This window comes from Geomonas diazotrophica (genome assembly GCF_018919385.1).
Lineage (GTDB): Bacteria > Desulfobacterota > Desulfuromonadia > Geobacterales > Geobacteraceae > Geomonas > Geomonas diazotrophica.
Window position 1 is genome coordinate 1 of record NZ_JAHLMF010000013.1, and the last position, 115,068, is coordinate 115,068.

Sequence of the window (115,068 nt, forward strand, 5' to 3'; positions counted from 1 at the left end):
AACGGCTACTTTGGCTTTGAATTCTGCGCTGTGACGGGTGCGATGTTGTGGCATTGAACCTCTCCTCTGGAAATAGGTCGGTCCATTGCTTATCACCCTGTCTCAAAAACCGCAACCACTTCAGATTGAGGTTTAGTGGAGGGTGAAATCGCGAATTTACTTGTCACGGCGCAATTTGCTTACACTACTGTCTAAACTCGATCGCCGAGCTGCTGGCCAGCAGGCTGAGTGCACCCTAGTCAAAAACGATAATGCCAATCGAATGTTCCGTCAGACAATGAAATCCGTCGAGGTTATTGCCGTCGAGGATGATGAATTCTACGCAGAGCGGGATCCGGGACCGGTCCACGTCGATGACACTCCCGGCCGCGAGCTCGCATTGGCTGTCCTGAAACTACATGGGCACGAATATCTCAATGACCAGGAGTACGCGGTTGTTGAGGAATTTCTTTCGAGGTATGGGCTGAAGGCTGGCCGTTAATTATGTTAAATCTGGTTATGCACTTGGCTCAAGCGCCCGTGGACCTTGCCACGGAGGCGTGGCAACACACTGACCGATGCGCCTGAAGCGTTTGCCAACAGTTTTTGTTTGGATTTGAACGAAAATATGATAACATCTAGCTAGACCGGCTAGATCGAGGAGAACCCTATGAAAAATTATGAAAAACATTCCCCACACGTCGGATCCTGGCAACTCCAGGATGCAAAGAACCGTCTGAGCCAGGTGGTGAACTCGGCCCGATCCGTAGGCCCTCAGACCATCACTCTTCGCGGTGAGCCAGCAGCGGTGGTCATCTCCATCGAGGAGTACCGGAAGATGGTTGGGAAGCCTAAAACATCTCTATCCGCCTTTTTTGCTCAGTCACCCCTTCACAATGTCGAACTCGATCTCACGCGCAGCACTGATCTGCCTCGGGAGGTGGATCTGTGAATGTTAAGTATCTGCTGGATACCTGCCTGGTTTCAGAATTGGTCAAAAAAGAGCCAGACCCAAAGGTAGTGGTTTGGCTGGATGGCTGTAACGAAGAGAACCTGTTTTTAAGCGTGTTGACCATAGGAGAAATCCAAAAGGGTATCAGTAAACTACCGGATGATGAGCGCAAGGAAACACTTCAGAGGTGGCTCGAAGACGACCTGACAGAGCGGTTTAAGGGAAGGATCTTGGATGTGGATAGGGATGCAGCCATGGCGTGGGGTAGACTTCTGGGATCTTCAGCGAGCAGAGGCGAAACGCTTCCGGTAATGGACTCCTTAATTGCCGCTACGGCTATCAATTGGGGGCTGGTTGTTGTGACGCGGAACGTCAAAGACATGGGACGATGCACGGAGAGTTTATTTAATCCGTGGGAGTGAAGTCCCGAACCAACACATCAACTTATGCACTTGGCTCGAGAGCCCGCGGCGGTCGAACTCCAAGACTATGTCGTCAGGGCTTGAGCCAAATGCATAACCAGAATGTTAAATATGGCATAAATGCAAAATATGTCTTTTATGCCATATCGGATAAAAACATGATTACTGATAATAATGGGTCTCCAAATTTGAGTGTGGATTAGGTGTGGGTGCCTTTGGTGTAAAGCAGTTTAAACCTAAGCACTTCGAAGGACAGACCGTTGCCGGCGTCATAGACCTTGCGGATTCCGTTGTTTAGCCACTCGGTGAAGGCATTGGTGAACCTGTAGTCCCACCAGTTGAAGATCTCATGGTGCCAGTTGCCAACGGCGGTGAAAATATCGGTGAAATATGAACGAGCTTCCTCGGGAATCCAAGGGTTAACCCGAGAGTGACGACGATACCAATCATTCCCAAGATAAGAGTAGCCCCTACCCTTTTGGCTTCGAGCTTGGAGATGGTTGCCCCTCCGAAAATCACCTTGTAGTCGTCGTTATCTTTATTCATGTTTTGGTACTCGTCCAGCGGTTCCTGCCTTGACCTGCCTGGTTTTGGGGGCAGGTCCAAGAACGTGGTTGGAACGTCACTCATTCCAGCGCAAGGAACAGTTGAAGTACCAACTTGTTCTCTATCTTGTCAGCTCCAGATGGCGACCAGCTCGGCAATCTTGGTTGCGATCACCGTCATTGTGTCCTCCGATGTGTCCAGGCCGCTTCGCGAAGCGAGCATGGGGCTGATATCGCGCAGCGCTGTGTACGTTGTACCATGCACGATAGGCACCAGCCGGTTACCCTGCAGGAGCGTCGAAAGCTCTTTATCTGCAATGCCCTCTTTCGGGAGGCGTGCGAGCAATGCAGGGGTCACTAGGACGAGCCCGATTTTCGAGGCGGCCAAGCCCTTGTCGATCGCGCGCATCATTGGAACGCCAAGGCCAAGGTCTTTCTCGCTGAACCAAACCTTGACACCAGCCGCCTCGAGCAAATCGTGCAGTTCCTTGGCGGCGCCTTGCCGGTCGTCCCAGGCATGGCAGAGGAAGCAATCTCGAAGATCTGGCTTAGCCGCCGTTTGTATCTCAACAGCCTCACGAACCGGCGTGAGCGACGCAACCTGAGCTGGCGTGTACGAGACGGACGAACTGGCGCGCGACCAGCGCGGCCTTGAACTACCACTCCCGATTGATCTTCCACCGCCGCTGTAGCTGCTGCTTCCCGATGGGTAAGGCGAACTGTAGCCCCCACTGTAGCTGCTGCGGTAGCCGCCATAGCGGAAGCTGCATGCAGGACAGTTCGCTGCGGCGGCTGCGGATTTGTGACCTCGAATTGGTGCTGTGAATCGTGCCATTGCTTCCTCCTTTATTTGATGACGGCGTTGATGGTATGCACATCAACCGCCATGCGACGACTCAATCGCGACCGTGGGGAGATGCGTTTTAACTGCGGGTTGGATTATGCCTTCTTGCGCCACAAAACTTGCAAGATGTCATATCGTTGTCCGCTCAGCTCGTTGAGACTAACCCTTCGCTCCATGGCGGAAATTCCATCTTGAGGTAATCGAGATCGTGGAGGATGATGCCGTTGGCGACAAGGTGGTTGAGAGAGGACGAAGGGTCCGATGTCAGTGATCGCATGGACTTCCCAAAAAATCCACACTATATTTTTGTTGGGATGGTTTTGTCACCTTTGAGTTTCCACACCGAAATTCGAAGAGCCATAATAATTACATCAGGTGCACCATCGCCGTTTGTTCAAGTTGGGCCACTACGCACGGGTACGAGAACGAGGCGGTGGAGTACGCGGACGGCACTGAGGTTTTGATGTCCACTCCCTATGTTATTTACGCCGGCAACGCAAAAGTCACCGTAGAGTTGCCGACTACCGTCATCATCGAAAGGGATCAGCACTCAGTGGTAACGGAGATCGATTTGCCACGAATTGAAGATGTGGAAAAAATAGATACACTACAGACAGCCTTGGCCGAGCGGGTCAACGAGCTCGAGGCGATTTGCCAAGGAAGCAGGATGAGCGTTCCCATGGATAACCAGGGAGTGTTGTGGCTAAGGTGCGAGCATCGGCTGCCGGTGAGAGTCGACGAAATTGCTTCTACCCTTGAAGAACATATTGGTCACAGCAGGCAGCTTTTCTCCACTATCATCGCCGAGTTCCTAGTGCCGCCGGAGAAAGCAAGCCACCTGCACCTGGTGAAGTGATCAGTTGTTCTTCTGGGGGAGGTAATGCTGTATTTAGTTGTTTCTTGTTGACCTGACACGATTAATCATTTATAAAACTCGCTAACAACACCCGTCACCTCCGTCTGGACGTCGGCGGGTTTTTTCATTTAGCTGGTGTTAAAACTGTAACAACGGACCTTGCCAAATTTAACACAAGCCAAAATTGAGGTTGAAATGGAGTTTGTAGCTTATCTTCGGGTTTCCACCACAAAGCAGGGCATCGATGGTTTAGGCATCGAAGCACAACGAGCCGCTATCGAAAAACACCTTCGCCCAGGCGACATAATCCTCCACGAGTTCGTTGAAGTCGAGTCAGGCAAAATAACGAACCGACCTGAGCTCGGGAAGGCCCTTGAGGAGTGCCGACTTCGCCGGGCGACGCTTCTAGTCGCCAAACTGGACCGCCTGGCTCGCAACGTCGCTTTCATCTCCGCGCTGATGGAGTCGGGGGTGGAGTTCGTTGCCTGCGATTTCCCCCAAGCCAACCGACTTACTCTACACATTCTTGCCGCGGTAGCCGAGCACGAGCGAGAGATGATCTCGAACAGGACAAAAGCAGCCCTGGCGGTTGCCAAAGCGAGAGGGGTGAAATTGGGGCACAACAATTTAAAGCCGGAGATCTCAGCTAAAGGCCGAGAGGCTTCGATCGAGGTGAGGCGTCAGGCTGCAGACGAGTTTGCTTTGAGAGTTTACCCGATCATTGCTGCCTTTCGCCAAAATGGACGCTCTCTGCGCGGGATCGCCGCGGATCTGAATGTGGCGAGGTATGCTACTCCTCGCCAGCGCCAGTGGTCAGCGGTAACAGTAAGGAATGTGATTTCAAGGGTGGCTACGGCGGAGCCGTAAAAAAAACGGCTTCCTGATTTCCGTTTTTAAAGAAGTTTTTGACCAAAGCCTTACCAGGGGCATGCCATTACAAATGGGATCAGCTCAACAAGCTAATCCTATCAAGCCTCTGTAATTTCACGTTTTTCGCGAACAAATGAAATTTTCAGATTGAATGGCCTGGCGACTTTCTCGAGCGTCTCAAGCGTCGGATTGCCCCGGTCATTTTCTATGTCCATCAGTACGCGCGGAAAGATTTTCAGAATTTTGGTGGCATATTCCGCCTGTGTCAGACCGATCATCTTGCGCATTCGCCTGGTTGCCTGGCCCAATGTTAGTGCACCGCGTTCTAGTTCAGCGTACAAAACCTCTCTTTCCGCCTGAATATCTTTGTTATTTCGCCTAACTTTTCGCATATCTACCTCCTGGCTGCCTTGGCCAGATCCTCAGCGATCTCTTCACAGCGACGGGCCACCCCTTCGATGACCTCCCCTTCCACTCCGCAGCCCTCCATGAGTTCAGGTAGACGCCGTACAGTTTCAGCATCCTGAGCAAAGGCCTCGCGAAGAGCAAAGGTGTCGCACATATCTGAGAGAGCTTCCTCGATCGCAGCCCAATCCGGTCGTCCGATGGCCGGTTCCAGTTCCACAGGCCACCTACTCGCGCGCGGTATTCCTTCAGGATCCAGGAACATGGGGGCGAAGTCATATACTGGGGAGAGGGATGCCGTACCGCGGCGTTTCAGGATAGCCGTGTTCCTTCCATGGTTGTCTGTATTACGCAAAGCACAATTCAGGATGTCCCTACGCACGTATTCCAAGACGTCGTCTTTGTAGTCGGTACACGAATCCGCAATGGCTTCGCAAAAGACCAGGTGATTACCCTGTTTGCCAAATTCGGCCACCTCGGCCGCCGAGCAGACCGTTTCCAAACCGTGGCGCTCCAGGATGCCGGAATGTGCTTCTCGGTCGAAGCGCGGTATAAAGAGGCTGTCATCGCAAAATTCAAGCGATCTGCCAACCTTTAACCCGAACATTCTGGCAACCTCGAGGTATGGTGCTTCGTTCCTCAAAACAGTCCTATCTTTCTCCTTTTTCCCTCGTGGGAACTTAACGAGCCAGCAATCTGCGACCTCGGCGTCCGGAAGAGACCCCGAAGGGTGCCAACGCCCGCGGTGATCGCGCTCCAGTAAATATTTTGGTGCGTCTCCCTGGACGTCGGTAGCTCCGGCCATAACCGCACCGCGCTCTTCGGCGTATTCAATGAAATCCGCGTTCTTATCGATTATTTCTTCCCGGGTGAACCCGTCGTGAGGTGGCGCCGGTGCCATGGCGGCTTCCGCTATTCTCAGGTTTCCTGGAGGGTTCCCAGCGCCCTGCAGTAAAAGTGACCAATCGGCCTCAGGCCCATCGCCGCGACGCCCCATTCGCTTGAGCCAGACCCTGCGACCGGCCCCAGTAGGAATAATATCGAGCAAAAAAGCTGGCCACCGAGGCGTATCAAAGCCGCCAAAAGTGACAGGGTAGTTAAAGGCGATATTGGGGAGCAGCTCATTTTCGCTTAGTGCGCTAAAAGCGTATTCGAACTCATACTCGAGGATACCGCCCCCTTGATACCCAAGGCCGAGGGACTTTGCGTAAGGTTCGAACTCGGCCGCCAGTCTCCAGCGGCCATTGATGAATATTTCGATTGTGGCTTTCCGTTTAGCACTCATGCTACCTTAATAGCATATTTTCGAAGCCAATGCAATTTTTACCGCTATTGGAATAGCACATATAGCCGGCCCGAGGTCTTTGGGGTGCTGTTCTTAGATGGGTGGGCACGTAGACGCAAAAAAAGCCCGGTGAGCCCCACGGGCTTTTCGCTACTGGCTTGCTTCGCGCCGTCTCGTATGTGCTTACCAGGTTATTGCAGTGCTCCAGCTGCTGCCTGTTGGTTTGCTTGCTGCCAACTTGCAAAAACCGTTGAAGCCATCACCACCATTACTGCTACTACGATTACCTTTACCTTGATTTTGCCCATCATCCCTCCTGGCTGTGCCGCATTACAGCAATATTAGCCTCATTGAGGCGTTGAGTCCTTTTAGGCTTTACTCCGAAAACGTTAAGTAGTGACAGGTAGTTAGCGCGCCGGCTCGTCGCTCAGCTTGTAATCGCGGTTGTCGTAACGGGTATGCAGGTTGATTTGCCGCCACTCGCTGCCGGCACGGTAGTACAAGTCGACGTCGAAGAGCTTGTACTGTCCACCGGTGCCGCCGCACACCGGATAAGCCGGATCTGTATCGAAATCGAGATGGATAGGGAATGGTGTCGGCCTCCCCTGGTCGTCGTGTGGCTGCTGGTTGGCATATTGCGGGTTGTTTTCAGTGTTGATAACTGCGTACAGCTGCATAACCTTACCTCCTTTATCCTTCAAGCACTTTTTTCACGTATGAGTCGAACTCAAAATTTAACGCCGCCTGTGCTTCCGGCTTTGCCTTCCAGGTTTTTGTTCCTGAAAAATGCTGACCTTGTCGCAAACACAATAATTTTCGAAGAAACCTGCTCTTGATCGTCCCCCACAGCCCGCAAGCTTGCCAGTTCGTTGTCAATTTCCGCCAGCCGACCCTGAAGGACATCGACTGCAAGGCTTACGGAGTTAATCGTTTCTGCCAACTCGCCAGCTGCTTCTTTCTCGATCATCTCGCAGATGAGGTCCGATGTTGTCACTCTCCTGGAGGAAATGAGCTGTTTTAACAACTGCTCCGTTTCAGCATCGCGCCTTACGCTCAGGGTTCCCATTACGCAACCTCCTTAACAGCTTCCGACTCGCCCTTGAGGTCTTCCTGAGCACCACCATCCTGGACCCGCCCCGGCACCACCTCGCCGAGTTTGAACTGCTCCTCCACGAATTCCGGCTCACCTTCAATACCCGCCAGCACCTCTACCTTCATGCGCAGGTCCGTCGGCAGCATGTCGAGGTTGTCCATTACCACTTCGCCGGCTTTCTTGTTAACCCCGGCGGCCAGACTCGCCCTTTTCTTGCTGAGCTTGGCGATTTTGATGTCGAGAGTGACGATCTGGTCAGCCACATCGACGAAGGCGACTTGTTTACTGAGAGGTTGTCCATGTTCGCCCTGACGAGTTCGCCGACCGTTACCGTTGCCGCCTCCTGTTCCGCACGGAGTTGCGCCCTGAGTTCCGCCTCCTGCGCCCTTAATCTTTTGAGCTGCTCTTCCAGCCTGCTTACACCCTTATTTGTTGTCTGTACGATTGCCATTGTCGCTTCCTCCGTTTATCCCCTAGACGGGTGATTTCTGCCTCTATATATAAGAGCCTGATATTTCACAAAAAATGACGACATAAATGCATTTTTTATTTTTTTCCTTGCCTCTATTGTGCGGGACAGCAATAATTAAATATGTTTTTAAATGTATAAAAATACCAAAACTGGTATTTTATCCACGTAACTAACTACAATACTGAGGTTTTTAAAAGCGAGGGCGGCATGAGCAAAAAAAACAAAGAGGTGGGTTTGCTGGCAATGTCAGGGGGAGTCTGGGCGGTTCCTGGTGTAAACGAGCAGCCACGAATCCGGTTGGCAAGATGGAGTGTGAGGGAAACTACAAAGGGACGAGTTTTTGTTGGCTACAACATCGACGACCAAGAAGGGCGAGTGAGTACCATCATCGAGGGTTTTGACCGTGATACGTGCTGCGGAACTACAAGATCAGGGAGGCTTTATCAGCTCGTAGGGCCGCCGGGAAGTCACCCCGACGCAGATTTTGTCTGGAGCAGGGTTACGAAACTTGATTGGCGGGATGTCTCCATCGAGTATTGCGGGTTAGCCAAATAAAAAGAAGCCCTGGTGATCGTCTACCAGAGCTTCTTTAATCTATCCGACAATGTACCGAGTCGGGCCTGATAGGTGACGCCCTATGGCTGAATGGTTCGTGAGACGGTAGGTTTGCCCCCCCTTCGGGAGGGTATTCGCGCATGAGTTTGTGTAGCCGCCTGTCTCGCCAGTGCATTCGCCACAATCTTCAAAATCTTCTGCGTTTTTAGCTTTTCGATTTCCGGCTCTAGCTTGACGAAGATGACTTCACACGTGTATGTTTTCGTACCCAAACCCCACCTTTTCAAAATAATGAGAAGCTGAAGGTATTGGGCAGGCCAGCAACACCAGGACTGAGGTGACAGATGAACGATCTAGATTTTGGAATATGGCTGCGGGTTTCAACGGATGAGCAGGCCCAAGGCGAAAGTCCCAAAACGCACCTAGAGCGAGCGACTTATTACTGCAAAGCTAAGGGGTGGAACATTGCTGAAACCTACGATTTGTCAGGAGTTTCGGGTAAATCCGTGCTAGAGCATCCCGAAGCTCAACGAATGCTTGCGGATATCAAAGCCGGGAGAATAAAAGGCCTGGTCTTCAGCAAATTGGCCAGACTTGCCCGGAACACAAAAGATCTCCTCGAAATTTCGGATATTTTCCAGAAATACGACGCATCGTTGGTGTCGATTGAGGAAAGCATTGATACGTCTACCCCCGCCGGCCGTCTTCTTTACACCGTCATCGGCGCATTGGCGCAGTGGGAGCGCGAGGAGATTTCAGCTCGAGTAGCAGCATCCGTCCCGATCCGTGCTCAACGCGGATTGCCTACTGGTGGTATCGGCCCGTTCGGCTATCACTGGCTAGATAAAAGTCTGGTCCCGAATCCTGCTGAGGCGCCGACAGTACGACGAGCATTTCAACTTTTTCTTGAAACCAAGAAAGTCCTGACGACTGCAAACATGCTTAACAATGAGGGGCTTAGAGCCCGGAAGAGCGCCTGGGGAACGACCACTCTCAAACGCTTGCTTGTGGATCCGGTTTACAGAGGCGAGCGCCGCGCGAACTACACCAAAAGCAAGGGTGGCGGCCGGTCGTGGGTAATCAAAGATGAAAAGGACTGGGTATTTACGGAAGTTGAGCCACTCGTGACACCTGAAGTATGGGGTGCCGCACAGGCTGTCTTTAGAGAAAGAGCAGGCAAGGTATCGAAAGGCATCCCGAAGGAGACCTCGTATATGTTCGGGGGGCTTCTGCGGTGCCACTGCGGTACTAAAATGTACGTCCTTCCTTATAAGGGCATGAAAACACCGCGGTATATTTGCCGCACTTGCCGCAATAAAATAAACGAGGACGCGATCTTAGCCCAACTTCTCGAAGCTATCAAAACGATAGTCGTCAGCCCCGAACAGGTTCTTTTCAGTAAAGCCGCCGACGAAGAAAAGATATCCCAAAGGAAGGATCTCTTGCAAAGCCACAAGCGTGACCTGCTCTCGATCCGCCGCAAAATCGACCTAACTTTCGACCTACTCCACGACGGGACTCTCAGCAAGGGGGTGTTTACAGAACGGTATCAGCAGTTAAACGACAGGAAAGAGCAAATTGAAGCGGACATATCCCGGATTGAGGTGGAAAACGCGATTGCGCAGGAAACTATAAACAACCGCGGCTTTATACTCCAGCAAGCTGAAAACCTCATGAAAATGTGGGATATCTTCACAACTGAGGAAAAAGCCGAAATTGTGAGAGAAATTGTAGAAACTGTGGTGGTTGGCCCTGAAACACTTACCTTTTCGATAAATTACCTGTCTAACATCACACCACTATGTAAAGATGACCACACGAGCAGGGATTCATGGCGGCGACCAGCATGATGCGGGAGGGGTAGGTGACCGAGGAGAGCGCCCGGGAGATGGTGACCCGCCCGTCCTCCATGGGCTGTCGCAGCACCTCCAGAACGTGCTGCTTGAACTCGGGGAGCTCGTCCAGGAACAGGACGCCGTTGTGGGACAGGGAAACCTCGCCCGGCTTGGGCGTGTTGCTGCCGCCGATGAGCCCGACGTCGGAGATGGTGTGGTGCGGGGAACGGAAGGGGCGGGAGGAGATGAGCGCATGGTCCCGCTCCAAAAGCCCCATGACGCTGTAGACCTTGGTGGTTTCGATCGCCTCCTCGAAGAGCATCGGGGGGAGGATCGAAGGGATGCGCCGGGCCAGCATGGTCTTGCCCGACCCCGGCGGGCCGATCATCAGGAGGTTGTGCGAGCCGGCGGCGGCGACCTCCAAGGCGCGTTTCGCATGCTCCTGCCCCTTAACCTCGGAGAAGTCGTCGCCCGCCTCGCATCCCTGGCTGAAGAGCGCCTCGACGTCGGCACGGAACGGGGCGATCGCGAGGTTGCCGTTCAGGAAATCCACGACCTGGGAGAGCTCGGTCACGCCGATCACCTCGACCCCCTCGACGACACCCCCTTCGCAGACGTTCTCCGCCGGGATGATGATGCCGGCCAGCCCCGCCTCGCGCGCGGCGACCGCCACCGAGAGGCAGCCGCGCACGGGCTTGACGCCACCGTCCAGCGACAGCTCCCCCAGGAGGATGTAGCGCCGGAGCTGATCTTCCTTGACGGCGCCGGTGGCGGCGAGGATGCCTATGGAGATGGGAAGGTCGAAGGAGGCCCCCTCCTTCTTGACGTCGGCGGGGGCTAGGTTGACGGTGATCTTGCGGTTGGGGAAATCGTAGCCGGAGTTCTTGAGCGCGGCCTTGACCCGGTCCTTGCTTTCCTTGACCGCCCCGTCGGGGAGGCCGACGGTGGCTAGCTGGGGGAGGCCCTGGGCGATGTCGACTTCAACGTCGACCAGGATGGCATCTATACCTAAAAGCGCGCTGGCGAGAACCTTGGCAAGCATCCGAACCCCCAACTAACGGTGAAATTACTCGGGTAAGTTCCTGCGGGTAGTCTGCGCTGCCGTGCGTGTCGCGAGGTGCACCTTGCCCCCCCTCCCCCGCTGTGCGAGGGGGGGGGCGGAGGAGCAGGGTCAGGCTTTCAGCATTTCCAGGTAACGGTCGGCGTCGAGGGCGGCCATGCAGCCGGTGCCGGCGGAGGTGATCGCCTGTTTGTAGTTCCTGTCCTGCACGTCGCCCGCGGCGAAGACCCCGGGGGTGCTGGTTGCAGTCGAGTTCCCTTCGTAGCCGCAGTTGGTGCGGATGTATCCCTCGTCCATCTCGAGCTGCCCTTCGAAGATGTGGGTGTTGGGCTGGTGCCCGATGGCGATGAAGCAGCCGTGCACGTCGATCACCTTGTCGGAGCCGCTTTTGTGGCGCAGCCTGATGCCGGTGACGCCGGACTCGTCCCCGAGCACCTCTTCCAGTTGGTGGTTCCATTCAATGGTTACGTTGCCGTTCTTGGTCTTCTCGATCAGCCTGTCGGCAAGGATCTTCTCGGCGCGGAACTTGTCCCTTCTGTGCACGACGGTCACGTGGCTGGCGATGTTGGAGAGGTAGAGCGCCTCCTCCACCGCCGTGCTGCCGCCGCCGACGACGGCAACCGGCTTGCCGCGGTAGAAGAATCCGTCACAGGTCGCGCAGGCCGAAACCCCCTTCCCCTTGAAGGCGTGCTCGGAGGGGAGCCCCAGGTACTTCGCCGAGGCGCCGGTGGCGATGATGAGCGCGTCGCAGCTGTAGCTGCCGCTGTCCCCTTCCAAAACGAACGGGGGCTTCATCACCTGGGCCTTGTTGATGTTGTCGAAAATGAACTGGGTGCCGAAGCGCTCGGCGTGCTGGCGCATCCGCTCCATCAGCTCCGGCCCCATCACCCCTTCCGGGTCGCCGGGCCAATTATCCACCTCGGTCGTCGTCATCAACTGCCCCCCCTGCTGCAGCCCGGTGATGAGGACAGGGTTCAGGTTCGCCCGCGCCGCGTAGATCGCGGCAGTGAAACCCGCAGGACCTGAGCCTAAGATGATGAGACGATGGTGAATCGGTTCCATTTGTACAGACCTCCGACAGAATTTTGCCGGAAAGATAACAGTATATAGTTCAAATTGCAAGGCGCCAGGCGGCTAAGCGATTGACCCCGGTAGGGAGCTCTGCTAAGATTCAAACCGTTGCTCACTATAATGAAAACGAGGGGAACATGAAAAAACTCGCCGTATTACTCGCCCTGTTGGTCACCCTTTTCGGCGCCGCACAGGCCATGGCCAGAGACATAAGCTTCAACTCTCCGCTGACCCAGAAGGAGTTCCGGGAGCTGACCAGGGAGGCGGGCGCCGCCATCTCTTACAAGAACGTGGCACCCGCTGAACCGCTCGGGATCACCGGGTTCGACATCGGCGTTGAGCTCTCGGCGATCGACATCAGCAACAGCAGCTACTGGAACGCCGCCTACCGAAACGACGCCCCTTCCTTCCTGGCGATCCCGAAGCTGCGCGCCCGTAAAGGTCTTCCCATGGGGATCGACGTCGGCGCCATGTACTCGTATGTTCCTGATTCCAACATCAAGCTCTGGGGCATCGAGGTGAGCAAGGCAATCCTCGAAGGGACCGCGGCGACGCCCGCTCTCGGCGTGCGCGCCACCTACAGCAGGCTTTCCGGCGTCAACGATCTCGACTTGCAGACCGCCGGCATCGATGCCTCCATCAGCAAAGGATTCCTGATCCTGACCCCCTACGCCGGGGCGGGCGGGGTCTGGGTCAACAGCGAGGCGAAAGGGCATCTGAAGGCACTGGCCCCGACCCTCAAGTCCGAGGACGTCTTCCAGCCGCGCGTCTTCGGCGGCGTGAAGTTCTCGCCGCTGCCCCTGGTCGGCATCACCGCCGAGGTTGAATACCAGCAGCGCCCGATCTATTCCCTCAAAGCCGGGTTGAGCTTCTAACCGGGAGGGGAGGGGCTTCGCCCCTCCCCACCCCATCGAGATACGCTATGCACGCCCATGCCGAAACCCACCTGGACCAGAGCATAACCGGACGCTTCAAGTACGCCATCCTGCTCACCTCGCTGACCCTGGTGGCTGAACTGGCGGGGGGCATCTGGACCAACTCGCTGGCCCTTTTGTCCGACGCGGCGCACGTGTTCCTCGACCTCTTCGCCCTGCTCCTCTCCCTGGGTGCCATCAAGCTCGCCTCGTATCCTGTCAGCGACACCCGAACCTTCGGCTGGCACAGAACCGAGGTGTTCGCCTCGTTCATCAACGGCAGCACCGTCTTTCTCATCGCCGGTATCATCTGCTACGAGGCGGTGGAGCGCATGATGCAGCCGCAGGCCGTGAAGAGCCTCGAGATGCTGATCATCGCCGCCGTCGGCCTCGCCATGAACCTGCTCTCCGCCGGCGCGCTCCACTCGCACTCGCACGACGACCTCAACGTCCACAGCGCCTTTTTGCACGTCATCGGCGACGCTGCCGCCTCAGTCGGCGTCATCGTGGGCGGCATCATCATGTACTTCACCAACTGGTACCTTCTCGACGCCATCATATCGGTCGGCATCGGCTTCATCATCTTCTGGGGATCGTGGCGGGTGATACGCGAGTCGGTGCACATCCTTCTGGAAGGTGTCCCGCGCGGCATCGACATAAAACAGGTCGCCTTCGCCATGCAGGAGGTGAAGGGGGTGGCAGAGGTGCACCACCTGAACGTCTGGACCATCTGCTCCCACATCATCGCCCTCTCCGCGCATGTCGTGGTGCCGGATTGCTCCAACTCGGAACAGGATGAGATCCTGCGCAAGATCGAGGAGAAGCTGTTCCAGCATTTCCACATCAGCCACACCACGCTGCAGGTAGAGAGCGCGCGCTGCACCGAGGCGCAGGGCGCCAAGCAATTCCGACATCGCCCCAGAGCCGCCTCGCTGGCGCATGCCCACGCGCACCCGCATCAACACCCGCACGGCGCTTGCCAGGGACACCATCACGGCCACGACCACGATCACGCACACTAACTGAAACGGAAAAGATAGATGCTCGATTACAACCTGATCCTCGACGCGGCCCAGCGGCTGAAAAAAAGGGTGCGTCGCACGGAGCTGATCCAGGCCCACCACTTCAGCGAACGACTCGGCATTCCCCTTTACTTCAAGTGCGAGAACCTGCAGCGCACCGGCGCATTCAAGATCCGCGGCGCGCTCAACTTCATGACGGCGCAGTCGCGTGACGCCCTCGCCGGCGGCGTGATCACCGCCTCGGCAGGTAACCATGCCCAGGGGGTCGCCTTCTCCGCGGACCTCCTCGGCGTGAAGGCGGTGGTCTACATGCCCGAAAGCACCCCGCCGCAGAAGGTCTTCGCCACCCGCGACTACGGCGCGGAGGTGGTCCTGGAAGGAAAGAATTTCGACGAAGCCTGCGCCGCCGCCCTGAGGCAGGCCGAGCAAACCGGCGCCCTCTTCGTGCACCCCTTCAACGATCCGCTGGTGATGGCAGGCCAGGGGACCATCGGCCTCGAGTTGTTGGAGGATATTCCCGACCTCGCCAACGTGCTGGTACCGATCGGAGGCGGGGGGCTGATCGCCGGGATCGCCCGGGCCATAAAAGAGACCCATCCGCACGTGCGTGTCATCGGCGTCGAGTCGGCAGCGGCCCCCTCCATGCGTCAGGCTGTGAAGGCGGGAGAGGTGATCACCGTGCCGATCCGGGCGAGCCTTGCCGACGGCATCGCGGTCAAGACTGCGGGGAGCAACACCTTTCCGATAGTCCGGGACTACGTCGACGAGATCGTGTTGGTGGACGAGGAAGAGATCGCGCTCGCCATCGTGTCGCTTATGGAGCGCAACAAGCTGATGGTTGAAGGTGCCGGCGCGGTCGGCCTTGCGGCGTTACTGAACGGGAAGGTGAAGAAGGTTACCGGCAAGACCGTCGCGCTTTTATCGGGCGGGAACATCGACGTGAAGACCATCGCTGTGGTCGTGGAGCGAGGCCTGCTGGCGGCGGGGCGCTACCTGAAGCTGAAGGTGGAGCTGGACGACGTGCCGGGAGCGCTGGCGAGGCTCGCCGCGGAAATCGCAGAGGCGCGCGCCAACATCTCCATCATCACCCATGACCGGCGTTCCGAGTCGCTCCCCATCGGGAAGACCGAGGTGCTGGTGGAGTTGGAGACCCGCGGCGCCGAGCACATCCACGAAGTGACCCGGCACCTCACCAAGTGCGGGTACCAGATCGAGGTCATCAAGTAGACTGGTGCCCCTTTATCACGCGCAGGAACGCATCGCCATAGCGCGCCATCTTGTGCTGCCCCACGCCGGTAATCTTTAGGAGCTCCCACTTGTCCTTGGGCATCTGCGCCGCCATCTCGGCCAGCGTCGCGTCGGGGAACACCACGTACGGCGGCACCTGCTGCTCGTCCGCGATCTGCTTGCGCAGCTCCCGCAGCTCCCCGAAGAGCTCGCCGTCATAGGAGGGCTTCCTGGCCGCGCTCTTCTTCTCGACCACCCGGGTATCCCTCGGCTTCGCCAACTCCAGCTTCGTCTCCCCCCTCAACAGCGGGCGCGCCTTTTCCGTCAGCTTCAATACCGAAAAACCGGCCACATCCTGTTCCAGGTACCCAAGGTGTATCAACTGGCGCAAGAGGTTGCCCCAGACATCCTGGGAGTGGTGCTTCCCGATGCCGAAGGTGGAAAGCTGGTCGTGCTTCAGCTCGTGGACTCGCTGGTTCTGCGATCCGCGCAGCACGTCGATGACGTGCCCCATGCCGAAGCGCTGCCCGACCCGGTAGACGCAGGAGAGCGCCTTCCTGGCATCCTCGGTGGCGTCGAACCGCTCCGGCGGGCTCTCGCAGATGTCGCAGTTGCCGCACCCCGCCGCCAGGCTGTCCCCGAAGTAGCCCAAAAGCACCTGCCGGCGGCAGGTCTGCGCCTCGGCAAAGCCCACCATGCAGTTTAGCTTGTGCAGCTCGATCCGGTTCTGCTCCTCGTTGCCGCCGTTGCCGATCAGCCCACGGGCCACCGCTATGTCGCCGTAACCGAAGAGGAGCAGCGCATCGGCTGGGAGCCCGTCGCGGCCGGCGCGCCCGGTTTCCTGGTAGTAGCTCTCGATGCTCTTGGGCATGTCGTAGTGCACCACGAAGCGGACGTTGGACTTGTCGATCCCCATCCCGAAGGCGACCGTCGCAACGACGATCTTCACGTCGTCCCGCAGGAAGGCTTCCTGGGCCTCGTGGCGCTCCCGGTCGGGCAGCCCCGCGTGATAGGCGGCGGCCTTGATCCCGCTCTCGCAGAGCTTCCTGGCCACTTCCTCCACCCGCTTGCGCGACAGGGCATAGACGATGCCGGCCTCGTCCTTCCTGGTGGACAGGAAGGCGGTCAGCTGGCTGAAGGGCTTGCTCTTCTCCATTACGCTGTAACGGATGTTGGGGCGGTCGAAACCGGTGCAGAAGCAGGTGGCATCCTGGAGCCCAAGCCTGGAGAGGATGTCTCCGCGCGTCTGGGCATCGGCGGTCGCGGTAAGGGCGATCATCGGGATCTGCGGGAATATCTCGCGCAGCATGCCGAGCTGCGCGTACTCGGGGCGGAAGTCGTGCCCCCACTGGGAGACGCAGTGGGCCTCGTCCACGGCAAAGAGGGAGATGGGGAGGGTCCTGATGCGGTCGATGAAGCCGTCGGAGAGCAGCCGCTCCGGCGCGACGTAGAGAAGCTTCAGCTCCCCCGCGTGCAGTTCCGCCAGCACCCGGCGCGCCTCGGCCTCGCCCAGGGCCGAGTTGTAGCAGGCCGCGGCGACCCCGTTCTCGCGCAGGGCGTCGACCTGGTCCTTCATCAACGAGATCAGAGGCGAGACGATGAGGGCGGTGCCCGGAAGGCAAAGGGCGGGGACCTGATAGCACAGGGATTTGCCGCCGCCTGTCGGCATCAGGACGAAGGCGTCCTTCCCGGAGAGCACCGTCTCCACGATCTCCTGCTGGCGCGGCCGAAAAGACTTGAAGCCGAACACCTCGTTCAGGATCTGGATATGGGAAAGCGGCATGTAAACCCCTCTAAAGCAGGTGCTGATGATAAACGAAAGGCGCGGTCTGCGCCACGCCATAGATCAAAGCAGGTATGGGAATCTTGTCAACCGTGTGCGGTCAGACCGCGTTCGCGGCAAGCGGGGCGGCAAGGCCCAGCTCCGCGATGAAGGCGCGGGTGCGTGGCGCGCCGCTGGACGTCTCCAGCAGGTTCGGGCGAAGGAGATCCTCATAACTGTCCACGTCGTGCCATGAGGGGAGCAGCGCTGCGGCGAGCCCCGAAGCCGCCGCCTGCCTGAGGCTCGCCTCCAGCACCTTCTCGCTGGACCAGGGGATGTCGCGAAAGAGGGTACCGTAGCCTCCGCTCACCCCGACCAGGTAGTAACCGCCATCCTCTGCCGGACCGAAAACCGCCTCGCTCCCCTGCTCGAGTCTCCGGAACCCCTCTTCGATGAAAGCCAGGGGCAGATCAGGGGAATCGGTCCCTATCACCACGCGCGGGCCATAGCCGCGCGAGGAGAGCTCCTGGAACGCGTGTTCCAGGCGCACTCCCAGCCCGCCCGTGCACTGGCGCACCAGCACCGCGCCCGGCGCCGCCTTCTCGAAGAACTCCGCGCTCCCCTCGTGGAAGATCACGATATCGGTTGGAAGTGCCGCCGCCCGCTCGACGATGTCGAGTAGCATGCAGCGGTAGAGTTCGGCGGCCTGACGCGGCGAGAGGGGGGGCGAAAGACGGGTCTTCACCCGTCCCGGCAGAGGCGTCTTGGCGAAGATGGCGAGTACACGCTTCATTAGAGAGGAGAACCTTAAGAGAGTTAAATGAAGGATTAAAAGCTAGAGTTGTCCACAATTTTGCCGCTTTTCAACAGAGTTATCCACAAACCGAGACAGTCAAGCCGTTGACTTCGCCGGCCCCATTATCCCTTTTTTCGCTCGATCGCCGCGTACGCGGAATGCTTGTGGATCGACTCGAAGTTTTCCGCCTCGACGGAAAACCACGTGACATTCTCCATAGATAGCAGCCGCACCGTGGCTTCGCGCACCATGTCCTCGACAAAGCGCGGGTTCTCGTAGGCACGCTCGGTGACGAACTTCTCGTCCTCGCGCTTCAGCAGTGAATATACAGGCGAGGAACCGCACTCCTCGATGAGGTCGATGAGATCCTCGATCCAGATGAATTCGCTGTAGCGGACCTGTACGGTCATGATGGAGCGCTGGTTATGGGCGCCGTAGCTGGAGAGTTCCTTGCTGCAGGGGCAAAGCGAGGTGACCGGCACTTTGATCCCCAGTACGAAGTCGAATTGGTCGGAAAGCGACGCGCTGAAGGTACAGGTGTACTCCATGAGGCTCTTGGCCTTCGACACCGGCGCCTTCTTCTCCACGAAGTAGGGGAATTCCATCTCCAGGTGCGCGTTGGACGCGCCGAGCTTCTCCTTCATAGTGGCGAGGATCACCTCGAGCTTGTCGAGGGCGATGTCCTGCCGGTACTTGTTCAGGATCTCCACGAATCGGCTCATGTGGGTCCCCTTGAAGTGGTGCGGGAGGTCGACGTACATGTTGATGCGCGCGATGGTGTTCTGGAACTTCTTGTTCTTGTCCATCACCACGATGGGATACGAGACGTCCTTCACCCCGACCTTCCCGATCGGGATGTTGCGCGTGTCGCGGGTAAGCTGCACGTCGGAAAGTGCCTTGCCTTCTTTCTTTTGCTCCATATCTTTGCTCATGCCTTTTCCTCAGCCGTTCTTCCCCCTCGGTGAGGGCGTTGCCACGGAGTGAGGGTATCGCCTATTCCGGCGCCCTCACCCCGGCCCTCTCCCGAAAGGAGAGGGAGGGACGGTGGAATGATGGTAGATCTGCCGGGACTACCGCTTGACGTACCGGACCGGGTCGGTGACGCCCAGTTCCGAGAACCCTTTCAGGCGCAGGCGGCAGGAGTCGCACAGGCCGCAGGCGGCGCCGTCCTCGGTCGGGTCATAGCAGGAATGGGTCTTGCCGTAGTCCACGCCCAGGGTGAGGCCGGTCTTGATGATCTCCGCCTTGCTGAGGCTGATGAGCGGCGTGTGGATGGTCATCTTCTTCCCTTCCACGCCCGCCTTGGTGGCGAGGTTCGCCATCACCTCGTAGGCCGCGATGTACTCGGGGCGGCAGTCGGGGTAGCCCGAGTAGTCGAGGGCGTTCACACCGATGAAGATGTCGAAGGCCCCAAGCGTTTCCGCCCAGCCCAGCGCGAAGGAGAGGAAGATGGTGTTCCTGGCCGGAACGTAGGTGACCGGGATCTCCTCACCCACCCCTTCCTTGGGGACCGCGATGTCGGAGGTGAGGGCGCTCCCCCCCATCTTGCGCAGGTCGAACTCGACCAGCATGTGGTCCACCGCTCCCATCGGGCGCGCGTTCTGCTTGGCGAGGGCCACTTCGTGCTGGTGGCGCTGGCCATAGCTGAAACTCATGGCGTAGGGCTCGAAGCCTTGGTGCTTGGCGATGGCCATGCAGGTGGTCGAATCGAGCCCGCCGCTGTACAGGATTACCGCTTTTTTCTTCATCGCTTACCTCTGTCTCACGCTCCTCCCCGGAGGGGGGAGGTCGTAAGGGGGGTTCCGTTTTTTGGTTCTTAAAAAGAAAAAGGCCGCGCCGGCGATTCCGGTGCGGCCTTGGTGACTACTCCACGAAGCTCTTCAGCTTCTTCGCCCGGCTCGGGTGCCGCAGCTTCCTGAGCGCCTTGGCCTCGATCTGCCGGATCCTCTCGCGGGTGACCTCGAAGTCCTGACCGACCTCTTCCAGGGTGTGGTCGCTCTTCTCGCCGATGCCGAAACGCATCCTGAGCACCTTCTCCTCACGCGGCGTCAGGGTGGAGAGCACGCGGGAAGTCTGCTCCGAGAGGTTCGCCTTGATGACCGCCTCGAGGGGGGATACCACGCCCTTGTCCTCGATGAAGTCGCCAAGATGGGAATCTTCCTCCTCGCCGATCGGGGTCTCCAGGGAGATCGGCTCCTTGGCGATCTTCAGGACCTTCCTTACCTTGTCCAGCGGCAGCGCCATGCGCTCGGCGATCTCCTCCGGGGAGGGCTCGCGGCCGATCTCCTGCACCAGCTGGCGGCTGGTACGGATCAGCTTGTTGATGGTCTCGATCATGTGCACCGGGATACGGATGGTGCGGGCCTGGTCCGCGATGGCGCGGGTGATGGCCTGACGGATCCACCAGGTGGCGTAGGTGGAGAACTTGTAGCCGCGCTGGTACTCGAACTTGTCCACCGCCTTCATGAGGCCGATGTTCCCTTCCTGGATCAGGTCGAGGAACTGCAGGCCGCGGTTGGTGTACTTCTTGGCGATGGAGACCACCAGGCGGAGGTTCGCCTCTACCAGCTCGCTCTTGGCCAGCTTAGCCTTGTGCTCACCTTCCTCGATTGCGAGGAGTGCGTTGGCGAGCTCGCTCGCCTTGAAGCCGGACTCCTGCTCGATCTTCTTGAGCTTCGCCTCGCTGGAGCGGTAGCGCTTCTCGAGCTTTTGCCCCTCTTCCAGGCTCATGTTCATCTTCTTGGAGAAGTCGGCGTCGGAAGCGTTCTTCAGCCCTTCGTAGGCGGCCAGGAACACGTCCTTGACGGTGCTGGTTTCCTTCTCCAGTTCCGCGATCTCCTGCATGACGGTGTCGACCTTGCAGGAGAGCTCCTTCAGACGCTGGGCGATCTTCTCGATGTGGCGGTCTTTGAGGCGCAGCGACTTGAGGGTCTCGGCCATCTTGACCTTCAGCTCGCCGTGCTCGGTGTTGAGCGCCTCGCCTTCCTTGGCGGAGACCTTACCTTCCAGCGCGGTCTGGATCTGCTCCATACGCTGGGACATTTCGTGGATCTCGTCGATGATGCCGAGAACACGCAGCGCCTGCAGATCCTCTTCGCCCTCTTCCAGGACCTCTTCCTCCACGTCCTTGGAGATCTCGATGGCGCCGATCTGCTGCTTGCGCAGACGCTCGCCCAGGGTGATGACCTCGCGCACGGTGATCGGGGTGTTCAGGATGACGCTGGCCACGTCGCGCTCGCCCACTTCGATCCTCTTGGCGATCTCGACCTCGCCCTCGCGGGTCAACAGGGACACGGAGCCCATCTCGCGCAGGTACATGCGCACGGGGTCGCTGGTGCGGCCGAGGGTGCCGGGCTCGAACTCGACCTCTTCCTCGCCCCCCTCGTGCTCTTCCTCTTCCTCGAGGTCCATCTTGATCTTGGGGATCTTCACCTTTTGGGCGGAATCCACGATCTCGATGTCCATATCGCCAAACATGCTCATCACATCGTCAATCTGATCGGAGGAGACGATGTCAGGGGGGAGCAGGTCGTTCACCTCTTCGTAGGTGAGAAAACCCTTCTCCTTGCCCAGGTCGATGAGCTGCTTCACTTCGTCCATGCTTTTCTTGGCCATTTACCACGCTCCGCTACAGCTTGAATCCAGCACAGCTACCGCTTGAATCCTACTATAGTAATTTCGATTTTTTATTACGCAACCGCTCAAGTTCAGACAGTATCTCCAGATACCTCGGAGAATCCGGGTCGACCGTGGCCAATTCCCTCGCCAGGGCCTTGCCGTCCCCCTTGAGCGCTCGCCGTTCCAGGGCTTGGCAGCACTGCTCGAAGGCCTTGACGGGGTCAAGATCCTCAAGGTGCGCGTCCTCCACGAACAGCGAATAGAGACGGCTTCTTTCCTCGTGCGACTCGACCTGTTCCAACACCAGGGGGAGGTCGAGGTCCCCCGTTTCCGAATTGGCCACTATGGCTTGTGCCAGCTTCAGGTGGCTGGCGCTGAAAAGCTTATCGGCACCGTGGTCGCGAACCCTTAACACCACGTCCGGGTACTTCACCATCAGGGTCAGCAGCACCTCTTCCGTACCGGTCGGCTTCGGCGCGCCTTTCGGCTGCGGGCGCGGCGCCTGGGGGCGGACAGGGATACCGACCTTCTGCAGCAGCATGGCGCGGTCGATGCCGAGCGCCCGGCAGATCTCCTTCTCGTAGAGCCCGCGCTCCACCGGGTCGGCGATCTTCAATAGCCGCGGCGACACCTCGTTCACGAAGGCGACCTTCCCTTCCACGCCCCTCACGTCCATGCGCTTTAGGAGCCCCTTGTAGAACGACTCGAAGATCGGGAGCGCCTTGTCCAGAAGCGGCTGAAAGGCCGCGCCCCCTTCCCGGTTGATGAAGGTGTCGGGGTCGTCCTCCGCCGGGACTTCGACCACCCGCGCCGGGAACCCCTCTTCGAGGAACAGTTCCATGGAGCGGACCGTCGCCTTGCGGCCGGCCTCGTCGCCGTCAAAGAGCATGAAAGCCCGGTCGGCGTAGCGGCGCAGCAGCTTCACGTGCGGCTGGGTCAACGCCGTGCCGCAGGTCGCCACCACGTTGGTGAAACCGGCCCGGTACAGTGCCAGGTGATCGAAGTACCCCTCGACCACGATGGCGCTCCCCTTCTCCCGCATCCCCTTCTTGGCCAGGTCGATGCCGAACAGGACCTCGCTCTTGCGGTACACGATGGACTCCGGGGAGTTTATGTACTTGGGGAGCGAGTCGTCCATGACCCGCCCGCCGAAACCTATGGCGCGGCCGTGCAGGTCCGCGATGGTGAAGAGGAGACGGTTCCGGAAGGTATCGTAGTAGCCGTCCTTCCCCTCGCGTTTTCTCAAAAGGCCAAGCTTCTCCGCCGCGTCGAGCGGGACGCCCTTGCGCCGCAGAAAGCCGGTCAGGTTGTCCCATCCCGCCGGCGCGAAGCCCATGCGGTAGGTGGCGGCGGTGTCGCGATCAACCCCGCGTTTCTCGAGGTAGGCCCTTCCGGCGGCACCCGCCTCGTCCGATTCCAGCACCCGGCGGTAAAACTCGCAGGCCAGCTCGTTGATCTGGTAGGCCTGCTCCTGCTCGTCCACCTTGCGCTTCTCTTCGCGGGTCAGTTCCCGCTCGGGGATTTCCACCCCCACCTTCTTGGCCAGGAACTTGACCGCCTGCGGGAAGGCAAGCCCTTCCATGCGCATGACGAAATCGATGGAGTTCCCTCCCACGCCGCAACCAAAGCAATGGAAGATGCCACGCGCCGGGTTCACGTTGAACGACGCCGTCTTCTCGCCGTGGAAGGGGCAGACCCCCTGGTAGTTGGCCCCGGACTTCTTGAGGCTCATGTAGTCGGAGACAACCTGGAGGATCGGGGCCCTCTCGCGTACTTCCCTGATCTTCTCGTCCGGTATCGTCGACACTGCGGTTGATCCTTATTTCTTATGCGCTCCGTGTGGAGTCGGCGCCTTTACTTCTTTTTTTTCCCCGGGTTCCGCGGCGTCACTGGTTTCCCTGTGCTGGGCTATGGCGCCTTCCCAGCCGGCCGCTATATCCCCTCCCGTCGAGGCGAACGCGGCCGCGGTCTTGGAGCCGTGGATCCAGACCTTCACCTTCTCCGGCATCGGCTTGGTGGTGGCCAGGTAGAGGAGCACGCAGAGGATGAAGCCCCCCTGGAGGAAACCGAAAACGATCCCGCCGGCCCGGTTGATCCCGCCCAGGAGCATGACTTTCAGGACGACGGTGAGCAGATGACCGAGGAAGTAGAACAGCATGCCGAGCAGCATGAAGATGAGGAGGAACGCCAGCGGCTGCGCCACCTGCGGGGGGAGGTTGATGAAGTGCCTGATCCCCAGACTTAGAGAGGAATAGTATCGGAAAGCGGCCCAGCCGCCCGTGACGAGGCCGAGCAGGGAGCAAGCCTCCCGCACCAACCCCTTCGAGAACCCCTTCGCCACAAAGAAGAGCAATACGACCCAGATAAGGATGTCGAGAAGGATCATGCAAACACCTGGTCATTAGCCACAAAGCAAAAGAAGGGGGAATCGTCCGATTCGCCCCTACTCATGACACCCAAAACCCGCAAGCACCCCCGGGACTGGTCCCGGGGGCTCTGATCATGCGAGTTTTTCCTTCACAACTTCGCTCACCAGTTTACCTTCTGCACGGCCGGCGACTTGGGGCTGGATGGCCTTCATGACCTTGCCCATATCCTTGCCTCCGGTAGCGCCGACTTCCGCGATGACTTTCGCCACCAGGTCGGCCAGCTCTTCCCGTGTCAGCTGCTGGGGGAGGTAGCCCATGAGGAGCGCGAGCTCCGCTTCCTCTTTATCCACCAACTCCTGCCTGCCTGCTTCCTTAAAGAGTCGGATGGATTCCCTGCGCTGCTTGCAGAGGGTAACGATGGTTTCGGTGATCTCGCTATCGTTCAGTTCACGCCTGAGCTCGATATCGCGGTTTTTCACCGAGGAGAGTACCATGCGGATGGTAGATAAACGCAAGGTATCACGACTTCTCATCGCCTCCTTCAGTTCCGCGTTAAGCCTCTCCCTCAGTTGCATGAAACCCTCTTTCTTAGTCGACCATCTTGCGCTGTTTTTTCAGAGCGCGCTTGCGAGCGGCAATGGCCTTCTTCTTCTTCTTGATGCTCGGCTTCTCGTAGTGCTCTCTTTTGCGGACCTCCGAAAGGATCCCCGCTTTTTCGCACTGCTTCTTGAACTTCTTGAGCGCAAGCTCAAACGGTTCAGTTTCTTTTACCTTTACTCCCGGCATTCATATTCCCCCCCCTTCTCTAGCTAGATTTACAAACTTGTGTGGGTACGGGCCGGCAGACATTATTCAAGGAACCAGCAATATATCATCGCGGTCTTATTTGTCAAGGCATTTGTGCCATTTCGTAACGGCTACCCAACGCGGGAATTCTTCTCCTCGATGCCGGACATCCCGAAGCGGCGCCTGAGCTCCGCGTAGACCTCCTCCGGGTCGATGTCGTAGTAGCCGAGCAGGACCAGGCTGTGGAAGAAGAGGTCGGCGGTTTCATAGACGATCTCGTCGCGCTTGCCCCCCTTGCCGGCGATGACCACCTCGGTCGCCTCCTCGCCCAGTTTCTTCAGGATCTTGTCGATCCCCTTGGCCATGAGGCTCGCGGTGTAGGAGTTCTCGCTCGGGTTGGCCTTGCGTTCCTGGATGACGCGGTAGACCGCGGCGATGATGTCGTCTTTGGTGTTTTCCATCGTGAGCTCCTCTGGAAGAATGATCCTCTCTCCTTGCGCGAGTGCGAGGGCGAATGGCTATTCGCACCGACAGATTCGTCGAGCGCAGGGGGGAGGAACGTTCGTGCATTCGTTGTAGGGGCAAATAATTATTTGCCCAGCCGCAGCGGCCCCGGCCACAGCCCCCGCCAACTGAAACGGTGAGGCGGCAAAGGGGGGCGAATGATTATTCGCCCCTACAGGTACGGCGACAGGGCGTGGCTACAGCCTGACCGGCACGCCGCGCTCGCGGAGATAGGTCTTGGCTTCCTCGATGGTGTACTCGCGGTAGTGGAAAATGGAGGCGGCGAGGCAGGCGCTGGCGCCGGCCTGGGTGAAGCCGTCGTAGAGGTGTGAAAGACCGCCGACGCCCCCCGAGGCGATGACCGGGATGCTGACCGCGTCGACGACCGCACGGGTCAGCGGCAGGTCGTAGCCGTCCTTGGTGCCGTCGCGGTCCATGCTGGTCAAAAGGATCTCCCCGGCGCCCAGCTCTTCCATGCGTTGCGCCCACTCCACCGCGTCGATCCCCGTCGGGTTGCGGCCGCCGTGGGTGTAGACTTCCCAGCCGCCGTTGGCGCGGGCACGGGCGTCGATGGCGACCACCGTGCACTGCGAGCCGAACCTCTCGGCTGCCTCGTTCACGAACTCGGGGCGGTGCACCGCCGCGGTGTTGATGGAGACCTTGTCGGCGCCGGCGTTCAGAAGCCGCCTGATGTCGTCGACCGTGCGGACCCCGCCGCCGACGGTGAGCGGCATGAAGACGCGCTCGGCGGTACGGCGCACCACGTCGATGATGATGTCGCGCTCGTCTGAGGAGGCGGTGATATCGAGGAAGGTCAACTCGTCAGCGCCCTGCTGGTCGTACAGTTCGGCGATCTCGACCGGGTCGCCCGCATCGCGCAACCCCAGGAACTGAACCCCTTTCACTACCCGCCCCCCCTTCACGTCCAGACAGGGGATGATTCTTTTAGTAAGCATGATGTTTCTCCGAAACATCAGGTCAAGGTTGAGGTTGAGGTTGAGAAAATCCCAAAACCCGCGTCCCTTCCTTGCCTGTCGCTAACGATCTCGTTACAAGCAGACTTTACTTAACCTTAACCTCAACCTAAACCTGCTTCTTAGTCAGTGCGATGGCTTCGGCGAGGTTGATGGCGCCGGAATAGATCGCCTTGCCGGTGATGACGCCGGTGACGCCGGAGGACTCGATCGCCATCAGGTTCTCGATGTCCTTCAAGGAGGAGAGGCCGCCGGAGGCGATCACCGGGATGTTGATGGCTTCGGCCAGCGCCTTGGTCGCCTCGATGTTCGGTCCCTGCATCATGCCGTCACGGCTGATGTCGGTGTAGATGATGGCGGATACGCCGTCACCCTCGAACTGCCTGGCGAGCTCGGTGGCTGTGATGCCGGTCACCTCGGCCCACCCCTGGACCGCGACCATGCCGTTCTTGGCATCGATGCCGACCACGATCTTGCCGGGGAACTTGGCGCAGGCTTCCTTGACGAAGGCGGGGTTTCTTTGCGCGGCGGTGCCGATGATGACGCGGCCGATGCCCAGGGACAGGTAGGCCTCGATGGTGGCGATGTCGCGGATGCCGCCCCCCAACTGGGTCGGGATGGTGACGGATTTGACGATGGACTCGATGGCCGAGCGGTTCTTAGGCTCGCCTGCGAAGGCGCCGTCCAGGTCGACGATATGCAGGATCTCGCCCCCCTGGCGCTGCCACTCGGCCGCCTGCGCACCCGGGTCGTCGTTGAAAACCGTGTCCTTCTCCATGAGCCCCTGCTCCAGCCTGACGCAGCAGCCGTTCTTCAGATCTATTGCCGGAATAATGATCATTTCAATCCCTCATTACAAATTAAAAGTTCGCCCCTTGTGCACCCCTCTCCCCCCCGCGAGGGTGGATGAAGGCCGGGTGAGGGCGTTGCCACGGAGCGAAACTGTTGCAGCTTCCAGCGCCCTCACCCCCGCCCCTCTCCCGGAGGGCGAGGGGAGGCAAGCTCTTCGGCGGAACACGAAACTACTTCATCTGCGCGAAGTTCTTCAGCATGGCAAGCCCCTTGTCCTGGGACTTCTCCGGGTGGAACTGGGCCGCCACCACGTTGTCGCGCCAGATGGCGGCGCAGAAGTCGATGCCGTAGTTGGTGGTCGCCGCCACCACGCTCTCGTCATCAGGCTTCACGTAGTAGGAGTGCACGAAGTAGACGTTGGAGCCCTGCTCCACGCCCTGGAACAGCGGGGAGGGGCGCTTGATGTCGAGCTGGTTCCAGCCCATGTGCGGCACCTTCAGTTCCTCGCCCGCGTCCTGCATCCCTTCGGGGAAGCGGAGCACCTTGCCGGGGATGACGTCGAGTCCCTTGTGGAGGCCGAACTCTTGGCTCTCGGTGAAGAGGAGCTGCAGACCGAGGCAGATGCCGAGAAACGGCTTCCCTTCCTTGATCACCTTGAGGATCGGCTCGACGAAGCCCCCCTCCTCGAGGTTCCTGATGCAGTCGCGGAAGGCCCCGACACCCGGGAGCACGACGCGCTCGGCGTCCAGCAGCACCTTGGGATCGCTCGTGACGACCGCCTCGCAGCCGACCTTCTCGAACCCTTTCTGCACGGAGCGGAGGTTCCCCATGCCGTAATCAATTATCGCGATCATCTCTTTATCCTTCCGGCACACTGTGCGGTGCCTGTGACTTCATTGCAATTCTTCCGGAAGTGGCAAGGTTCAGAGCGATGCCACCGCCCTCATCCGCCCCTTCGGGGCACCTTCCCCCGGCGGGGGAAGGGATGGAAGCGCCTCGCTCGTAGGTATGGCCATAGGGTGGACCATTTACAAGGTAGTGGTCCGACTCCCCCTCGCCCTCCGGGAGAGGGCCGGGGTGAGGGCGGTGCCTTGCCCCCTCGCCCTCCGGGAGAGGGTCGGGGTGAGGGCGGTGCCTTGCCCCCTCGCCCTCCGGGAGAGGGTCGGGGTGAGGGCAGGCCTTACAGCTTCCCCTTCGTGGACATGACCCCTTCGATGCGGGAGTCCATTTGGGTGGCCATATCCAGGGCGCGGGCAGCGGCCTTGAAGCAGGCTTCCACGATATGGTGCACGTTGTCGCCATACATCACGTTCAGGTGGAGGTTCGCACCGCAGTGGTTGACGAAGCCCTGGAAGAACTCGCGCACCAGCTCGACGTCGAAGTCGCCGATCTTCACCTTGGGGAGTTGGACGTTGTAGACCAGGTAGGGACGACCGGAGAGGTCGGTGGCGACGCTGGCGAGAGTCTCATCCATCGGCACGGTGGCCTGGCCGTAGCGGCGGATGCCGCACTTGTCGCCCAGCGCCTCTTTGAACGCGGTGCCCAGGACGATGCCGATGTCCTCGACGGTGTGGTGGAAGTCGATGTCGATGTCGCCGTGCGCCTCGACCTTGAGGTTGAAGAGGCCGTGCCTGGCGAAAAGGTCCAGCATGTGGTCCAGGAAAGGAACGGAGGTGCAAATCTGCGCCTCGCCTTTACCGTCGATTTCGAGGGAGAGCTTGATCTGCGTCTCCTTGGTAATGCGTTCGATGTTTGCCGACCGGGCCATGCCGCCTCCTTGAATTAGATGATCAAGCCGCAATGAATTCCAAACTAGCTGTCCAGCCTGAAGCTGACCGACTTGCCGTGCGCCTCCAGCCCTTCCAGCGTCGCGATCCGGACGATGTCCGCACCAACCCGCTGCAGGCCGCCCTTGGTGAAGTAGATGAGGGAGCTTTTCTTGACGAAGTCGTCCACCGACAGCGGCGAGAAAAAGCGCGCCGTGCCGCCGGTCGGGAGCGTGTGGTTGGGGCCGGCCAGATAGTCGCCGGAGGCCTCCGGGGTGTAGTGCCCCATGAAGATCGCGCCGGCATTGGTGATGAGCGGCATGATCTCGAAGGGATTCTCCACGGCGAGTTCCAGGTGCTCCGGCGCAATGCGGTTGGAGAAGGCGATCGCCTCCTCAAGGTTGCCGGCCACGATGATTACGCCGAAGGACTCCCAGGACTTGCGGGCGATCGCCTCACGGGAAAGTTCCTTCAACTGGCGCTCCACCTCGGCCGCCACCTTCTCACCGAAAGCCCGGTCGGTGGTTATCAGCACCGAGGAGGCGAGTTCGTCATGCTCGGCCTGGGAGAGGAGATCGGCCGCGATGTGGGTGGGGTTGCCGCTGCCGTCGTTGATGACCAGGATCTCGCTCGGGCCGGCGATCATATCGATGCCGACCTGGCCGAAGACAAGTTTCTTGGCCGTGGCGACGTAGATGTTGCCCGGACCGGTGATCTTGTCGACCTTTGGGACGGTGGCGGTGCCGTAGGCGAGTGCCGCGACGGCCTGCGCGCCGCCGATCCTGAAGACGCGGTCCACGCCGGAAAGCTTGGCGGCCACCAGCACGTGGGCGTTGGTCTCGCCGCCCGGGGTCGGGACCACCATGACGATCTCGCCGACGCCGGCAACCTTGGCCGGAACGGCGTTCATGATGACGCTGGAGGGGTAGCAGGCCTTGCCGCCGGGGACGTAGATGCCGACCTTGGCGAGCGGAGTCACCTTCTGCCCCAGCATGATGTCGGCTTCCTCGGTGGAAAGCCAGGTCTGCTGCTTCTGCTTCTCGTGATAGCGCGCGACACGCTCGACGGCCAGCTTCAGTGCCGCGAGGTCCTTCTCGTCCACCTGGGCGAACGCCTTGGCGAACTCAGCCTCCGTTATCTCCAGGCCGGCCGCGTCGCACTCCACCCTGTCGAAACGGCGGGTGTATTCCAAAAGCGCCTCGTCGCCGCGCCTGCGCACGTCGGAGATGATGCCGAGCACCACCTCTTCTACCTCGCGACCGGACTCCTCGCCGCGCTCAACGATGGCATCGAACTTCGCCTGAAAATCTGCTTCCCTGATGTCGAGGAACTGCATCTTTAAACCTCGCTATTCATAACATTGAAACGGAAGGTGACTGGTCGCGGGACCGGTTAGATATGCTGCTCCAGCCCTTCGATGATCTTGGAGATGCGCTCGTGCTTGGTCTTCAGGCTCGCCCGGTTGACAATCAGGCGGCATGTGATCTCGGCGATCGTCTCGACCTCGACCAGGCCGTTTTGCTTCAGCGTCTCGCCGGTGGAGACCAGGTCGACGATGCGCTCGGAGAGGCCGACCAGCGGGGCGAGCTCGATGGAGCCGTAGAGCTTGATCAACTCGACCTGCACGCCCTTCGCCGCGAAATACTTCTCGGTCACGTTGGGGTACTTGGTGGCGATGCGGATGTTGTTCCAGGCGGCGGGGTCGTCCTTGCTGGAAAGCTCCACAGGTTCGGCGACCATCAGGCGGCAGTAGCCGAACTTCAGGTCGAGCGGCTCGTAGAGATCCTTCTCCGCCTCCATCAGGGTGTCCTTCCCGACGATGCCGAGGTCGGCGCAGCCGTACTCCACGTAGGTCGGGACGTCGGTGGCGCGCACGATCATGTAGCGCATCTTCTGCTCGTGGTTCTCGAAGACCAGCTTGCGGGTGTCGGAGAGGAGCTCTTCACAGTCGATGCCGATCTTCTTGAACAGGGCAACGGAGTCCTGCAGGATGCGGCCTTTGGGGATGGCGATGGTGACGTAGTCGGTCATTTTAAAAACTCCGTGGGAGTATGGCGTTTCTTATTTGTAATCCCCTGGTCCCCTCTCCCCCGGGAGAGGGTGCCCGAAGGGCGGGTGAGGGAGCTTACCCCGCCTCAGCGGGTGCATTTCCAGGTTCAGTTGCCCCGATGAACCTACGGCGCATCAACGTCCGGGACGCGGACGATGTCGGCGCCGAGACCGGCAAGCTTCTTCTCGATGTTCTCGTAGCCGCGGTCGAGGTGGTAGATCCTGGAGATCTCGCTGGTGTTGTCGGCGGCGAGGGCGGCGAGGATCAGAGAGGCGGAGGCCCTGAGGTCGGTGGCCATGACCGGCGCGCCGGAGAGCTTCTTGACCCCTTTCACGGTGGCGCTGTTCCCTTCGCAGATGATGTCCGCGCCGAAACGCAGCAGCTCAGAGACGTGCATGAAGCGGTTCTCGAAGATGTTCTCGGAGATCACGCTGGCGCCTTCGGCGATGCACATGAGGGCCATGAACTGCGCCTGCATGTCGGTCGGGAAGCCCGGGTAGGGACGGGTCTTGATGTTGACGTTGCGGATCTTCTTGGGGCCCTTGACGCGGACCACGTTGTCCTTGTTGATGATCTCCACGCCGGCGTCCTGCAGCTTGAAGGTCAGTGCGTCCAGGTGCTCCAGGCGCATGTTCTTGATCTTCACGTCGCCGCCGGTGATGGCCGAGGCGATCATGAAGGTGCCTGCCTCGATGCGGTCCGGCATGACGGCGTGCTCGGCGGCCGTCAACTGCTCGACGCCCTTGATCCTGATGGTGTCGGTACCGGCGCCCTCGATGTTGGCGCCCATCTTGGTCAGGATGTCGGCCAAGTCCACGATCTCCGGCTCGCGCGCGGCGTTCTCCAGGATGGTCTCACCCTGCGCGGTCGCCGCCGCCATCAGGAGCTGCTCGGTGCCGCCGACTGTGGAGATGTCGAAGTTGATGCGCGCGCCCTTGAGCTTCTTCGCCTTTGCCTCGACGTAGCCGTGCTCCAGGGTGATCTCGGCGCCCAGCGCGGCAAGCCCCTTCAGGTGCAGGTTGATGGGACGTGCGCCGATGGCGCAGCCGCCGGGGAGTGACACGCGGGCCTGGCCGAACCGGGCCAAAAGCGGGCCGAGCACCAGCACGGAGGCGCGCATGGTGCGCACCAGGTCGTAGGTGGCTTCCCAGCTGTTCAGGTCGGTGGTGTCGATCTTGACCACGTTGCCGCGGCCGTCGACCCTGGCGCCCAGTTTCTCGAGCACCTTGATGGTGGTGTTGATGTCCCTCAGGAAGGGGACGTTGCTGATGGTGTGGCACCCGGGTGCCAGGATGGTCGAGATGAATATGGGTAGGGCAGCGTTCTTCGACCCGCTAACGGTCACTTCTCCGGAGAGCTTGTTGCCACCTTTTATTACCAGTTTTTCCACTGTTACCTCTGTGTTCTTTTCTTTTGTTTTTCACCGCCTCGATGGCGGATGGAAATGGTTCAGGCTGCCAGCCTGCCGCCGACCACGCGCTCGATGCCTGCCGGATCGGTCTGGGTGAAGGTTTCCTCGACGAAACCGCCGCCCTTCAAAAGACGCAGCACCTGGGGCGCCTGTCCGGCGCCGACCTCGAAGATCAGCCAGCCGCCGGGGTTCAAATAGCAAGGCGCGTCGCCCACGATGCGCCGGTAGAAGTCGAGGCCGTCAGCCCCGCCATCGAGCGCGCCCATCGGTTCGAAACCGCGCACTTCGGCCTGCAATGTCGCCAGTTCGGAATTGGGGATGTAAGGCGGGTTGGATACTACCATGTCGAAGTGCCGTCCGGCAAACGGTTCGAACAGGGAGCCCTGGAAAAAATTCACGGTGGCCCCGTTGCGCTCGGCGTTGCCACGGGCCACCTCGAGCGCCTCGCCGGAGATGTCCACGCTGCAGACCTCGGCCTGCGGCAGTTCCTTGGCAAGGGAGATGGCCACGCAGCCGCTGCCGGTGCCGATGTCGAGGATGCTCTTCGCGGCGGCTCCGCGCTTGGCCGCCTCGGTCACCAGCACCTCGGTATCGTGGCGCGGGATCAGGACCGCCGGGGTGACGTGAAACTCGAGCCCCATGAATTCCTGGGTCCCCAGGATGTACTGCAGCGGCTCGCGTTTGCCGCGCCGCGCCACCATGGTGCGGTAGGCGGCCAACTCGGCGTCGGAAAGGGGTTTGTCGAAGTTGAGGTAGAGGCCGACCCGGTCCAGGGAGAGCGCCTCGCACAGCATCCACTCCGCCTCCAGGCGCGGGTTTTCCACGCCTTTCTCGGCAAGGTAGCCTTTGGTCCAATTGAGGACCTTGAGGACGTCCCATTTTTCGGGGGTGGTGGTCATGTCAAAATACCTGGACGCTGTGGACCCGAGGGCCGTGGTCCCCACGGCGGACGGGCCGCGGGATTACATCCCTTCGCTTTGGGCCTGCAGGGCTTCCATCTGGTAGTGGGCACGCAGGGAATCCGCGATCTCGGTGATGTCGCCGGCCATGATGGAATCGAGACGGTACAGGGTGAGCCCGATCCGGTGATCGGTCATGCGCCCCTGCGGGAAGTTGTAAGTCCTGATGCGCTCGCTGCGATCGCCGCTCCCCACCTGGCTCTTCCTGTCGGCGGCCATCTTCGCGTTCTGCTCCATCACGATGTTGTCCAGGATCCTGGACTTCAGGACCTTCATGGCCTTCGCGCGGTTCTTGATCTGGCTGCGCTCTTCCTGGCAGGCGACCACGGTCCCCGTGGGGAGGTGGGTGATCCTGACCGCGGAGTCGGTGGTGTTGACGTGCTGCCCCCCCGCGCCGGAGGAGCGGTACACGTCGATCTTCAGGTCGGCCGGGTTGATGTCGATGTCGACGTCCTCCGCCTCGGGCATGACGGCCACGGTGCAGGCGGAGGTGTGGATGCGCCCCTGCGCCTCGGTCTCGGGGACGCGCTGCACGCGGTGGGTGCCGGACTCGTACTTCAACTTCGCGAAGACGCCGTCGCCCTCGACCAGCGCGATGACCTCCTTGAAGCCCCCGCGCTCGGATTCGGAGGCGGAGATCACCTCGACCTTCCAGCGGTTGGTCTCTGCGAAGCGGCTGTACATGCGGAACAGGTCGCCGGCGAAGAGGGCGGACTCGTCGCCGCCGGTACCGGCGCGGATCTCGAGGACGACGCTCTTGTCGTCGTTGGGGTCCTTGGGCAGCAGCAGCACCTTGATCTCGGCCTCCAACTGCTCGCGGCGCTCCTCAAGGGATTCGAGCTCGGCCTGGGCCATCTCGCGCATCTCCTGGTCCGGCTCCTTCAGAAGTTCCTGGTTCCCCTCGATGTCGGAGAGCACCTTCTTGTACTCGCGGTAGGCCGCGATCAGCTCGGACAGACCCGAGTGCTCCTTGGAGAGCTTCCTGAACTCGACCTGGTTGGCCAGCACCTCCGGATCGGAAAGCAGCGATTCCAGCTCCCCGAAACGTACTTCAAGATCAGCGATTTTATCGAACATGGACATGCAAAACACCTCAGAAGGCCCGAGGGCCTGATTCAATCGAAAAGATTTGGCTCCACCGCAAGGCGGGCGAATGATTATTCGCCCCTACAGGTGCGGGAACCGCGTGTGCCCCCTCTCCCTCTCCCTCTCCCTCTCCCTCCGGGAGAGGGCTGGGGTGAGGGCGTTCCTACCCTGCGTCCCGGCTAAACCACCAGCCGGTCGTCCTTGAAGCCGTCGTTCAGCTCGAGGGCCACCTGCATGGACTTGATGGCCACCTCGATCTGGGAATCGTCCGGCTCGCGGGTGGTGAGCCGCTGCAGCGCGAGCCCCGGGGCGATCACCATTTTCACCAGCGCGTGGTTGTCGTGCTTCGCGGTCCACTTGAGGACCTCGTAGGAAAGCCCGGCGATCATCGGCAAGAGGATCACCCTGGAGCCCGCCTTGAAGTAGAAGGGCCACAGCTTCGGGATCAGCGAGAACACCACGATGCTCACCAGCATGACGATGAGCAGGAAGCTGGTGCCGCAACGCGGATGCAGGCAGCTGTACTTCCTGACGTTGTCGACGGTGAGCTCCTCGCCCGCCTCGAAGGTGAAGATCGACTTGTGCTCGGCGCCGTGGTACTGGAACACCCGCTGGATGTCCTTCATCCGCGAGATGCCGATGATGTAGATCAGGAACACCGCGACGCGGATCACGCCGTCAACCAGGTTGAAGACGATGTTGGAGTCGCCGATGATCGGGATCAGCAGCTTGGTCAGGTAGAGCGGCAGGATGAAGAAGAGCAGGATGCCAAAGCCAAAGGCCACGGCCATGGTCCCGGCGATGGCCCAGCTGTTGACCTCTTCCTTCTCCTCGTCCTCGGCGAGCGCCTCGTTGGCGGAGAAGTTGAGCGCCTTGATGCCGATGATGAGCGACGAGAAGAGCGCCACCGCCCCCCGGACGATCGGGAGCTTGGTGATGGGGAAACGCTCGGAAAGCGGGATCACCGTCTCGCTCTTGACCGAGATGTCGCCGTCGGGCCTTCTCACCGCGATGGCCATCGAGCGCGGGGCCCGCATCATGACGCCTTCCAGAACCGCCTGTCCGCCTATGTTTATCTTTGACACTTGTTACCTCGTGTGTTGAAGGCTGAAAGCTTTTCGTCCCCGCCCCCGCCTGCGGGCCGAGCCCCGGAGAGGGAGGGACAGGGAGGGGGATGGTTACATCTCCCGGAAATACTCGCGAACCTGCGCCATCTTGCCGCAGCACATGGCACCCTCGGGGCAGGGACCGGCAAGGCAGCCGGGGCCGGCCTTGTCGAAAACGGTCGGCGCCACCGGCTTCACCAGACGGAGCATCTCGATGGCCATGGCGCGGATCTCCCACTGGGCCCGCTCGCAGCAGCGGACGCCGAAAAAGTGCAGAAGCTCCCGCGCGTTCATGGTGATGATGATCTTGGTCTCGGTGGCGTTGGGGAGCAGGTAGCGCGCGTCCTCAGCCGGGACACCCGCCTCGACCAGGGCGGCGTAGGCCGCGTGCACGGCCGCCACCTGGGCCTCGAAAAGTGCCAGGTGCTCGGGGTTGTCCGCGATCGACTGCGGCGTCACGACCGCGAAGCGTTCCTTGTGGGAGACGTAGCGCTGGGACTGCTGGGAAAAGGAGGCGACCCGGTGCCGTACCAGCTGGTGGCTGGTGACGCGCGAGATCCCGTCCACGCCGAAGGTGAACGAAGCGTGCTCCAGCACCGACTGGTGCCCAAGCGACATGATCTTGTCCAGGAATTTTTTGACGTCAGCGCCGGAGAGCTTATCCTTGAGCGCCTCGATGTCGGCCGACGAATAGCAGAGCCGGGCGGCGAGGGCGATGGTCAACTCGGGCTCGGGGGTGTGCTGCAGAAGGGCAACCTTCATGAAGATCCTTCATATGCTGCGTTGTTTTGCAATCGGGCCATAGAAAACGAAACAAGGGGATTTCGCCATAGACAAAATCCCCTCCGAACGGATTCGCAAGCGCGAAAGCCTACTTCTCCAGGTTGTATCTCCTGCGGAAGCGCTCGACGCGGCCTGCGGTGTCGATGAGCTTCTGCTTGCCGGTGTAGAACGGGTGGCACTGCGAGCAGATCTCGGTGGAGATCTCCGCTTTGGTGGAACGGGTCTGGAACTGGTTACCGCACAGGCACTTTACGGTAATTTCTTCGTACTTGGGGTGGATCCCTTCTTTCATATCTTCCTCCTGGCGGGGCGCACCCCGTTATCTAACTTTGATGTTCTTGCCGGAAAGTAGTCATAAATAGCACCTTCACTGCAAGATTTCAACACTTTTTTACTTGCTCATGGAATCGAGGAAGGCCTGGTTGCACTTGGTCCCCTGCAGCTTGGAGATCAGGAACTCCATGGAATCCACCACGTTCATCGGGTGCAGCACCTTTCTGAGTATCCAGATGCGGTTCAAAGAGGCCTGCGGGATGAGGAGTTCTTCCTTCCTGGTGCCCGACTTGTTGATGTCGATGGCGGGGAAGGTCCTCTTCTCGACCAGCTTCCTGTCCAGGTGGAGCTCCATGTTGCCGGTGCCCTTGAACTCCTCGAAGATGACCTCGTCCATCTTGGAGCCGGTATCGACCAGGGCGGTGGCGATGATGGTGAGCGAGCCCCCTTCCTCGATGTTACGGGCGGCGCCGAAGAAGCGCTTGGGCTTGTGCAGGGCGTTGGAGTCGACACCACCGGAGAGGATCTTGCCGGAAGGCGGGATCACGGTGTTGTAGGCGCGGGCCAGGCGGGTGATGGAGTCGAGCAGGATGACGACGTCGCGCTTGTGCTCGACCAGGCGCTTGGCCTTCTCGATGACCATCTCGGCCACCTGGATGTGGCGCGAGGCCGGCTCGTCGAAGGTGGAGGAGATGACCTCGCCCTTCACCGAGCGCTGCATGTCGGTGACCTCTTCCGGGCGCTCGTCGATGAGAAGGACGATCAGGAACACCTCGGGGTGGTTCAGCGCGATGGAGTTCGCGATGTTCTGGATCAGCATGGTCTTGCCGGTACGCGGCGGCGCGACGATCAGGCCCCTCTGCCCCTTGCCGATCGGCGCAACAAGTTCCATGACGCGGCTCGACATGTTGTCCGGGGTGGTTTCGAGGATGAGCTTCTCTTCCGGGTAGAGCGGGGTCAGGTTGTCGAAGAGGATCTTGTCGCGGGCGACCTCGGGAGACTCGTGGTTGACGGTCTCGACCTTCAGGAGGGCGAAGTAGCGCTCGCCTTCCTTGGGCGGCCTGATCTGGCCGGCAACGGTGTCGCCGGTGTGCAGGTTGAAGCGGCGGATCTGGGAAGGCGACACGTAGATGTCGTCGGGACCCGGCAGGTAGTTGTAATCCGGTGCCCTCAGGAAGCCGAACCCGTCAGGCAGGGTCTCGAGAACCCCCTCGCCGAAGATCATGCCGTTCTTCTCGGTCTGGGCGTTGAGGATGGCGAAGATCAGGTCCTGCTTCCTGAGACTGGACGCCCCCTCGATGTTCAACGCCTTGGCAATGGCCGTGAGATCGTTGATTTTCTTTTCTTTAAGTTCCTGTAGGTTCATCTGTTCTCCTGATATGGCGCAAATATAGATCTAGCGGCAAATTGCCTGACTGGGAATGCGGGAATGTTTTCACCGAGGCGGCATGGGTAACATGCGAGGCGTGCCTGACGAGCGCTATCGTGTAAAGGATCTGTGAGTAAGTAACCTTGAGTTTATTCTTGAGGACCGGTTCGGTATGAGAAAAAATTCGGGGTATTTAAAGGTGTCTGCAAAAGGTCTTATTGAGGATAATGAGAATTTATACCCTTCCCCTCGTTACCTTGTCAACTTTATTTTTTCCACCCTTTATGGGGCGGACGGTGCCCGGGCTCAGGAGCCTCGGGGGGGGCCACAGCGGAGAACGGTCAAATTATTGGCTCTCATTCCGGACAGTTGACGCTTCAGACCCCGTTTCCGGTTCCTGCCCTGCATCCTTTGCAGCATCGGTGCCATATTTGGCCCCGCTGCGCCGTTTTCTGCGCGACTTCTGCCTTTTCAGCTTTTCCGCCGCCAATTCCTTCCTGGTCAGGCCTCCGCCGGCACCCTCGATCTTCTCCAGCAGCAGGCGGCGCGCCAGGAACCGGTTCAGCGACTGGCTGCGGGATTCCATGCATTTGACCTCGAGACCGCTTGGGAGGTGTTTCAGGTAGACGCAGGAGGAACTCTTGTTGACGTGCTGCCCGCCTCGCCCGGATGAATGCACGAAACGCTCCTCCAGGTCCTTCTCCGCGACCCCGAGCTGTTCCATCTTCGCCTTCAGCCAGCGGTTCTTCTCCTCGCTCACCGCGAAATCAGCCATCGCCCCCCCTTTCAGTGCAGAGCGACATGATAGCCTCGGGGAACGAGGAAGTCAAAGATGGCGGCCCGGCGGGAGCGACTGAACATGGCATTAATGTCACCGCACCTTTCCCTCTGGAGGCCGGGGGAGGGAGAGCCACAGGGCCGGACCCTCGATATTGCAGCGCCCTCACCCCACCCCTCTCCCAGCGGGAGAGGGAGATCGCAAGAGGGGGGGGGACACTGCAGGCCCTAGCGCCCCTGCGGCGGCATGACCACGTCCGCCATGATCTCCGCGATCCGCCCCGCGGAGAGGCGGGCGTTGTTGAAGACGAGGTGATACAAGGTCGGATCGGCGATTTCGCGCCCCAGGAAATCCTTCAGGAAGGCGTCACGCTGGTGCTGCTTCTGCATCACCATGTCCTGCGCCTGGTCGGCTGAGAGCCCGCAGCGGGCGGCGACCGACTTCACCTTGAAACTCATCGGCGCGATGATCCTGAAGTGGTAGCAGTTTCCGGTCTCCTGGGTCAGGATGGAAGCCCCCCTCCCCACCAGGATCACGTTCCCCTCGACTGCCAGCGCCACGATATGGCGACAGAGCAGCCGGTAGTAATCCTTGTCGCTTTTCCAGCGCGGCGAAAAGGTGGAGAGCATGTCGTCGAGGAAGCGGTTCTTGGTGCCGAGGTTGTGCAGGATCCCTTCGGAGAGGTTGTTGTCCTTGGTCACCGCGTCGAGCAGGGCCCGGTCCATGACCACCCAGGGCTTGCCGCAGCGCTTCTCCAGAATACCCTGCAGCCTTTCGGCCACCGGGTATCCCTCGCAGCCGAACTCCCTGGTCAGGGTCACCGTCGGGTTGGCCCGCTCCACCTCGGAGAAGCCGTGTTCGTGCAGGTTTCTCCGGCTTACCTCAATCAACCCGCGCAATCTTTGTTCAATCGATGGGATCAAAACGTTCTTGGCCATGATGCCCTCCTGAACAAGTTAACTGCCGAAGTCCGCTCCTTTAATTAGGCCCCCGTTTCCCAGTCCAGTCAACAGCACCACGTATTTTTTAAATTAGTTCTGCAAAGCAGGCGACTGCGTACCGGCGGTTTTCGGTTATCATTAGCGCCATGATGCCACTATGGTTCCCGCTCACACTCCTTTCCGCCTTCTTCCTCGCCACCAGCGACGCCACCACCAAGCGCGCGCTCACCGGCAGGAACGAGTACCTGGTCACTTGGCTGCGCATCGTCCCGACCCTGCCGCTTTTCCTGATCCCGCTCCTCTTCATCCCGGTCCCGAAACTTGGGGACGACTTCTACTTCTGCATTTTCACCGGGCTGCCGCTGGAGGCGGTCGCCATCATCCTCTACACCAAGGCCCTGAAGCTCTCGCCCCTGTCGCTCACCTTGCCGCTGCTCTCGCTCACCCCGCTGCTGCTCCTGGTAGTGCCGTACCTGCTTTTGGGAGAGAGGATCTCCGCCATGGGGGGCGCGGGGATCCTGCTCATCGCCCTGGGGGGGTACCTGCTCAATACCGGCCGCGGCGAAACGGGAATACTGGCTCCCCTCAGGGCGCTGGCCGGGGACAAGGGGGCCATGTGCATGCTCGGCGTCGCCGCCATCTACAGCGTCACCTCCACCCTGGGCAAGCGCGCCATCGCCGCCTCCTCCCCCCTCTTCTTCGCCGCGGTCTACCTGCCGCTGCTGGTGCTCGTCCTGACCCCGGTCGCCCTGTACAAGTCCCGCGGCGAGTTGGGGCCGGCGCTGCGTAACGGCACCGTTGAGGCCGCGTTACTCCCCGCCGTCTGCTACGCGCTCCAGGCCCTCACCCACGTCTACGCGGTGAACATGACCAACGTCGCCTACATGATCGCGGTTAAAAGGCTGAGCCTCCTTTTCGGCGTGCTCTACGGCCACTACCTGTTCAAGGAGAAGGGGGGCATCGTCTCCACGCTGATCATGCTGGCGGGGGTCTTCCTGATCGTCGCCGGCGGGTGACGCCGCTGCCGTTGCGGGAACGGATCTTGCTCCGGCAAACGGTTCAGAAGACGCATCGGAGGCTTTCGGCATGTACCAGATCTACAACGGCTGCAATTTCCCCCAGGGGCCGCTGCTGTTCAAGGACGTGTTCCTGTTCGGGGAGGAAGGAATCCCGCTCCAGGGAAACCGGGTCATCAACAGGTTCCTGAACTTCCGCGACGATCAACTCCTCATATGGCTGCTGCATCACGAAAGCCGCCCGCTGGTGGCGCTCGGCGGCGTGGTCCTTCCTCTGTTCGGCGACTGGAGCGACAACTTCTGGCATTGGTGCATGGAGATGCTCCCCATGGCGCTCAGCGCCCACGAGCAGGGCTTCAACGGCACCTACCTGGTCCCCCCTGTCCCCTTCGCCGCCGACTCCCTGCTGCTGCTGGGGATCAAGCCCGAGCAGATCAGGCGGGTGGAGGCGTGCGACTACCACCTGCAGTGCCTGTGTCTCTTCCCGCGGCAGACCGGCCACGACGAGGCCGGCACCCCGGCGAGGGGGCGCATCCGGGCCGCCTTCCGCTCCCTCTTCGCCACCGGGAAAAGCAGCGGCCGCCTCTACATCTCCCGCAACGGCGGATCACCGGAAAGCATGAGGAAGGTGGTGGACGAGGAGCGGCTGCTGGAGCTCTTGCAGCGCTTCGGCTTCACCATGCTGCGCCTGGAGGAGCTGTCCCTTTCCGAGCAGCTCTCCTGCACCTGCAACGCGGACGCCCTGCTCGGGCCGCACGGCGCCGGGATGATGCACTGCGCCTTCATGCCCGAGCGCTCCCTGGTGGTCGAGCTCTTCGCCCCCACCTACATAAACCCCTGCATCCTGCTCCCGTGCAGGCAACTCCGTCACAGGTATTTCCCGCTCACCAGCGCCTGCCACTACAACGGCTACCCGTACGGCTACGACATCGACCCGCACCTACCGACCCTCGAGATGACCCTGGAAAGGGAACTGTCGGATAATTGACCTTTACGCCCTCCGGCACCCTTTCAAAAACTTGACGGCATCGCGCCGCCCATCCCGCCCCTCTCCCCTTCCCGGGTGCGGATCCCCGGCAAGAGGCGCGGCCGGCGCCTCCTCGGGGAGGCCGCGGCGCCGCTGCGACCGGATACAACTCCTCTGGCATGCCAGTTGCTTCTTCCAACCCGATCGGCCTCGGATCCCCCCTCGGACCGTCGCGGGAGCGACCGAAGCCGTCACACCACCCGCACAATGGAGAATTCAATGAGCCAGATAGTTACCCGCCCCAGCGCCGGCCCGATCGCCGTCGTGGACAATGGACCGCTCGTCTCAGCCATCGTCGTCACCCGGAACCGGGAATCCCACCTCAGGGAGTGCCTGACCGGGCTGATGGAGCAGACCATCGCCGACCGGATGGAAGTGATCCTGGTGGACCGGGGTTCGGATGAGTGCGAATGGGCAGTGGCGGCGGACCTGCAGAGGCGCTACGGCAACATCTCTTTGCTGCGCGTTCCCGCCCCGGCGGCGGGCAAAGCGGTCAACATGGCCCTCAGGATGGCCGGGGGCAAGTACCTCACCATCGTGGACGCCACCGACCGCATGCGGCGCGACGCCTACCAGCAGCTGGTGGCGGCCCTGGAGGCGGCCCCCGCGGCGATGCTCGCTTACGGCGACACCTGTTTTACCGCGATCCCCCACGAAAGCTTCGCCAGTCACACCAGCTACGGCAAGGTGATCTGGCCGGACTATACGCCCCAGCAACTCGGCCAGCTCTCCGAGGTGGCCCCGCACCCGCTCTGGCGCAGGGAGCTGCACGACAGCATCGGCTTTCTCCCGGAAGGTTACCCGAACCACGGGATGCGCGAGTTCCTGCTCAGGGCGGCGGAGCGTTTCCGCCTCCTGCACCTCCAGGAATTCACCGGGCTGAAACTGATCGACTCCACCGCGCAGGCCGCCCAGGCCCAGCCGCAGCAGGCCGCGCCGGCGCAGGAGCCGGTCGCAGTAGAGGCGGTCCCGGTACGACAACCGGCTCCGGTCGCCACCCCGGCCCCGCTCCCCACGCCCGAAGAGGCGTATGCGGCGCTTGCCCCCCTACTCTCCGGCGACGACGCGCAAGAAGCGGCGGCAGCCTTGCGGGGGCACCTGCTGCGCTACCCGCAGCACGCCGTGGCGCACAACGATCTCGCCGCCGTCAGCTACCGGCTGGGCGACGGCAGCCGCGCCCTCGAGGAATACCGCGAGGCGGTGCGCCTGGACCCGGACGAGGAGGTCTACCGCAAGAACCTGGCCGACCTCCTCTACGTGGAATTCGGGCAGGTGGACGAGGCCATCGGCATCTACCTGAAGCTCCTGGAAAAGAACCCGCGCGAGGTGGAGACCCTGCTGAACCTCGGCATCATCTGCAAGGGAGTGGGCCAGCCCGGCGAGGCCGAGACCTTCTTCCAGAGGGCCTTGGAGATCGAGCCCTGGAACCAGGCGGTGCGCGAGCAGCTCTCGCAACTGAGGCAGGACCAGGAACCCGCTGCCGCCGCGGTGACGCCCGCGGAGGCGGAAGAGGACGAGACGGCCGAGGAGCGCTACCAAAGGTCGCAGGAGCTGGTGCAGCAGGGGGATCTGGCCGGGGCCGAAGCGGAGCTTTCCGCGATCCTCGCCCTCTACCCCGACTTCGCCCCGGCGCATAACGACCTGGCGGTGCTCGCCTACGACAAGGGAGACAAGGATGCCGCCCGCACCCACTACGAGAAGGCGGCACAACTCGCCCCGGGCAACAGCACCTTCCAGAAGAACCTCGCCGACTTCTACTTCGTGGAAGGTTACGACGTGGACGGCGCCATCAACATCTACCTCGACCAACTGAGAAAAGAGCCCAAGAACATCGAGACGCTGATGAGCCTCGGCAAGATCTGCACCATCCTGGACCGCCCGCAGGAGGCCGAGACCTTCTACGGCAAGGTGATCCACCTGGAGCCCTGGAACCGCGACGCCCGCGAGTGCCTCGACACCCTGAAGCAGGCGGCGAACTCGTAACCTGCGGCCGCCAGCCCCGAACCGACGACGACGCCCGGGCGACCTGAAGGTGCAACCGGGCGTTGTCGTTGGCAATTTCGTTTTTCACTAAAGTTTCCGGCGCAGGATGCCGATACGACAGGCGGCTAATGAGCATCTAGCGCGGAGGATGTTATGGCAACCCAGAAGACGGCCTGGGACTACCTGGGCGACATGTTCGACACCCTGACCTCTCAGGACACCATGAAGGCGCAGGCGGCGACCAGCGCCATGGCCACCGGCGCCGGGTTCTTCCAGAAGAAGGACTACACCCGCGCGGCGAGCGAGTTCAAGCGCGCCATCTCGCTGGACCCGACCAACTCCCAGTCGTACAACTACCTGGCCAACGCCTACCTGGCCCAGAAGAAGTACGACGACGCCATCAAGACCTACAGGACCTCCCTCACCATCGACCCGACCCAGGATTCGGTGCACACCAACCTGGGGAACATCTACCTGCAGCAGAAGAAGTACAACCTCGCCGAGAAGGAGTTCAAGGACGCCGCCCGCCTCAACCCCTCGGACACCCTGGCGCCCTACACGCTGGGACAGCTCTACCTGCAGACCGGCCGGCTGCCCGAGGCGGAGGCCCAGTTCAAGAAGGTCTCCAAGATGGCTCCCACCGACCCCAACCCCTACTACAGCCTCGGGGCCACCTACAACAAGGAGGGGAACTACGCCGAGGCGGTGAAGCAGCTGACCAAGGCGGTCAAACTCCGCCCCAAGATGGAGGCGGCGCACTTCGAACTGGGGGTCGCCTACGCCGCGCTGGGCGACAGCACCAACGCGCAGAAGGAAGTGGACACCCTGACCAGGCTCAATTCCGCCCAGGGTGCGCTGCTGCAAGCGACCATCGCCCAGCCCAAGTTCGTGGCCGCCGGCGGCGGCGAAACCGACACCTTCACTCCGGCCTTACAGGCCGGCACGGACCTCGGCAGCCTTCTCGGCGTCGATCCCAACACCAAGCTCAACATCCAGGCCAAGGAGTTCAGCCTCACCTTCTACTTCGATTCCGCCATGGATGCCACCTCGGTACAGGACACCAGCAACTGGACCATCGCCAAGGCAACCGGCGGCGCGGCGGGATACTACAACAACCTCCTACCGGTGCTCCCCACCGAGGCGTACATACCGCAGAACCCCACCAGCGTGGTGTACGACCCGGAAAAGCAGGCCGCCACCGTCACCTTCACGCTGAGCCAGAACTCCACCAACAATGCCACCATCGACCCGGCCCACATGGTCTTCAAGTTCACCGGGACCGACGCCCGCGGCAAGATCATGGACCCGACGGCGGACGAGTATGCCGGCGCGTCGGACACCCCCTTCTAGCCCGACCCGGCCTCTACCAATTGAGGCAACAATTGAGGCAATAAACAAACCGCTGCAAAACGACGACTGCCGCCCCTCCTTTACCGGGAGAGGCGGCAGTTTTGTTTCAGGGGCGCCCCGCCGCTTGCGGGTCGCGGGGGCAGTTGCAGCTCAATCCGCCCCCTCCGCCTTCTTGAGCGACTGCGCCTCCCCCTGCTTCTGCTTGAGACGCTCCTTGAGCTTGAGCTGCAGCAGGCTCGGGCGTTGCCTCTCCTTGGCCGACGCGACGATGGCGCCGTAGCGGGCGAGGAAGGGGTGGCCGTGGCTCGGCGTTGCCGGGGCGGGCCGGGCCTCGCGCAGGTTATAGACCAGGTCGATGGCCGGGCGCACGGCGTCCAGGCCGAAACCCTCTCCGGCCAGGATGTTGCGGTAGACCTCGGTGTGCAGGTCGGTGAACCCTTCCGAGAACTCGAAAGCCTCACCGTTCAGGGTCAGCGAACGGTAGGTCGTCTTCCCCGCCCGGAGCGCCTCCTCCGGCAGGTCCTCGCGCCCCACCGACAGGAACCAGCGCACCCGCGCGTTTTCCAGCTCCAGGAACCCCGCCATGCGGCGCGGGTCGGAGAGGTGCACCTCCTGCCGCTGCACCGGCCCGAAGATCCACATGAGCATGTCGAAGAAGTGCACCCCTATGTTGGTGGCGACCCCCCCGGACTTGCTGACGTCCCCCTTCCAGGAGGTGAAGTACCAGTTCCCCCTGGAGGTGATGTAGGTGAGTTCCAGGTCCAGCTTCGACCCCTTGGGGGCGCTCCTCACCTTCTCGCGCAGCGCGACGATGGCGGGGTGCACCCTGAGCTGCAGGATGTTGTGCACCCTCCGCCCGCTCTCCTGTTCGAATTCCTTGAGGGCGTCGACGTTCCAGGGGGTCAGCACCAGTGGTTTCTCGCAGATGGCATCGGCGCCGATGCGCAGGGCGAAGCGGATATGGGAGTCGTGCAGGTAGTTGGGGGAGCAGATGCTGACGTAGTGGATGCGCTCCTCCTCGCCGAGGCGGCGCAGCTTCTCCGCGTGGCGGTCGAAGCGCTCGAATTCTGTGAAGAAGGCCACGTCGAAGGAGTAGCTGTCCAGGATCCCCACGGAATCTGACTTGTCCACCGCGGCCACCAGTCGGTTGTCCGTGTCGCGGATGGCTTTCATGTGGCGCGGCGCGATGTAGCCGCCGGCGCCGATCAGCGCGAAGTTTTTCATGCTCGTCCTTTCCTTTTCATGATGTCGGCCAGCCCGGACGACGCGTCGCCGCAACGCGTCTTTCCATCGCAGGGCTGCTCGGGCCGGAGGCTCCGCCCCCTCTGCCTACTTGCAACCTCCACGCCAGCGGCTCCCGCGCCCCCCCGAGGATCTCGCCCCCCGCCGGGGCGTCTTCGTTTTTCCATGGGATACCGGCCGCTTGCCGCATCCCCCGGGAAACCCGGAAGGAAAGGCTCAGGCCGGCTCACACGCCCCGCTCCCCCCTCCCCTTGCCGCCGTGGCGCCGCCGTTCAATTTTTTGACCCGCCCGGGTTCCCGCCGCGCGTCAAAGTTGCGGCTCCCCGTAACCAGGGGGGGCAAGGGGTGGCCGCACCCCCCGGAGCGCGCCCGGCGCGGCCTGCGGGAGGGGTAAATCCTCCCCGCACGGGGGCGGGAGCGGGGGAGGCGGGGTTGGCTCCATAATTGCAGCAAGAGGGAGCCGACGGCGCGGCATCAGGCGTCCGGACCGGCTCTACCGTAGCGGAAAGGGGTTCATCGATGAGGATAATGATTGGAGTCACCGAGATCGGCGGCAACATACCCGTGGTCGCCGGCGCCCTGCGCCAGTTGGGGCACCAGGTGACCACCGTGGTGAGGCAGAAGAACAGCTGGTGGCCCATCGAGTACGACGTCGACTTCAGCGGCCGGGACATGACCATCGAGGACGTACTCGACATCGGCTACCTGGTGGGGACCCACGACGTCTTCATCTTCCAGTGGGCCCGAACCAGCCTGCTCCCCAACCACGCCGACTACCCTTTCATAAAGAAGGCGGGCAAGAAGATCATCTCCTGCTTCGTGGGAAGCGACGTGAGGGATACCGGGGCCTACAAGCAGTGGTATGTCGACGGGCGCCGGTTCCTGGAAAAGCTCCCCTTCCCGGAGGATCCCGTGGTCAACCCGCTCTTCTCCATGAGGATGGCGGAACTGCACAGCGAGATCATCCTCTCCCAGCCCAACCAGTCGGTGCTCGGGGTGCGCCCCTACCACCACTTTTTCCTCCCCATGGAACTCTCCCTGTACCGCCAGCACATCCCGGCGCGGGAGGTGCCGGTGGTGGTGCACGCCCCTTCCAAGAGCTGGCTCAAGGGGACCGACGTCATCATGGCCGCCCTGGAAACCCTCAAACAGCAGGGGGTGCGCTACGAGCTCCGCTTCCTGGAGGGACTCCCCAACGACGTGGTGATCAAGGAGCTGATAAACGCCGACGTCCTGATCGACGAGCTGTACTTCCCGCTGCACGGCAAGCTGAGCCTGGAAGGGCTCGCCTGCGGCTGCGCGGTGGTGAACGGGGACCGGGAGGACTACGAGCCCTTCCCGGCGGAGCGCCCCTTCTGGTACGTGAATCCGGACAACATCGTGGAGCGGCTACGCCAGCTCCTGACCGACCGGGACCTGAGGATCAGGCTGGCCCTTGAGGGTGGGCCGTACATGAAGATGCACCACGACCACGTGCGGGTCATGCAGCGGGTCATGGACAAGCTGGAGCAGGGGGAAAACTGCCGCTGCGACCACTACCCGACCTTTTTCACCGGCGGGTACCGGCTCCCGGACGGGGAAGCGATCCCGGCCGAGCTGGTGGGGGCCACCACCCAGCTGGTGCGCAGATGGGGACTCCCCGAGGGGGTGAACCTTGCGGAGACGGTGGCGCGCGGGCTGCTCTCCCCGGACATCCTGAAAAATGAGCAGGCCGTACCCCGCTGGAGCCGCACCCAGAGCGGAGGTCATATTTTTGACAAGACATCCCCGGTCGAGCTTGATCTGCAGCCGGAGCACCTGAGGGAAGCGAGACAGATATGAAGTTTCTGCAAATCCTGACCTTCTACCCCGTCTACCTCAACCACTTCTACAACAGCCGGCCGGGGCTCGCCCAGCAGCCGTACGAAATCCAGCTCGAGGCCCTCTTCCAGGACGGCTTCGGCGCCTCTCACGTCTTCGCCCCCTACCTCAAGGGGGCCGGCTATGACAGCCGGATGCTGATCGTCAACTGCGAGCCGCTGCAAAGGCAGTGGCTGGCCGAGCAGGGCGAGCTTGCCATGGCGCAGCGCCCTGACCTCACCGTCCACGAGGTCGCGGCGAAGCAGGTTGAGGCCTTCCGCCCCGACATCTTCTACACGAGCGATCCCATCCTCTTCGACAGCGGCTTCGTGAGGGCCCTCTCCTACCGCCCCGCCATGGTGTTCGGCTGGCGCGCCTCCAGCGTGCCGGAGGAGACGGACTGGTCGGAGTTCGACCTCATCATCTCCAACTTCGAGTTTTCCCTGGAACTGGCAAAAAAACGAGGGGCGCGCGCTACCCGGTTCTTCATGCCCGGCTTCCCTCCCCACGTGGCGAAGGTGGTGGCGGCCGAGGAGAAGCGCTACGACGTGGTCTTCACCGGGCAGGTCTCCGAGGCCCATCACCGCCGCCGGGCGGTCCTGAACGAGCTCTGCGCCGCCGCCGGGCGGGGGAACTTCTCCCTGGACTGTTTCATCCCGGAGCCCCTCGAAGGGTTCGCGCCGGGGATCGTCCAGCACAACCATGGAGCCGTCTGGGGGATGGACATGTTCCGCACCCTGCGCCGGGGAAGGATCGCTCTCAACGTGCAGTGCGACATGGGGAGCGAGCAGGCCGGCAACATGCGGCTTTTCGAGGCGGCGGGGAGCGGATCCTTTCTCCTCACCGACTACCAGGCCAACATCAGCCGCTACTTCGAGCCGGGGCGGGAGCTGGAGACCTACGCGAGCCCGGGAGAGCTGGCGGAGAAGGTCCGGTACTACCTGGAACATCCCGAGGCACGCGAGGAGATCGCCCGGCGGGGTCAGCAGCGCTGCCTGGCCGAGTACGCCATGGACAAGCTGGCCTTCAAGATGGACGAGCTCATCAAGGAGACCCTGGCCGCCAAAGGGACCCCCGTTCCCTGCCCCCCATGCGGGAAAGCGCCTCCCGCCGCGCAAACCGGCGAGATCACGGGAAACGCGATTGCCGCAACAATCACTGAAAAAGGAAACGAAACCATGACACAGGGAACCGCACAGCAGTCGGTCGAGGAAAAAGTCAGCAGCTTCATCAAGGAATCCGTGGAGCACCTCCAGGCGGGACGGGCCATCAAGGCGATGCGGCTGGCCGAACAGGCCCTCGGCTTCGGGCTCTACGTGCCGGGGCTCCACTACCTGTACGCGGTATCCCTTGACCAGGTCGGCCGCCACGAGGAGGCCCTCGAGGAGCTCCAGAGCGAGCTGGCGAGAAATCCGGGGCACAAGGAAGCCGCCGCCATGGCCGCCCATCTCACCCCCCTGCTGGTCAAGCCGCCGCGCCCGGAGATCCCCACCGAGCAGCGCGGGTACCAGACCTCGCTCCCCCGTGAGACCCTGCTGGAGATCCAGAACACCAGCCACAACTACAGCTACCGCGGCATCCCGATGATCAAGAACCCGTTCGACTTCGCCATCTACCCGATCCTGATCTGGGACAAGAAGCCGCGTACCATCATCGAGATCGGCTCCAAGGACGGCGGAAGCGCCCTCTGGCTGGGAGACATGCTCGACAACTTCGGGATCGACGGCCACGTCTACTCCCTCGATATCGTGGGGGTCAAAAAGGTGAGCCATCCCCGGGTGACCTTCGTGGAGGGGGACGGACGCGACCTGGCGGAGAGCTTCTCCCCCGAATTCATACTGACCCTCCCGCGTCCGCTCCTCGTGATCGAGGACGCCGACCACTCCTACGAGACGAGCAGCCACGTCCTTTCCTTCTTCCACCGCTACCTGGCCGAGGGGGAGACCATCATCATCGAGGACGGCATCATCTCCGATCTCGGCATGGACCCCACCTACAGCTCCGGCCCCCATCGGGCGATCAAGGAGTTTTTGGGGCTTCACGGCGGGGACTACCAGATGGAGGGGCGCTACTGCGACTTCTTCGGCTACAACCTCACCTGGTGCACCAACGGGTTCCTGAAGAGGACCACCCCCAACCGGGAGGTAGCCGACGCACACCGCAGCGGGAGCCTGGTCTACCCCACCCCCCGCACCGTTCCTTATCCGGAAAACCACCTGCTGGACAAGGGGCTCATCCGTGAGTTCATGGAAGACGACCCGGCGCCCAAGGGGATCCAGAGCCAGATGTCGGCCAACGAGCGTTTCCAGCTTTACTACGCGCTGAGAAAGGAGCTCGCCCCGCAGGGCCCGCTGCTCCGTTTCGTGGAGATCGGCTCCTACAGCGGTGCGTCGCTCGTGCTGATCCACCAGGCCCTCTCCCGGCTGGGGATCCAGTTCCAGGGGATCTGCGTCGAGCCGGGGGGAACCGAGCAGTTCCACGAGGTGGTGAAGAAGCTAAACGGCAGCGTGATCCACTTTCCGCTCTTCTCCCACCAGGCCGCCGAACGGCTCTCGGTCATGCTGGAGCCGGGGCGGCTCCCGGAGTTCATGTTCATCGACGGCGACCATTCCTACCAGGGGGTGAAGCAGGACATCCTCGATTACTTCCCGCTCCTCGCCCCGGGGGGAATCATGCTGTTCCACGACTACCTCCCTGCCATGGACGACGCCAACCGCGCCGCCATCCTGAGCCACCACGGCAACAACGAGCCGGGGATCCGCCAGGCGGTGGAGGAGCTCATGGTGGAGACCTACCGCTGCCAGCCGATCGAGCTGCCGCTGCTCTACCCGACCGACCCGACCCAGACCCAGCCGCAGCTCCCGATCATACCGGGGGTGTTCTCCACGGTGCGCGCCTACCGCAAACCCCGGCAGTAGCCGCACCCGCCCCGGGGGGCGGCGCCGCCAGCCGCCCCAGCCGCCACTTTCGCACGCCCCGGCCACGCGTCGGGGCAGGAGTACCCGTGAGCAACCAGTACCAGGACCCGACCGACAAAAAGCTCAAAGTCGTCCACCTCTCCCACACCAACTACGGCGGCGCCGGCAAGGCCGCCTATCGGCTGCACCAGGGGCTCAGGAGGAGCGGGGTGGACTCCACCATGCTGGTCCTGAACCGCAAGGGGGACGACCCGAGCGTGCGGGCCATCCCGAGCGGGGAGGTAGGCGGGGTGATCGACTGCCCCCTGGAGTACCCGGCCAACGAGGCCTACTGGCAGAGGGTCTGGACCCGCTGGTGCCGCAAGATCTACGACTACCCCAACCGCCAGGAGTGCATCGAGATCTTCAGCGACGACTATTCGGAGCTGGAGCTCTCCTGCTCGCGCGAGATCCGCGAGGCGGATATCGTCAACCTGCACTGGGTGCCGGGCATGGTGAACTGGGAGCAGGCCGCGGCCGCGTTCCAGGGTAAGCAGGTGGTCTGGACCATGCACGACATGAACCCCTTCACCGGCGGCTGCCACTACGCGGGGAGCTGCCGCAACTACCTCTGCGGGTGCGGCAGCTGCCCGATGCTCGGGTCCAAGGACCCGCAGGACATGTCGCGAGCCGGCTTCCTCGCCAAGGAGGCCGCCTACCGCCGGCTCCAGCTGCACCCGGTGGCCCCGAGCCGGTGGCTCGCCGCGACCGCCTCCGGGAGCGCGCTCCTCTCCCCCTTCCCGGCCCGGGTCATCCCCAACGGCTTCCCCACCGAGGTGTTCCGCCCCTTCGCCGGGCGCGAGGAGGTGCGCCGGGGGTACGGCGTCCCCGAGGGGGCCAAGGTAGTGCTGTTCGGCGCGGAGAACCTCGCCAACGAGCGCAAGGGGTTCGTCTACCTGCTGCAGGCCCTGCGCGGGCTCTGCGACTACAACCTGGTGCTCGCCGTCTTCGGCACCCTGCAGGAGGAGCTGCGCAACACACTGAACCTCCCCATCATCAACCTGGGCTACGTCGAGGAGGAGGAGACGCTGGCCGCCCTCTACTCGATGGCGGACGTGTTCGCCATCCCCTCCATCGAGGACAACCTCCCCAACACGGTGGTGGAGGCGATGCTCTGCGGCGTGCCGGTGGTCGGCTTCGACGTGGGGGGGATCCCGGACATGGTGCTGCACCGCGAGACCGGCTTCGTGGCCCCCGCGCGCGACGTGAAGGCGCTGGCGGAAGGGATCTGGTGGACACTGTTCCACCCCGAGGCGCAGGGCATGGGGGAAAAGGCCCGGCAGCGCGCCCTCGCCACCTACAGCCTGGAAGCCCAGGCGGCGAGCTACGGCGAACTCTACCGCGAGATCGTGTCCCGGGCGGAGACCCCTTCGGGGCGCGCCGCCGCGCTCCCCGTCACATCGACCCCCTCCGGCAGGGACGGCTCCGAACCCGTTTCCGGCGCCTGCCCCAAGATCTCCATCGTGGTCCCCTCCTACAACCAGGGGGACTACCTGGGGGCCTGCCTGGAATCGATCGTGTCCCAGGGGTACCCAAACCTGGAGCTGATCGTGATGGACGGCGGGAGCAGCGACGGCTCCGTCGAGGTGATCAGGCAGTACGAAAAGCAGATCTCCTACTGGCAGAGCCAGCCCGACGGCGGCCAGTACCGGGCCATCAACGAGGGGTTCCACCGCTCGACCGGCGACATCATGGGGTGGCTCAACTCGGACGACATGCTCCACCCCGGCGGCCTGAAGGTGCTGGCCGAGGTGTTCGGGGGGCGCCCCGAGGTGGAATTTCTGACCGGCAAAAGGATCGGCTTCGACGGCGACGGGAAGCTCAACTCCTACGGCTTCGAAACCAAGACCTGGAGCCGCGCCGAACTCCTGCGCAAGGACCTGATCCACGAGGTATCCCTGTTCGTGATGCAGGAGGCGACCTACTGGCGCAGGAGCCTGTGGGAGAAGGCGGGGGGAAGCCTCGACCTCTCCTTCAAGATCGCCGCCGATTTCGAGCTCTGGCTCCGCTTGAGCCGCTACGCGAAGCTGCACACGGTGGCCGCCCTGATCGGCGGTTTCCGGTACTACAGCGGCGGGCAGCGCTGCAACCAGTTCCGGGCAGAGTACCTTACCGAGTGCGACGCGGTGATCGACCGGGAGCGGGAGCTTCCCCCCACCCCGCTCAGCTTCGAGGCCGCTCCCCCCCCGATCCCGTATCCGCTTTGCGCGGAGCCCAAGCCCTCCATCGCCATCAGCGTGCCGGAGCTCCCCACGATTTCCATCGTCACCCCGAGCTTCAACCAGGCCGGCTTCCTCGAGGAGTGCCTGGACTCCGTGCTCTCCCAGAACTACGGCCGGCTCGAGTACATCGTCATGGACGGCGGGAGCACGGACGGCTCGGCGGAGATCATCAAGAAGTATGAAAGGCACCTCTCCTTCTGGCAGAGCCGCCCCGACGGCGGGCACTACCCGGCGGTGAACCAGGGCTTCGCCCGCTCCACCGGCCAGGTGATGGCCTGGCTCAACTCCGACGACAAGTACCACCCGGGCGCCCTGCGCCTGGTCGCCGACACCTTCCGCCACTTCCCGGAGAGCACCTGGATCACCGGGAGCCCCACCGGCTGGGACGTCTCGGGCGCGGTGCAGTACATGGCCGCCGAGATCCCGCTCTGGTCCCGGGCCAAGTACCTGCGCGGCGAGATCGGCCCGCCGCACATCCAGCAGGAATCGACCTTCTGGCGCCGCGAACTCTGGGAGCAGGCGGGGGGGAGCCTCGACACCGACTTCGAGCTGGCGGCGGACCTGGAGCTGTGGGCGCGCTTTTTCCGCCACGCGGAGCTTAGGACCCTGCACGCGCCGCTGGGCGGTTTCCGCAGCCACCCCGACCAGAAGACGGCGAACCTCTTGGAGCGCTACAACGCCGAGGCGGCCCGGGTCATCGAGCGGGAACGCCGCTTCTACCTGGCCTCGGGATCCCCCGGCCTCACCCCCGCCCCGCCGGCGTTGCAGGTGAGCGAGGTGGAGGGACGTGCCCGCACCTCGGTGATCCCGGAAAACTTCGGGGCCTTCACCTACTCCCGCGCCTATCATTTCGCCTACTTCGCCGGGATGGACCTCGAGCTGTACGGCGCCCCGGTCGATCCCGCCGACTGCGACCTCAAGGTGTACCAGGACCTCCTCGCCTACTCCTTCATCAGGAAGAACGTCCCCGAGGGGGCCAGGATCCTCGAGGTGGGAGGGGGCGCCTCGCGGGTACTGAGGGCGCTCAAGGAGCGCTACGAGTGCTGGAACCTGGACAAGCTGGAAGGGGTGGGCAACGGCCCGGTGGCCGTGGCCGCCGACGGCTACCGCCTGGTGCGCGACTACCTGGGCTCCTTCTCCCCCGAGCTTCCCGCCGGCTACTTCGACGTCGTCTTCAGCATCTCGGTGCTGGAGCACGTGGAACAGGGCGAGGAGCAGTTCGAGAAGATCCGCGCCGACCTGGACCGGGTGCTCAGGCCGGGGGGGTGGTCCCTGCACTGCTTCGACGTGGTGGCCAGGGGGCCGGGCAAAGGGGTCTGGAGCAACCCCCTGCTCCCCTACCTGTTCGAGAAGGTCGCCACCGTGAACCGCTTCGTCCCCCCGGAGCAGGTCTACCAGGACCCCTTCGTCTACCACATGAGCGAGGCGGCCTACGACCGGCACTGGAGGCCGATGACCGGGGTCCCGATCCGCGAGCACGGTTTCCCGCTCTCCTACAACGTCCTGTGGCAGAAACCCGATGCCGGGGCGGCGCCCCCCGCGTCATCCGCCCCCGCCGGCGACAAGCAGGGGTACCTGGTCTCCGCCATCGTATCCACCTACAACGCCGGGCGTTTCTTCCGCGGCTGCCTGGAAAACCTGCTGCGCCAGACCCTGTACCAGAGGGGCGAGCTGGAGATCGTCATCATCGACAGCGGCTCCCAGCAAAACGAGGGGGAGATCGCCCGCGAGTTCATGGCACGCCACCCCCACATCGTGTACCGGCGCACCGAGCGCGAGACCCTCTACGCCGCCTGGAACCGGGGGATCGCCCTCGCCCACGGCCGTTTCCTCACCCACGCCAACACCGACGACCGGCACCGTGCCGACGCCTTCGAGCTGATGGCGCGCGAGCTGGAACGAAGCGGGGCGGGGCTCGCCTACATCGACGCCCTGATGACCTGCGGCGCCAACGAGACCTTCGAGGAGAACGGCGCCACCAAGAAATGGCTGTTACCCGACTTCGATCTGCGCCAGGCGCTCTTCGACTGCCCCTTCGGCTGCCAGGTGATGTGGCGCGCCGACGCGCACGCCGAGGTCGGCAGCTTCGACGGCAGCTTCAAGCGGGCCGGCGACTACGAGTTCTTCTTCCGGCTGGCCCTCAAGAAGGGGGCGCTGCACATCCCGGAGATCGCCGCGCTCTACCACGAGTCGATCGACAACCTCTCCTACCAGGCCCCGCAGGAGGTGATCCGCGAGGTGCACGGCTTCATCGACGCCCTGCGGACCACCTTCCCGCTGGAGCAGATCTACCCGTACCTGGAGCAGGACGGCTCCCCCGCCGCACGGGTGGCAGCCCTGGTCGATTTCGGGAACCTGCTCATGGGCGCCAGCGGCTCGCTCTTCACCGATCTCCCGCTGGCCGAGTCCTTTTACCGCAAGGCGCTGGAACTCCAGCCGGGACGCTCCGAGCTGGCCGACAACCTGGCGGTGGCAGCCATGGCGCAGGGGAAGCGGGAGGCCGCCCTCTCGGCCATCGCGCTCAGCGCATCGCAGACGCCCCGGCTGGCGAGGTACCGGCAGGAGCTGCTCCAGGGGCGTATCCCCGCCCAGCTCGACCTGGTCCGCATCCCGCACCCCGGACTGGACGCCATGGCGCCGGTGAAGGTCCTGGAGCAGATCCGGGTGCCGCTCACCCCGCAGGAGCTGGCGGCGCGCAAGCCGGCCCGGACCGCGCCCCACCCACCCAGGGAGGGGAACCCCTCCTTTCCGACCGTGGTGGTGGACGGCGTTTTCTTCATGACCCCCAGGACCGGCATCACCCGGGTGTGGGAAGCGCTCCTCAACGAGTGGGCGGCAACCGAGTTCGGCAGATCCGTGCTGGTGCTGGACCGGATCGGCACCGCGCCCAAGATCCCGGGGCTGCGCTATCGGACCGTCCCCGGCTACGACGTCCGCCCCGAGGGGTGGGACCGTGCCATGCTGCAGCAGGTCTGCGACGAGGAGGGGGCCGACCTCTTCATATCCACCTATTACTCGAGCCCGCTCACCACGCCGTCGCTTTTTCTGAGCCACGACATGATCCCCGAGATGAGCGGGATGTACGACCTGCGCGACCCGCAGTGGCAGGAGAAGCGCCACGCCATGGCGCGCGCCCGGGCCTTCGTGGCCGTCTCGCGGAGTACCGCGCGGCACATGGAGCAGCTCTACCCCGAGCTTGCCGGCCGCATCGAGGTGGCCCATTGCGGCATCGACCGCGAGCTGTTCCGCCCCGCCTCCGAGGAGGAAAAGGCGGCCTTCCGGAAGGCTCGCGGCATCGCCAGGCCCTTCTTCCTGTTCGTGGGGAAGCGGACCGAGCACAAAAACGGGAGGCTGTTGTTCCGGGGCTTCTCCCGTCTCCCCGAGCGGGGCGAGCTCGCGCTCCTCTGCGTAGGGGGCGCACCGGAGCTCGAGCCGGAACTGGCCGCGCTGGCCGCGGGGAGCGAGGTGCACCTCGCGCAGTTCGGGGATGACGAGTTGCGCATTGCCTACTCCTGCGCCGAGGCGCTGGTCTACCCCTCCACCCACGAGGGATTCGGGTTGCCGCTTTTGGAGGCCATGGCCTGCGGCTGCCCGGTGATCACCTGCCGCAACAGCTCGATCCCCGAGGTGGCCGGCGAGGCCGCCCTGTATGTGGATCCCGAAGACGCCGGGGAGATGGCCGCGGCCCTTTTGCAAGTGCGGGTAGCGCAGGAGCGCGGTCGTCTGATCGAACTGGGCGCCCGGCAGGCCGAGCAGTTCTCCTGGGGTAAGATGGCCCGCGCCATCCAGGAGATCATCTGCCGCAGCTTCCCGGTCGACGCCCGCCCCGCAGCCGGAGCGGAGCCAGCTGCCGCCGTCGGTGTCCCGGCCGCCGTCGTCCCCCCCCACGTCAGCGCTGCGCCGCCCCTTTCCGCGCCGTGCGCCGGGTCCGCCGCGTCCGCAAAAGCGCCATCGTCCACAGAAGCGCCGCCGTCCCTCCCGCGCCTTTCCGTCGTGGTCCCCAGCTACAACTACGCCCGCTACCTGGAGCCCTGCCTGGACTCCATCCTCTCCCAGGGCTACCCAAACCTGGAGCTGCTGGTCCTGGACGGGGGCTCCACCGACGGCACGGTGGAGATCCTCAAGCGCTACGACCGGCACATCGCCTTCTGGCGCAGCCACAAGGACGCCGGCCAGTACGCCGCCATCGAGGAAGGGCTCAACCGCTCGACCGGCGAGATCATGACCTGGCTCAACGCCGACGACAAGTTCCACCCCGGCGCCTTCGACGCGGTCTCCCGCATCTTCGCGCAGGCGCCCGAGGTGGAGTGGCTCATGGGGCGCCCGAACAGCTTCGACGAGAACGGGGTGCAAAAGCACGTGCTCACCTTCCTCCCCATGAACTCGCGCGCCAAGTACCTGGTCGACGAGGAGTTCATCCAGCAGGAGGGGGTGTTCTGGCGCCGTTCCCTGTGGCAGCGCAGCGGTGCCTACATCGACGGGACGCTGCCGCTTGCGGCCGACCTCGAGCTGTGGGCCCGTTTCTTCAGGAGCGCGCGGCTCTTCTCGGTCGACCTCCTGCTGGCGGGCTTCCGCGACCACCCGTTGCAGAAGTCCAAGGACAAGGCGGGGTACACCGCCGAGGCCAACCAGGTGCTTGCCCGCGAGCGGGGGCTCTTCGCCGCGGAACGGACACCTTTCAACCCGCCGGCGCCGCTCCCCATCCTGATCCAGGGCGACAGGGTGATCCTGTGACCGCGCGACCCGACACATACCTGGTCTCCGCCATCGTCTCCACCTACAACGCCGAGCGCTTCCTGCGCGGCAAGCTCGAGGACCTGGAGGCGCAGACCATCGCGGACCGGCTGGAGATCGTGGTCATCGACTCCGCCTCCCCGGGGAACGAGCGCGCCATCGTCGAGGAGTTCCAGGCGCGCTACGACAACATCCGTTACCTCCGGACCGACAAGCGGGAAACCGTGTACCAGGCCTGGAACCGCGGCATCCGCATGGCAAAGGGGGAGTTCGTCACCAACGCCAACACGGACGACCGCCTCCGCAACGACGCCTACGAGGTCCTGGTGCGGACGCTTAAGGAGCACCCGGAGTGCGTGCTCGCCTACCCGGACATGCGCATCACCCAGGAGGAAAACGCCACCTTCGAGCGGCACAAGCCTTTCGGCTTCCGCGACTGGCCCGAGTTCGACCGCCTGAACCTCATCGAACTCTGCTGCGTCGGCCCCTTCCCGCTCTGGAGAAGGTCGCTGCACGACGAAATCGGCTACTTCGACGAGCGCTTCCGGAGTGCGGCGGACTACGAGTTCTGGCTGCGCGCGGCGCTCAGGCACGACTTCGTCCACGTCCCGCAGTTCCTGGGGCTGTACTGGCTTTCCGAGGAGACCGTGTCGAGGAAGGGGGACCTCCCCACCCTGGAGTACCTCGAGGTGCAGAGGGAGTACCGCCCCCGTTTCGCCCCGCTCGCCCCCCCGCCGGTGGAACTGGAGCCCGGCGAATGGCAGGAGTTCGAGGCCCTGGCCGCGCGCCTGGACGCCGGGGACGCGGCGATACTCCCCCAACTGGAACGCTTCAGCGAGCGCCACCCGCGCGCGCCGCGCTTCCACCTGGAGCTGGCCCATATCTTCTACAAGAAGGGGGAGATCGGCTACGCCAAGAAGTACTTCGAGAAGGCCGCCATCATCGACCCCGGTTCCGACAGCTACCGCGACAGCCTGCTCTCGTTCATGAAGAGCGAGCTGTACCAGGCGCTGCAGCACCAGACCGCCTTCGCGGCCGCCAACCCCGACGACCTGGAGGCCCACCTCTGCGCCGGCATGATCCTCATCCTGCTGGAGCGCTACCATGCGGCCCTGCCCCACTACCGGCGCGCCCTGGAGATCAACCCGGACAGCGCGCTTGCCCGGGAGAACATCGCCTTCCTGGAGCGTGAGCTCCGCCCCAAGGTGCGCCCCCTCACCTCCATCGTGGTGGCGGCCGACGACCGGGTGGAGTGCACCCGGGAATGCCTGGAGAGCATCGAGCGGCACACCCCGGAGCCACACGAGGTGATCCTGGTGGCCAGGGGGGCGGACCAGGCGACGCTGGCCAGGCTGCAGGATCTCTGCGCCGGGCGTGCCGACCACCTGCTCATCGACAGCGGCGACCGCGCCCGTGCCGCCGCCTTCAACACCGGGCTCCGCGAGGCCGCCGGCAGGGACATCGTCCTCCTGCAGGGGGACACCGTGCTGACCCGCGGCTGGCTCTCCGGGATGCTGGACGCCCTGGCCCGCGAACCCAACGCCGCGCTCTGCGGCCCCATGGCCAACCGCGCCCAAGGGGCGCAGGGAACCGGCGAGAACCGGTACCGGGACCTGCGCGAGCTGGAGAGCCGCGCCGACTCCTTCAGAAGCGACCACTACGGCCGGCGCATCCCGGTGCCGCGGCTGGCGGGCTTCTGCCTCCTCTTCCCGCGGGAACTCTTCGACGAGGTCGGGGAGCTGGAGCGCCGTTTCGCCTCGGACGCCTGGGCCGACGATTTCTGCCTGCGCGCGGCGCTCAGGGGACACGGCTGCGTCATCGCGGGCGACATCCTGGTGCACCGCTACGGCAGCGACGCCGACTGCGTCCCGACCGAAGAGCGCCGCCTGCTGGCAGCGAAGTGGGAACCCGCGGCCCTCGATTCGGAGCAGGCCGCGCGTGTACTGGCGCACCGGGCCCGGGTAGAGGGGGTCAGGCTCGCACAGGCGGGAAAACTGCAGCAGGCGGTCGACCTCTTGCTGCAGCAGGGGGTGGCGCTCGCGCCGGGGGATCCCGCGCCCTACCTCGACCTGTCCGGGGTGCTCGCCGAGGCGGGGCGCCACGGTGAGGCGCTGGAGGTGCTGGCGCAGGCCCCGGCCGGAGAGGCGCTGGCGACCCACCTGCTGCGGGCCCGCTGCCACCGCGACGCCGGGCATCCCGACCGGGCAGCGGCGGAGCTGCAGCAAGCCGCCCTCCTCGCCCCCGAAGCGCCGGAGGTGCTCCAACTGCAGGGGGTGCTGGCGCTGGATGCGGGGGAGCGGGATCAGGCAGAGGAGCTCTTGCGCCGGGCACTGGTGGCCGACCCCGGCTGCGGCCGGGCCTACAGCACCCTCTCCGCCATCCTCTGGGAGCGCGGCGAAAGGGAGCAGGCGCTGCACCTGGCCGAGCTCGGCTTCGTCCTCCACCCGCTGGAACTCGCCGCGCTGTCACGCTACCACGACTACGCCACCTTCCTCGACGCGCTGCCGCGGGAGGAGGAGCGCCTGCGAGAGGCCCTTTCCCTCTACCCCGAGCACAAGGGGCTTTGCTACGGGCTGATCGAGCTCCTGATCCGCGACGCCCGCTACGGCGAGGCCATCGGGGAGATCGGGCGCGCCGCGGCGCGCTTTGACCTCGACGACGCCGGGATCGACGCCGCCCTCCAGATCAGGGGACTGGCCGGCGACCCGGCGCCCGCCGCCATGGGCACCGGCAGCGTCTCGCTCTGCATGATCGTGAAGGACGAGGCGCGCAACCTGGCCGCCGCGCTCGAATCGGTGCGGGGGCTTGCCGACGAGCTGGTCGTGGTCGACACCGGTTCCGGCGACCGCACCCGCGACATCGCCCGCATCTTCGGGGCGCGCCTGTTCGACTTCCCCTGGACCGGGAGCTTCGCCGAGGCCAGGAACTTCTCGCTCACCCAGGCCCGCGGGGAGTGGATCCTGGTGCTGGACGCGGACGAGGTGCTGGCGCCGGCCGACCTCGCCCCGCTTGCCGACCTGGTCAGGCGGGGGGAAGGGGCGGCCTATTCCTTCACCACAAGGAACTACACCGACGAGATCACCCGGCGCGGCTGGGTCGCCAACGGAGGCGAGTACCCGGAACAGGAGCGGGGGCGGGGGTGGACCCCCAGCGAAAAGGTGCGCCTGTTCCCGAACCGGCCGGCGCTCCGCTTCGAGGGGGCGGTGCACGAGATGCTGGAGCCCTCCCTGCTCCGGGAGGAGGTCCCCATCCACGCCTGCGACGTCCCGGTGCACCACTACGGCAAGCTGGACGCCGCCGACAGCCGCGTCAAGCAGGAGCTCTATTACCGGCTGGGGGTGAAAAAGCTCGAGGAGGTGGGCGCGACGCCCGAGGCGCTCGCGGAGCTTGCGCGCCAGGCGACCGAGCTGGGGATGGGGCGCGAGGCGGAGGAGCTCTGGCACCGGCTGCTCCGGGCGAGGCCGGAAAACGCCGAGGCCTTCTTCAACCTCGGCTACCTGTACCTCTGCTCCGGCGACTACCGGCAGGCGCGGGACCACGCCGCGAGGGGGGCCGAACTCGCCCCGGAACTGAAGGAGGCGGCGTTCAACCTGGCCAAGTGCGAGCTTTACCTGGGGCAGCCTGAAAAGGCGCTCTCCCGCTGCCGCGACATGCTGCAGAGATGGCCCGGGTACCCGCCGGCACTGTCGCTGCTCGCGGTCTGCCTGCTCATCGGTGGGGACCGGAGCGGCGCCGAGGCCGAAGTGGCGCGCCTGGCGGCACTGAACTACGACTGCGGCGATTTCCTGGAGGAGTACGCAGCGGGGCTGAAACGGGGGGCGCTGGACCACCTGGCCGCGCCGCTCCTGGACCTGGCGGCGCGCCTGCACGGGGAGGTGCGGCCATGACCGAGGGACAGACCCTGAAGGAGCTCTTCGCGGCGGCAAACGCCCTCTTCGCCTCCGGCGACCTGGCCGGCGCCGCCGAGCGCTACCGGCGCGTGCTGCGGCTCGACCCCTACTTCGCCCAGGGCAGCTTCAACCTGGGGTGCACCCTGGACCGTCTCTCCGGCCCGGGGGAGGCGCTGCCGTACTTCGAACGGGCGGCGCAACTGGCACCCCAGTGGAGCGAGGCGCAGGGAAACCTCGGCTTTGCCCTGGCCCGGCTGGGACGCATGGAAGAGGCCGCTCAGGCGCTCGCGCAAGCCTGCCGTCTCGCCCCCGAGAACGCCGGCTTGCGCAACAACCTCGGGCTCGCGCTGACTGCCCTGGGGCGCGGCGAGGAGGCCCGGGACAGCTTCCAGGAGGCGATCCGCCTCGACCCCCGCTACCCGGAGCCGCACAGCAACCTGGGCATCCTGCTCGAGCGCTTCGGCAACGGCGGCGCGGCCATCCGCTCCCTGCGCGAGGCGCTGAGGCTCCGGCCCGACTACGCCGAGGCGCACCACAACCTGGCCAACGCGCTCAAATCGCAGGGGAGGCACCGGGAGGCGCTGGAGCATTACCGGGCGGCGCTGCGCCTCGACCCGGGGAACGCTGAGGCGCACAGTTCGCTGCTGTTCGCCCTGCTCTACCAGGCCGGCAGCGCCGAAGAGACCCTGTTCGCCGAGCATGCCGCCTTCGGCGCCGCGCACCGCTTTCCCCCCCGGCGCCACGACAACGCGCCGCTCCCGGACCGGGTGCTGAACATCGGCTACGTCTCCGCCGACTTCCGCGAGCACGCCGTGGCGCGCTTCATCGAGCCGGTGCTCGCCCACCACGACCGGGACCGCTTCCGGGTCTTCTGCTACGCCAACGTCTCCGTCCCCGATGCAAAAAGCGCGAGCCTCGCCTCGCTCTGCGACCGCTTCGTCAGCATCGCCGGGCTTACCGACGACGCCGTGGACCGGCTCCTCACCGAGGACGGCATCGACATCCTGGTGGACCTTTCCGGCCACTCTGCCGGCAACCGCCTGCCGCTCTTCGCCCGAAAGCCTGCCCCGGTGCAGATCACCTGGATCGGCTACCCCTTCAGCACCGGGCTCACGAGCATGGACTACCGCATCAGCGACGCCGTCTGCGACCCCCCCGGCGCGACCGAGCGCTACCACAGCGAGGAGCTGATCAGACTCCCCGGCACCTTCTCCTGCTTCGCCCCCCCCGAGGATGCCCCTGCCGTGACCGGTCTCCCCTGCCTCGCCTCGGGACAGGTCACCTTCGGCTCCTTCAACAACCCGGCCAAGATCACCCCGGAGACCGTGGCCCTCTGGGCCGACGTGCTGCGCGCGGTGCCCGGCTCTCGCATGCTGCTCAAGGGGTACTCCTTCGCCTGTCCCGAGGCGAGGCAGCAGCTGCTGGACGCCTTTTCCGAGCGCGGCATCGAGCCGCAACGGCTGGAGCTGACCGGGAACACCCCCTCCTACCGCGACCACCTGGCGCTCTACGGCCGGGTCGACCTCGCCCTGGACACCTTCCCCTACAACGGCACCACCACGACCTGCGAGGCGCTCTGGATGGGGGTGCCGGTACTGACCCTCTCGGGGGCTACGCACCGCTCGCGGGTGGGGGCTTCGCTTCTGCACGCCCTGGGACTGGACGCCCTGGCGGCACAGGAAGGATCCGCTTTCGTGGAGCGGGCCGCGGCCCTCGCGCTGGACCCTCCCCGGCTGAAGGAGCTCAGGGAGACCCTGCGCGACCGGATGGCAGCCTCCCCCCTCACCGACGGCGCCGGGTTCACCCGGAACCTGGAAGCCGCGCTCACCGAGGTCTGGGGCAGGTGGTGCCGCACCCATCCGCACCTTGCGGCGGATCCCAAGCTGGAGGGGGGGGCGCTCCTGCGCCAGGGAAGGCTCGACCTCGCGCTGCGGCGCTTCCTGGAGCCGCTCCGCTCGGGGGACAAGTCGACCCTCGGCGGGATCCAGGAGACGCTCAACGCCCAGACCGCGGCGGACCAGGCGCGGGCCCTCGCGCGCGAAGAGGGGGTGGACGATCCCGCTGCCCCGGAGGAAATCGCCAGCGAAACCCTCGCCGAATGCGCCGAGCTCCTCTGCAGCGCCGGTCTGGTGACGCCGGCGGACCTGATCTGCCGCTACCTGGGGGACCGGGGCTATCGCACCCCCCGGGTGAGCCGCACGCTGGGAGAGGTGGCCCTGGCCATCGGGCAGCCGGCCGCGGCGGTGCACGCGCTCTCCCGCGCCCTGGAGCAGGGGGACGCCTCGCGCGCCACGCGCATCCTGCTGGTGAAGGCGCAGCAGGGGGCGCAGCTCCCGCCGCCGGACACGAAAGGGGAGCGCCTGCTGCTGATCAAGGCGTGGGGCTACGGCTTCTGGAGCGACGTGAACCACGTGCTCGGACAGCTCCTCCTGGCCGAGATAACCGGCCGCACCCCGGTGGTGCACTGGGGGGCCAATTCGCTCTTCAGCGACGATCCCCTGGAGAACGCCTTCACCTATTTCTTCGAGCCGGTCTCCGCGGTCACCATGCACGACGTCATCTCGCGCCGGCGCAGCTTCTACCCCCCCAAGTGGCAGCGCGACAACGTGCGCCACGAGAACCTGGCGAAGTTCGACGGCCCCTGGTCCCGCTGTTCCGCACTCTGGACCCTGGAGCGCCAGGAAGAGGTCGTGGTGAGCGACTTCCATTACGCGGTGAACGACCTCGCCCCCTGGATCCCCGCCGGGCACCCGCTGCACGGGCTCTCCACCGAGGAGCTCTACCTCTACCTGTACCGGCGCTACCTGAGGGTGCAGCCCCGGATCCTGGAGCGGGTGGAGGCCTTCCACCGCGAGCAGCTGGCCGGCGCCCCGGCCATCGCGCTGCACGTGAGAGGGGGCGACAAGGTGGGCGAGGACCCGGGGCTTGCCCGGCTGAACGCCCTGTACCTCCCCGAGCTGGAGCGGCTGCTTGGCGAGGAGCCGCAAGCCCGCATCTTCCTCAGCACCGACGACGACAGGATCCTGGCCGGCTACCGGGAGCGCTTCGGGAGCAGCAGGCTCATCTACACCGTCTCGACCCGCACCGCGAACCTGCAGGGGGTGCACTACCAGAAGCAGGCGAGCCGCCGGGCGCTTGGGGAAGAGGTGCTCATCGACACCCTCCTCGCCGCCCGCTGCGACCGTTTCCTGGGGAACGGCCTCTCCAACGTGTCGCTCGCCGTCGCGCAGATGAAGCGCTGGGCGCCGGGGACCTGCCGGCTCTTCGGCACCCGGCTGGACTACCTGCGCCAGCTCACCCTGTACCGGAGCTGACCATGAACCCGGAGCAGGCGGCACAAAGCCAGGCGCAGCTCAAATACGTGGAGCTCCTCTTGCGCAAGGGGATGCAGGAGGAGGCGCGCGCCCGGCTCGAGGAGCTGGTGCGGCAGGAGCCCCCCTGCACCGGCGCCTTTTACCTGCTCGCGGTGCTGAAAGGGGAGGACGGTTTGCCGCAGGAGGCGGCCGAACTGCTGGCCCGAACGCTTGCGCTGGAGCCTGAGAACACCAGGGTCCTGAACGCCCTGGGGGGCGCGCTGCGGCAACAGGGGGAGCTCGAACAGGCGGCGGCGGCCTTCGCCGAGGCGCTGAGGATCGATCCCCGCTTCAGCGAGGCGCGCATCAACCTCGCCCTGCTCTTGAAGGAGGCGCTGCGCTTTGGCGAAGCCGAGCTGATCCTGCGCGCCGGGATCGACCTCGCCCCCGGCTCGGTGCGCCTCAACTACAACCTCGCCAACGTGCTGCACGCGCAGGGGAGGAGCCTGGAGGCGGTGGCCGCCTACCGGGAGACGCTGCGCCTCGACCCGGACCACCTGGACGCCCGGCAGAACCTCCTCTTCGCCCTGCACTACTCGCCGCAGTCGAGCCGGCGCGAGATCTACGCCGAGCACCTGAAGGCGGCACGCAGCCGCCCCTTCCGCCCCCCCCGGCAGGAGCCCCCAGCGCGCCCCACCCCCGGCGGCCGCATCAGGGTCGGCTACCTCTCCCCCGACTTCCGGGGACACGCCGTGGCGAGCTTCATCGAGCCGGTGCTGCGCGAGCACGACCGCGACCGCTTCGAGATCTTCTGCTACGCCAACGTTCCGACTCCCGACCCGACCACGCGGCGCCTGATGGGGCTCACCGAGCAGTGGCGCGACATCCACGGCATGGCCGACCACAACGCCGCGGCGCTCATCGCCCGCGACGGCATCGACATCCTGTTCGACCTGGCCGGGCACACCTCCGGCAGCCGGCTGCCCGTCTTCTGCCACCGTCCCGCGCCGATACAGGTCACCTGGATCGGCTACCCCGACACCACCGGTCTGCGGGCGCTGGACTACCGGATCACCGACGCGCTGGCCGACCCACCCGGAGCCGCGGACCGCTGGCACAGCGAGCGGCTGCTGCGGCTACCCCGCTCCTTCTGCTGCTACCTCCCCCCGGTCGAAGCCCCGGAACTGGTCCCGCCCCCGTGCGGCGCAAACGGCGGCATCACCTTCGGCTCGTTCAACAACCTCTCCAAGGTCACCCCTGAAATGATCGCGATCTGGAGCCGCCTGCTGCGTGAGGTCGACGGCTCGCGCCTGCTTTTGAAGGCGAAACCGCTGGCGGATGACGGGGTGCGTCGCCGCATTCTGGCCGGGTTCGCGGAGCATGGCGTGGCGGCGCGGCAGGTGGAGCTCGATCCGGGCCAGCCCGGCACCCGGGAGCACCTGGAGCAGTACCAGCGCGTCGACATAGCGCTGGACACCTTCCCCTACAACGGCACCACCACGACCTGCGAAGCGCTCTGGATGGGGGTCCCGGTGATCTCCCTCTCCGGCGAGCGCCACTGTTCGCGCACCGGCGCGAGCCTTTTGACCAACTGCGGGCTGGCCGACCTGGTGACCACCAGCGAGGCGGCATACCTCGACATGGCGCGCCAGGTGGCCGGGGACCGGGCCACGCTGCGGGAATTCCGGGGCGGTGCCCGGGAGAGGCTGCTGCGTTCGCCTCTTCTGGACGCGGTTGGGGTGACGCGGGAACTGGAAGCGGTGCTGGCGGAACTCCGGGCCACCTCGCGCAGGCGCGGCTAGAAAAGAATTTTCGGGTTTCGGAGGGAGACGGCGCTGGTCAGGCGAGAGAAAGCGACGCTCGGCGCGACGGATCGGGCGCATCGGGCTCGGGCCGACATCGCTATTCATTCAGGTGAGGAGGCAGCCGGTCGGCTGCAATCGTGACGGGGGGGAAAGCGGCGCGTCATCGAGGGGGACCGCTGTGCGGCAATCCCCCTCGAAGAGCAGCTCCTGCCACTAACCTGCGGTCTCGGGGTTGGTCCGCAAACCCGCGGCGATGTTGAAGTTGATGTCGATGACGATGGAGAGTTTTTCCGGGGTGGGGAAAGCCATCACCTCGAAGAACCTCTTGTCCACGAACAGACTCAGGTTCAACAGGTCCTCCCTGAGCTTCTTGGGCATCGGGTGGTTCGGCTCGGTCAGCTCGGCCTGGAAGAAGCTCCAGACCTTCTGGTTGTACTTTATCGCATCCAGCATCTTGGCTTCGCGGTCCGGGGCATCCCAGTTCTCCTGGACGGCCTTCAGCATCAGCCCCGCCTTGGTCAGCACTGAGGCCTCCAGCTCGCGCCCGGACATGCTCTCCTTCTGGATACCGACGTACTCCTTGATCGCGTTGTTAGTTTGCATTTTTCAGTAGCTCCTCTTCGTACTCGATGAGATTCTTCGCAAGTTTGAGAGCCTGGTAGTAGTTCCCGGCCTCGATCCGTTCATTCAACTGCTCGATGTAGGTCCTGGTGCTGGGGGCAGCCTTCAGTATCTCGGCGGCCTGTTCCGAGTACGCCTTGACGTAGTTCGGGACGTTGGGCTCGTCGATGTACATGAGCTGGATGGTGAAATAGACCCGTTTGCAGGGCGTGTCGATGTCCTTCTCGCCCAGGATGTCCTTTTCGCGCAGTATGGGGACCGTGTTCTCGATGAAAAGAACCGTCCCCTTGCCGCCGTTTTTGACCACGGCGCCGCCCACGATCAGCCGCTCGTTGCTCTTCAAGGTAATTTTCAGGGACATGTCGGTTAGCTCAACCCTTTCAGGAATTGAGGGTGCTGTAGCGTCACCCCCTGAGTAACCGATTCTGCAAATTGCTGGCCAATCTCGACACTTTTTTCAGCCGCGCGCGATTCGCTGGCGATGGGCTCGAAAGACAGTGTTTCCGCGCCCTTGGGGGCGGAGAACATGGCGGCGAAGCGCCCGTTGCCCAGAAAAGCAGCCGTATCGGCGGCTATGGCGGCACGCATCGTCTGCAGCGACTGCGCCGTCGCGTCAAGTTTGTCCACGTGGTCAGCAATTTGACTGTCGTCCGCGTTCATACCGAGCGGTGCGGGAAGCGCCACCGGCTTGCGGTCCTCGACAACGGATGGAGGAGGAGGGAAGGTGAGCTGGTCGATCTCCTTACGGAGCGCCGTGTAGGTCCGCAGCAGCTTCACCCTTTCCTTGTCTTGCGGTGCGAAGGGAGGGAAATTCTTCACTATCGTTTCCAGAGGCTCCTTCAGCTTGTCAATCTTTTGACCCAGATCCTGGGCCGCCTTGTCGCTCTCCCTGATGGCGGCGGCGGCGCTGTTTTGCCGCTCGTTTTGCAGACGAATGCCTGCCAGCCTGCCGTCCCCCTGCGCCGAGACGAGCACCTGGTCTACGATTTGCGGCTCTTCGGGCTTTTGTTTTTCGAACTGGGGAATTTGGGCAGAGCTGGAGGGGGAGTTGGGTTGGGAGGCAGACGGGAGGGGAACGCTCTCGGCTTGCAATCGATCGATCAACATACGCTACCCCCAGTGAAGAGGGATTGCGGAGCGGGTTACCCCGCTCCGCAAAGCTAGGGTTAGAACAGCCTGAGGACTGCCTGAGCTGCCTGAGACGACATGGAGAGCGAGGTGGTGCCCAAGCTCTGACGGGTCTGCAGCATCAGCATGTTGGCGCCTTCCTGGTTCATGTCGGCCAGGGTCAGGTTGTCAGCACCGGTCTGCAGCGTACTGATCATCGAGTCGGTGAAGTTCTGACGGGTGGTGATGATGTTCAGGTTCGCCGCCAGGGTCTGGGTGTTGGACCTCAGGGTCGAGATCGCGGTATCCATCTTCGCCGTGTCGGTGGTGATGTCGGAGTTCGCGGACCAGCTGTTGCTGGCGCCGCTGAGGCTCAGACCGCCTGCATTGGCCAGGAAGCCCACGACGTTGAGGCTGGAGCTTGCATCCTCGTTGAAGTTGACGGTCAGGGTGTTGGTGGAGCTCAGCAGGTTGAGGCCGCGGTAACCGGAGTCGGAGGAGATGTTGTTGACCTGGCTGCGGATGGTGTCGTACTGGGTCGCCAGCTTGGACCTGGTGGAGGTGTCGCTGGTGGAAAGAGCCGACTGTGCGATACCTTTGGCGGCGTTGATCAGGCCGGTGATCGCGGTGATACCTGCGTTGGCTGCCGAAACGGTCTGGACCGCCTCGGACATGCCGTCCTTGCGGTCGGCAAGGTCGCTGGCGCGCTGGTTGGCGTTCTGGGCTGCGAAGTAGTTGGTCGGGTTGTCGAGGGCGCTGTTGACCTGCTTGCCGGAAGAGAGCCTTTCCTGGGTCCTGTTCAGGAGCTTGCTGGTCGATTGGAGGTTGAGAAGATTGGTCCTCATGCCTGCGGTGAGAGAGATGTCGCTAGTTGCCATGGTACTTCTCCTTTTCTGGGTGTTTGCCGGCATTCTTGCCGGGTTGAAAACCGTGTCGATCCGCTACGTTCTTTACTGTCTGGCATCCTGCCTTACGGCGAATAACTGATGAAGTTCACCCCCTCATCGCCGGCGCGTCCTGCGCTTTTGTAAAGAATATCGACACGGCGGGCCCAAAACTTTAACGGAAAAGCACCACCTTACGATTATTTTTGTCAAATTATTGGCTTTTTAAGCGTTGCTCCACCCCCTCCCTGACCCGGGCCATCACCCCAGCCCAGTCCCCCGGGCGCTCCTGCCGGAAGATTCTCATGGTCGGGTACCAGGGCGAGTCCTCGCGGTCGGCGAACCAGCGCCAGTCGCAGGCGTACGGCAGGAGGAGCCAGACCGGCACCCCCATCCCCCCGGCCAGGTGGGCAGCCGCCGTGTCCACCGTCACCAGCAGGTCGAGCCCGGCGAGGATGGCGGCGGTGTCGCCGAAGTCCCCGATCTGCGGCGCAAGGTCGACGGCGGCGAGGACGCCGGGATCCGGGGTGTCGCCAAGCTGCAGGGAATAAAAGAGCACACCCGACATATCGGCGAGAGGGGCGAACTCCTTGAACGGGCAGGCGCGGTTCCTGGGAAGGGGGCCGCCGCGCCAGACCACCCCGACCTTGAACGTGTCCCCCTCCTCCAGCATGAGGCTCCAGAGCGAGGAGCGCCGTTTCTCGGCGTAGAGGTAGGGGCGCCAGGGGGGCATCCGCTCCAGGGTGGTCCCGAAGAGGTGCGGCAGGCTCAGGAGCTGCACCTGGCAGTCGCAGGGGGGAAGTTCCTCTCCCGGCGCGCAGACCGCGGCGACCCCGGGAACGCGGCAGAGAAGCGGCTTGAGCCCGGCTGCCTGGCAGCGCACCACCACCTTCCCCCCCCTCTGCGCCACCAGCGGCGCGTAGCGGATGAACTGCAGCGTGTCGCCAAGCCCCTGCTCGCACTGGAGCAGGATGGTCCGCCCGGCGAGCTCCTCGCCACGCCAGACCGGGATCGGGAGCTCCGGCTCGCAGTCGGCCAGGCGCCACTCGTATTCGCGCCACCCCCGCTCGAATTCCCCCACCGAAAGGAGGCTCAGCGCCAGGTTCCAGTGCGCCTCGGGGTGCTCAGGCGCCAGGCGCAGCAGTTCCTCATAGGTGTCGATGGCCCGGAGCGGCTGCATCAGGTCCTGGTAGGCGGTCCCCAGGTTGATGCGCGCCTCGAAGTAGCCCGGGTCGAGGGCGAGGGCGCGCCGGTACAGTTCCACCGCCTGCGCCGGCTGCTCCAGCACCTGCAGGCAGGAACCGAGGTTCACGTAGGCGGGAAGGTACCCGGGGTCGAGCTCGACGGCGCGCCGGAACAGCGGCTCGGCCTCGTCGTGCTCCGCGCGGCCGACCAGCAGCGTCCCCAGGTTGTTGTAGGCGTCGGCCAGGTGCGGCTTCAACTCCAGGGCGCGCCGGTAGCTCGCCTCCGCCTCCGCCGCCCCCCCCTGGTCCTGCAGGGCGAGCCCCAGGTTGTTGTAGATCTCGGCGCAGTCGGGGAGCCGGGCCAGCAGGGCGCGGTACATGTTTATGGCGCCACTTAGGTCCCCCTCGCCCCTCAGGCGGTTCGCCTCTTGGAACAACAGGTTCGGGTCCTGCCGGGACGCCTCGGGGAGCGGGGCGATCCGGCGAGCCACCGCCTCGACCACCGATTGCCACTGTCCGGGAACCTCCTGGCGGTGGAGGGTGACGCTCGGGTACCAGGGGGAGTCGGTGCGGCCGTGCAGCCAGCGCCAGTCGCAGGAGAAGGGGAGCATGAGGTGCACCGGCTTCCCCATCGCCGCAGCCAGGTGCGCCACGGCCGTGTCCACCGAGACCACCAGGTCGAGGTTGTCGATGAGGGCCGCGGTGTCGGCGAAGTCCCCGATCTCCCCGGTGAGGTCGACGAGCGCCCCCTCCCCGCGCAACGCGGCCAGGTCCTCGGCGCAGCCCCCCAGTTGCAGGTTGTATAGGGTGATACCCGGCAGGGACGCGAGCGGGGCCAGGACGCCCGCCGGGAGCGAGCGGTAGCGGTCCCGCTTGTAGCCGGCGCTCCCGGCCCAGACCACCCCGACCTTGAGGTCCCCCCCGGCCGGGACCAGGCCGCGCCACTTGGTGCTGAGGGCCGGGTCTGCCTTGAGCGGGGGGGCCTGTGGGGGGATGTTCTCCAGCGTGGTCCCGACGAGGTGCGGCAGGCTCATCAGGTAGGCGAAGGTGTCAAAGGGTGGAGGTTCGTCCCCTGCGGCGCAGAGTGCGATCTCCTCCCCCTGCGCGGCGAACAGCGGCAGCAGTTCGCGACGGCACTCGAGCACCACCCGCTCTCCCCGGCGTGCCAGTAGCCGGGCGTAGCGGAAGAACTGGATGGCGTCGCCGAACCCCTGCTCGGCGCGCACCAGGAGGGTCCGCCCGGAAAGGGGTGCGCCGTCCCACATGCGCCGCCCCAGGAACTCGTCGGAGAAGGAGCCCGCGGCATCCTTCAGGCGCCACTGGTACTCGCGCCACCCCTCCCGGTAATCCCCCACGGCAAGGAGGGTCAGGGCGAGGTTCCAGTGGGCGTCGACGCTCTCCGGCTCGAGGGCGAGCGCTTCGCGCTGGGCGGAAAGCGCCTCGTCGAAACGGTTCAGGGCGAGCAGCGAGCCGCCGAGGTTCACCCACCCCTTCAGGTGGTCCGGCTGCAGCTCGACCACCTTCTGGTAGCAGCGCGCCGCCCCCTCCCACTCCCCCTGAGCGCGCAGGGCGTGCCCAAGGTGGTAATAGGCACTGGTGTAGCCGGGATCGAGGGCGATGGCGTCGCAGAAACGGGCCACGGCCTCGTCGTGGCGCTCCAGCTTGAGGAGCGCGTTCCCCAGGTTGCCCAGGGCCTCCGGGTAGTCGGCTTTCAGCTCCAGGGCCCGGCGGTAACATCCGGCCGCCTCCTGGTAGCGCCCGAGGTCCTCAAGGACCACCCCGAGGTTGTTGCTCAGCTCCGCCTGCGAGGGGTCGAGGAGGGCCGCCCGCGAGAAGCTCTCGAAGGCCTCGGCGACATCCCCGCAAAGGCGCGCCAAGGCGCCCGAGAGGGTGAGCAGGTCGACGTTGTCCGGCTCGTCCCGCAACAGCCCCCGGCAGAGTTCACGGGCCTGTTCCACGCGGTTTTCCGCCAGCGCCCGGTTCAGTTCGTCAAAGCGATGCATCGGCTATCGTTCTCCTTTTCGTCCTGCGAGCAGGGCCAGCTGCCGCGCCACCCGCTCCAGCACCTCGCCCCAGTCGCCGCGGTACCGCTGGCGGAAGAGCCGGGCGCTCGGGTACCAGGGGGAATCCTCGCGCTGCATGAGCCAGCGCCAGTCGCACGCCATGGGGAGGAGCACCCAGACCGGCACGCCGAGCCCCCCGGCCAGGTGGGCCACGGCGGTATCCGCCGAGATGACCAGGTCGAGCTGGGTGAGGATGGCGGCGGTGTCGGCGAAGCTCTTGATCCCGGAACCGAGGTCGGTAAGCTCCATCCCCGGCGGCGGGGTCGCGGCCTGTTCCGCCCCGTCCCCCACCTGCAGCGCGCAGAAACGGACACCGGGGACCCGCGCCAGCGGCGCGAAGAGCGAGAGGGTGAGCGAGCGCTTCAGGTCGTCCTTGTAGCTCTTCCTCCCGGCCCACACCAGTCCGACCCGGAAACCCTCCCCCGGGAGCGCGGGGCGCCAGCGCTCCACCAGGACCGGGTCCGCGGCGAGGTAGGGGATCTGCGCCGGGATGGTCTCCAAGAGCGTGCCGCACAGGTACGGCAGGCTCATGAGGGACGCGTGGCAGTCGAACTCCGGGAGCCTCTCGCCGCGCACCAGGACCCGGGAGACGCCGGGCACCGTGGCGAGCACCGCCGCTATCGGCTTGGCCTGGCACTGCAGCAGGACGGTCGCCCCCTGTGCCGCCAAAAGCGGCGCGTAGCGCACGAACTGGAAGGTATCGCCGAAGCCCTGCTCGGCGTGGAGCAGGATGGTCTTCCCCTTCAGGGGAGAGCCGTCCCACAGCGGACGCGGGAGTTCCAGGCGCGGGATGGGGTCGACCTTGGCGAAGCGCCACTCGTACCCCTGCCACCCCTCGCGATATTGACCCAGTTGCAGCTGCACGAGGGCAAGGTTCCAGTGCGCATCCGCGTAACCGGGATCGAGCGCCAGGACCTGCCGGTAGCACCGGACCGCCTCATCGACCTCGCCCAGGGCGCGACTCACCGAGCCCAGGTTGTTGAGCGCGTGCAGGTAATCGGGGTTCAAAGCCAGCGCCCTGCGGTAACACTGCGCCGCCTCCTCCAGGCGCTCCTGCGCCTGCAGGGCAATCCCGAGCGCGTTCCAGGAGGGGAGGTAGCCGGGGTCGGCGGCCAGGATGCCATGGAAGGTCGCCTGGGCCAGGTCGAGATCCCCCAGGGCGTGGTACAGCTCGCCCAGGTTGTGCCGGGCCTCCAGGTAGTCCGGGGCGACCGAGACCGCGCGCTTCAGGGCGTGCAGCGCCGCCTCGAGCTCCCCTTGCTCCTTGAGCGCCAGTGCCAGGTTGTGCCACCCCTGCGCCAGGTTCGGGTCGACGGCCAGGGCGCGCCGGTAGCAGTCGACCGCCTCCGCGTGCCGCCCCAGGGTGTAGAGGCTGTTCCCCATGTTGTAGTGCGGTGCCACAAAGTCGGGATGCAGTGCGATCGCCTCGCGGTAGCGCTCGATCGCCTCCTCCTGCCTGCCGGCGCCGTCCAGGGTGCACCCCTCGTCGTTGTAGCGCTCGGCCTGCCGCACCGGGTCCTCCTGGGGCGCCGTCCGCCCGTTTTTTGACTGCGCCAGTTGGTCCAGCGCCTGCGCCACCCGCTGCAGCACGCCGTCCCAGTCGCCCCGCGAACGCTGCCGGAACAGGCGCATGGTGGGGTACCAGGGGGTGTCGTCGCGGTCCAGCAGCCAGCGCCAGTCGGGGACGAAGGGAACCAGGAGCCAGACCGGGAGCCCCAGCGCGCCGGCCAGGTGTGCCACCGAGGTGTCCACCGAGAGCACCAGGTCGAGACGGCTCGCCAGGGCCGCGGTGTCCGCGTAATCGCCGATGTTCGGTGCAAGATCGATCATGGGAAGGAGCGCGGCAAGGTCGCCCCGGGCGCCCAGCTGCAGCGAGTAGAAGCTCACCCCGGGGACCGCGGCCAGCCGCGCTAGCCGCTCCGGGGGGAGGGAGCGGTTCGGGTCGTTTGGGTGCGCGGGGTTCCCCTGCCAGGCAAGCCCCACCCGCAGGGTGCCGTCGGCGGGGAAGAGGGTGGCGCAGGCTTCCCGGCGCGCAGGATCCGTCTCCAGGTACGGCACCCGGGCCGGGATGCCGGCCAGGTCGGTGCCGAAGATGCCGGGCAGGTCCATGAGCGAGGCCTGCAGCTCGAAGGGGGGGATGCTGTCGCCGCAGGCGAAGACCTCGTCGACCCCGGCCACGCCGCGCACCAGTTCCACGAGCCCCGCAGACTGCACCTCGACCAGCACGCGTCCGCCGCGCCCGGCCACCAGCGGCGCGTAGCGCACGAACTGGAGCGTATCCCCCGCCCCCTGCTCCCCGTAGAGGAGGATGGTCCTGCCGGAGAGCGGCGCGCCGTCCCAGGCGGGGTGTTCCTGCCACCTGCGCAGCGGCGCCGAACTGCTCTTTTTAAAGCGCCAGGAAAATTCGCGCCACCCCTGCGGGAGCTCCCCGGTCATGAGCAGGAGCACCGCCAGGTTCCAATGGGCGTCGGCGTAGTCGGGGAAGCGGCGCACCACCTCCCGGAACTCGGAGAGCGCCTCCTGGAAGCGCCCCAGGTCCTTGCACGCGGTGGCCAGGTTGTAGCGCGCCTTCTGCAGGGAGGGGTCAAGCTCCAGTGCCCTGCGGTAGCATGGCAGCGCCCCTTCCAGGTCGCCGCGCACCTGTTTCACGATTCCCAGGGCCTCGTGCAGGTGGGGAAGCCCGTCCGCCAGGGCGAGGGCCGCCTCGATGCTCGCCTCCGCCTCGGGGAAGCGCCCCATCTGCTGCAGCGCCTGGGCCAGGGCGTACTGCGGCTCCCAACGGTCGGGGAGAAGCTGCGCCGCCTTGGTGAAGCGCGCCGTCGCCTCGCGCGGCCTCCCCGCGGCGGCCAGGAAGGCGCCGCACAGGTGATGGCTTCCCCCCTCGAAGGGACGCGAGGAGAGCCGCCGTTGCAGGTGGTCCCAGACCGCGTCGGACAGCAGCGCACGCAGCCGCTCCACCACCTCCCCCCACTCCCCCTGGCGCTGCTGCCTCAAAAGGCGCATGGTCGGGTACCAGGGAGAATCGTCGCGCCCGCAAAGCCAGCGGTAATCCCCCGCCATGGGGAGCAGCAGCCAGACCGGCTTCCCCAGGGCGCCGGCCAGGTGTGCCACCGAGGTGTCGATGGAGATGACCAGGTCGAGCTGGGCGACCAGGGCGGCGGTGTCGCCGAAATCGCGGATGGAATGGGTGAGGTCGATGAGGTTCGGACACTCTCCCGGCCGCGCCGCCCCCTCGCCGACCTGCAGCGAGTAGAGGCTCGCCCCCGGGATCCCGAAGAGCGGCGCCAGGGCTGCGAGGGAGCAGGAACGGAAGGGATCTGGGACGGCCTTGCCGGCCCAGACCAGCCCCACCTTGAAGCCGGCATCCCTGGAGAGCTTGGCCTGCCAGAGCACGAGGCGCCCGGGCGGGGGTGCGAGGTAGGGAACCCGGTTGGGGACGGTGTCGATCGTGGTGTCGAACAGGTGCGGCAGGGAAAGGAGGGGAACCTCCAGGTCGAAGGGGGGGAGCGGCTCTCCCATGACGCATACCTCGGCCACCCCGGGCATGCCGCGCAGAAGCGGGACCAGCGCGGCAGACTGGCATTCGGCGATCACGACGCCCCCCTGCTGCGCCACCATGGGGAGGTAGCGGGCGAACTGGATGGTGTCCCCCAACCCCTGCTCGCCGTGCACCAGGATGCGCCTGCCGTCAAGCGGGGCGCCGTCCCAGGCGGGGGCATGGAAGCCGCGGAGCGGCGAGGTGAAGGCGTCCCGTTTCCAGCGCCACTGGTACTCGGCCCACCCCTCCCGGAACTCCCCGGACATGATCAGGGCCAGGGCGAGGTTCCAGTGCGCGTCGGCGCAGTCGGGGCGGCGCCGCACCAGGTCGCGGAAACAGGCGATGGCCCCCTGGACGTCGCCTGCCCGCTGCAGGGCCCCTCCCAGGGCGATAGCCGGTTCCGGGGCGTCCGGAGCCTTTTGCAACGCCAGGCGGAACAGGTCGGCGGCCTCGGCGAAGCGCCCCAGCTTGAACAGGGATGACCCCATGTTGTTCAGAGCCATGGGGTCCCCGTCCCTCAGGGAGAGCGCCCTGCGGTATTCCTCGAGCGCCTCCTCGTGGCGCCCGGTCTCGTCCAGGAGCGCTCCCAGGTTGATGAGCACGTCCGCGGCGAGCCCCCCCGCGGCGAGCCCCCCTCCGGCCTGGGCCAACCTGCGGTAGATCGGCTCCGCCTCCTGGAGGCGACCGGCGCGCTGCAACTCGAGGGCGCGGGCGAACTCCTGCGCCGTGCCGGGATCTGCCGCCATGGGACTAAGCACCCTGCATCCGGGCCAGCTCAGCCCGGTTGGCAAGTTTGGTGGCCAGGTAGTGGAACTGGCGCGCCGCGCCGTCCCAGGTGAGCCTGCGCATCTCCTCCGCGGCCAGCGCCCCTTTCCCCGGGAGCTCGTCCCGGTTACGGTAGACCCGTTCCAGCATCTCGATGACCTCTTCCAGGACCGGCTCCTCCCACACCCCGGTCTGCACGCCGCCGTTTGCCACCACCATGGGGCGGTAGCTGGTGAGCGGATAGGCGATGGCGGGGTTGATCACGTCCGCGTGGCCGCTGCTGTCCGAGGCGATCACGGTCCTGCCGCAGGCCATGTACTCGCACATCACCATGTTGTTCCCTCCCTCGCAGCGGTTCGGGAAGAGCCCGAGGTGCGTGCCGGCAAAGACCTCTCTGATGGCTTCGTTGTGCACCAGCGGATGCGCCATCGTGCGCGCCGGGTCGAGCCCGTTCTCCAGGGCGCACCGTCCCGGCAAGCTCAGGAAGTCCGTCTCGTCGTGCCGGTAGGTGATGAATGGGGAGTTCTCCATGGTGAGCAGGGAGAAGGGCCATTGGTTGGCCCAGCTGCAGGAGAGGTAGACGTCGCGGTGCCGCTGCATCATCACCTTCATGGCCGCGATGACGAGGTCCTGCCCTTTCCTGAGTTCGAATTTGCCCCCCGAGAAGACCACGAAACGGTCGTCCGGCGGGAGCGGAAGCGGGTAGAAGCGTTCCGGGTCGACCCCCTGGAGGATGGTGCAGCAGTTTTTCACCCCGCCGATCCGCAGCAGGTATTCGCACCACTTGGAGCCCGCCACGATGAAATCCCACCGCCGCGCTGCCGGGCGGGTGAAGTTGAGGATCTCGATGCTGTTTTCGAAGAAGCAGTAGCCGATGTTGATGCTGTCCCAGGCCTCTGGGTTGAGCGGTGCGAGGTTCTGCGACATGCAGTGCAGCGTCACCCCCGGCACCGGGGGGAGCTTGGCGATCTCGCGCTCCAGGTAGGCGCCGGCGATGCCCCAGCCATGCATGGAGCCGCTAGGCATGGATACTCTCATGGGTAAAAACCTCTCAGTCGTGATGGGTCGACCATTACGCGTCAGCAACTACCGTACCAGAGGGAGCAGTCCGCGGCTAAGCAGTTGTAAAGATGTGGGTTTGCCGGAGCGAGGCGGGGGTGGGTCATTTCTTTGACGGCAGCATGTCGGTTCGACGCAGTCTGACGAGTCTGACGAGTCTGACCAGTCTGGCCAGTCGGAGGGTAGGACGGGTCGGACGCACGCGGCCGAGCCGGCTACGGCTCGTTGCGCTCGCTCTGCTCGGAGAGGAGGACGATGTCGACGCGGCGGTTCTTGGCGCGCCCGTCTTCGTCGCTGTTGTCGGCGACGGGACGGTACTCCCCGTAACCTGCCGCCGAGATCCGGGCGGGGTCGAAGTCTTCCTGCTTGGTGAGATACTGCAGCACGTTGGTGGCGCGCGCGGTGGAAAGTTCCCAGTTGGACGGGAAGGCGGCGGAGCTGATCGGGACGTTGTCGGTGTGCCCTTCAACCCGCACGGAGTTGGAATAGCTGGCCAGGGAGGCGACCACGTCCTTCAACAGGGTCAGGGAGCTCTGCTTCAGGGTGGCGCTCCCGCTGTCGAAGAACCCGGCTTCTTTCAGACTCACCACCAGGCCGCGCTGGGTCACCGATACGGAGACCTTGTTCTGCGCCCCCGCCTTCATGAGGTACGCCTCGATGGAGGCCTTGGTGGCCCTGAAGTCCTGCTCGCTGCCGCGGGTCCTGCTGGAGGTGGCCCGCTTCGGGGCCTGGGTCACCTTGTGGATGGAGGGGATCACGCTCATGGAACCGGCGTCGATCACGGTGGGCTTGGCGCCGGCGGAGGTGGTGCTGTAGCCGAAGGACTCGCGCATGGAGGCCAGCACCTCCTCGGCCTTCTTCTTGTCGGTCTGGCTCATGGCGTAGAGCGTCACGAACACGGCGAACAAGAGCGTGATGAAGTCGGCGTAGGATACCAGCCAGCGCTCGTGGTTGGGCTCTTTTTCGTGCTGGGCCTTTTTCTTAGCCATTTACTTCCCCTTCTTCTCTCCACCGTCATGCAGGTAGGCCCTGAGCTTCTGCTCGATGAAGTGGGGGTTCTCGCCGTTTTGGATGGCGATCAGCCCCTCGATCACCATCTCCTTCTGCAAGAGCTCCTCCTTCAGGCGGATCTTCAGCTTGGTGCCGAAGGGGATGCAGAAGATGTTGGCGGTCATCAGGCCGTAGATGGTTGCCACGAATGCGACGGCGATGCCTCCCCCCAGCTTTGAGGGGTCGGAAAGGTTGCTCATGACGTGGATCAGGCCGAGGACGGCGCCGATGATGCCGATGGTGGGGGCGAAACCGCCGGCGGACTCGAAGACCTCGGCGCTGTGCTTGCCGTGAGACTCGAAGGAGCCGAGCTCGATCTCCATGGTCTCACGCAGCTTCTGCGGGTCGATGCCGTCCACCACCAGGGAGATCCCCTTCTTGGTGAAGGAATCCTTGACCGTCTGCGCTTCCTGCTCCAGCGAAATGAGGCCGTTTCTGCGCGCCTTGGCCGCGTAGTTGATGATGTTCTTGATCACCGCCTCGGGGTCTTCCTTGGGGGGCATGAAGACCTTCTTCAGGTCCTTGACCGCGGCCATCAGGATCGGCAGCGGAAAACTGACGATGGTCGCCGCCGCGGTGCCGCCGAGCACGATAATGGCCGCCGTCGGCTGTATCAACGCCGACATGTGCAGCCCTTCCAGGGCCGCGCCGCCGAACACGGCGAAGAGCCCCAGGGTGATTCCGATTATGGTCGATAAATCCATAAATATTCCTGGATCCCGAAAACGCTCCCTTGCGGGCGGTTAGATTCTGCAGTTGGGGTAGTAGCCTTCCGCATCGCCTTTGCGCAGGTAACGCCGGGGCACGCTGAAGGAGGCCTGCCGGAACAGGTGCGCCTTGAAGTTGACGATCCGGCTGATCACCACCCGTGCCGGCTCCAGCACCAGGTAACGGTTACCGTTGGAAAGGGTGATGTGCGTGTCCGGGGTCTCCGTGATGATCTCTATCAGGTCCGGGTTCAGGTACATCTCGGTGCCGTCTCGTGTTGTCACCTTGATCATGTGGTTCCCCCTGCGGATTGCGGCAGATAGTTTGTTTTTCGGATGCTGCACCGAAAGCTTTAGCGCTATCACCGCCCTTCGTCAAAAAAGAAACTGAAAAGGCCGTGCGAGCCTGGCCAGCTCACACGGCCCTTGGTGACGCGGGGGTACGCGGCGGATGCTACTTCATGTAGTCCAAAAGCGAGAGCTGGCTCAGCTTGGAGGTGGCCGACAGCGCCGCGTTGAAGGCGGTGGTCTGCTGGGAAAGCACCACCCCGGCCTTGGCGTAGTCCACGTTCTGGATGTCTCCGAAGACCGTCTTCAGCGTGTTCTGGTTGTTGGCGATCATGCTCTTCATGTTGTCCAGGCGCACCAGGCGCCCGGCAACGTCGCTCTGCGCAACGGTGATCTGGTCCGCGCCGGCCTTCACGTTCTTGACCCCGTCCAGGATCCCCGCGCTGTCCTTGTTGTTGATGGCGAGGATCAGGGCATCGATGGAACCGAGGATGTTGACCGGCCCCTGCCCCGCGGTGGCCCCGCTCCCCACCGCAGCCTGCGGTTTGCCGCCAAGCAGGAGGTCGGCGCCCGATACCGTGGTCCCCACGGTGCTGTTCGGGGCGATCTCGACCTGCGGGATATCGGTGGTGCCGCTGAAGACGCCGAGGGAGCTGAAGGGCTGGCTGGTGGAGAAGCCGCCGAAGACGTACTGGTCGCCCAGCCGGGTGTTCCCCATGTCGACCAGCTGGCTTTTGAGCTGGGTCAGGTTGGTCACCGCACTCGCGGTGCCGGCGGCGTCCAGAGTTCCTGCCACCATGTCCCCGGCGATCTTCTTCACCTGCTGCATCAGGTCCGACATGCTGGAGAGCGAGGTGTTGGTAACGTTCAGGAGCGTCTCGGCCTTGGTGATGTTGGAGCTGTACTGGTCCCCCGAGGCGATCTGCTCCTGCAGGTCCAGGAGCTGCCTGGTGGAAAGGGGATCGTCGCTCGGGCGGTTGATGTTGTAGCCCGAGGCGATCTGTTCCTGGAGCTGGTCGATCGCGGTGCGCCCCTGCTGCAGGTTGTAAATGGCGTTGTCGGCGCTCATGCCGGGGGTGATTCTCATAGCATCTCTCCTATCGGACCATGTTCAGGATGGTGTCCAGCATGTCGGTCCCCGCGTTGACCACCTTGGAGGCGCCCTGGAAGGCGCGCTGGTACTTGGTCAGGTTCAGGAGCTCCTCGTCCAGGGAGACCTCGGAGTTGGAGGACCTGAGCGAGTTCAGCTGCTTCAGGAAGGCCGCGTTCTGGGAGGTGACGTTCTGGGTCCCCTCGGTGTCGACGCCGACCTGGGAGACCACGGAGTTGTAGAAGTTGCCTAAAGTGGCGCTTCCCGTGCTGAACGCGAAGCTGGTGCTGCCGAGGTTGGCGAGCTTCACGGCGTTCACGTTGTTGCCGCTGCTGGTCGGCGCCAGGTCGGTCGCGGTCGGCAGGGCCGCCGCGATCTTCACCGCCGAGATCCCTGAGTCGAGCGCGATGCTCCCCGCGGTGACGCCGGCCGGGTCGAAGAAGTTGTTGTTGGTAGTGCCGTCGAGGGCGTATCCCGCCTTGTGCACCGTGTTCACCTGGGTGACCACCTGGTTAGCCATCTCGTCCAGGAGGGAGCGGTACTTCGGGACGATGCTGTCGCGCACCTCCATGGTGCCGCCGAGCTTGCCGCCGACGGTGGCGCCGTCCCCGACGGTCCCCACCAGGGTGTCGGTGCCGGGTGCGTTGGCCGGGGGCGGGTTGCCAAGCCCGGAGACCATGATGTCGTTGGTCGCCGGCGAGCCGGTCGCGTTGGTGTAGAGCGTCGCGTACCTGGTGCTGGAGACGAGCTGCGCCCCGCCGGCCAGGGTCACCGAGGCGGTGTTGTCGCTGGCGATGCTGTAGCTGATGCCGGTCTGCTCCGAGAGCTTTCTGAGCAGGAGATCCCGCTGGTCCAGCAGTTCATTGGGGTTCCCCCCGACCGCACTGGTGGCCATGATCTGCTGGTTCACCAGCGCGAGGTTGCGTGCGTTGTCGGTCACCTCGGCGGTGATGCCGACCAGGTTGGCGTCCGCGGTCGAGGCCACCGAGGCGAGCGCGGAATCGGCCTGGTGGAAGCTGTCGACGGCGATCTGGGCCCGGGTCAACACGGCCTGGCGCTCGGCGGCGCCGGAGGGGTTGACCGAGAGGTCCTGGAAGGCGCCAAACAGATTGGCGACCGCGGTCCCGAGGCCGTCCGAGGTGAGCGAGTTGAAGCTCGGCTCGATCTGCTCCAGCGCCGACTGCTGCGCCAGCCCTTCCTGGTAGGTGCTGTTGGCGTTCACGAGCTGCAGCTGCAGCATGTTGTCGTAGCTGCGCTGCACCGCCGCGATCTCCACCCCCGTCCCCAGGGCGAAGCCGTTGGAGGTGCCGACCGGCTTGTTCTCCATGATCACCCGCTGGCGGGAATACCCCTCGGTGTTCACGTTGGAGATGTTCTCGCCGGTGACCTCCATGGCCAGGCGCTGCGCCGTGATGCCGGAAGAGGCTATGTCGAAGAGGGTGTTGATGCCCATGCTAGATCTCCTTGCTGACGAAGCCGCTGGTGCCGCGCCCGGCGTTCACGAAGGCCCCCGCCCCCCCGTAGGTCTGGCTGGGGTTGAAAAGACGGTTGAAGAAGTTTACCGAGCGTCCCACCACGTTCAGGGAGTCCTCGACCAGCCTCCTGTGCAGCGCGAGCGCACCCTGCAGGGCGCGGGCGTTGCCGGTGACCGACTCCTGCGCCTCCTTGAGCGCCTGCTTTTCCGGTGCGGAGAGCCGCTCGATGATGGGCGACAGCGTACTGTTGCCCGGCATGCCGAGGTCGGCGCCGAGGGCGGCGATCATCTGCTGGCACTGCCCGGAGAGCCTGGCCAGGCGCTCCATCCCCGCGGTGATCTCCTGCTGGTTCTCCTCCAGCTTCGCCATATCCAGGGATACCATGCACTCCTGCTCTTCCTGCAAAAGCGCCTGCATCTGGTCCAGGAGCACCCCCTTCTCGCACAGGGCAGCTATCAGTTCGACTACGTTACGATCCATCTATTCCCCCTTAACGCGACTTGTACGCGTCCATCATCTTTTGGGCCAGGGTCGACGCCTCCACACGGTAGGCGCCGTTTTGCAGGTTCTGCTTGGCCAGCGCCACCCGGTCCAGCCTCACGTCGGGCATGGCCGCCACCTCGGATTTGAGTTTCTGCAACTCCCTTGCCTGGGACGAGATCTCCACCCGGTCGAACGGGATCACCCGGCCGGCCGGCCGGCTCCCCTGGACCGCCTGCGTCTGCTGCGCCTCGTTACGGACCTGCTGCGATCGGTTCAGGTCGACGACGTAAGCCGAACCTTCAATCCGCATCCCGCACCCCCTTAGCCGGAACCGGCGTGCCGTAGGCGCGCGACAGCTCCCTCTCTATGGTCTGTGCCAGTCCTATGCCGCCCCCCTGCACCGCGGCATTGGCGTATTCCTGGTCCAGCAGGGAACGGAAGGTCTCTTCGCCTTTCCCCCCGCCGGTCAGGGTGTCCTTTCCCACCGTGTCCCGCATAGACTTCAGCATCATGCTGACGAACATCGTTTCGAACTCGCGCGCCACCTTCTTGATCTGCTCCGGGTTCTGCTCCTGGCGCCTCTTCTGCACCTTCAGGTCGGTGACCGGCAGCGCGTTGTCCGGTATCGGCTTCACGTCCATGGCCGCTCCTTGACTACATCACGCTCAGCTCGGCGTTGAGCGCGCCGGCGGCCTTGATGGCCTGCATGATGCCGAGGAGGTCCCTGGGGGTGACCCCGAGGGTGTTGAGCCCCCGCACCACCTCGCCTAGGTTCGCCCCTTCCCGCACCAGCGAGAGGTTCACCTTCTCCTCGGAGACCTTCAAATCGGTCCTCGGGACCACGGTGGTGGTGCCGGTCTTGGCAAAGGGGGCGGGCTGGGAGACCTTCGGGGTCTCCTTGACCACCACGGTCAGGTTGCCGTGGGATACGGCCACCGTCGAGATGCGCACGTTCTCGCCCATGACGATGGTGCCGGTGCGCTCGTTCATGACCACCTTGGCCATCACGTCCGGGTTAACCTCGAGCCGCTCCAGGTCGGCCACGAACTCCACCACCCGGTTCTGGTACTCGCCCGGGATGCTGATCTGCACGCTCCCCGGATCGGTCAGCGAAGCCGCCCCCTGGAAGCGGCCGTTGATGGCGGCGGCGACCCTGGCGGCGGTGGTAAAGTCGGACTGGTGCAGGTTCAGCTTCAGCACCGGGCGGTTGGCCAGCACGTTGGGGAGCTCCCGCTCCACCAGCGCCCCCTCGGGGACGGTGCCGGCGGTGGGATGGTTCTTCACCGCGGTGGTGGCCTGCCCGCCGTAGGAGAAGGAGTTGGTGAGGACCGCCCCCTGGGCCACCGCGTAGACCTGACCGTCGGCCCCTTTCAGGGGCGCCATCATGAGCGTGCCGCCGGCGAGGCTCTTGGCGTCCCCCATCGAGGAGACCAGCACGTCGAGCTTGTTCCCCTGCTTGGCGAAGGGGGGAAGTTCGGCGGTCACCATGACGGCGGCCACGTTCTTCACCGTGATGTCGGCGCGGTTCACCGTGAGCCCCAGCCGCTCCAGGGCGCCCACCAGGGACTGCACCGGGAACTTGGTCTGGTCGGAGTCGCCGCTGCCGTTCAGGCCGACCACGAGGCCGTAGCCGATCAACTGGTTCTCGCGCACGCCGTCGAACGCGGCGATGTCCTTGATGCGCGCCCCCAGCGCAAACTGGGGCAGCAGCAAAAGAATGAGCAGTGCCAGCGAGCTTTTTGAAATAACGTTAATTTTCAAGCGTTTCACCTAACCCTTTTCGGCCGCCGCGTCGGGATTTTGACGGTAAACCGTCAATTCCCGAACACGCCGTCCGCCTAGAACGGCCAGACCTTGTCCAGCACGTTCATCAGCCACCCCGGTTTCTGGCGGTCCGAGATGATCCCCTTGCCGGAATACGAGATCCTGGCGTCGGCGATGAGCGCCGAGTTGACGGTGTTGTCGGTGCTGACGTCGCGCCCGCGCACCGTGCCGGTCAGCACGATGATCTGGTCCTCGTTGTTCACCCTGACGTTGCGCCTCCCCTCGATGAGCATGTTGCCGTTGGGGATCACGTCCACCACCTTGGCGGAGATGGTCGCCTGCAGGGTCTCCTGCCGGGAGGTGGAGCCTGCGCCGTCGAACTTGGAGCCGTAGCTCGCGCTCAGGAGGCTGGCGAGGTCGGCCCAGCTCTTGATGGGCGTCTTCTCCAGGCCGAGCAGGTTCGGTATGCCGGCACTGATCGAGGAGTCGCGCGATGTCCCGGTGGCGGCCTTCTTGCTGGCGCTTGCGTTCTCGGAGATCACCACGGTGATGATGTCACCGCGCCTTCTCGCTTTCATGTCTTCGGCGAGCCCCGTGGAGGAGGCCTGCCACAGCGACCCCGAGGCGTAGTTCATCTGCGGCGCCGGGATCTGCTCGTCGAAGGCGGGAGTCGCCACTTCGGCGCTCTGGTGCGCGCAGGCCGAAAGCCAGAACAGCGGCAGGCACAGGGCCGCCGCCTTCACTATGGTCGAGCTGTTGCCTTTCTTGCGGTCCATCTAAAAATCCACCTTTACCGTGGTCGCGTCGACCACCCGCGCCGCGATCTCCTTCTGCGAGGAGAGGTTCTGCACCGTGATCAGGTCGCCCGAAGCGCCGGCCCCCTTGGCCCGCCCCGTCGCGGTGATGCGCACCACGTCGTTCTCGGCCACGATGGTCACCACCTGACCGCTCTTGACGATGGGCACCTTCTCCAGGTTGTCCTTTCTTACCGGGGCGTTGGCCCTGAGCGTGCTTTTCACCCTCAGCCCCACCGCCTCGTCGATGTTGTTGAAGTAACGCCCCTGCACCTGGGCCAGGTCCCGCTTCACGATGGCGAGGTCGGAGGCGGAGAGCACCTCGCCCCGCTCCAGGGTGCGTGCGGCGACCACCATCTCGGCCAGCGCCTCTACCTCGACCAGCACGGTCTGGTTTTTCTTCACCTGGTCGTCGACCCGCACCATGAGGGCCACCGAGGCGGGGCCGTACCCTTCCCAGCGCTCCGGGGCCACCACGTCGAAGGTCACCTTTCCGGCGGGGAGCTTCAGGTCCCCCTGGTAGTTGATCTTCTTGACCGTGATGTCGGCGTTCAAGGGAGCCGCCTTCTGCACCAGGTAGTCCTTGATGGCCGCCTTGACGGTCGCCTCGCTCACCACGTTGACCGCGGCGGGGCCCGCCGCCTGGGCGAACCCTGACAGCGGCAGGGCAAGGAGCGCGAGAGCCAGCAAAAACGCTCGCATCAGGGGTTACCTCTTGAGTGCAGCGGCCTGCTGCAGCATTTCGTCCGAGGCCTGGATCGCCTTGGAGTTGATCTCGTAGGCGCGCTGGGAGACGATCATGCTCACCATCTCTTCCATGACGCTCACGTTGCTCTGCTCGATGTATCCCTGCTCCAGGGTCCCCAGCCCGTTCTGCCCCGCGGTGCCGGTGGTGGCGTTACCCGAGGAGTCGGTCGGGAGGAAGAGGTTCTTGCCGATGGCGTTCAGGCCAGCGGGGTTGGTGAAGGAGGCGAGCTGGATGGTCCCCACCGTGGTGGAGGCCGTCTGTCCCGCCTGCTGGACCGACACGGTGCCGTCGCTTCCGATGTTGATGCTGGTGGCGTTGCTGGGGATGACGATTTCCGGGACGATAGGCTGTCCGTCCGAGGTGACCACCCTCCCCTGGCCGTCCTTCTTGAGCGACCCGGCGCGGGTGTAGGCAGTGGTGCCGTCGGACTGCTGCACTTGGAGGAACCCGTCGCCTTCGATGGCCATGTCCAGTTCGTTGCCCGTGTGCACCATGGTGCCGGTGGTGAAGATCTTGCTCACCGAGCCTGGGCGGACGCCGAGGCCGACCTGGATGCCGGTCGGGATGGTGGTGGTGTTGGTGGCCGGGGCGCCGGTGGTCTTCTCGGTCTGGTACATGAGGTCCTGGAAGTCGGCGCGGCTTTTCTTGAAGCCGGTGGTGCTGGAGTTGGCCAGGTTGTTGGCCACCACGTCTATGTTGAGCTGCTGAGCCTGCATCCCTGATGCGGCGGTCCAAAGTGCTCTGATCATTGCAATCTCCTTAACGGCTTGACGGCCGTTGTACGTTCTACGGGGTTTAGACCTTCCCGAGGTCGTTGGCGGCGCGGGCGGTCAGGTCGTCGTAGGTCTTCACCGCCTTGGCGCAGATCTCGAAGTAGCGGCTAGCCTCGATCAGGCGCGACATCTCCACCACCGCCTTCACGTTGGAGGTCTCCAGGTACCCCTGCTTGATCCCGGCCGCGGAGGGGGTGGTCGCGGCGTTGGGGTCGGCCGGCTGGAACAGGCCGTTGCCCAGCTTGTTGAGGGCGTACGGCTTGGCGAAGTCCGCCGTGCTGATGGTCCCCACGGCGTTACCGTTCACGCTCACCTGCCCGTTGGAGCCGATCTCCACCTTGCCGTTGCCGGGGACGGTGATGGGCCCGCCCCCCCCCTGCACCTCGTAGCCGTCCGCGGTGACCAGCCTGCCGTTGGAGCCCAGGTGGAAGTTACCCTGCCGGGTGTAGGCGGTCCCCTGGGGGGTGTTCACCACGAAAAAGCCGTCACCTTCCAGCGCCACGTCGAGCGAGTTGTCGGTGCGCTGCAGGCTTCCCGCGGAGTAGTCGGTGGAGTAGCGGTCGTTGCTGAACACCGGCCCCTGCGTCGAGTTTTTGACATTGGCCAGCACGCTCTCGAACTGGATCTGGTCCGCCTTGAAGCCGGTGGTGCTGGCGTTGGCCAGGTTGTTGGAGATCACGTCCAGCCTGCGCTGAGCCGAAAGGTTGCCCGTCAAGGCCGCGTACATACCTGCGTTCATGCTCCCCCCTAGGCCACGCGCTTCATCTTGCCGCGCAGCCTGACGATGGCCTGGCTGTGCAGCTGCGAGATGCGCGACTCGGTGAGATCAAGCACGGCGCCGATCTCCTTGAGGTTCAGTTCCTCGTAGTAGTAGAGCGTGATCACGATGCGCTCCTTCTCGGGGAGGGAATCGATCGCCTCGGCGAGGCGCTCCACGGTCTGGCGCGCGATCAGCTGGCTCTGCGGGCTCTCGGTACCCTTGTCCTCCAGGACGTCGAGAAGGCCGAAGGGAGCGCCGTCCTCGTCGTGCCAGGCGTCGTCCAGGGAAACGAAGGAGAGGAGGTGGATCTCCTCCAGGAGCCGGAAGTAGTCCTTGAGCTCGAGCCCCATGGCGGTGGCCACCTCGTCGCTGGAGGGGTTGCGCCCCAGGCGCTGCTCGAGCTGGGAGAACTCCTTCTCCAGCTTCTTGAACTTGTCCCTGAGGCTCCGGGTGAGCCAGTCCTGGGCCCTGAGCTCATCCATGATGGTGCCCCGGATGCGCTGCTCCGCGAAGGTCTTGAACTGTACCCCGCGGCTGGGATCGAAGCGCTCCGCGGCGGAGATCAGGCCGATCACCGCGGCGCTTCTCAGGTCGTCCCGGTCGAGGTGCGGGGGGAGTGACGAGGCGATCCGGTCGACAATGAACTTAACCAGCGGGAGGTGGGTGACCACCAGCTCGTCCCGGCTCATCGGGACCCCGCGTTGCGCCTCATGCTCATACGCCTTAAGAAGACAGTTCATGGTTCCTCCACATCGTGCTAGATGCCACCGGAGCCACCGGCATGGCCCCTGCGCCGGCCGGCCGCTCCGCATTGATTTTTAGTGCCAAATTTTTGAACCCCGTCGACGCCTTGGCATCCGGGAAGAGGCGGTATAAAGCCCCGCGGCGCCTCACGGACTCCACCAGGAGCTCGTCATGCAGGATCGATCCTGCATGGTCAAACTGTACCTGCAAAAAGCGGCCCGTAATTGCGGCCAATTTGGAAAAGAGTGTCTCCCCCTCCTGGTTGTCGCGGCACATGTTGATCAGGAGCCTGAAACGGAAGGAGCTGTCGCGGCCGGAAAGCATCTTGATCAGCGCGTAGGCGTCGGTGATCGAGGTGGGCTCGGGGGTGACCACCAGCATGATCTCCCGGGCGAGGGAGGCGAAGCCGGTCAGGTTGGCCGCGATCCCGGAGCCGGTGTCGATCAGGAAGTAGTCGAAATCGTTCTGCAGCCTGAGCATCGCCTGCAAGAGCGCGCCGCGCTCCCAGGGGGAGAGGGCGCTGTACTGCTGCATATCCATCCCCGCGGGAAGGACGCTGACGCCGCCTCCCAGCTCCACCACCGTGTCCTTCAGGGGGACCTCCCCGGAGAGCACCTGCCCCATGCGGAACGGGGCGTCCTTGCCCAGGCGCAGGCAGATGTCGCCGACGCCGGGGTTGGAGTCGACGATCAGGACCCGCTCACCGCGGGCGGCCAGGGAGGCGGCCAGATTCACCACGACGGAGGTCTTGCCGACCCCCCCCTTGCCGCTGGTGACCGAGATCACCCTGAGCCCTTCGCGCAGCTGGAGCTGCTCCGGTACTTCGGTCTTGGCGCGACCCGCCAGTCTCCTGAGCGATTCGGCCTGGTCTGTTGCTAGGCAAGACATTGTCATCAGTTGGACTCCTGCACCACCATGGCGGCGAGCTTTCTGGAGGTCGCCACCTCGATGTCCTCGGGCACCTTCTGCCCGGTGCTGAAATAAGAAAGAGGGATCTTGTGCTTCAAACAGGTGTCGACGATGCAGCCGAAGGTCCTGCTTTCGTCGAGCTTGGTGAAGAGGAGCTTGGTCACCGGCAGGGTGCCGAAAGTCGCGATGATCTCGTCGATCTCGCGGCTCCTCGTGGTGGCCGACAGGCAGAGGTAAACGTCGATCCCGGTCTGGGTCTCGAGGTACCCCTTGAGCTCGTCGAGCCGGTCGGCGTCCTTGGGGCTCCGCCCGGCGGTGTCGATGAGGATCAGGTCCTTGTCGGAATGGCGGGCCAGCGCCCCGGAGAGTTCCTGCGAGTTGCCGGCCACCTCCAGCGGCAGGTCCATGATCTTCGCGTAGGTCTTCAGCTGCTCGACCGCGCCCACCCTGAAGTTGTCCATGGTGACCATGGCCACGGAAACGCGGCGGTTCAGTGCGTACATGGCGGCGATCTTGGCGATGGTGGTGGTCTTGCCGACGCCGGTCGGCCCCACCACGGCCACGATGCGCGGCCCGTTCTTCTTGATGCGCAGCGAACCCGAGCATTTCACCATGCCGGCCAGGTTCTCCGCCATCAGCGAGCGGAGCTCGTCCAGGGATACCCCCCCCTCGGCTGCGGCACGGACCGACTCGGTCAGGGCCTGCACCGCCATCGGGCCGACCTCCTCGCCCCTGAGCTCATCGGCGAGCTTTTCCAGCAGGCGCTCCTCGTCGCTCCCCCTGTCGGCGCCCTTCACCAGCTTGAGCGCGGAGGCGGGGTGGGGTTGCTCCAGCTGCTCCACCGGGAACGGGACGGCCATCGGTTCGGGCTGCGCCGCGACCTTGACCGCGGTCTGCTCGAGCGCCTGCCCGGCCAGTTGGAAGGTCACCGGCTTGGGCCCCTTGTCCTTGTTGCCGGAAACCGCGTTGTAGAGGAGCTGCTTGATCTCCTCGAGCTCCTCCTTGCCGAAGGTCCTCGGGCCCGCCGGGCTTTCCGGCTGGGGCTCCTGGGAGGGCTGCGCCTGCGGCACCGCCTGCTGCGCCTCCTTCTTCGAGAGCGCCTCGATGCGCTGCTTCAGCTCGCGCACCTCGCGCGCCAGGGGACCCAGCATGGAGTTCTGGAACTCCTCGCGGGTGGAGAGCTCGCGCTCCTGAACCGGCGGCGCTTCCTCCCGGTAGGGGTTGGGGCGCTGCTGCACCGGTCTCGGCTCCAGGGCCGCGGTCACCTCGTAATAAGGCTTCGAGAAGAAGCCGAGGATCCCCTTCTTGCGCTCCTTCTTGGAGGAGAGGATCATGGCGTCCAGACCCATCTCGGCCTTCACCATCCTGAGAGCTTCCGACATCTCGCCTGCTTGGAATGTTTTAACTAGCATTGTTCACCACCACGCCTAAGGATTGGATTTTTATGTTGGGCGGGATCTCGTTGTGCGAGATGACCGCCAGGTTGGGCATGAACCGTTCGGTGAGTTTCTTCACGTGACGGCGGATGGAGGGGGAAGCCATCAGGACCGGAAGCGCGCCGATGGCGTCGAACTGCTCGGCGTTCCTGCGGATGGCGGCCAGGACGCGCTGCGCCACGTGCGGATCTATGGCCAGGTAGCTTCCCTGCTCCGAGAGCTGGACCGAGTCGACGATGGTCTCCTCGATGTCGTGGTCCAGGGTGAGCACGCAGAGGGTGTCGTCCTCGCGCTTGTACTGCTCCACGATGTAGCGCCCCAGGCTCTGCCGTACGAACTCGGTCAGCATCTCCGGGTCCTTGGTCACCCCGCCGTAATCGGCCAGCGTCTCCAGGATGGAGCGGAGGTCCCGGATGGAAACGTTTTCCTTCAAAAGGTTCTTCACCACGCGCAGCACGGTGCCCAGTGAGAGCAGCGACGGGACCAGCTCCTCGACCACCTTGGGGAGGGTGGCCGCGATGCTGTCCAGGAGCTGCTGCAGCTCCTGGCGCCCCACCAGCTCGTGGGCGTGCTTCTTGATGGTCTCGCTGATGTGGGTGGCGAGGATGGTGGTGTTGTCCACCACGGTGTAGCCGGAAACCTGCGCCTTCTCCCGTTCCTTACCCTTGATCCAGACCGCGGGGAGCCCGAAGACCGGCTCGGTGGTCTTGATCCCCTCCAGCGCACCGACCGCGCCGCCGGAGTCCATGGCCAGGTACTGCCCGGAGAGCTCGCCGCCGCCGACCTTGGCGCCGTTGATGAGGATGTTGTACTCGTAGGGTTTCAACTGAAGGTTGTCGTGGATGTGGATCGGGGGAACGATGAAACCCATGCGGTCCGCAACCTGTTTCCTGATGGAGCGGATCCGGTCCAGGAGTTCCCCCTGCTGGCTCGCGTCCACCATGGGGACCAGGCCGTACCCCACCTCCAGCTCCAGCATGTCCAGCGGACGGATGCTGCTGATCTGGTCGCTCTCCTCGGCGCTCCCGGCCGAGGTCTCCACCACGTCCTCCACCTCGGCCTTATTCTCCACCGCCATCCTGCTGATCAGGTAGGAGACGCCCGAGAGGAGGAAGAAGGCGAAGTGGGGCAGCCCCGGGATCATGGCGAACAGGAACAGGACCCCCGACGCGACCTGGAAGGCCTTCGGGTAGTTCAAAAGCTGGCCGGCGATCTCGTGGCCGAAGTTGTTTTCGTCGGCGGAGCGGGTCACGATGATGCCCGCCGCGGTGGATATGATCAGGGCCGGGATCTGGGCCACCAGCCCCTCACCGATGGTGAGCAGGGTGTAGTTCTGCAGCGCCTGGTCCAGCGGCATCCCTTTCTGCCAGACGCCGATCACGAAGCCGCCGACGATGTTCACCAGGACGATCATGATGCCGGCGACGGCGTCCCCGCGCACGAACTTGCTGGCACCGTCCATGGAGCCGTAGAAGTCCGCCTCGCGGGCAATCTTCTTGCGCCGGGCCTTGGCCTCCTTGTCGGTCAGGATGCCGTTTGAGAGGTCGGCGTCGATGGCCATCTGCTTGCCCGGCATGGCGTCAAGGGTGAAGCGGGCGGCCACCTCGGCCACGCGCCCGGCGCCCTTGGTGATGACCACGAAGTTGATGATGACGAGGATCAGGAAGATGACCGCACCCACGACGTAGTTGCCGCCGACCACGAACTGGCCGAAGGCCTTGATGACGCCGCCGGCCGCCTCGACCCCCTCGCTGCCGTGCATCAGGATGAGGCGGGTGGAGGCGATGTTGAGGGCGAGCCGGAACAGCGTGGTGACCAGGAGGATCGAGGGAAAGACCGAGAAATCGAGCGGCTGCACCGTGTACAGGCAGACCAGGAGGATCACGAGCGCTACGGTGATGTTGGTGGCCAGGAAGACGTCGAGCATGAACGCCGGCAGGGGGACCACCATCAGGGCAAGCACCCCGATCAGGGCCACCGCCATGTAGATGTCCGAATTGCTTTTTGGTCCCGGGAGCGCCAGGGCGTCCGTCGTGGGGTTGGCCATGCGTCAGTTTCCTTTGCCTGATCTGGGGTTCACTCTGCAGAGGGACCTTGTGCAACCGGTGTGCCATTTCCCCCAGGACGCCCAAGCGGCGCCGTGGCGGGCAAAAAGTGGAATGAATACAACGGGGAGCGGGGGTCTGGGTGGACCGGGAAGGGAGGAGACGGCGGGAGCGGCAACGTCATTTTTGAAGCGCTGCGCCAGTCATTTTTTTGACCGGGCGGGGGCGACCGTGGTTAGAACGTTCTTTTTTTCTTGTCAAAAGGACGGGGAGCCGCTATGTTTTCCCCGCCCGAAGGAGGCCTCCCCGCAGCCCTCCCAGGAGCCACCCCTGAAACGGAGCACAATGCGCGCGTTATTGCTGTTATCGCTGATCCTTCTGTCGCTTCTGGCCGGATGCACCAGCTACCTACCGTCCACGGTGCTCCCTGCGCCCTCTCCGGCGCAGCCGTACGTGAAGCTGGTCACCATCCCGCTTCCCGTGATCGCCTCCAGCCCCAACGAGGGGGTAACCTGGGGCGCCCTGACCGCGTTCCTTTTGCACAACGACAAGGACGAGGTTTCCGCTATGTTCGCCCCGCAGGTGAACCGAAACGAGAATTTCGGCACCACGGGGACCCTCTACGGCGCCATGTACCCCTCCCCCCTGCGCAGCATCGAGTTCAACCTCTCCAAATCCAGCAAGGTGAACTCCGACTACGAGGTGAGGGTCCGGGACCAGAGCCTCATGGAGCGCAAGCTTGAGTTGAACGCCTTCGTCTACAACTTCACCGACGGCTCGGCCCGCTTCTTCGGCTTCGGGGCGGGCAGCAGCGCCGAGGACGAGACCAACTTCGCCGACCGGGAGTTCGGCTACACGGTGTCGGCGGGTTACCCGCTGTCCGCCAACACCGTCCTGTACCTGGGGGACCGCCTGAGAAGGGTGGAGATCGACGAGGGGGCCGTCAAACAGCTCCCCAACCTGCAGCAGCACTTCAGCGCGGCCGAGGTACCCGGTATCGACGGCTTCAGCACGCACGCCCAATCCGTTTCGCTGGTCTACAGCACCCTCGACGCCTCCACCATGTCCGGTTCCGGCATCCGCGCCCGGGCCTCGATCGAGGGAAGCCTGGCCGGCCTGGGGAGCAGCGCGCGCTTCGTGCGCTACGAGGCCGAGGTTAAGGGCTTCTTCCCCGTCCCGGACAGCCGTTTCATCAGCGCCGGCAGGGTCGCCGTCGGACAGGCACGCGGGAGTTCCATCCCCTTCCTGGAGCAGAGCATCCTGGGCGGCGAGAACACCCTCAGGGGGTACGGCAGGAACCGCTTCATAGACAACAGCTACGTGGTCTGCAACCTGGAGGAGCGGATCAGGCTGTTCCGTTGGGAGGTTTTCGACGTGCGCGCGGACTGGGAACTGGCGCCTTTCGTGGACATCGGCGGGGTGGCGGACACGATGGGAGACCTGCGGGCCGGCGAAATCGAGGTGAATCCGGGCATCGGCTTCCGCGCCGTGGTGCGCCCCAACATCCTCGGGCGCATCGACGTGGGTTTCAGCAAAGACGGCCCCGCGGTCTTCGTGGGGCTCGGGTACCCGTTCTAAGAGCCCCTTTCCCCCCTCTCCCCCCGGGCCTGCCCACCGAAGCGGCAGCACCACAAGAGTTAAGCATAAACAATCTCCCCGGCGCCCCTCGCACCTCCCCTCGGCTGCATCACGTGCAATCGGTGATACATTAAAGAGGCGGGCTACTTCAGCTCATTGGAGGAGTGGATCATGACGCGCGCTATCCGTCGGCTCGGCATCACGTCCCTGTTCGCCTCGTCTTTGCTGGTTTCCTGCCTGCTCCTCTCTTGCGCTTACCCGGGCGCGACCTCTCCAACCGGCATCACGGTGCGGCAACCGCCACAAGCGACACCGCTGCGCCCCATAAACGTACGCAAGGTTTTCCTCAACTACTCCGGGGTCAGGGTGGTAGAACTCAGCTTATTTCCCAGCGCGGGGTTCGGTTCGGAAGACAAGTCCAATTTCGACGCCTCCCTAAAGAGCACGCTGAAGGGAGCCACGAAATGGCATGAACAGAGGGGGGACGAGATCCGGGTCTACGTAGTCATCAACAGGTACATCATCGGTTGGTACGGCGAATACAGCGCCGCTCACGCGGCCTTCGCCTGGTGCGCCGCCGATCCGGGGGGCAAGGTCCTGTTCCAGGAACAGTTCTACGCGACGACCAGGTGCACTTCCCTGTGCAACCTGGGAGCGATGAAAGACTGGATCAACCATGCCGCGATCCGACGCATCGCCGGCAAGGCACTGAACCTCGCTTCGGGCGTGGATGAAAGCGGCATCACGGCCGTTCCCGGCACCTACGACACCGTCGATGCGGCGATCGGGTCCATTGCCTACGGTGTTCGCTATTGGACGCCGAAGGAGATTTTCACCGCGCCGTTGCTGAAAGTGAGCGAACCGACGGATTGGGCCGGCATCGTCGTCCCGGGGAACCCGGCGCCAGCGCCCTAGTGAACGGATTCACCCGAACCACGCCTGCCGCAACAGCCTGATCCCTTCGGCGATCTCTTCCGCGGAGAGGCCGCCGAAGCCGATCATGATCAGGTTTTCCGGGGCGCACTCCGGGTTCTGCCAGAACTGGCGGGTCGGCGACACCTTCACCTGGTACGCCGCCGCCCGCTCCACCATCGCTTCCTGGGTCTCTCCCGTGAAGTGCTCCAAAAGGACGTGCAGACCCGCGTTCTGTCCGTAGATCCGCACCCGGTCACCCATCTCCCTTTGTACCGACTGCACCAGGACCTCGTGCTTCTTCTTGTTGACCAGGCAGACCTTGCGCAGGTGCCGGTCCCAGTGCCCCCCCGACAGCAGGCTCGCCGCGACGTACTGCTGCAGCCTGGGGACGGTGCACTTGTAGCGCTCGAAGACGGTGTGGTACCTGGCCAGCAACCATTGCGGCAGCACCATGTAGCCCATGCGCAGCCCCGGGGCGAACGCCTTGGAGAAGGTCCCCAGGTAGATCACGCGCTCCTGGCAATCGATCGACTGCAGGGCCGGGATGGGCCGGGTGCGGTAGCGGAACTCGCTGTCGTAGTCGTCCTCGATGATGACCCCTCCGCTTTGCTCCGCCCACTGCAGCAACCTCATGCGGTGCTGGATCGGCATCACCACCCCGGTGGGAAGCTGATGCGACGGGGTCACGTAGGCCAGCCGCGCCCCGCTTTTCTTCAGTTCCGCCGGGTCGATACCGGATTCGCCGACCGGCACCGGAAGCACCCGGTAGCCGTGGTTTGCGAAGATGACCCTGGTGAAGTCGTAACCCGGCTCCTCCATCCCGAGGATCCGCTCCTCCAGCGGGAACAGCAGACAGATCATCATCGCCAGGTCCTGGAGTCCCGCGCCGACCACGATCTGCTCCGGCGAACATTTGACACCCCGGGACTGGCGCAGGTATTTCGCCAGTTCCCGCCGCAACTGGAGTTCTCCCTGCTTGTCCCCGTAATAGGCGATGGAGTCGACCTTCAGCGAGGTCAGCACCTCGTTGTTCAGCCGCCGCCACAGGGCGTGGGGGAAGGAGTGCGGATCGAAATCGCCGTAGGAGAAGTTGTACTTCACCGGCCTGGCCTGCGCCGGGGCCGGCTCATCCGGCTCCCCCCACGTGCCGCTCCCCGAGAGGAGCTGCGGCTCCTCGTCGTCCCCCGTTATGCAGGGAAAATGCAGCAGGTCTTCCTGGAGATCCTGCACCACGTACCCCGAACCATGCCTCCCCTCCACGTACCCCTCGATGCAGAGCTGGTCGTAGGCGGCCTCCACCGTGTTGCGCGCGATGGAGAGATTTTTCGCCAGGTCCCTGGTCGATGTCAGCCGGCTCCCCTTCTCGTATTCCCCGGTGACGATGTTCTGCTTCAGCTGCTCATAAAGCTGCTGATACAAAGGCTTTTTTGATTCCGGGTTCAGGTAGATCATGGCGATCCCTCCCTCATCGCGCTCGGCGGGGACAAAAGCTGTAAACGAAGTGTATCCATAAAAATTATGAAATGTGGCCCTTCACAGGGATACTGTTTGCGCCCTATCCTTACACCAGATTTACAGCGTTGTAAATATCGCAGGGGCCGTACCCCCGGCTGGACCGGGGAGGCCCCACCCAGGAGGGCATTATGAAACGTGCAAAAGCAAATCTCCTCACAATCATGACCATCATCGCCACCGCGCTTCTGGCCGCGTCTCCGCTGACCGCCGCGGCGGGAGAACGGGCCGGCACGGCAGGCAAACCTGCTCCCCATAAAACCGCTGCAACAGAACAGGCAGAAAGGATGGAACTGAAGATAGGCTGGGTGACCGTCGCCAACGACGGCTCCCTGCACGTCGACTTCACCGTGAAGGACGGCAACGGCAAGGGGGTCACGGGACTGACCCGGGACGACATCGCGGCTGTATCCTTCGGGCGGTTGGGTTACGAGGACGAGGTGGGCCTGAGAACTGTGGTGGGCCAACCCAGCAAAATCTGGCTGAGCTACCTGGAGAAGCGCCGCGACGGGCAGGGCATCGAGCGCAACCGCGGCGTGGTCGCACTTGGGGACAAGGACCGCCTGATTGAGGAAGGGGACGGCAGCTACAGCCTCGAGGTCAAAAGGGCAGCGCGGCTGCTTACGAAGTTCAGTTATCAACCTGCGGCCGAAACCGGAGTGCTGCTGAGGATCAAGAGAGACGGCGGCGCAGAAGGGCGCGACTCCTATTTCTGGCGTCCGGCGCTGGCGAAGAGAATTGAAGTTCCGAAGATGCTGGCCCGCTCAGAAGGCGATCGCCCCTTGAGCGCCAAGCCCCGGGCCTGGAACTAGCCCGCAGGAACCGCCCCCTCCCTCGACGTGCCTGCGCGCCGCAGCGCTTCTGCCCGCGAAGGCGGGGGGGGGACCCGCAGGCTATGCGAAAACCCGCTCCGTTACCTGGCGCCCCCCTGGATCACGAAAGAGCCGCGCCCTGCCTGGTCTTTCTCCGCTCCAGCTCGTGGTCGATGCAATTCAGCACCTCGAACTTGGCGAGCGACCAGAGCGGCGCGATCAAGTCCTTCCTGTTGCCGTCTCCGGTAAGTCGCTGCACCACGATCCCCGGATCGAGCCGCTCCAGGAAATCGCAGACGAGCCCCACGTAGCTGTCGCGGTCCAACAGCGGCACCTCCCCGGCCTGGTACAGCTCAGCCAGGCGGGTGCCGCGCATCACGTGCAGGAGATGGATCTTGATCCCGTCCACGCCGGCCCGGTTCAAGAACTCGGCGCCGGAGAGCATCTCCTCGCGGCTTTCCCCCGGTAGACCCAGGATGATGTGGGCGCAGACCCTGATGCCGCGCTTTTGACACTCGCTGACTGCGGTGCTGAACGAGGCGAGGTCGTGCCCGCGATCGATGGCGGAGAGGGTGCGATCCAGCGGCGACTGCAGGCCGAGCTCCAGCCAGAAGTAGCAGCGCCGGGCGTACTCGGCGAGGAGATCGAGCGTTTCCGTCGGCAGGCAGTCCGGGCGGGTACCGACGATGAGCCCCACCACGTCCGGCACGCTGAGCGCCTCGTCGTAGAGTTGGCGCAGCCTTGCCGCGGGGGCGTAGGTGTTGGAGTAGGACTGGAAGTAGGCGATGAAGCGGGCGGCCTTGTACTTCCTGACCATGACCTCCTTGGCGTGCTCCAGCTGTTCGGCCACGCCTGCCCCCTGCAGGATGCCGTAGGAGCCCGACCCCTTGCCGCCGCAAAAGATGCACCCCTGCGTCCCGACACTGCCGTCGCGGTTCGGGCAGGTGAACCCCGCGTCCACCGAGAGCCGCTGCACCTTGCAGCCGAACACCCGCTTGAGCTCTTCAGAAAATGCGTTGTAGCGCTGCATGAAATCTCCTCGGCCTCTCTTCTAACATAGATGAAGGTTACGGAGCAATCACGGCGCCTCTCTCACCGACCGTAGGGGCGAATAATTATTCGCCCGATTCTCCCCCTTGGCCCGAACCACCCGAGCCTCCCTCACCCCCGCCCCTCTCCCGCTTGCGCGCAAGCGCTTCGGTGGGCAAGCCCGGATGGCTGAAGGGAGTCCAGCCCCTGGTCCCCACCCCCTGGTCCCCCCCCCCTGCGTCCCCCCTGCTTTTCAGTTGCCTCCCCCAGCCAAACCCTGTATCTTCGACCGGGTCATGCAAAAGTACTTTTCAGCTCTCGCCATCGAGCATTTACGCAGCGCCATCGCAGAAGCAAACGGCAACGAGGTTTTCTTCCTGGGCCGCACCGACGAGGCACGCGTCGTCGTGGCAGTGGAGCCGCTGGCCCGTGGCAACAAGGACGCCGTCCCCGCCATCATGATCGCCTGTTCCTTCGGGGACGTGGTGATCCACAACCACCCTTCCGGCAACCTCACCCCCTCGCAACCGGACATAGAGATCGCGTCGCTCCTGGGGAACCAGGGGGTCGGCTTCTACATCGTCAACAACGACGCCTCCCGCGCCAACCAGGTGGTCGCCCCATTCGCCCGGAAGGTGGTGGAGCGCCTCTCCTACCCGGAGGTCGAGCACTTCTACGCCCCCGACGGGGTGCTGGCCCAGGCCCTGCCCGGCTACGAGCACCGCCCCGAGCAGACCAGGATGGCGCTCAACCTCTCCGAAGCCTTCAACGAGGAGAAGGTGGCCATCGTCGAGGCGGGGACCGGGACCGGGAAGTCGCTGGCCTACCTGCTCCCTGCCGCCCTCTGGTCGGTGCGCAACAAGGAACGGGTGGTGGTTTCCACCAACACCATCAACCTCCAGGAGCAGCTGATCCAAAAGGACATCCCCTTCCTGCAGCAGCACGCCGGGGTGCAGTTCCGTGCGGTGCTGGTCAAGGGACGCGGTAACTACCTCTGTCTGAGGAAGCTGCGGGTGAACGCCGCCGACGCCTCGCTGTTCAAGGACGACACGGCGCAGGAACTGGACGCCATCGTCGCGTGGAGCAAGAAGACCGAGGACGGCTGCCGCGGCGACCTGGCCTTCATCCCCAAGGACGAGGTCTGGGAGGAGCTTTGCTGCGAGTCGGACCAGTGCGGCCGGGTGAAATGCCCGGAATACCCGCGCTGCTTCTTCTACAAGGCCAGACGCGAGGCCGCCGGCGCCGATCTCCTCGTGGTCAACCACGCCCTGCTGTTGGCCGACCTCTCCGTGCGCCAGGAAACCGGCTACGACGCCACGGCGATCTTGCCCCCCTTCACCCGGCTCGTTTTCGACGAAGGTCACCACCTCGAGGACGTTGCCACCAGCTTCCTCTCCAGCCAGGTTTCACGCCTGGGGCTGGTCAAGCTTTTAGGCAAGCTGCAGCACCCCAGGAAGGCACACCGCGGCGTGCTGCCGCAGCTCTCCACCCAGCTTTCCGCCGCCGTCCCCGAATCGCAGGACGACCTCTACCTGGAGATCGCCGAGGTCCTGGAGGGGCGCCTGATCCCGAGAAGGGTCGCGGTGCTGGACGCGGTTACGCGCGGCATGGACCAGATCGGCGAGGCGCTGTTCAGAAAGCTGAAGAAGGACGGGGTGGAGCAGAAGCTGCGGGTGACGCCGGCGATTTACAGTACGCCGCTCTGGCAGGAGGTGACCCCGCACATTGAGCACATGGCCAAGGAACTCTCGGACTACGCCCTCGCCATGCAGGCCTTTTTGAAGGGGTGCGAGAAGCTTTCCGACAAGGTGCTGGAAAAGCTGGCGGGGCCGCTCACCGATCTTCGCGGTGTGAAGGGGAGGATCGAGTGCGCCGTCGATGCCCTGCGTTTCTTCATGGCGCGCGAGGACGAATTCTGCCGCTGGTTCGAGCTGAGAAAGGGGCCGTTGGTGAAACTCTGCAGCTCGCCGCTGGAGGTGGCCGAGTCGATCAAGAAGGCGATCCTGGACCGTTTCAAGACCGTCGTGCTCACCTCCGCGACCCTTGCCATCGGCGAGAAGTTCGACTTTTTAAAGCACCGTACCGGGATCGAACTGCTCGCTAAGGACCGGGTGAGCGAACTGCTGCTCCCCTCCCCCTTCGACTACGCTCACCAGGCGCTGGTCGCGGTTCCCTCCGACATGCCCGAGCCGACATCCCCGATGTTCGAGGCCCGGCTCTGCAGCCACCTCTTGGACGCGCTCCGGATCTCGCAGGGGCGCGCCTTCGTCCTCTTCACCTCGTACGATCTCCTGATCCGGGTCTTCAACCGCCTCGCAGAGCCGCTGAAGGCCGCCGGGCTCACCCCGATGCGCCAGGGGGAGACCAACCGGCACATGCTCCTTTCCAAGTTCCGAAACTCGGTCAGCCCGGTGCTCTTCGGTACCGATTCCTTTTGGGAGGGGGTGGACGTGCAGGGGCGGGGGCTGGAGCTGGTGGTGATCACCCGGCTACCGTTCAGAGTCCCCACCGAACCGATCCTGGAGGCGAGGAGCGAGCACATCACCGCCAAGGGGGGCGATCCCTTCATGAGCTACACGGTGCCGCAGGCGGTGATCAAGTTCAAGCAGGGGTTCGGGAGGCTGATCCGGAGCAAGGAAGACCGCGGCGCCGTGCTGATCCTGGACTCGCGGGTGCTGACCAAGAACTACGGCAAGATCTTCCTGACCGCGCTGCACGGGGTCACGGTACAGAAGTCGCCGGAAGAAGAGATCTGTCGGAGACTGCAGGAGTTCTTCGCCGTAACGCCCCCGACCTGACTTAAGTAGGCTCAGGCGCACCTCCTTCGGCTCCTCGTGACGGGCAGGCAGCGCAAAAAAAGGGGGCCGGCTTCCCGGGCCGGCCCCTTCATATCACCATCCGCGGCCTGACCCATTCACAGCCCGCGCATCAAAACTCCGCTTAAGCGGAACTACACCTTTTCGATCTTCGCCTTGCCCCGCAGCTCTTCCACGTAGGCCGCCAGCATCAGGCGGATCTTCTCACGCTTCAGGTTCCCCGCGATCTGGTTCTTCACGTCCTCGTAGCGCTCCGTTGCGGGCGGCAGCTTCTGCTCCACCTTGATCACGTGAAAACCGAGCTGCGTCTCGACCACGTCGCTGATCTCCCCCGCCTTGAGCGCGAAGGCTGCCTTCTCGAACGGCGGCATGGTCTGCCCCTTGCCGATTATGCCGAGGCTCCCTCCCTGGTCCTTGGTGGGCGAGGTCGATTCCTTCTTGGCGACCTCGGCGAACGGCTCGCCTCCCTTGACCCGCTTCAGCACGGCCAAAGCCTTTTCCCTGGCCTGCTTCTTCGCTTCGGCGTTGGCGCCCTTGGCAACACCGATCAGGATGTGACTCACCTTGATCCGGTCCCCCTGGGTGAACTGCTTCAGCTTGTTCTCCTCGTAGAACTTCTTCACTTCCGGTTCGGTCACCTCGGCCTTCCCCGCGAAACGTTGCGCGATCAGGTTGTTGATCACGATATCCTTGCGCGCCGCCTCTTCCAGGTCCTTCTGGGTCATGTCGACCGACTTCAGCGCCTTGTCGAAATCCGCCTGCGAGGGGTACTGGTACTTGCTCTGGACGATGCGGGCGGTCACCTGCTTGTCCAGGTCTTTCACTTCCAGCTTCATGCCCGCCTGGTACAGCAGTTCGGCCGCGGTCAGCTGGTTCAGCGCCGCCTCGGTCGCCTTCTTAAACTGGTCCGGCGGCAGTTGTCTGGGGTCTCCCGACCCCACCAGGGCCTTGATGGTGCGGTCCAGCTCGGCCCGCGTGATGACGGTGCCGTTCACCTTTTCCACCGCGGCCTGGGGTGAGTTTTTGGCGGGCTCTGCGGCGCAGGCCGCCAGCGCCAGCAGGGACACGGCTGCCGCCGAACGGGTTATCTTGTTCATCGAAAGCATATGCATCTCCTCTTTAAGGCCAGGTGTTTTCGCAGTCTTAACCTTGGCCTCGACCTGTTTTTAACGTTTCGCAACCTGCGCGACCACCCCTTTCGCTTTCCCGATCTCGCTCAAGATGCGCAGGGCCGTGGTGGTGGAGTCCGGGGTGGAACCGTACCCTTCCAGCGGGCCGAAACCACCGTTGACCTTGATGTACAGCCGCTTCATGAAGTTGAAGGCGAGCGTCTTGTCTACGCGGTTGCCGGCGTTGACCTCCTTCAGGGCGCGGATGGCGTAAAGCTGCTCGTCGAGGTCCGGGCGCTCCTTGCTCTTCTTGTCGAGGTAAGGGGTGGTCTGCAGGTACAGGACTGCTTTCTTTGCGGTATCGGCATCGAGCGAGCACAGGGCGTTCAGGACATAAGCAGCCATGTAGGTGCTGCGTGCGTTGGGACGCCCGGGACCCTTCTCCGGGCCGAAGCCCCCCTCTTTCTTGGCAAACCCCTTCACGTACTCGACGGTCTTCGCCTTATCCACCGCATCCAGCCCGTTCACGGCCTTCAGCACGTGCACCGCGTAATAGGTGGTGGCGAGAGAGGATTTTTTCGCCTCGGGCGAGAAGCCGAAGCCGCCATCGGTGTTTTTCAGGGACGCGGCAAAGCTCTTCACCTTCGCCCGGTCGACGGCGTTGCCGGCATCGAGCAGTGCCAGGGTCTCCAGGGCGATGTCGGTGTAGAGGATGGATGAGGTCTTGCTTGATTTGTCAGGCGTGAAGCCGCCGTCTTTCTGCTGGGCCAGCTTGGTGGCAAGGATGATGGCGTTCTGTCTTCCGGTATCTATTTTCTCTCCCATAGCCTGGAGTGTGTAGACATAATCATTGGCGATCACCGTGGCGACCGGGAAATCGGGACGCCCCTCCATCTCTCTGATGAAGACGCTGGTTTTCTTGAAATCGAATGCGTTGGTCTTTGCATTGGCGGGTTTGTTTTCCTTGGCCAGCGCAGGAACGGCCAAAGCGGCGACCAGGGTAAGTGTGACTATTTTGCGTAGGATTTTGTTTGAAATGGGCATCTTCGCACTCCGTATGACATTGAATGGGATTTTGGGAAAGGGGGGGGAGGATCACTCCCCCCCGGAAGCACTGCAAGTTACATTACATTAGAGGTGCGGCGGTGTGCCCCAGGTCGAGGTCTTGGTCGGGTGGCAGAAGACGCAGACGCCGAGAGCGTAGGTTTTGTCTTTGCCGGCGGGGAAGCTGTAGCTGGTGCTACCCTGCAGGTTGGACAGCTGGGTGTTGTCAAGGGTCATGGTCGACGGAGCCTCGGCATGTGCGGAGCCGTGGCAGGTCTGACACTTGATGCTACCTTTGTGACCGCGGCCGTTGATGAACTTGCCGAACAGGGTCGGGTTGGTCGGGTACACGGTGCCGTTCACGGTGTTGGTCGCGTGGCAGGCGAATGCCGGGTTGGCGCCGGCGCTTGCCGCGGTGCAGGACGGCAGGGTGGATGCTTTCCACGGCTGGGTCAGCTGGCCGGCAGCGGTACGCTGGTTCAGGTTGCCGTGGCAGTCGACGCACCAGAGGGCGGTCTTAGCCTTGTGGGAACCGCGGTAGCAGTTGACGTTGTTGCCCGGGTGGCAGTCGTAGCAGTTGGTGGCAACGTTCGCGTCGTACTGGGTGAGGACCTTGGTGCTCTGGCTGTGGAAGCGGTGCAGCACGTCGGAGAAGGAGTACTGGGAAACCTTGACGTCGGCCTGGGTGAAGGTGGCACCGGGCATGATGACGTAGTTCGGCCATACGTTGGCAAGGCCAGGTGCTGCGCTCTCGCCCATCGCCGGATCCCAGTGGCACCAGGAGCAGCGGATCGGGCCGGAAGTGCCGTCGCCGGTCGGGTCAAGGTAGTTGAAGTCGATCTTGCTGGAGTTCTGGCCGTGCATCTTGCCGAGGTAGGCGAAGGAACCGGCAGAGGTAGCCGGGTAGCCGTTGGCGGAAGCAAGCGAGAGGTGGCAGGAGCAGCAGCCGCCGAACGCCACCGGGGTCACGGTGCTGGTCTGGGCCAGGATGGTGCCGGTGCTGTTCTTCACGTACACGTTGGTCATCGGGTACGGGTTGCGGTTCGCGCCGCCCAGCGGGTCGGTCATGATGTTCTTCGCTGTATTCGCATCGACCAGCGGGTAGGCCGGGATGCCGACTGCGGTCCAGTCCTTCAGGTTGCTGTCGTAGGCCATGTTGCCGGAGATGCCGTTGCCGGCGAGACCCTGCACCTTGCCGCCGGAGACCGGGGCGAAGCCCGGGAACAGTTTCGGCGCGTAGGTGATCCACTGCTGGAAGTAGGGGTCGGCCTGCAGGGTGGACTCGGTGTTGTCAGCCATCGCGTAGCTGACGGTAACGCCGTAGGTAGCTGCGTTGGTCGAATCGATGATGACGGGGTCGTTGCTGCCGTACCCCAGGACCTGGGCCCTGACCGTGTTGAACGGGGGGAGGAGCAGGAATCCGGCGAAGGTCGGGCAGGCGCAATGCATACCAAGATCATTCCACGCGACCACCTTGTAGGAGCTCGGAGCCCCGGTCCTGCCGGCAAATGCCGGAGCGACGACAGCGGTGAGGGCCGCTGCGGTAAGGGCCAGCGCGGGTACAAGTTTTCTCAATTTCATGCCTTGTGTTACCTCCTTTGTGATGTGAACCATTTTTCTCTCTGGGGTCAACCTCCCGATTCGACTGGGGTGGGTACCTCACCCGCCGAAACCGGTTGCTTCTGTTGTCCGCACCCGGTATGCGAACGGCGCTCTTAATAGCAGGGAACATGCCAGTGGTCAGAAGACCACTAACTCATTAGAAGTACACGAGCGATCACATAAGGTTTGGACGCAAAAAAGGGGCAAAATACCCAACCTACAATACCCCACACCCAACCAGTGTTATTTTACCCAGAGGATAACGCCCTATATTTATAAGGTGTTACACCCAAAAACTGTGTCAGTTAGCCCAAAAATCTGCCGAAGGCAAGGCGCCCCTCCCGTGATTGAAATCACAAAAAACACCCCCTATCGCACCGGGAAGAGGCCAATTCACCCACCCTGCAGGCGAGTTTTCCCCTCCCCCAGTCCCCGCCTCGTTGCCCCCAGTCGCCCGGAGGTGCACTGCCCCGCACCCCCTCTTGGTACGAGCATTGCTGCTGGTCGTTTCGCACCTGTTGTGCTATTTACGAGGGCGAAAGCGGGATGTTCCCATTCCCTGCAGATGGTCACGAACGTGGAAAAGGAGTACATGATGGGCAGTACCGCAAGTTGGGGAGTTTGGGCTGTTGGGATTGCAGCGATTTCTTTGTTGTTTGCCGCGACGGCCGGCGCTGCCGCCTGCAACGAGGAGGTCGTTATCGGGCAGACGCTGGCGGAAGTTGCCGCGATCTGCCCTCAGCCGACCTTGAAGGAGCACCGCGACCTTTGGGAGGAGCTGTTGGAGGGGAAGAAGAAAACACGGAGCGCCACGTCCTATGACCACTGGGTTTTCGATACCGGGCCGCAGGAATTCATGGTGAGCCTGATTTTCTTGAACGGGAAACTGGCCGAGTTGCGCAACCTGGGCTACGGCAGCATGCGCGACCCGATGATGCCGGAATGCCGCAACGGCGAGGGGCTGGCCTTGGGCGACACCATGGTCGATGCCTACCTGAAGTGCGGGGAGCCGTTGGCCCGCGAAAAGCGCGGCGACAAGGCAGTGGTGTCCGTGGAGGGAGAGGTGACACGACGGACCTCGATTGCCATCGAGGAATGGACCTATCGTTACGGCCCGGATCTGCCCGGATACACGATGCGCTTTGAAAATGGGGTGGCCGCGGAGATCCGCCCGCGTGAGTTCGGCAAATAGCAACTGTGCGAGGTTGGCTAGTGAGGGATCCCGCGCGCGACCGTAACCGCCGCCACCGCGGCGACCTCCGCTTCGCGTAAAGCATCGACACAGGCCCCCAGCGTGCTCCCCGTGGTGAAGACGTCGTCAACCAGGAGCACGCGCTTTCCGGCCAGCGCTTTTGGCTCCCCCACCCCGAAGGCATCTTTCACATTGGTAACCCTGTCTCCGGCATCCAGTCCCGTCTGCGGCTCGGTCCAGCGTAACCGGCGCAGGTTCCCCACCACTTGCGGCACCTTTAGCTTCTTCCCGAGCACCTCGGCGAGGAGCTGCGACTGGTTGTAGCCGCGCTGCCTGAGCCTTTTGCGATGCAGCGGCACCGGTACGACGCAGTCCGCCCCGGCCTGCCTGAGGAACTGTTCCACCCTTTGAAAGGTCAGCACCCCTAAGGGATCCGCCAGGTGCATCTTACCGCCGTACTTGAAACGATGGATAAGGTCCTGGAGCGGACCTTCCAGGACGGCCGCAGAGCGGCAGGTATGGAAAGGGGGATGGGCAAGACAGGCACCGCAGAGATGGTCGCTGCCGCGGTCGGTGGCAAAGGGGGCCCCGCAGAGGGTGCACAAGGGGGATTCCAGGAAAGAGATTTTGCCGAGGCAACCGGCGCAGATGAGTGGCCGGGGCGGAACGCTGTCCGCCCCGGCGACGGGTATGGCCCCCTTGCAGGCATGGCACAAAGGGGGGAACAGCAGATCGAGCAGAGGGCGCAAGAACATGGCAACCCCATAAAATCCGTTCTACGTTCTATGTTCGACGTTCTACGTCTAAAGCCCCATGTCCTCGTTGACGACCAGGACCTTGATGTCGGTGTTCCTCGGCTTCTTCTCGATGATGGTGGTCACACGGCAGATGCGCTGCGGGGAGTTGCAGTCGGAGCAGAAGCCGGTGGTGGTGCACGGGGTGGAGAGGTTCAGCCTCTTGGCGTTGGGCGGCGAAGCGTAGGTCCTGATGCGCTGCACGGCGTCGTCGATGCTGCCGTCCACCAGCTTGTTCCGCCCCACCACCACGATCACCTTCTGCGGACCGAAGAACATCGCCGCGGCACGGTTGCCGTTGCCGTCGATGTTGACCAGGACGCCGGAGAGGGTGACCGCGTTGCTCCCGGTCAGAAAAAGATCGCAGGTAAGCTGCCGCCTGGTGATGGCCAGCTTCTCCTCGGGAGAAAGACCGGGGAGCCCATGGTTCAAGATCTCCTTCCCCATCCCCTTCAGCTTGTCGGAAAGTTTCAGGTCCGCGATCGAAAGAGAGCCGCCGAAGCCGACGCTGTGAGCCCCCGTCGCCTCGTTCACGATGTAGTGGAACACCTCTTCGCCGTCATGACAGTAGAGGGCGTCGAAGCCGTTCTTCTTCAGGTTCTCCACCGCTTTTTGGCATTTGTGGGCATAGGCCCAGTCGTTCAACTCTTCAGTGTTGCTCATTACAGCCTCCGTTTAACAATTGACTGCGTCCGGCTAAACGCTCCAGCCCTGCCATTTTTTCCCAGCAACGGTGCATCACTCATCCGCCCCTGCGGGGCACTTCCCCCGGAGGGAGAAGGCAACATTTACCCCTCACCCTATGGGAGAGGGGGAGGGGTGAGGGCCCCGACTACCTTTGCGCCAGGTACTCCTTCTCGTAAGGCCAGCACTCGCCCATGAAGCCGATCAGGTGGCTCATGCGCTCCTTGAACCCGAGGCGGAACGGGTCCTGCTCCGGGAAGGAACGCTTCTCCCGCACGCTGTCGCAAAGGTCCTTGCCCAGGGCGCGGGCCTTCTGGAACAGCGCCTCCTGGTCCGGGAACTGGCGCGGCCCCGCACCGGGGGAGCCGATGCTCCCGACGTTCTGGGCTCCCATGGCGTTGACGATGCGCTGCATGTATTCCAGCGGTTCTTCGTCGCCGCCACCGCCGGAGGTTTCGACCAGCGCCGAGTACTTCCCTTCCAGCGCGGTGAGGTGAATGAGGCCGTTGCAGCGGTCCAGGAATGCCTTCAACTGGGCCGTGATGCTCAAAAGGTAGTTGGGGGTCGCGAGGATGAAAGCGTCGGCGGCCAGCAGCTTGTCCTTGATGGTTTCGTACTCGTCCTTCACCGGGCAGATGCCCACCTTGTGACAGGCGTCGCAGGCAAGGCACGGCTTGATCGGCGTCTCGGAAAGCGAGACGATCTCGATGTCGGCGCCCGCCTGCACCGCTCCCGCCAGCACCTCTTCCAAAAGGCGTCCCGTGGTGCCGTTCATGCCGCGGGGGCTGCCGTTAATTGCAACAATCTTCATGGGGTCTCTCCTTTCTTTTCAGTCGGACCATCGGGCACGTCGGACGGGAAACAAGCGCGTCCAAGCTAACCTGCCAGCAAACTCTTCCCGGTCATCTCCGGCGGCTGCGGCAGCCCGAGCAGCTCCAGCATGGTGGGGGCCAAGTCGGCGAGGACACCGGTCCTCAGCTTGACACCCTTCCTGGTGTCGTCCACCAGCACCACCGGCGCCATGTCGCAGGTGTGCGCCGTGTGCGGTCCCCCCTGCTCGTCCTGCATCATCTCGGCGTTGCCGTGGTCGGCGGTGATGATGGTGATGCCGCCTTTCGCTCGCACCTTCTCCACCAGCTTGCCCACGCATTCGTCCACAGCCTCCACCGCCTTCACCGCGGCCGAGAAGATGCCGGTATGGCCGACCATGTCGGCATTGGCGAAGTTGAGGATGATGACGTCGTACCTGTCCTCGTCCAGCCGCTTCATGAGTTCCTCGGTGACCGGGTAGGCGCTCATCTCCGGCTTCTGGTCGTAGGTGGCGACCTCCTTGGGAGACGGGATCAGGGCGCGGTCCTCACCCGGGAACGCCTCCTCCCTGCCACCGTTGAAGAAGAAGGTGACGTGGGCGTACTTCTCGGTCTCCGCTATCCTCAGCTGGGTGAGGCCCGCGTTGCTGATCACTTCGGGGAAGATGTTCACCAGGTCCTCGGGACCGAAGGCGATGGGAAGCCCGAAGGTTTCGTCGTAAGAGGTCATGCAGACGTAGGAGGCAAGCTTGGGCCAGATCTCGCGCGGGAAGCCGTTGAACTGCGGATCGGTGAAGGCGCGGGTGATCTCGCGGGCACGGTCGGAGCGGAAGTTGAAGAAGATGAAACCGTCGCCGTCAGAGACTCGACCCACCGGGACACCCCCGGCCATGATCACGCTCGGCAGGACAAATTCATCGGTCACACCGTCGGCATAGCTCTGCTTGATGGCGGCTTCCGCGCTGGCGTAAGGATTCCCTTCGCCCAGAACCATGGCGCGGTAGGCCTTTTCTACGCGGTCCCAACGGTTGTCGCGGTCCATGGCGTAGTAGCGGCCGATCACCGTGGCGATCTTGCCGAAGCCGAGCCGGGCGATTTCCCCTTCCAGGCGCTCAAGGTAGTCGGCGCCGCTCTGCGGCGGGGTGTCGCGGCCGTCCATGAGGCAGTGCACGAACACCTCTGAAACTCCCTGCCGCTTGGCCATCTCGATCAGCGCGTAGAGGTGGGTATCGTGTGAGTGGACGCCGCCGTCGGAGAGAAGACCTGCCAGGTGCAGCCTGCCGCTTCCCGCCTTCGCCCTGGCCATGCAGTCGAGCAGCGCGGCATTGGTGAAGAAATCGCCGTCATCGATCGACTTGCTGATCCTGGTCAGGTCCTGGTAGACCACGCGACCGGCGCCTATGTTGGTGTGACCGACTTCGGAGTTGCCCATCTGGCCGGAGGGAAGGCCGACCGCGAGGCCGGAGCCGTCGATCTGGCCGGAGGGGTACTCGGCGGAGAGCCGGTTCATGTTGGGCGTCTTTGCCTGGGCGACGGCGTTGGCTTCCTGTTCGGGGTTGATCCCCCAGCCGTCGAGGATCATCAAGAGCAGAGGCTTTTTAGGCATGGCATTTCTCCCTCATTAGAGTTATTAGATCCAATTAAAAAAGGTGAAGCAGAACGTCTTCACCTTTAAAAAAAGCAGTTACCCTTACTCATGATGATACGGCTCACCGTTAATGATGGTGAAGCCGCGGTAGATCTGCTCCAGCAGGAAGACCCTCACCATCTGGTGGGTGAGCGTCATTCGGGAGAGCGATACGGTCTTGAAAGCCTGGGCCCGGAAACTGTCGGTGAAGCCGTAGGCCCCACCGATGGCGAAGACCAGGTCCTGGGTCCCCTGGTCGCGGTTTTTGGACAGGAAGGAGGCGAGTTCCGGGGAGCTCATCTGCTCCCCTCTCTCGTCCAGGAGCACCAGCTTCCCCCCCTTGGGGATCAGCTTCGCGAGGCGCTCGCATTCCCGCTCCCGCATGGTAGCGGCCTGCGCCCCCTTTTCCTCGCGGGCCTCGAGGATCTCCAGCGGTGCGTACCGCCTCACTCTCCCCGCGTACTCTTCGATGCCGGTGCGGACCCAGCTCTCCTGGGTCTTGCCGACCCAAAGGAGCTTCAGTCTCATTTCTCTTTATGCTCCCAGAGGTATTCCTCGGGGATCTCGATCTGGGGAGCCCGGCTCCAGAGCTCGTCCAGGTTGTAGATCTTGCGCACCTCTTCCTGGAACAGGTGCACGATCACGTCGCCGAAGTCGACCACGACCCAGCGCCCCTCGTCGTACCCCTCGGTGTCGATGGCCATGTCGATCGGCTTGAGCCCCTGCTTGACCGAGTCGGCCATGGCCTGCACCTGGCGATCGGAGCGCCCGGTGGCGAGCACCAGGTAGTCGGCGATGCTGGAGATGTTCTTGATTTCGAGCACCTTGACGTCGAGCGCCTTCTTGTCCAGGGCGAAAGCCGCACACTTCACGGCGCGTTCAACGGCCGGTATCATTACTTCTTTATCTTGCATCAACGTATAACCCTTGTTCCTTTATGTAGTGTTCGACGGCCTCGGGAAGGAGGTACCTGATCGAACGGCCGGCTTTGACCAGCTGCCGGATATGGCTTGACGAGATATCGAGCAGCACCCCGTCCAGCGCGTAGACACAGTGGCCCGAACTGTGGTTCAGGCGTTTAGCCGCCGAATCATAGCAGAACTCCCCACTTATGGCAACAGGGAGGGCCTGGGCGAGACTGGCGATGGTGGAACCGGGACGCTGCACGCTGACGATGTTGCACAGGGTGAAGATGGCCTCGTACTGGTGCCAGGTGGAGATGTCGTTGAACGAGTCGGCCCCCACGATGAAGAAGAGCTCGTCCTCCGGGCGCTCCGCGTGCAACTGGCGCAGCGTGTCCACCGAGTAGGAGCGCCCTCCGCGCACCGCCTCCATGTCCGAGACCTCGAAGCAGGGGTTTCCGGCGACCGCCAGCCGCACCATCTCCAGGCGACTGGCGAAGGAGAGCTCCCCCACCTGCGGCTTGTGCGGCGGCGTGGCAGCCGGGATGAAGACGACCCGGTCCAGTTGGAACAGGTCGCGCGCCTCCTCGGCGATGCGCAGGTGCGCGTTATGGATGGGGTTGAAGGTCCCCCCCAGAATCCCCGTTTTCATTATTGTCCCGGCTCCGGTGTGAACGAAGACCAAATCCTTAACGCAAAGTCGCCCAGGCGCAGAGGCGCAAGGATTTAAAGATAACTTCCTTTGGTTCTCGCCGTCGCGGCTTTGCGACCTTGCGTCGAACGCTTTTAAGGCCTTACCTGTCCCGACCCGTACACGATGAACTTGGTCGTGGTGAGGTCGGTGAGCCCCATCGGGCCGAAGGAGTGCAGCTTGGTGGTCGAGATGCCGATCTCGGCGCCCAGCCCCAGCTGGTTACCGTCCGAGAACCGGGTCGACGCGTTCACCATGACCACGCCGGAGTTCACCTCGCGGATGAAGCGCTGCGCGTTGCCGTAGTCGCCGGTGATGATCGACTCGGTGTGCAGCGAGCAGTAGCGGTTGATATGGTCGATGGCGGCGTCCAGCCCGTCCACCACGCGTGCGGCGAGGATAAGCTCCAGGTATTCCGCGTACCAGTCGTCCTCGGTGGCGGGCGCTGCCTGCGGGGCGAAGCGGCGGAAGGTCTCGTCGCCGCGCAGCTCCACCTTCTGAGCGACGAGCGCCTGGTAGATGAAGGGGACGAAGCTCTCCGCGATGTCCTTGTGGATCAGCAGCGTCTCCAGGGCGTTGCAGACGCCGGGGCGCTGCACCTTGGCGTTGATGATGATCTCGCGCGCCATCTCGAAGTCGGCGGAGGCGTCCACGAAGATATGGCAGACCCCCTTGTAGTGCTTGATGACCGGGATCTTCGAGTTCTCCACCACGAAGCGGATCAGGCTCTCGCCCCCCCTGGGGATGATCACGTCGATGAACTCTTCCTGCTTGAGCATCTCGGTGACCCCCTCGCGTTCGGTGAACGGGATCAGGGAGAGTGCCGCAGCCGGGATGTTGCGCTTGGCCAGTTCGTCCTTGAGGACGGTGGCAATGGCCAGGTTGGAGTGGATCGCCTCGGAGCCGCCGCGCAGCACCACGGCGTTGCCGCTCTTCAGGCAGAGTACGGCAGCGTCGGAAGTGACGTTGGGGCGGGACTCGTAGATGATGCCGATGACGCCCAGCGGGATGCGCATCTTGCCGACCATGAGGTCATTGGGGCGCTTCCACATGCCGGTCACCTCGCCCACCGGGTCGGGGAGCGCGGCGACCTCGCGGATGGCGTCGGCCATCCCCTTGATGCGCGCCTCGTTCAGCATGAGGCGGTCCAGCATCGCCGAGGAAAGCCCCCGCTCCTTGCCGGCCTCCAGGTCCTTCTTGTTCTCTGCGATGATCTCCTCGGCGTTGTTGACCAGCCCCTGCGCCATGTCCAGCAGAAGCTCGTTCTTGACGGCGGAAGAGAGTTTCGCCATGGCGAAGGAAGCCTGCCGGGCCTCGGCAGCTATGGTGCGGATCTGTTCGGCAACTGACATGTGTACCTCCGTAAAACCCCTAAGGCAATTAACAGGGATAAAAGGGATAAAAGGGATAAAGCGGCAAGACGACTGAGAACCCGTAATTCATTCTTTGGGTTTTATCCCCTGTATCCCTTTTATCCCTGTTAAACGTGTTTTTATAACAGAACGAGATTATCCCGGTGAATGACGTCGTCGCCGTAGCGGAAACCGAGGATCTGCTCGATCTCGGCGCTCTTGTGGCGGCTGATCTTCTCGATCTCCTGGCTGGAGTAGTCCACTATGCCGCGCGCGAACTCGACCCCCTCCGGGTCCACGACCCTGACGCAGGCCCCGCGGTCGAAACGCCCCTCCACCTTGGCGATCCCCGAGGGGAGCAGGCTCTTGCCATGGGTGGCAAGCGCGCCGCGCGCGCCGGCATCCACCACGAGGCTCCCCGCGGGCTTTATGGTGAAAGCGATCCAGTGCTTGCGCCGGTTCAGCGACTCTCCGGCCGGCAGGAACAGGGTCCCGAGCAGTTCCCCGTTCATGACCCGGGCGAGGTTTCCCTCCCCTTTGCCGGCGAAGATGATCGCGGCGACGCCGGACTTGACCACCTTCTTGGCCGCGGCAAGCTTGGTCGCCATGCCGCCGGTGCCGACGTTGGTTCCGCTCCCCCCGGCGCCACGCTCCATTTCGCGGGTCACCGCGCCCACTTGGTGGATCAGGGTGGCACCCGGGTCGGTGCGCGGGTCGGCGGTGTAGAGGCCGTCGATGTCGGTCATGATCAGCAGCAACTGCGCCTCGACCAGGTTGGTGACCAGGGCGGAAAGGTTGTCGTTGTCCCCGAACTTCAGCTCGTCGACCACGACGGTGTCGTTCTCGTTGATGACCGGGACGATGCCGCAGGAGAGCAGCGTGTCGAGCGTGCCGCGGGCGTTCTGGAAACGGCGCCGGTTGGCGAGGTCGTCGCGGGTCAGGAGGATCTGGGCCACCTTGAGATCGTAGTCGGAGAATGCTTCCTCGTAGGCCCGCATCAGGCGCGACTGGCCGATCGCGGCGGCCGCCTGCTTCTGCGGCAGGGTCCGCGGCCGGTCCGGCAGGCCGAGCGCCTGGCGACCGGCAGCCACGGCCCCGGAGGAGACCACGACCACCTCGACCCCCTTCGCGCGCAGCCCGGCGATCTGCGAGGCGAGCCCGTCCAGGAAAGCCGGGTCGATGCCGTTATCCTCGCAGGTCAGGACGCCGGAGCCGATCTTCACCACGATTCTCTTTACCTTCTTGAGCAGTTCTTTACGCATGCCGCATTCCGCCGATAATGTTTAGTAAAGGCAAGGATACTAACACGTTTCCCTACCCGTGGCAATTTTCTTAAGAACCGGGAGGGCTCAAACTCATTGACAAAGCCGGGTGCGGACTTTAGACTGAGCCCCTATTTCGAGGTGACTGTTGCTGAACAAAGAG

General features: G+C 63.7%; 99 protein-coding genes (1 of these 99 only partly in view). 26 read left to right on the plus strand and 73 right to left on the minus strand.

The features are described from left to right. Positions 1-277: 277 nt before the first annotated feature. The 3 genes from KOM00_RS14705 to KOM00_RS14715 all read left to right on the plus strand — a co-directional run bounded on the left by KOM00_RS14705 (position 278) and on the right by KOM00_RS14715 (position 1,353). Positions 278-481: a hypothetical protein gene (locus tag KOM00_RS14705; protein WP_216499693.1), complete on the plus strand. Its 204-nt coding sequence runs from the start codon at positions 278-280 to the stop codon at positions 479-481. Between the two features lie 168 nt (positions 482-649). Beyond that, entirely contained in the window at positions 650-931 is a 282-nt protein-coding gene (locus tag KOM00_RS14710) for a type II toxin-antitoxin system Phd/YefM family antitoxin (protein ID WP_216499694.1), read from the plus strand. Beyond that, complete coding sequence (locus KOM00_RS14715) at positions 928-1,353, plus strand: type II toxin-antitoxin system VapC family toxin (RefSeq protein WP_216499695.1); 426 nt, start codon at positions 928-930, stop codon at positions 1,351-1,353. Before KOM00_RS14710 ends, KOM00_RS14715 begins: the two co-directional genes overlap by 4 nt. 199 nt (positions 1,354-1,552) lie before the next feature. On the opposite strand, the gene KOM00_RS21050 is transcribed toward KOM00_RS14715, so the two are convergent. Next, the gene (locus tag KOM00_RS21050) at positions 1,553-1,765 is read right to left on the minus strand and encodes a transposase (protein ID WP_216499803.1); all 213 of its coding nucleotides are present in this window, start codon (positions 1,763-1,765) and stop codon (positions 1,553-1,555) included. Between the two features lie 263 nt (positions 1,766-2,028). Then, on the minus strand, positions 2,029-2,733 hold the full coding sequence (locus tag KOM00_RS14725; protein WP_216499696.1) for a toll/interleukin-1 receptor domain-containing protein: 705 nt from the start codon (positions 2,731-2,733) through the stop codon (positions 2,029-2,031). A 442-nt stretch (positions 2,734-3,175) separates the two neighbouring features. On the opposite strand from KOM00_RS14725, the gene KOM00_RS14730 reads away from it, so the two are divergent. Together KOM00_RS14730 and KOM00_RS14735 are read left to right on the plus strand one after the other, a co-directional pair. After that, entirely contained in the window at positions 3,176-3,598 is a 423-nt protein-coding gene (locus KOM00_RS14730) for a hypothetical protein (RefSeq protein WP_216499697.1), read from the plus strand. Between the two features lie 195 nt (positions 3,599-3,793). Continuing rightward, positions 3,794-4,465, plus strand: coding sequence for a recombinase family protein (locus KOM00_RS14735; RefSeq protein ID WP_216499698.1), 672 nt, complete (start codon positions 3,794-3,796; stop codon positions 4,463-4,465). 101 nt (positions 4,466-4,566) lie between these two features. Here the strand turns inward: KOM00_RS14735 and KOM00_RS14740 are convergent, their stop codons facing one another. The 5 genes from KOM00_RS14740 to KOM00_RS14760 form a co-directional block, all read right to left on the minus strand. Further along, positions 4,567-4,860: a helix-turn-helix domain-containing protein gene (locus tag KOM00_RS14740; RefSeq protein ID WP_216499699.1), complete on the minus strand. Its 294-nt coding sequence runs from the start codon at positions 4,858-4,860 to the stop codon at positions 4,567-4,569. 2 nt (positions 4,861-4,862) lie between these two features. Next, positions 4,863-6,158: a type II toxin-antitoxin system HipA family toxin gene (locus KOM00_RS14745; protein WP_216499700.1), complete on the minus strand. Its 1,296-nt coding sequence runs from the start codon at positions 6,156-6,158 to the stop codon at positions 4,863-4,865. Positions 6,159-6,565: 407 nt separating this feature from the next. Continuing rightward, positions 6,566-6,835 carry a hypothetical protein gene (locus tag KOM00_RS14750; RefSeq protein WP_216499701.1) on the minus strand — a complete coding sequence of 90 codons (270 nt, stop codon included), beginning with the start codon at positions 6,833-6,835 and terminating at the stop codon, positions 6,566-6,568. A gap of 50 nt (positions 6,836-6,885) precedes the next feature. Continuing rightward, on the minus strand, positions 6,886-7,224 hold the full coding sequence (locus KOM00_RS14755; RefSeq protein WP_216499702.1) for a hypothetical protein: 339 nt from the start codon (positions 7,222-7,224) through the stop codon (positions 6,886-6,888). After that, the gene (locus KOM00_RS14760; RefSeq protein ID WP_216499703.1) at positions 7,224-7,514 is read right to left on the minus strand and encodes a hypothetical protein; all 291 of its coding nucleotides are present in this window, start codon (positions 7,512-7,514) and stop codon (positions 7,224-7,226) included. Before KOM00_RS14760 ends, KOM00_RS14755 begins: the two co-directional genes overlap by 1 nt. A gap of 416 nt (positions 7,515-7,930) precedes the next feature. Between KOM00_RS14760 and KOM00_RS14765 the strand changes: the two genes are divergently transcribed. Then, positions 7,931-8,278 (plus strand): hypothetical protein, encoded by a 348-nt coding sequence (locus KOM00_RS14765; protein ID WP_216499704.1) that lies wholly within the window; start codon positions 7,931-7,933, stop codon positions 8,276-8,278. A 344-nt stretch (positions 8,279-8,622) separates the two neighbouring features. Further along, a complete protein-coding gene (locus tag KOM00_RS14770) occupies positions 8,623-10,128 on the plus strand; it encodes a recombinase family protein (protein ID WP_216499705.1) in 1,506 nt (501 codons plus the stop codon). On the opposite strand, the gene KOM00_RS14775 is transcribed toward KOM00_RS14770, so the two are convergent. Next, complete coding sequence (locus KOM00_RS14775) at positions 10,070-11,155, minus strand: YifB family Mg chelatase-like AAA ATPase (RefSeq protein ID WP_216499706.1); 1,086 nt, start codon at positions 11,153-11,155, stop codon at positions 10,070-10,072. The genes KOM00_RS14770 and KOM00_RS14775 overlap by 59 nt on opposite strands. 129 nt (positions 11,156-11,284) lie before the next feature. Beyond that, positions 11,285-12,235 (minus strand): thioredoxin-disulfide reductase, encoded by a 951-nt coding sequence (gene trxB / locus KOM00_RS14780; RefSeq protein ID WP_216499707.1) that lies wholly within the window; start codon positions 12,233-12,235, stop codon positions 11,285-11,287. 146 nt (positions 12,236-12,381) lie between these two features. On the opposite strand from trxB, the gene KOM00_RS14785 reads away from it, so the two are divergent. Genes KOM00_RS14785 through ilvA form a run of 3 tightly spaced genes read left to right on the plus strand, consistent with a single transcriptional unit; the run spans position 12,382 to position 15,407 of the window. Beyond that, positions 12,382-13,119 carry a hypothetical protein gene (locus KOM00_RS14785; protein WP_216499708.1) on the plus strand — a complete coding sequence of 246 codons (738 nt, stop codon included), beginning with the start codon at positions 12,382-12,384 and terminating at the stop codon, positions 13,117-13,119. A gap of 47 nt (positions 13,120-13,166) precedes the next feature. Continuing rightward, positions 13,167-14,180, plus strand: coding sequence for a cation diffusion facilitator family transporter (locus KOM00_RS14790; RefSeq protein ID WP_216499709.1), 1,014 nt, complete (start codon positions 13,167-13,169; stop codon positions 14,178-14,180). 18 nt (positions 14,181-14,198) lie between these two features. After that, on the plus strand, positions 14,199-15,407 hold the full coding sequence (ilvA, locus tag KOM00_RS14795; protein ID WP_216499710.1) for a threonine ammonia-lyase: 1,209 nt from the start codon (positions 14,199-14,201) through the stop codon (positions 15,405-15,407). On the opposite strand, the gene recQ is transcribed toward ilvA, so the two are convergent. The 25 genes from recQ to KOM00_RS14920 form a co-directional block, all read right to left on the minus strand. Further along, positions 15,400-17,190, minus strand: coding sequence for a DNA helicase RecQ (gene recQ / locus KOM00_RS14800; RefSeq protein WP_216499711.1), 1,791 nt, complete (start codon positions 17,188-17,190; stop codon positions 15,400-15,402). The genes ilvA and recQ overlap by 8 nt on opposite strands. Positions 17,191-17,290: 100 nt before the next feature. Further along, positions 17,291-17,962: a TIGR04282 family arsenosugar biosynthesis glycosyltransferase gene (locus KOM00_RS14805; RefSeq protein ID WP_216499712.1), complete on the minus strand. Its 672-nt coding sequence runs from the start codon at positions 17,960-17,962 to the stop codon at positions 17,291-17,293. Positions 17,963-18,087: 125 nt separating this feature from the next. After that, on the minus strand, positions 18,088-18,885 hold the full coding sequence (gene folE2, locus KOM00_RS14810; protein WP_216499804.1) for a GTP cyclohydrolase FolE2: 798 nt from the start codon (positions 18,883-18,885) through the stop codon (positions 18,088-18,090). A 150-nt stretch (positions 18,886-19,035) separates the two neighbouring features. Then, positions 19,036-19,713: a 7-cyano-7-deazaguanine synthase QueC gene (gene queC, locus KOM00_RS14815; RefSeq protein ID WP_216499713.1), complete on the minus strand. Its 678-nt coding sequence runs from the start codon at positions 19,711-19,713 to the stop codon at positions 19,036-19,038. A gap of 115 nt (positions 19,714-19,828) precedes the next feature. Beyond that, the gene (gene rpoD / locus KOM00_RS14820; protein WP_216499714.1) at positions 19,829-21,580 is read right to left on the minus strand and encodes an RNA polymerase sigma factor RpoD; all 1,752 of its coding nucleotides are present in this window, start codon (positions 21,578-21,580) and stop codon (positions 19,829-19,831) included. Between the two features lie 52 nt (positions 21,581-21,632). After that, positions 21,633-23,390 carry a DNA primase gene (gene dnaG / locus KOM00_RS14825; protein ID WP_216499715.1) on the minus strand — a complete coding sequence of 586 codons (1,758 nt, stop codon included), beginning with the start codon at positions 23,388-23,390 and terminating at the stop codon, positions 21,633-21,635. Positions 23,391-23,402: 12 nt separating this feature from the next. Further along, positions 23,403-23,969: a CvpA family protein gene (locus KOM00_RS14830; protein ID WP_216499716.1), complete on the minus strand. Its 567-nt coding sequence runs from the start codon at positions 23,967-23,969 to the stop codon at positions 23,403-23,405. A gap of 114 nt (positions 23,970-24,083) precedes the next feature. Further along, positions 24,084-24,527: a GatB/YqeY domain-containing protein gene (locus KOM00_RS14835; RefSeq protein WP_216499717.1), complete on the minus strand. Its 444-nt coding sequence runs from the start codon at positions 24,525-24,527 to the stop codon at positions 24,084-24,086. 13 nt (positions 24,528-24,540) lie between these two features. Continuing rightward, positions 24,541-24,738, minus strand: a complete 198-nt coding sequence (gene rpsU, locus KOM00_RS14840; protein ID WP_183349251.1) for a 30S ribosomal protein S21 — start codon at positions 24,736-24,738, stop codon at positions 24,541-24,543. 131 nt (positions 24,739-24,869) lie between these two features. Next, entirely contained in the window at positions 24,870-25,199 is a 330-nt protein-coding gene (locus tag KOM00_RS14845; RefSeq protein WP_216499718.1) for a phosphoribosyl-ATP diphosphatase, read from the minus strand. Positions 25,200-25,439: 240 nt separating this feature from the next. Then, complete coding sequence (hisF, locus tag KOM00_RS14850; RefSeq protein ID WP_216499719.1) at positions 25,440-26,198, minus strand: imidazole glycerol phosphate synthase subunit HisF; 759 nt, start codon at positions 26,196-26,198, stop codon at positions 25,440-25,442. A gap of 127 nt (positions 26,199-26,325) precedes the next feature. Then, positions 26,326-27,057, minus strand: a complete 732-nt coding sequence (gene hisA / locus KOM00_RS14855) for a 1-(5-phosphoribosyl)-5-[(5-phosphoribosylamino)methylideneamino]imidazole-4-carboxamide isomerase (RefSeq protein WP_216499720.1) — start codon at positions 27,055-27,057, stop codon at positions 26,326-26,328. Positions 27,058-27,238: 181 nt separating this feature from the next. Next, a complete protein-coding gene (gene hisH / locus KOM00_RS14860) occupies positions 27,239-27,862 on the minus strand; it encodes an imidazole glycerol phosphate synthase subunit HisH (RefSeq protein WP_216499721.1) in 624 nt (207 codons plus the stop codon). Positions 27,863-28,188: 326 nt separating this feature from the next. Continuing rightward, positions 28,189-28,776 carry an imidazoleglycerol-phosphate dehydratase HisB gene (gene hisB / locus KOM00_RS14865; protein WP_216499722.1) on the minus strand — a complete coding sequence of 196 codons (588 nt, stop codon included), beginning with the start codon at positions 28,774-28,776 and terminating at the stop codon, positions 28,189-28,191. Positions 28,777-28,820: 44 nt separating this feature from the next. After that, a complete protein-coding gene (hisD, locus tag KOM00_RS14870; RefSeq protein WP_216499723.1) occupies positions 28,821-30,110 on the minus strand; it encodes a histidinol dehydrogenase in 1,290 nt (429 codons plus the stop codon). Between the two features lie 56 nt (positions 30,111-30,166). Further along, a complete protein-coding gene (hisG, locus tag KOM00_RS14875) occupies positions 30,167-30,805 on the minus strand; it encodes an ATP phosphoribosyltransferase (protein ID WP_183349265.1) in 639 nt (212 codons plus the stop codon). A 143-nt stretch (positions 30,806-30,948) separates the two neighbouring features. After that, positions 30,949-32,214 (minus strand): UDP-N-acetylglucosamine 1-carboxyvinyltransferase, encoded by a 1,266-nt coding sequence (gene murA / locus KOM00_RS14880; protein WP_216499724.1) that lies wholly within the window; start codon positions 32,212-32,214, stop codon positions 30,949-30,951. 59 nt (positions 32,215-32,273) lie between these two features. Then, positions 32,274-33,134 (minus strand): peptide chain release factor N(5)-glutamine methyltransferase, encoded by an 861-nt coding sequence (gene prmC / locus KOM00_RS14885; RefSeq protein WP_216499725.1) that lies wholly within the window; start codon positions 33,132-33,134, stop codon positions 32,274-32,276. Between the two features lie 63 nt (positions 33,135-33,197). Beyond that, entirely contained in the window at positions 33,198-34,271 is a 1,074-nt protein-coding gene (gene prfA / locus KOM00_RS14890; protein ID WP_216499805.1) for a peptide chain release factor 1, read from the minus strand. Between the two features lie 188 nt (positions 34,272-34,459). Continuing rightward, positions 34,460-35,365, minus strand: a complete 906-nt coding sequence (locus tag KOM00_RS14895; RefSeq protein WP_216499726.1) for a DUF1385 domain-containing protein — start codon at positions 35,363-35,365, stop codon at positions 34,460-34,462. Positions 35,366-35,458: 93 nt separating this feature from the next. Beyond that, on the minus strand, positions 35,459-36,148 hold the full coding sequence (thyX, locus tag KOM00_RS14900; protein ID WP_216499727.1) for an FAD-dependent thymidylate synthase: 690 nt from the start codon (positions 36,146-36,148) through the stop codon (positions 35,459-35,461). Between the two features lie 109 nt (positions 36,149-36,257). Then, on the minus strand, positions 36,258-36,461 hold the full coding sequence (gene rpmE, locus KOM00_RS14905) for a 50S ribosomal protein L31 (protein WP_216499728.1): 204 nt from the start codon (positions 36,459-36,461) through the stop codon (positions 36,258-36,260). 99 nt (positions 36,462-36,560) lie between these two features. Next, complete coding sequence (rho, locus tag KOM00_RS14910) at positions 36,561-37,808, minus strand: transcription termination factor Rho (RefSeq protein WP_216499729.1); 1,248 nt, start codon at positions 37,806-37,808, stop codon at positions 36,561-36,563. 349 nt (positions 37,809-38,157) lie between these two features. After that, entirely contained in the window at positions 38,158-38,586 is a 429-nt protein-coding gene (locus KOM00_RS14915; protein ID WP_216499730.1) for a peptide chain release factor family protein, read from the minus strand. 230 nt (positions 38,587-38,816) lie between these two features. Then, positions 38,817-39,527 (minus strand): cytidylate kinase-like family protein, encoded by a 711-nt coding sequence (locus KOM00_RS14920; RefSeq protein ID WP_216499731.1) that lies wholly within the window; start codon positions 39,525-39,527, stop codon positions 38,817-38,819. 149 nt (positions 39,528-39,676) lie between these two features. Between KOM00_RS14920 and KOM00_RS14925 the strand changes: the two genes are divergently transcribed. From KOM00_RS14925 to KOM00_RS14940, 4 genes are all read left to right on the plus strand, one after another. Then, positions 39,677-40,546, plus strand: a complete 870-nt coding sequence (locus KOM00_RS14925) for an EamA family transporter (RefSeq protein ID WP_236026990.1) — start codon at positions 39,677-39,679, stop codon at positions 40,544-40,546. Between the two features lie 70 nt (positions 40,547-40,616). After that, positions 40,617-41,534, plus strand: coding sequence for a glycosyltransferase family 61 protein (locus KOM00_RS14930; RefSeq protein ID WP_216499732.1), 918 nt, complete (start codon positions 40,617-40,619; stop codon positions 41,532-41,534). Positions 41,535-41,792: 258 nt separating this feature from the next. Continuing rightward, complete coding sequence (locus KOM00_RS14935) at positions 41,793-43,556, plus strand: tetratricopeptide repeat protein (protein WP_216499733.1); 1,764 nt, start codon at positions 41,793-41,795, stop codon at positions 43,554-43,556. Positions 43,557-43,709: 153 nt separating this feature from the next. Beyond that, a complete protein-coding gene (locus KOM00_RS14940; RefSeq protein WP_216499734.1) occupies positions 43,710-44,906 on the plus strand; it encodes a tetratricopeptide repeat protein in 1,197 nt (398 codons plus the stop codon). A gap of 150 nt (positions 44,907-45,056) precedes the next feature. On the opposite strand, the gene KOM00_RS14945 is transcribed toward KOM00_RS14940, so the two are convergent. Beyond that, a complete protein-coding gene (locus KOM00_RS14945; RefSeq protein ID WP_216499735.1) occupies positions 45,057-46,130 on the minus strand; it encodes a Gfo/Idh/MocA family oxidoreductase in 1,074 nt (357 codons plus the stop codon). Positions 46,131-46,667: 537 nt separating this feature from the next. Between KOM00_RS14945 and KOM00_RS14950 the strand changes: the two genes are divergently transcribed. The 6 genes from KOM00_RS14950 (at position 46,668) to KOM00_RS14975 (ending at position 66,885) form a co-directional block, all read left to right on the plus strand. Then, positions 46,668-47,969: a glycosyltransferase gene (locus tag KOM00_RS14950; RefSeq protein ID WP_216499736.1), complete on the plus strand. Its 1,302-nt coding sequence runs from the start codon at positions 46,668-46,670 to the stop codon at positions 47,967-47,969. Then, complete coding sequence (locus KOM00_RS14955) at positions 47,966-50,905, plus strand: CmcI family methyltransferase (RefSeq protein WP_216499737.1); 2,940 nt, start codon at positions 47,966-47,968, stop codon at positions 50,903-50,905. Before KOM00_RS14950 ends, KOM00_RS14955 begins: the two co-directional genes overlap by 4 nt. Before the next feature lie 86 nt (positions 50,906-50,991). After that, entirely contained in the window at positions 50,992-57,900 is a 6,909-nt protein-coding gene (locus KOM00_RS14960) for a glycosyltransferase (protein ID WP_216499738.1), read from the plus strand. Continuing rightward, a complete protein-coding gene (locus KOM00_RS14965; RefSeq protein WP_216499739.1) occupies positions 57,897-61,787 on the plus strand; it encodes a glycosyltransferase in 3,891 nt (1,296 codons plus the stop codon). The genes KOM00_RS14960 and KOM00_RS14965 overlap by 4 nt, the downstream gene beginning before the upstream one ends. Further along, positions 61,784-65,104, plus strand: a complete 3,321-nt coding sequence (locus tag KOM00_RS14970; protein WP_216499740.1) for an O-linked N-acetylglucosamine transferase family protein — start codon at positions 61,784-61,786, stop codon at positions 65,102-65,104. The genes KOM00_RS14965 and KOM00_RS14970 overlap by 4 nt, the downstream gene beginning before the upstream one ends. 2 nt (positions 65,105-65,106) lie before the next feature. Beyond that, a complete protein-coding gene (locus KOM00_RS14975; protein ID WP_216499741.1) occupies positions 65,107-66,885 on the plus strand; it encodes an O-linked N-acetylglucosamine transferase, SPINDLY family protein in 1,779 nt (592 codons plus the stop codon). Between the two features lie 216 nt (positions 66,886-67,101). On the opposite strand, the gene flaF is transcribed toward KOM00_RS14975, so the two are convergent. The 24 genes from flaF to flhA form a co-directional block, all read right to left on the minus strand. Further along, positions 67,102-67,491 carry a flagellar biosynthesis regulator FlaF gene (gene flaF, locus KOM00_RS14980; protein ID WP_216499742.1) on the minus strand — a complete coding sequence of 130 codons (390 nt, stop codon included), beginning with the start codon at positions 67,489-67,491 and terminating at the stop codon, positions 67,102-67,104. After that, a complete protein-coding gene (locus KOM00_RS14985) occupies positions 67,481-67,870 on the minus strand; it encodes a flagellar biosynthesis repressor FlbT (protein WP_216499743.1) in 390 nt (129 codons plus the stop codon). The genes flaF and KOM00_RS14985 overlap by 11 nt, the downstream gene beginning before the upstream one ends. A 5-nt stretch (positions 67,871-67,875) precedes the next feature. Continuing rightward, positions 67,876-68,616 carry a hypothetical protein gene (locus KOM00_RS14990; RefSeq protein WP_216499744.1) on the minus strand — a complete coding sequence of 247 codons (741 nt, stop codon included), beginning with the start codon at positions 68,614-68,616 and terminating at the stop codon, positions 67,876-67,878. A 59-nt stretch (positions 68,617-68,675) separates the two neighbouring features. Then, positions 68,676-69,494: a flagellin N-terminal helical domain-containing protein gene (locus KOM00_RS14995; RefSeq protein WP_216499745.1), complete on the minus strand. Its 819-nt coding sequence runs from the start codon at positions 69,492-69,494 to the stop codon at positions 68,676-68,678. 220 nt (positions 69,495-69,714) lie between these two features. Beyond that, a complete protein-coding gene (locus KOM00_RS15000; protein ID WP_216499746.1) occupies positions 69,715-72,687 on the minus strand; it encodes a tetratricopeptide repeat protein in 2,973 nt (990 codons plus the stop codon). A 3-nt stretch (positions 72,688-72,690) separates the two neighbouring features. Beyond that, positions 72,691-77,031 carry a tetratricopeptide repeat protein gene (locus KOM00_RS15005; protein WP_216499747.1) on the minus strand — a complete coding sequence of 1,447 codons (4,341 nt, stop codon included), beginning with the start codon at positions 77,029-77,031 and terminating at the stop codon, positions 72,691-72,693. A 4-nt stretch (positions 77,032-77,035) separates the two neighbouring features. After that, positions 77,036-78,088 carry a glycosyltransferase family 4 protein gene (locus KOM00_RS15010; RefSeq protein WP_216499748.1) on the minus strand — a complete coding sequence of 351 codons (1,053 nt, stop codon included), beginning with the start codon at positions 78,086-78,088 and terminating at the stop codon, positions 77,036-77,038. Positions 78,089-78,324: 236 nt separating this feature from the next. Then, complete coding sequence (locus tag KOM00_RS15015) at positions 78,325-79,098, minus strand: OmpA/MotB family protein (RefSeq protein ID WP_216499749.1); 774 nt, start codon at positions 79,096-79,098, stop codon at positions 78,325-78,327. Further along, positions 79,099-79,863, minus strand: coding sequence for a flagellar motor protein (locus KOM00_RS15020; protein WP_216499750.1), 765 nt, complete (start codon positions 79,861-79,863; stop codon positions 79,099-79,101). It lies immediately after the preceding gene. Positions 79,864-79,902: 39 nt separating this feature from the next. Then, positions 79,903-80,160 carry a flagellar FlbD family protein gene (locus KOM00_RS15025; RefSeq protein ID WP_216499751.1) on the minus strand — a complete coding sequence of 86 codons (258 nt, stop codon included), beginning with the start codon at positions 80,158-80,160 and terminating at the stop codon, positions 79,903-79,905. A 160-nt stretch (positions 80,161-80,320) separates the two neighbouring features. Beyond that, positions 80,321-81,241, minus strand: a complete 921-nt coding sequence (gene flgL / locus KOM00_RS15030) for a flagellar hook-associated protein FlgL (RefSeq protein ID WP_216499752.1) — start codon at positions 81,239-81,241, stop codon at positions 80,321-80,323. A 10-nt stretch (positions 81,242-81,251) separates the two neighbouring features. Then, positions 81,252-82,697 (minus strand): flagellar hook-associated protein FlgK, encoded by a 1,446-nt coding sequence (gene flgK / locus KOM00_RS15035; RefSeq protein WP_216499753.1) that lies wholly within the window; start codon positions 82,695-82,697, stop codon positions 81,252-81,254. A gap of 1 nt (position 82,698) precedes the next feature. After that, on the minus strand, positions 82,699-83,199 hold the full coding sequence (locus KOM00_RS15040) for a flagellar protein FlgN (RefSeq protein WP_216499754.1): 501 nt from the start codon (positions 83,197-83,199) through the stop codon (positions 82,699-82,701). A gap of 10 nt (positions 83,200-83,209) precedes the next feature. Further along, positions 83,210-83,512 carry a flagellar biosynthesis anti-sigma factor FlgM gene (gene flgM / locus KOM00_RS15045; RefSeq protein ID WP_216499755.1) on the minus strand — a complete coding sequence of 101 codons (303 nt, stop codon included), beginning with the start codon at positions 83,510-83,512 and terminating at the stop codon, positions 83,210-83,212. Further along, a complete protein-coding gene (locus tag KOM00_RS15050) occupies positions 83,502-83,843 on the minus strand; it encodes a rod-binding protein (protein ID WP_216499756.1) in 342 nt (113 codons plus the stop codon). The genes flgM and KOM00_RS15050 overlap by 11 nt, the downstream gene beginning before the upstream one ends. A 13-nt stretch (positions 83,844-83,856) precedes the next feature. Further along, on the minus strand, positions 83,857-84,948 hold the full coding sequence (locus tag KOM00_RS15055; RefSeq protein WP_216499807.1) for a flagellar basal body P-ring protein FlgI: 1,092 nt from the start codon (positions 84,946-84,948) through the stop codon (positions 83,857-83,859). Between the two features lie 92 nt (positions 84,949-85,040). After that, entirely contained in the window at positions 85,041-85,709 is a 669-nt protein-coding gene (locus KOM00_RS15060) for a flagellar basal body L-ring protein FlgH (RefSeq protein ID WP_407931689.1), read from the minus strand. A gap of 33 nt (positions 85,710-85,742) precedes the next feature. Continuing rightward, positions 85,743-86,462 (minus strand): flagellar basal body P-ring formation chaperone FlgA, encoded by a 720-nt coding sequence (flgA, locus tag KOM00_RS15065; RefSeq protein ID WP_216499758.1) that lies wholly within the window; start codon positions 86,460-86,462, stop codon positions 85,743-85,745. 6 nt (positions 86,463-86,468) lie between these two features. Beyond that, the gene (gene flgG, locus KOM00_RS15070; protein ID WP_216499759.1) at positions 86,469-87,257 is read right to left on the minus strand and encodes a flagellar basal-body rod protein FlgG; all 789 of its coding nucleotides are present in this window, start codon (positions 87,255-87,257) and stop codon (positions 86,469-86,471) included. Positions 87,258-87,303: 46 nt separating this feature from the next. Then, positions 87,304-88,020 (minus strand): flagellar basal-body rod protein FlgF, encoded by a 717-nt coding sequence (gene flgF, locus KOM00_RS15075; RefSeq protein WP_216499760.1) that lies wholly within the window; start codon positions 88,018-88,020, stop codon positions 87,304-87,306. Positions 88,021-88,028: 8 nt separating this feature from the next. Continuing rightward, a complete protein-coding gene (locus KOM00_RS15080) occupies positions 88,029-88,781 on the minus strand; it encodes a FliA/WhiG family RNA polymerase sigma factor (protein ID WP_199395706.1) in 753 nt (250 codons plus the stop codon). Continuing rightward, positions 88,765-89,679: a MinD/ParA family protein gene (locus KOM00_RS15085; RefSeq protein WP_216499761.1), complete on the minus strand. Its 915-nt coding sequence runs from the start codon at positions 89,677-89,679 to the stop codon at positions 88,765-88,767. Before KOM00_RS15085 ends, KOM00_RS15080 begins: the two co-directional genes overlap by 17 nt. Next, positions 89,679-91,106, minus strand: a complete 1,428-nt coding sequence (gene flhF, locus KOM00_RS15090; RefSeq protein WP_216499762.1) for a flagellar biosynthesis protein FlhF — start codon at positions 91,104-91,106, stop codon at positions 89,679-89,681. The genes KOM00_RS15085 and flhF overlap by 1 nt, the downstream gene beginning before the upstream one ends. Further along, positions 91,096-93,177, minus strand: a complete 2,082-nt coding sequence (gene flhA, locus KOM00_RS15095) for a flagellar biosynthesis protein FlhA (RefSeq protein WP_216499763.1) — start codon at positions 93,175-93,177, stop codon at positions 91,096-91,098. Before flhA ends, flhF begins: the two co-directional genes overlap by 11 nt. 343 nt (positions 93,178-93,520) lie before the next feature. Between flhA and KOM00_RS15100 the strand changes: the two genes are divergently transcribed. After that, positions 93,521-94,753 carry a BamA/TamA family outer membrane protein gene (locus KOM00_RS15100; protein WP_216499764.1) on the plus strand — a complete coding sequence of 411 codons (1,233 nt, stop codon included), beginning with the start codon at positions 93,521-93,523 and terminating at the stop codon, positions 94,751-94,753. Positions 94,754-94,924: 171 nt separating this feature from the next. Continuing rightward, positions 94,925-95,668 (plus strand): hypothetical protein, encoded by a 744-nt coding sequence (locus KOM00_RS15105; RefSeq protein WP_216499765.1) that lies wholly within the window; start codon positions 94,925-94,927, stop codon positions 95,666-95,668. Between the two features lie 9 nt (positions 95,669-95,677). Here KOM00_RS15105 and pdxR read toward each other — a convergent pair whose 3' ends face one another. Then, positions 95,678-97,120 carry a MocR-like pyridoxine biosynthesis transcription factor PdxR gene (gene pdxR / locus KOM00_RS15110; RefSeq protein WP_216499766.1) on the minus strand — a complete coding sequence of 481 codons (1,443 nt, stop codon included), beginning with the start codon at positions 97,118-97,120 and terminating at the stop codon, positions 95,678-95,680. 191 nt (positions 97,121-97,311) lie between these two features. Between pdxR and KOM00_RS15115 the strand changes: the two genes are divergently transcribed. After that, on the plus strand, positions 97,312-97,992 hold the full coding sequence (locus KOM00_RS15115) for a hypothetical protein (protein ID WP_216499767.1): 681 nt from the start codon (positions 97,312-97,314) through the stop codon (positions 97,990-97,992). Between the two features lie 121 nt (positions 97,993-98,113). Here the strand turns inward: KOM00_RS15115 and KOM00_RS15120 are convergent, their stop codons facing one another. Next, entirely contained in the window at positions 98,114-99,022 is a 909-nt protein-coding gene (locus tag KOM00_RS15120) for a TIGR01212 family radical SAM protein (RefSeq protein ID WP_216499768.1), read from the minus strand. 295 nt (positions 99,023-99,317) lie between these two features. Between KOM00_RS15120 and KOM00_RS15125 the strand changes: the two genes are divergently transcribed. Further along, entirely contained in the window at positions 99,318-101,819 is a 2,502-nt protein-coding gene (locus KOM00_RS15125) for a helicase C-terminal domain-containing protein (RefSeq protein ID WP_216499769.1), read from the plus strand. A 152-nt stretch (positions 101,820-101,971) separates the two neighbouring features. On the opposite strand, the gene KOM00_RS15130 is transcribed toward KOM00_RS15125, so the two are convergent. The 3 genes from KOM00_RS15130 to KOM00_RS15140 form a co-directional block, all read right to left on the minus strand. Continuing rightward, positions 101,972-102,943, minus strand: a complete 972-nt coding sequence (locus KOM00_RS15130; RefSeq protein WP_216499770.1) for a peptidylprolyl isomerase — start codon at positions 102,941-102,943, stop codon at positions 101,972-101,974. Positions 102,944-103,003: 60 nt separating this feature from the next. Beyond that, on the minus strand, positions 103,004-103,990 hold the full coding sequence (locus tag KOM00_RS15135) for a prenyltransferase/squalene oxidase repeat-containing protein (protein WP_216499771.1): 987 nt from the start codon (positions 103,988-103,990) through the stop codon (positions 103,004-103,006). 87 nt (positions 103,991-104,077) lie between these two features. Beyond that, complete coding sequence (locus tag KOM00_RS15140) at positions 104,078-105,571, minus strand: hypothetical protein (protein ID WP_216499772.1); 1,494 nt, start codon at positions 105,569-105,571, stop codon at positions 104,078-104,080. 598 nt (positions 105,572-106,169) lie between these two features. On the opposite strand from KOM00_RS15140, the gene KOM00_RS15145 reads away from it, so the two are divergent. Continuing rightward, positions 106,170-106,784 (plus strand): DUF2845 domain-containing protein, encoded by a 615-nt coding sequence (locus tag KOM00_RS15145; RefSeq protein WP_216499773.1) that lies wholly within the window; start codon positions 106,170-106,172, stop codon positions 106,782-106,784. 17 nt (positions 106,785-106,801) lie between these two features. Here the strand turns inward: KOM00_RS15145 and KOM00_RS15150 are convergent, their stop codons facing one another. The 9 genes from KOM00_RS15150 to proB all read right to left on the minus strand — a co-directional run bounded on the left by KOM00_RS15150 (position 106,802) and on the right by proB (position 114,905). Then, entirely contained in the window at positions 106,802-107,539 is a 738-nt protein-coding gene (locus KOM00_RS15150) for a ComF family protein (RefSeq protein ID WP_216499774.1), read from the minus strand. A 48-nt stretch (positions 107,540-107,587) separates the two neighbouring features. Next, entirely contained in the window at positions 107,588-108,241 is a 654-nt protein-coding gene (locus KOM00_RS15155) for a lactate utilization protein (RefSeq protein WP_216499775.1), read from the minus strand. A gap of 169 nt (positions 108,242-108,410) precedes the next feature. Next, positions 108,411-109,073 (minus strand): flavodoxin family protein, encoded by a 663-nt coding sequence (locus KOM00_RS15160; RefSeq protein WP_216499776.1) that lies wholly within the window; start codon positions 109,071-109,073, stop codon positions 108,411-108,413. Between the two features lie 65 nt (positions 109,074-109,138). Next, a complete protein-coding gene (gene gpmI, locus KOM00_RS15165; protein ID WP_216499777.1) occupies positions 109,139-110,677 on the minus strand; it encodes a 2,3-bisphosphoglycerate-independent phosphoglycerate mutase in 1,539 nt (512 codons plus the stop codon). A gap of 84 nt (positions 110,678-110,761) precedes the next feature. Continuing rightward, positions 110,762-111,226: a 23S rRNA (pseudouridine(1915)-N(3))-methyltransferase RlmH gene (locus KOM00_RS15170; RefSeq protein WP_216499778.1), complete on the minus strand. Its 465-nt coding sequence runs from the start codon at positions 111,224-111,226 to the stop codon at positions 110,762-110,764. Then, the gene (gene rsfS / locus KOM00_RS15175; protein WP_216499779.1) at positions 111,223-111,612 is read right to left on the minus strand and encodes a ribosome silencing factor; all 390 of its coding nucleotides are present in this window, start codon (positions 111,610-111,612) and stop codon (positions 111,223-111,225) included. The genes KOM00_RS15170 and rsfS overlap by 4 nt, the downstream gene beginning before the upstream one ends. Next, the gene (gene nadD / locus KOM00_RS15180; protein WP_216499780.1) at positions 111,602-112,252 is read right to left on the minus strand and encodes a nicotinate-nucleotide adenylyltransferase; all 651 of its coding nucleotides are present in this window, start codon (positions 112,250-112,252) and stop codon (positions 111,602-111,604) included. The genes rsfS and nadD overlap by 11 nt, the downstream gene beginning before the upstream one ends. Before the next feature lie 134 nt (positions 112,253-112,386). After that, positions 112,387-113,643, minus strand: coding sequence for a glutamate-5-semialdehyde dehydrogenase (locus KOM00_RS15185; protein ID WP_216499781.1), 1,257 nt, complete (start codon positions 113,641-113,643; stop codon positions 112,387-112,389). A 140-nt stretch (positions 113,644-113,783) separates the two neighbouring features. Continuing rightward, on the minus strand, positions 113,784-114,905 hold the full coding sequence (gene proB, locus KOM00_RS15190; RefSeq protein WP_216499782.1) for a glutamate 5-kinase: 1,122 nt from the start codon (positions 114,903-114,905) through the stop codon (positions 113,784-113,786). Between the two features lie 148 nt (positions 114,906-115,053). On the opposite strand from proB, the gene KOM00_RS15195 reads away from it, so the two are divergent. Then, positions 115,054-115,068, plus strand: partial view of a DUF2062 domain-containing protein gene (locus KOM00_RS15195; protein ID WP_216499783.1) — the start only. Its footprint extends 471 nt past the window's final position; 15 of the gene's 486 nt are visible here — the first part of the coding sequence; the start codon lies at positions 115,054-115,056; its stop codon lies off the right edge, out of view.

Bases quoted from the DNA above. Each gene is read 5' to 3' on its own strand.
- KOM00_RS15125 (WP_216499769.1), top strand. From the start codon at position 99,318: ATGCAAAAGTACTTTTCAGCTCTCGCCATCGAGCATTTACGCAGCGCC.
- KOM00_RS14755 (WP_216499702.1), bottom strand. From the start codon at position 7,224: ATGGGAACCCTGAGCGTAAGGCGCGATGCTGAAACGGAGCAGTTGTTA.
- folE2 (WP_216499804.1), bottom strand. From the start codon at position 18,885: ATGGAGCAAAAGAAAGAAGGCAAGGCACTTTCCGACGTGCAGCTTACC.
- KOM00_RS15050 (WP_216499756.1), bottom strand. From the start codon at position 83,843: ATGGACGTGAAGCCGATACCGGACAACGCGCTGCCGGTCACCGACCTG.
- KOM00_RS14920 (WP_216499731.1), bottom strand. From the start codon at position 39,527: ATGGCCAAGAACGTTTTGATCCCATCGATTGAACAAAGATTGCGCGGG.
- KOM00_RS14765 (WP_216499704.1), top strand. From the start codon at position 7,931: ATGAGCAAAAAAAACAAAGAGGTGGGTTTGCTGGCAATGTCAGGGGGA.
- KOM00_RS14950 (WP_216499736.1), top strand. From the start codon at position 46,668: ATGAGGATAATGATTGGAGTCACCGAGATCGGCGGCAACATACCCGTG.
- hisG (WP_183349265.1), bottom strand. From the start codon at position 30,805: ATGACCGACTACGTCACCATCGCCATCCCCAAAGGCCGCATCCTGCAG.
- KOM00_RS14845 (WP_216499718.1), bottom strand. From the start codon at position 25,199: ATGGAAAACACCAAAGACGACATCATCGCCGCGGTCTACCGCGTCATC.
- flhF (WP_216499762.1), bottom strand. From the start codon at position 91,106: ATGCTAGTTAAAACATTCCAAGCAGGCGAGATGTCGGAAGCTCTCAGG.
- hisF (WP_216499719.1), bottom strand. From the start codon at position 26,198: ATGCTTACTAAAAGAATCATCCCCTGTCTGGACGTGAAGGGGGGGCGG.
- KOM00_RS14835 (WP_216499717.1), bottom strand. From the start codon at position 24,527: ATGCAACTGAGGGAGAGGCTTAACGCGGAACTGAAGGAGGCGATGAGA.
- flhA (WP_216499763.1), bottom strand. From the start codon at position 93,177: ATGGCCAACCCCACGACGGACGCCCTGGCGCTCCCGGGACCAAAAAGC.
- KOM00_RS15010 (WP_216499748.1), bottom strand. From the start codon at position 78,088: ATGAGAGTATCCATGCCTAGCGGCTCCATGCATGGCTGGGGCATCGCC.
- rsfS (WP_216499779.1), bottom strand. From the start codon at position 111,612: ATGCAAGATAAAGAAGTAATGATACCGGCCGTTGAACGCGCCGTGAAG.
- KOM00_RS14955 (WP_216499737.1), top strand. From the start codon at position 47,966: ATGAAGTTTCTGCAAATCCTGACCTTCTACCCCGTCTACCTCAACCAC.
- KOM00_RS15020 (WP_216499750.1), bottom strand. From the start codon at position 79,863: ATGGATTTATCGACCATAATCGGAATCACCCTGGGGCTCTTCGCCGTG.
- flgL (WP_216499752.1), bottom strand. From the start codon at position 81,241: ATGAGAATCACCCCCGGCATGAGCGCCGACAACGCCATTTACAACCTG.
- KOM00_RS14945 (WP_216499735.1), bottom strand. From the start codon at position 46,130: ATGAAAAACTTCGCGCTGATCGGCGCCGGCGGCTACATCGCGCCGCGC.
- KOM00_RS15080 (WP_199395706.1), bottom strand. From the start codon at position 88,781: ATGAACTGTCTTCTTAAGGCGTATGAGCATGAGGCGCAACGCGGGGTC.
- KOM00_RS15005 (WP_216499747.1), bottom strand. From the start codon at position 77,031: ATGGCGGCAGATCCCGGCACGGCGCAGGAGTTCGCCCGCGCCCTCGAG.
- rpoD (WP_216499714.1), bottom strand. From the start codon at position 21,580: ATGGCCAAGAAAAGCATGGACGAAGTGAAGCAGCTCATCGACCTGGGC.
- recQ (WP_216499711.1), bottom strand. From the start codon at position 17,190: ATGCCGCTTTCCCATATCCAGATCCTGAACGAGGTGTTCGGCTTCAAG.
- KOM00_RS14785 (WP_216499708.1), top strand. From the start codon at position 12,382: ATGAAAAAACTCGCCGTATTACTCGCCCTGTTGGTCACCCTTTTCGGC.
- KOM00_RS14990 (WP_216499744.1), bottom strand. From the start codon at position 68,616: ATGTTGATCGATCGATTGCAAGCCGAGAGCGTTCCCCTCCCGTCTGCC.
- KOM00_RS14970 (WP_216499740.1), top strand. From the start codon at position 61,784: ATGACCGAGGGACAGACCCTGAAGGAGCTCTTCGCGGCGGCAAACGCC.
- hisH (WP_216499721.1), bottom strand. From the start codon at position 27,862: ATGATCGCGATAATTGATTACGGCATGGGGAACCTCCGCTCCGTGCAG.
- KOM00_RS14790 (WP_216499709.1), top strand. From the start codon at position 13,167: ATGCACGCCCATGCCGAAACCCACCTGGACCAGAGCATAACCGGACGC.
- KOM00_RS14915 (WP_216499730.1), bottom strand. From the start codon at position 38,586: ATGGCTGATTTCGCGGTGAGCGAGGAGAAGAACCGCTGGCTGAAGGCG.
- flgK (WP_216499753.1), bottom strand. From the start codon at position 82,697: ATGGGCATCAACACCCTCTTCGACATAGCCTCTTCCGGCATCACGGCG.
- KOM00_RS15150 (WP_216499774.1), bottom strand. From the start codon at position 107,539: ATGTTCTTGCGCCCTCTGCTCGATCTGCTGTTCCCCCCTTTGTGCCAT.
- queC (WP_216499713.1), bottom strand. From the start codon at position 19,713: ATGAAGAAAAAAGCGGTAATCCTGTACAGCGGCGGGCTCGATTCGACC.
- KOM00_RS14745 (WP_216499700.1), bottom strand. From the start codon at position 6,158: ATGAGTGCTAAACGGAAAGCCACAATCGAAATATTCATCAATGGCCGC.
- KOM00_RS14925 (WP_236026990.1), top strand. From the start codon at position 39,677: ATGATGCCACTATGGTTCCCGCTCACACTCCTTTCCGCCTTCTTCCTC.
- KOM00_RS14830 (WP_216499716.1), bottom strand. From the start codon at position 23,969: ATGATCCTTCTCGACATCCTTATCTGGGTCGTATTGCTCTTCTTTGTG.
- KOM00_RS14995 (WP_216499745.1), bottom strand. From the start codon at position 69,494: ATGGCAACTAGCGACATCTCTCTCACCGCAGGCATGAGGACCAATCTT.
- KOM00_RS14725 (WP_216499696.1), bottom strand. From the start codon at position 2,733: ATGGCACGATTCACAGCACCAATTCGAGGTCACAAATCCGCAGCCGCC.
- flgA (WP_216499758.1), bottom strand. From the start codon at position 86,462: ATGCGAGCGTTTTTGCTGGCTCTCGCGCTCCTTGCCCTGCCGCTGTCA.
- flgG (WP_216499759.1), bottom strand. From the start codon at position 87,257: ATGATCAGAGCACTTTGGACCGCCGCATCAGGGATGCAGGCTCAGCAG.
- KOM00_RS15085 (WP_216499761.1), bottom strand. From the start codon at position 89,679: ATGACAATGTCTTGCCTAGCAACAGACCAGGCCGAATCGCTCAGGAGA.
- KOM00_RS14935 (WP_216499733.1), top strand. From the start codon at position 41,793: ATGAGCCAGATAGTTACCCGCCCCAGCGCCGGCCCGATCGCCGTCGTG.
- hisB (WP_216499722.1), bottom strand. From the start codon at position 28,776: ATGGCCCGGTCGGCAAACATCGAACGCATTACCAAGGAGACGCAGATC.
- pdxR (WP_216499766.1), bottom strand. From the start codon at position 97,120: ATGATCTACCTGAACCCGGAATCAAAAAAGCCTTTGTATCAGCAGCTT.
- KOM00_RS14710 (WP_216499694.1), top strand. From the start codon at position 650: ATGAAAAATTATGAAAAACATTCCCCACACGTCGGATCCTGGCAACTC.
- KOM00_RS15115 (WP_216499767.1), top strand. From the start codon at position 97,312: ATGAAACGTGCAAAAGCAAATCTCCTCACAATCATGACCATCATCGCC.
- KOM00_RS14740 (WP_216499699.1), bottom strand. From the start codon at position 4,860: ATGCGAAAAGTTAGGCGAAATAACAAAGATATTCAGGCGGAAAGAGAG.
- KOM00_RS15025 (WP_216499751.1), bottom strand. From the start codon at position 80,160: ATGATCAAGGTGACAACACGAGACGGCACCGAGATGTACCTGAACCCG.
- KOM00_RS15000 (WP_216499746.1), bottom strand. From the start codon at position 72,687: ATGCATCGCTTTGACGAACTGAACCGGGCGCTGGCGGAAAACCGCGTG.
- prmC (WP_216499725.1), bottom strand. From the start codon at position 33,134: ATGACCACCACCCCCGAAAAATGGGACGTCCTCAAGGTCCTCAATTGG.
- trxB (WP_216499707.1), bottom strand. From the start codon at position 12,235: ATGGAACCGATTCACCATCGTCTCATCATCTTAGGCTCAGGTCCTGCG.
- nadD (WP_216499780.1), bottom strand. From the start codon at position 112,252: ATGAAAACGGGGATTCTGGGGGGGACCTTCAACCCCATCCATAACGCG.
- flgF (WP_216499760.1), bottom strand. From the start codon at position 88,020: ATGAACGCAGGTATGTACGCGGCCTTGACGGGCAACCTTTCGGCTCAG.
- KOM00_RS15155 (WP_216499775.1), bottom strand. From the start codon at position 108,241: ATGAGCAACACTGAAGAGTTGAACGACTGGGCCTATGCCCACAAATGC.
- KOM00_RS14930 (WP_216499732.1), top strand. From the start codon at position 40,617: ATGTACCAGATCTACAACGGCTGCAATTTCCCCCAGGGGCCGCTGCTG.
- KOM00_RS14940 (WP_216499734.1), top strand. From the start codon at position 43,710: ATGGCAACCCAGAAGACGGCCTGGGACTACCTGGGCGACATGTTCGAC.
- KOM00_RS14735 (WP_216499698.1), top strand. From the start codon at position 3,794: ATGGAGTTTGTAGCTTATCTTCGGGTTTCCACCACAAAGCAGGGCATC.
- KOM00_RS15140 (WP_216499772.1), bottom strand. From the start codon at position 105,571: ATGAAATTGAGAAAACTTGTACCCGCGCTGGCCCTTACCGCAGCGGCC.
- thyX (WP_216499727.1), bottom strand. From the start codon at position 36,148: ATGAAGGTTGCCCTTCTGCAGCACACCCCCGAGCCCGAGTTGACCATC.
- KOM00_RS15185 (WP_216499781.1), bottom strand. From the start codon at position 113,643: ATGTCAGTTGCCGAACAGATCCGCACCATAGCTGCCGAGGCCCGGCAG.
- hisA (WP_216499720.1), bottom strand. From the start codon at position 27,057: ATGATCATTATTCCGGCAATAGATCTGAAGAACGGCTGCTGCGTCAGG.
- KOM00_RS15015 (WP_216499749.1), bottom strand. From the start codon at position 79,098: ATGGCTAAGAAAAAGGCCCAGCACGAAAAAGAGCCCAACCACGAGCGC.
- KOM00_RS15100 (WP_216499764.1), top strand. From the start codon at position 93,521: ATGCGCGCGTTATTGCTGTTATCGCTGATCCTTCTGTCGCTTCTGGCC.
- KOM00_RS15120 (WP_216499768.1), bottom strand. From the start codon at position 99,022: ATGCAGCGCTACAACGCATTTTCTGAAGAGCTCAAGCGGGTGTTCGGC.
- KOM00_RS14770 (WP_216499705.1), top strand. From the start codon at position 8,623: ATGAACGATCTAGATTTTGGAATATGGCTGCGGGTTTCAACGGATGAG.
- KOM00_RS14805 (WP_216499712.1), bottom strand. From the start codon at position 17,962: ATGAAGCGTGTACTCGCCATCTTCGCCAAGACGCCTCTGCCGGGACGG.
- KOM00_RS15105 (WP_216499765.1), top strand. From the start codon at position 94,925: ATGACGCGCGCTATCCGTCGGCTCGGCATCACGTCCCTGTTCGCCTCG.
- KOM00_RS15135 (WP_216499771.1), bottom strand. From the start codon at position 103,990: ATGCCCATTTCAAACAAAATCCTACGCAAAATAGTCACACTTACCCTG.
- KOM00_RS14750 (WP_216499701.1), bottom strand. From the start codon at position 6,835: ATGCAGCTGTACGCAGTTATCAACACTGAAAACAACCCGCAATATGCC.
- prfA (WP_216499805.1), bottom strand. From the start codon at position 34,271: ATGTTCGATAAAATCGCTGATCTTGAAGTACGTTTCGGGGAGCTGGAA.
- flaF (WP_216499742.1), bottom strand. From the start codon at position 67,491: ATGCAAACTAACAACGCGATCAAGGAGTACGTCGGTATCCAGAAGGAG.
- ilvA (WP_216499710.1), top strand. From the start codon at position 14,199: ATGCTCGATTACAACCTGATCCTCGACGCGGCCCAGCGGCTGAAAAAA.
- KOM00_RS15040 (WP_216499754.1), bottom strand. From the start codon at position 83,199: ATGGATCGTAACGTAGTCGAACTGATAGCTGCCCTGTGCGAGAAGGGG.
- proB (WP_216499782.1), bottom strand. From the start codon at position 114,905: ATGCGTAAAGAACTGCTCAAGAAGGTAAAGAGAATCGTGGTGAAGATC.
- KOM00_RS14775 (WP_216499706.1), bottom strand. From the start codon at position 11,155: ATGCTTGCCAAGGTTCTCGCCAGCGCGCTTTTAGGTATAGATGCCATC.
- KOM00_RS15170 (WP_216499778.1), bottom strand. From the start codon at position 111,226: ATGAGACTGAAGCTCCTTTGGGTCGGCAAGACCCAGGAGAGCTGGGTC.
- KOM00_RS14975 (WP_216499741.1), top strand. From the start codon at position 65,107: ATGAACCCGGAGCAGGCGGCACAAAGCCAGGCGCAGCTCAAATACGTG.
- KOM00_RS14705 (WP_216499693.1), top strand. From the start codon at position 278: ATGAAATCCGTCGAGGTTATTGCCGTCGAGGATGATGAATTCTACGCA.
- rpmE (WP_216499728.1), bottom strand. From the start codon at position 36,461: ATGAAAGAAGGGATCCACCCCAAGTACGAAGAAATTACCGTAAAGTGC.
- rho (WP_216499729.1), bottom strand. From the start codon at position 37,808: ATGAACCTACAGGAACTTAAAGAAAAGAAAATCAACGATCTCACGGCC.
- KOM00_RS14985 (WP_216499743.1), bottom strand. From the start codon at position 67,870: ATGTCCCTGAAAATTACCTTGAAGAGCAACGAGCGGCTGATCGTGGGC.
- KOM00_RS15130 (WP_216499770.1), bottom strand. From the start codon at position 102,943: ATGCTTTCGATGAACAAGATAACCCGTTCGGCGGCAGCCGTGTCCCTG.
- KOM00_RS15160 (WP_216499776.1), bottom strand. From the start codon at position 109,073: ATGAAGATTGTTGCAATTAACGGCAGCCCCCGCGGCATGAACGGCACC.
- rpsU (WP_183349251.1), bottom strand. From the start codon at position 24,738: ATGCCGGGAGTAAAGGTAAAAGAAACTGAACCGTTTGAGCTTGCGCTC.
- flgM (WP_216499755.1), bottom strand. From the start codon at position 83,512: ATGCGGATTGAAGGTTCGGCTTACGTCGTCGACCTGAACCGATCGCAG.
- hisD (WP_216499723.1), bottom strand. From the start codon at position 30,110: ATGCAGTTCCTCGACATCAGGGAAGCAGATTTTCAGGCGAAGTTCGAT.
- gpmI (WP_216499777.1), bottom strand. From the start codon at position 110,677: ATGCCTAAAAAGCCTCTGCTCTTGATGATCCTCGACGGCTGGGGGATC.